82 protein-coding genes and 2 tRNA genes (1 of these 84 running past the window's edge) are annotated in these 115343 nt (G+C 39.6%); 49 read left to right on the top strand and 35 right to left on the bottom strand.

What is annotated here, in order from left to right; genetic code table 11:
- Nucleotides 1-5, top strand: partial view of an amidohydrolase family protein gene (locus OQX62_RS11925; RefSeq protein WP_265831762.1) — the 3' portion only. 1357 nt of this gene lie to the left of the window's left edge; only the last 5 of its 1362 coding nucleotides appear in the window; the start codon falls outside the window, past its left edge; its stop codon occupies nt 3-5.
- 168 nt (nt 6-173) lie between these two features.
- Nucleotides 174-569: a VOC family protein gene (locus tag OQX62_RS11930; RefSeq protein WP_265831763.1), complete on the top strand. Its 396-nt coding sequence runs from the start codon at nt 174-176 to the stop codon at nt 567-569.
- A 75-nt stretch (nt 570-644) separates the two neighbouring features.
- Here the strand turns inward: OQX62_RS11930 and OQX62_RS11935 are convergent, their stop codons facing one another.
- Entirely contained in the window at nt 645-941 is a 297-nt protein-coding gene (locus tag OQX62_RS11935) for a Dabb family protein (protein WP_265831764.1), read from the bottom strand.
- A gap of 88 nt (nt 942-1029) precedes the next feature.
- Between OQX62_RS11935 and OQX62_RS11940 the strand changes: the two genes are divergently transcribed.
- Nucleotides 1030-2004, top strand: a complete 975-nt coding sequence (locus tag OQX62_RS11940; RefSeq protein WP_265831765.1) for a GlxA family transcriptional regulator — start codon at nt 1030-1032, stop codon at nt 2002-2004.
- Nucleotides 2005-2161: 157 nt separating this feature from the next.
- A complete protein-coding gene (locus tag OQX62_RS11945; RefSeq protein WP_265831766.1) occupies nt 2162-2893 on the top strand; it encodes a DNA-formamidopyrimidine glycosylase family protein in 732 nt (243 codons plus the stop codon).
- Between the two features lie 59 nt (nt 2894-2952).
- On the opposite strand, the gene OQX62_RS11950 is transcribed toward OQX62_RS11945, so the two are convergent.
- Together OQX62_RS11950 and OQX62_RS11955 are read right to left on the bottom strand one after the other, a co-directional pair.
- Nucleotides 2953-3204, bottom strand: a complete 252-nt coding sequence (locus OQX62_RS11950) for a hypothetical protein (RefSeq protein ID WP_265831767.1) — start codon at nt 3202-3204, stop codon at nt 2953-2955.
- A 167-nt stretch (nt 3205-3371) separates the two neighbouring features.
- Entirely contained in the window at nt 3372-4403 is a 1032-nt protein-coding gene (locus tag OQX62_RS11955) for a helix-turn-helix domain-containing protein (RefSeq protein ID WP_265831768.1), read from the bottom strand.
- A 104-nt stretch (nt 4404-4507) separates the two neighbouring features.
- On the opposite strand from OQX62_RS11955, the gene OQX62_RS11960 reads away from it, so the two are divergent.
- On the top strand, nt 4508-6904 hold the full coding sequence (locus OQX62_RS11960; protein WP_265831769.1) for a TonB-dependent receptor: 2397 nt from the start codon (nt 4508-4510) through the stop codon (nt 6902-6904).
- A 45-nt stretch (nt 6905-6949) separates the two neighbouring features.
- Complete coding sequence (locus OQX62_RS11965) at nt 6950-8179, top strand: DUF4374 domain-containing protein (RefSeq protein ID WP_265831770.1); 1230 nt, start codon at nt 6950-6952, stop codon at nt 8177-8179.
- A gap of 145 nt (nt 8180-8324) precedes the next feature.
- Here the strand turns inward: OQX62_RS11965 and OQX62_RS11970 are convergent, their stop codons facing one another.
- The 3 genes from OQX62_RS11970 to OQX62_RS11980 all read right to left on the bottom strand — a co-directional run bounded on the left by OQX62_RS11970 (nt 8325) and on the right by OQX62_RS11980 (nt 11536).
- Nucleotides 8325-8462, bottom strand: a complete 138-nt coding sequence (locus tag OQX62_RS11970) for a hypothetical protein (RefSeq protein WP_265831771.1) — start codon at nt 8460-8462, stop codon at nt 8325-8327.
- Nucleotides 8463-8704: 242 nt separating this feature from the next.
- A complete protein-coding gene (locus tag OQX62_RS11975) occupies nt 8705-9985 on the bottom strand; it encodes a DUF6266 family protein (protein WP_265831772.1) in 1281 nt (426 codons plus the stop codon).
- A 573-nt stretch (nt 9986-10558) separates the two neighbouring features.
- Nucleotides 10559-11536, bottom strand: coding sequence for an LCP family protein (locus OQX62_RS11980; RefSeq protein WP_265831773.1), 978 nt, complete (start codon nt 11534-11536; stop codon nt 10559-10561).
- A 411-nt stretch (nt 11537-11947) separates the two neighbouring features.
- Here OQX62_RS11980 and OQX62_RS11985 point away from each other — a divergent pair, with 411 nt between their 5' ends.
- Nucleotides 11948-13522: a hypothetical protein gene (locus tag OQX62_RS11985; protein WP_265831774.1), complete on the top strand. Its 1575-nt coding sequence runs from the start codon at nt 11948-11950 to the stop codon at nt 13520-13522.
- 181 nt (nt 13523-13703) lie between these two features.
- Nucleotides 13704-14441: a glycosyltransferase gene (locus OQX62_RS11990; protein WP_265831775.1), complete on the top strand. Its 738-nt coding sequence runs from the start codon at nt 13704-13706 to the stop codon at nt 14439-14441.
- 38 nt (nt 14442-14479) lie between these two features.
- Here the strand turns inward: OQX62_RS11990 and OQX62_RS11995 are convergent, their stop codons facing one another.
- The 4 genes from OQX62_RS11995 to OQX62_RS12010 form a co-directional block, all read right to left on the bottom strand.
- Entirely contained in the window at nt 14480-15673 is a 1194-nt protein-coding gene (locus OQX62_RS11995) for a glycosyltransferase (RefSeq protein WP_265831776.1), read from the bottom strand.
- Nucleotides 15674-15924: 251 nt separating this feature from the next.
- Nucleotides 15925-17544, bottom strand: a complete 1620-nt coding sequence (locus OQX62_RS12000) for a hypothetical protein (RefSeq protein WP_265831777.1) — start codon at nt 17542-17544, stop codon at nt 15925-15927.
- A gap of 63 nt (nt 17545-17607) precedes the next feature.
- On the bottom strand, nt 17608-18111 hold the full coding sequence (locus OQX62_RS12005) for a hypothetical protein (RefSeq protein ID WP_265831778.1): 504 nt from the start codon (nt 18109-18111) through the stop codon (nt 17608-17610).
- Nucleotides 18112-18181: 70 nt separating this feature from the next.
- A complete protein-coding gene (locus OQX62_RS12010) occupies nt 18182-19531 on the bottom strand; it encodes a beta-galactosidase (RefSeq protein WP_265831779.1) in 1350 nt (449 codons plus the stop codon).
- Between the two features lie 484 nt (nt 19532-20015).
- On the opposite strand from OQX62_RS12010, the gene OQX62_RS12015 reads away from it, so the two are divergent.
- The 6 genes from OQX62_RS12015 (at nt 20016) to OQX62_RS12040 (ending at nt 27209) form a co-directional block, all read left to right on the top strand.
- On the top strand, nt 20016-20411 hold the full coding sequence (locus tag OQX62_RS12015; RefSeq protein ID WP_265831780.1) for a response regulator: 396 nt from the start codon (nt 20016-20018) through the stop codon (nt 20409-20411).
- A 15-nt stretch (nt 20412-20426) separates the two neighbouring features.
- Nucleotides 20427-21491: a sugar transferase gene (locus OQX62_RS12020; RefSeq protein WP_265831781.1), complete on the top strand. Its 1065-nt coding sequence runs from the start codon at nt 20427-20429 to the stop codon at nt 21489-21491.
- A gap of 14 nt (nt 21492-21505) precedes the next feature.
- Nucleotides 21506-22198, top strand: a complete 693-nt coding sequence (locus tag OQX62_RS12025; protein WP_265831782.1) for a TolC family protein — start codon at nt 21506-21508, stop codon at nt 22196-22198.
- Nucleotides 22198-24390: an exopolysaccharide transport family protein gene (locus OQX62_RS12030; RefSeq protein WP_265831783.1), complete on the top strand. Its 2193-nt coding sequence runs from the start codon at nt 22198-22200 to the stop codon at nt 24388-24390. Before OQX62_RS12025 ends, OQX62_RS12030 begins: the two co-directional genes overlap by 1 nt.
- Before the next feature lie 7 nt (nt 24391-24397).
- Nucleotides 24398-25588 carry a glycosyltransferase gene (locus OQX62_RS12035; RefSeq protein ID WP_265831784.1) on the top strand — a complete coding sequence of 397 codons (1191 nt, stop codon included), beginning with the start codon at nt 24398-24400 and terminating at the stop codon, nt 25586-25588.
- A gap of 262 nt (nt 25589-25850) precedes the next feature.
- The gene (locus OQX62_RS12040; RefSeq protein WP_265831785.1) at nt 25851-27209 is read left to right on the top strand and encodes an O-antigen ligase family protein; all 1359 of its coding nucleotides are present in this window, start codon (nt 25851-25853) and stop codon (nt 27207-27209) included.
- On the opposite strand, the gene OQX62_RS12045 is transcribed toward OQX62_RS12040, so the two are convergent.
- From OQX62_RS12045 to OQX62_RS12065, 5 genes are all read right to left on the bottom strand, one after another.
- A complete protein-coding gene (locus OQX62_RS12045) occupies nt 27199-27996 on the bottom strand; it encodes a glycosyltransferase family 2 protein (RefSeq protein ID WP_265831786.1) in 798 nt (265 codons plus the stop codon). The two genes, OQX62_RS12040 and OQX62_RS12045, sit on opposite strands and share 11 nt — an antisense overlap.
- A 57-nt stretch (nt 27997-28053) precedes the next feature.
- A complete protein-coding gene (locus OQX62_RS12050; RefSeq protein ID WP_265831787.1) occupies nt 28054-28668 on the bottom strand; it encodes an acyltransferase in 615 nt (204 codons plus the stop codon).
- A gap of 6 nt (nt 28669-28674) precedes the next feature.
- Nucleotides 28675-29877: a glycosyltransferase gene (locus OQX62_RS12055; RefSeq protein WP_265831788.1), complete on the bottom strand. Its 1203-nt coding sequence runs from the start codon at nt 29875-29877 to the stop codon at nt 28675-28677.
- A gap of 283 nt (nt 29878-30160) precedes the next feature.
- A complete protein-coding gene (locus tag OQX62_RS12060) occupies nt 30161-31846 on the bottom strand; it encodes a GMC oxidoreductase (protein WP_265831789.1) in 1686 nt (561 codons plus the stop codon).
- 3 nt (nt 31847-31849) lie between these two features.
- Entirely contained in the window at nt 31850-32425 is a 576-nt protein-coding gene (locus tag OQX62_RS12065; protein WP_265831790.1) for a gluconate 2-dehydrogenase subunit 3 family protein, read from the bottom strand.
- 253 nt (nt 32426-32678) lie between these two features.
- Between OQX62_RS12065 and OQX62_RS12070 the strand changes: the two genes are divergently transcribed.
- Nucleotides 32679-33215 (top strand): serine acetyltransferase, encoded by a 537-nt coding sequence (locus tag OQX62_RS12070; protein ID WP_265831791.1) that lies wholly within the window; start codon nt 32679-32681, stop codon nt 33213-33215.
- On the opposite strand, the gene OQX62_RS12075 is transcribed toward OQX62_RS12070, so the two are convergent.
- From OQX62_RS12075 to OQX62_RS12085, 3 genes are all read right to left on the bottom strand, one after another.
- The gene (locus OQX62_RS12075; protein ID WP_265831792.1) at nt 33208-34098 is read right to left on the bottom strand and encodes a glycosyltransferase family 8 protein; all 891 of its coding nucleotides are present in this window, start codon (nt 34096-34098) and stop codon (nt 33208-33210) included. The genes OQX62_RS12070 and OQX62_RS12075 overlap by 8 nt on opposite strands.
- A gap of 34 nt (nt 34099-34132) precedes the next feature.
- Nucleotides 34133-35479, bottom strand: a complete 1347-nt coding sequence (locus tag OQX62_RS12080; protein ID WP_265831793.1) for a lipopolysaccharide biosynthesis protein — start codon at nt 35477-35479, stop codon at nt 34133-34135.
- Between the two features lie 224 nt (nt 35480-35703).
- Complete coding sequence (locus tag OQX62_RS12085) at nt 35704-36921, bottom strand: hypothetical protein (protein ID WP_265831794.1); 1218 nt, start codon at nt 36919-36921, stop codon at nt 35704-35706.
- 455 nt (nt 36922-37376) lie between these two features.
- On the opposite strand from OQX62_RS12085, the gene OQX62_RS12090 reads away from it, so the two are divergent.
- Together OQX62_RS12090 and OQX62_RS12095 are read left to right on the top strand one after the other, a co-directional pair.
- Complete coding sequence (locus OQX62_RS12090; RefSeq protein WP_265831795.1) at nt 37377-38288, top strand: glycosyltransferase family 2 protein; 912 nt, start codon at nt 37377-37379, stop codon at nt 38286-38288.
- A 6-nt stretch (nt 38289-38294) separates the two neighbouring features.
- Nucleotides 38295-39461: a glycosyltransferase family 2 protein gene (locus OQX62_RS12095; protein ID WP_265831796.1), complete on the top strand. Its 1167-nt coding sequence runs from the start codon at nt 38295-38297 to the stop codon at nt 39459-39461.
- Nucleotides 39462-39539: 78 nt separating this feature from the next.
- Here the strand turns inward: OQX62_RS12095 and OQX62_RS12100 are convergent, their stop codons facing one another.
- The 6 genes from OQX62_RS12100 to OQX62_RS12125 all read right to left on the bottom strand — a co-directional run bounded on the left by OQX62_RS12100 (nt 39540) and on the right by OQX62_RS12125 (nt 55901).
- On the bottom strand, nt 39540-40385 hold the full coding sequence (locus tag OQX62_RS12100; protein WP_265831797.1) for a sialate O-acetylesterase: 846 nt from the start codon (nt 40383-40385) through the stop codon (nt 39540-39542).
- 111 nt (nt 40386-40496) lie between these two features.
- Complete coding sequence (locus OQX62_RS12105) at nt 40497-43106, bottom strand: non-ribosomal peptide synthetase (RefSeq protein ID WP_265831798.1); 2610 nt, start codon at nt 43104-43106, stop codon at nt 40497-40499.
- A gap of 235 nt (nt 43107-43341) precedes the next feature.
- On the bottom strand, nt 43342-44067 hold the full coding sequence (locus tag OQX62_RS12110; protein ID WP_265831799.1) for a 4'-phosphopantetheinyl transferase family protein: 726 nt from the start codon (nt 44065-44067) through the stop codon (nt 43342-43344).
- A gap of 2 nt (nt 44068-44069) precedes the next feature.
- The gene (locus tag OQX62_RS12115) at nt 44070-48107 is read right to left on the bottom strand and encodes a non-ribosomal peptide synthetase (RefSeq protein WP_265831800.1); all 4038 of its coding nucleotides are present in this window, start codon (nt 48105-48107) and stop codon (nt 44070-44072) included.
- Nucleotides 48108-48109: 2 nt separating this feature from the next.
- On the bottom strand, nt 48110-54637 hold the full coding sequence (locus OQX62_RS12120; protein ID WP_265831801.1) for a polyketide synthase: 6528 nt from the start codon (nt 54635-54637) through the stop codon (nt 48110-48112).
- 415 nt (nt 54638-55052) lie between these two features.
- Nucleotides 55053-55901 (bottom strand): cupin-like domain-containing protein, encoded by an 849-nt coding sequence (locus OQX62_RS12125; RefSeq protein ID WP_265831802.1) that lies wholly within the window; start codon nt 55899-55901, stop codon nt 55053-55055.
- 203 nt (nt 55902-56104) lie between these two features.
- On the opposite strand from OQX62_RS12125, the gene OQX62_RS12130 reads away from it, so the two are divergent.
- From OQX62_RS12130 to OQX62_RS12150, 5 genes are read left to right on the top strand one after another with little or no spacing between them, the layout of a single operon-like run.
- Nucleotides 56105-57421: a Pycsar system effector family protein gene (locus OQX62_RS12130; protein WP_265831803.1), complete on the top strand. Its 1317-nt coding sequence runs from the start codon at nt 56105-56107 to the stop codon at nt 57419-57421.
- A gap of 8 nt (nt 57422-57429) precedes the next feature.
- Nucleotides 57430-59475, top strand: coding sequence for a polyphosphate kinase 1 (gene ppk1, locus OQX62_RS12135; RefSeq protein WP_265831804.1), 2046 nt, complete (start codon nt 57430-57432; stop codon nt 59473-59475).
- Nucleotides 59447-60310, top strand: coding sequence for an SdiA-regulated domain-containing protein (locus OQX62_RS12140; protein WP_265831805.1), 864 nt, complete (start codon nt 59447-59449; stop codon nt 60308-60310). Before ppk1 ends, OQX62_RS12140 begins: the two co-directional genes overlap by 29 nt.
- Nucleotides 60311-60316: 6 nt before the next feature.
- Entirely contained in the window at nt 60317-62677 is a 2361-nt protein-coding gene (locus OQX62_RS12145) for a GAF domain-containing protein (protein ID WP_265831806.1), read from the top strand.
- Nucleotides 62670-65270: a BamA/TamA family outer membrane protein gene (locus OQX62_RS12150; RefSeq protein WP_265831807.1), complete on the top strand. Its 2601-nt coding sequence runs from the start codon at nt 62670-62672 to the stop codon at nt 65268-65270. Before OQX62_RS12145 ends, OQX62_RS12150 begins: the two co-directional genes overlap by 8 nt.
- 81 nt (nt 65271-65351) lie before the next feature.
- On the opposite strand, the gene OQX62_RS12155 is transcribed toward OQX62_RS12150, so the two are convergent.
- Nucleotides 65352-66146, bottom strand: a complete 795-nt coding sequence (locus OQX62_RS12155) for a hypothetical protein (protein ID WP_265831808.1) — start codon at nt 66144-66146, stop codon at nt 65352-65354.
- A 257-nt stretch (nt 66147-66403) separates the two neighbouring features.
- Here OQX62_RS12155 and OQX62_RS12160 point away from each other — a divergent pair, with 257 nt between their 5' ends.
- A complete protein-coding gene (locus OQX62_RS12160) occupies nt 66404-67810 on the top strand; it encodes a glycogen synthase (RefSeq protein WP_265831809.1) in 1407 nt (468 codons plus the stop codon).
- 11 nt (nt 67811-67821) lie between these two features.
- Nucleotides 67822-69096 (top strand): glucose-1-phosphate adenylyltransferase, encoded by a 1275-nt coding sequence (locus OQX62_RS12165; RefSeq protein WP_265831810.1) that lies wholly within the window; start codon nt 67822-67824, stop codon nt 69094-69096.
- Between the two features lie 55 nt (nt 69097-69151).
- Here OQX62_RS12165 and OQX62_RS12170 read toward each other — a convergent pair whose 3' ends face one another.
- From OQX62_RS12170 to OQX62_RS12180, 3 genes are read right to left on the bottom strand one after another with little or no spacing between them, the layout of a single operon-like run.
- Nucleotides 69152-70204, bottom strand: coding sequence for a ferredoxin--NADP reductase (locus OQX62_RS12170; RefSeq protein WP_265831811.1), 1053 nt, complete (start codon nt 70202-70204; stop codon nt 69152-69154).
- 24 nt (nt 70205-70228) lie between these two features.
- Complete coding sequence (locus tag OQX62_RS12175) at nt 70229-71587, bottom strand: sensor histidine kinase (protein WP_265831812.1); 1359 nt, start codon at nt 71585-71587, stop codon at nt 70229-70231.
- Between the two features lie 3 nt (nt 71588-71590).
- On the bottom strand, nt 71591-72961 hold the full coding sequence (locus OQX62_RS12180; RefSeq protein ID WP_265831813.1) for a sigma-54-dependent transcriptional regulator: 1371 nt from the start codon (nt 72959-72961) through the stop codon (nt 71591-71593).
- Between the two features lie 176 nt (nt 72962-73137).
- Between OQX62_RS12180 and OQX62_RS12185 the strand changes: the two genes are divergently transcribed.
- The 10 genes from OQX62_RS12185 (at nt 73138) to OQX62_RS12230 (ending at nt 88833) form a co-directional block, all read left to right on the top strand.
- Nucleotides 73138-74382 (top strand): efflux RND transporter periplasmic adaptor subunit, encoded by a 1245-nt coding sequence (locus OQX62_RS12185; protein WP_265831814.1) that lies wholly within the window; start codon nt 73138-73140, stop codon nt 74380-74382.
- 35 nt (nt 74383-74417) lie between these two features.
- Nucleotides 74418-75116: an ABC transporter ATP-binding protein gene (locus OQX62_RS12190; RefSeq protein ID WP_265831815.1), complete on the top strand. Its 699-nt coding sequence runs from the start codon at nt 74418-74420 to the stop codon at nt 75114-75116.
- A 23-nt stretch (nt 75117-75139) separates the two neighbouring features.
- Nucleotides 75140-77512: an ABC transporter permease gene (locus OQX62_RS12195; protein WP_265831816.1), complete on the top strand. Its 2373-nt coding sequence runs from the start codon at nt 75140-75142 to the stop codon at nt 77510-77512.
- Between the two features lie 18 nt (nt 77513-77530).
- Entirely contained in the window at nt 77531-79903 is a 2373-nt protein-coding gene (locus OQX62_RS12200) for an ABC transporter permease (protein WP_265831817.1), read from the top strand.
- Between the two features lie 16 nt (nt 79904-79919).
- Nucleotides 79920-82283 carry an ABC transporter permease gene (locus tag OQX62_RS12205; protein WP_265831818.1) on the top strand — a complete coding sequence of 788 codons (2364 nt, stop codon included), beginning with the start codon at nt 79920-79922 and terminating at the stop codon, nt 82281-82283.
- Nucleotides 82284-82303: 20 nt separating this feature from the next.
- On the top strand, nt 82304-84685 hold the full coding sequence (locus OQX62_RS12210) for an ABC transporter permease (protein ID WP_265831819.1): 2382 nt from the start codon (nt 82304-82306) through the stop codon (nt 84683-84685).
- 18 nt (nt 84686-84703) lie between these two features.
- On the top strand, nt 84704-87100 hold the full coding sequence (locus tag OQX62_RS12215) for an ABC transporter permease (protein WP_265831820.1): 2397 nt from the start codon (nt 84704-84706) through the stop codon (nt 87098-87100).
- A gap of 45 nt (nt 87101-87145) precedes the next feature.
- Nucleotides 87146-87829 carry an ABC transporter ATP-binding protein gene (locus OQX62_RS12220; protein ID WP_265831821.1) on the top strand — a complete coding sequence of 228 codons (684 nt, stop codon included), beginning with the start codon at nt 87146-87148 and terminating at the stop codon, nt 87827-87829.
- Between the two features lie 17 nt (nt 87830-87846).
- A complete protein-coding gene (locus tag OQX62_RS12225) occupies nt 87847-88644 on the top strand; it encodes an ABC transporter substrate-binding protein (protein ID WP_265831822.1) in 798 nt (265 codons plus the stop codon).
- 107 nt (nt 88645-88751) lie between these two features.
- A tRNA-Leu gene (locus tag OQX62_RS12230) sits at nt 88752-88833 on the top strand.
- A gap of 350 nt (nt 88834-89183) precedes the next feature.
- Here OQX62_RS12230 and OQX62_RS12235 read toward each other — a convergent pair.
- Complete coding sequence (locus tag OQX62_RS12235; RefSeq protein WP_265831823.1) at nt 89184-89786, bottom strand: Crp/Fnr family transcriptional regulator; 603 nt, start codon at nt 89784-89786, stop codon at nt 89184-89186.
- A gap of 309 nt (nt 89787-90095) precedes the next feature.
- Between OQX62_RS12235 and OQX62_RS12240 the strand changes: the two genes are divergently transcribed.
- Genes OQX62_RS12240 through OQX62_RS12250 form a run of 3 tightly spaced genes read left to right on the top strand, consistent with a single transcriptional unit; the run spans nt 90096 to nt 91229 of the window.
- Nucleotides 90096-90542 (top strand): MauE/DoxX family redox-associated membrane protein, encoded by a 447-nt coding sequence (locus tag OQX62_RS12240; protein ID WP_265831824.1) that lies wholly within the window; start codon nt 90096-90098, stop codon nt 90540-90542.
- Nucleotides 90543-90559: 17 nt separating this feature from the next.
- A complete protein-coding gene (locus OQX62_RS12245; protein WP_265831825.1) occupies nt 90560-90880 on the top strand; it encodes a hypothetical protein in 321 nt (106 codons plus the stop codon).
- Nucleotides 90881-90914: 34 nt separating this feature from the next.
- Nucleotides 90915-91229, top strand: a complete 315-nt coding sequence (locus OQX62_RS12250; protein ID WP_265831826.1) for a hypothetical protein — start codon at nt 90915-90917, stop codon at nt 91227-91229.
- Between the two features lie 72 nt (nt 91230-91301).
- Here OQX62_RS12250 and OQX62_RS12255 read toward each other — a convergent pair whose 3' ends face one another.
- The 4 genes from OQX62_RS12255 to OQX62_RS12270 all read right to left on the bottom strand — a co-directional run bounded on the left by OQX62_RS12255 (nt 91302) and on the right by OQX62_RS12270 (nt 97926).
- On the bottom strand, nt 91302-92693 hold the full coding sequence (locus tag OQX62_RS12255) for a RagB/SusD family nutrient uptake outer membrane protein (protein WP_265831827.1): 1392 nt from the start codon (nt 92691-92693) through the stop codon (nt 91302-91304).
- Between the two features lie 11 nt (nt 92694-92704).
- Nucleotides 92705-95998, bottom strand: a complete 3294-nt coding sequence (locus OQX62_RS12260) for a SusC/RagA family TonB-linked outer membrane protein (RefSeq protein ID WP_265831828.1) — start codon at nt 95996-95998, stop codon at nt 92705-92707.
- A gap of 142 nt (nt 95999-96140) precedes the next feature.
- Nucleotides 96141-97268, bottom strand: a complete 1128-nt coding sequence (locus tag OQX62_RS12265) for a FecR family protein (RefSeq protein ID WP_265831829.1) — start codon at nt 97266-97268, stop codon at nt 96141-96143.
- Nucleotides 97269-97362: 94 nt separating this feature from the next.
- A complete protein-coding gene (locus OQX62_RS12270; RefSeq protein ID WP_265831830.1) occupies nt 97363-97926 on the bottom strand; it encodes an RNA polymerase sigma factor in 564 nt (187 codons plus the stop codon).
- 564 nt (nt 97927-98490) lie between these two features.
- On the opposite strand from OQX62_RS12270, the gene OQX62_RS12275 reads away from it, so the two are divergent.
- The 4 genes from OQX62_RS12275 (at nt 98491) to OQX62_RS12290 (ending at nt 101413) form a co-directional block, all read left to right on the top strand.
- Nucleotides 98491-98574, top strand: a tRNA-Leu gene (locus tag OQX62_RS12275).
- A 196-nt stretch (nt 98575-98770) separates the two neighbouring features.
- A complete protein-coding gene (locus tag OQX62_RS12280) occupies nt 98771-99772 on the top strand; it encodes an LLM class flavin-dependent oxidoreductase (RefSeq protein ID WP_265831831.1) in 1002 nt (333 codons plus the stop codon).
- Between the two features lie 193 nt (nt 99773-99965).
- A complete protein-coding gene (locus OQX62_RS12285; RefSeq protein WP_265831832.1) occupies nt 99966-100397 on the top strand; it encodes a DUF2147 domain-containing protein in 432 nt (143 codons plus the stop codon).
- Nucleotides 100397-101413, top strand: a complete 1017-nt coding sequence (locus OQX62_RS12290) for a WD40/YVTN/BNR-like repeat-containing protein (protein WP_265831833.1) — start codon at nt 100397-100399, stop codon at nt 101411-101413. The genes OQX62_RS12285 and OQX62_RS12290 overlap by 1 nt, the downstream gene beginning before the upstream one ends.
- Before the next feature lie 4 nt (nt 101414-101417).
- On the opposite strand, the gene pncB is transcribed toward OQX62_RS12290, so the two are convergent.
- Nucleotides 101418-102602, bottom strand: a complete 1185-nt coding sequence (gene pncB / locus OQX62_RS12295) for a nicotinate phosphoribosyltransferase (RefSeq protein ID WP_265831834.1) — start codon at nt 102600-102602, stop codon at nt 101418-101420.
- Nucleotides 102603-102776: 174 nt separating this feature from the next.
- Between pncB and OQX62_RS12300 the strand changes: the two genes are divergently transcribed.
- The 8 genes from OQX62_RS12300 (at nt 102777) to OQX62_RS12335 (ending at nt 113890) form a co-directional block, all read left to right on the top strand.
- Nucleotides 102777-103346 (top strand): RNA polymerase sigma-70 factor, encoded by a 570-nt coding sequence (locus OQX62_RS12300; RefSeq protein WP_265831835.1) that lies wholly within the window; start codon nt 102777-102779, stop codon nt 103344-103346.
- A gap of 78 nt (nt 103347-103424) precedes the next feature.
- Nucleotides 103425-104405, top strand: coding sequence for a FecR family protein (locus OQX62_RS12305; protein ID WP_265831836.1), 981 nt, complete (start codon nt 103425-103427; stop codon nt 104403-104405).
- A gap of 136 nt (nt 104406-104541) precedes the next feature.
- Nucleotides 104542-108003, top strand: a complete 3462-nt coding sequence (locus OQX62_RS12310; RefSeq protein ID WP_265831837.1) for a SusC/RagA family TonB-linked outer membrane protein — start codon at nt 104542-104544, stop codon at nt 108001-108003.
- A gap of 7 nt (nt 108004-108010) precedes the next feature.
- Nucleotides 108011-109483 (top strand): SusD/RagB family nutrient-binding outer membrane lipoprotein, encoded by a 1473-nt coding sequence (locus tag OQX62_RS12315; RefSeq protein WP_265831838.1) that lies wholly within the window; start codon nt 108011-108013, stop codon nt 109481-109483.
- A 126-nt stretch (nt 109484-109609) separates the two neighbouring features.
- Nucleotides 109610-110941 (top strand): purple acid phosphatase family protein, encoded by a 1332-nt coding sequence (locus OQX62_RS12320; protein WP_265831839.1) that lies wholly within the window; start codon nt 109610-109612, stop codon nt 110939-110941.
- Nucleotides 110942-111037: 96 nt separating this feature from the next.
- Nucleotides 111038-112009 (top strand): purple acid phosphatase family protein, encoded by a 972-nt coding sequence (locus OQX62_RS12325; RefSeq protein ID WP_265831840.1) that lies wholly within the window; start codon nt 111038-111040, stop codon nt 112007-112009.
- 156 nt (nt 112010-112165) lie between these two features.
- Nucleotides 112166-113056, top strand: coding sequence for an oxidoreductase (locus tag OQX62_RS12330; protein WP_265831841.1), 891 nt, complete (start codon nt 112166-112168; stop codon nt 113054-113056).
- A gap of 15 nt (nt 113057-113071) precedes the next feature.
- A complete protein-coding gene (locus OQX62_RS12335) occupies nt 113072-113890 on the top strand; it encodes a helix-turn-helix domain-containing protein (RefSeq protein WP_265831842.1) in 819 nt (272 codons plus the stop codon).
- 61 nt (nt 113891-113951) lie between these two features.
- Here the strand turns inward: OQX62_RS12335 and OQX62_RS12340 are convergent, their stop codons facing one another.
- Nucleotides 113952-115235, bottom strand: coding sequence for an ice-binding family protein (locus OQX62_RS12340; RefSeq protein ID WP_265831843.1), 1284 nt, complete (start codon nt 115233-115235; stop codon nt 113952-113954).
- Nucleotides 115236-115343 lie beyond the last annotated feature (108 nt).

Genomic DNA, 115343 nt, shown 5'->3' on the forward strand with positions numbered 1-115343 from the left:
ATTAGAAGCCATTTGGGGATAACGGCTGTGGTACAGCTGCTGATGAATGTGAGGTGTTGTCGTGTTCGGCCCCTAAAATTGACCTCTCCGGCCCCCGTGTATTTCGATCCTTAAACTTATGTTTGTTAAAACGCGCTCCATCTTGAGTTCAATTTACCATAAATCATTACATTATGTTTAAAGAAGTTAAAGCGTTCAGTGGTTTTTCAGTGAATGACATAGCCTTGGCAAAAGAGTTTTATAGTCAGACTTTAGGGCTGGCAGTCGCTGAAACAACAATGGGGCAATTGGTTTTGAACCTTGCTGGCGGGGGCAGTGTCCTCGTTTATGGGAAGGAAAACCATGTGCCAGCAACATATACCGTGCTGAATTTTCCTGTGAAAGATTTGAAAGCAGCCATGCAGGAGCTCAGGAATAAAGGTTTACAGTTTATTATCTATAAAGAAGAGGGCTTTGAAACAGATGATGAGGGTGTATTTCATGGTGGCGGACCAGAAATTGCATGGTTTAAAGATCCTTCAGATAATATCCTATCCGTATTGCAGGAGGATCCTGATAATCGTTTTTAGTTGGCATTCCAGCTTTCCTATACCCTGAAACATTAAAAAAAATGCTGATATTTTGGTATATCAGCATTTTACTATTTAGTCGGCGTCGTAGATGATCACTTTTTCAAACAAGCTGCGGAATTCATCTAAAAATGCAAGATGTACGGCATGTGTCTGGTAAACATCGTGACCTGCAAGGTCTTCGAAAAATACAACCAGAGAGAAGCTATAAGTTGTGTCTACTACCGAGCGTTCAATAGCCGCAGGTGTACCAACATGGATATTTTTAACAGATTCTACTTTTTCCAGAGATTCAAGACCTTTTCTGAAGGCAATTTGCTGATCTGCTGTAGTATCGGCTTTCAGCCAGAATAAAACGTGGTGAGCTATCATAAATTATCTATTTTTTGCGCAAATGTAGTAAATTCGAATTAACGCAATTTGTTCAAAAGACTTATATTAGTATTTATTCTAACCAAATATGATAAAACTAGGACTCCTGTTAAGCAATCATTACAGGCTATTAAGTGTTGCCGCTATACTTGACGTTTTTGAAACGGTAAACAAATTTTATGCAGCAGACGGTGAATCTGCGCCTTTTTCGATTAGTCTTTTTTATGACGAGGGAGAAAACCGCTATACACGCGATACCGTATTCAACAACCATCAGCTCATCCCCATCACAGATGAGTCCGTTCAGGATCTGATACTCATTCCTTCATTTGTGGGTGAAGATATCAGTGAAGCTTTAAAAGATAATGGTCGCGCTATAAAATGGCTCAGTCAGCAGTTTGCCGCCAGTGCAGAGCTGGCCAGTTTCTGCACCGGTGCTTTTCTACTGGCAGCGACAGGCTTGCTTGCAGGTAAGTTAGCCACTACGCATGTTGATGCTTGTCCGGCTTTTGCTGCGGCTTTCCCCGACGTAAACCTGCAATCTGAAAAAACCGTAACCCAGGATGGCCGCTTGTATACCAGCGGAGGAGCTACTTCCAGTTTCCACCTGATGTTGCATCTCATCCAGCTGCACTGTGGCAGGGAGGTAACAGTAAGAGTGGCAAAAGTTTTTGCGATAGATATGGACAGGCATAATCAATCTTATTTCAGCACCTTCCAGATTTCTCAGAAACACAATGACGATCTGGTGGCGATGGCGCAGCGTAAGATAGAAACCGCTTACCACAATACCGGCACTATTGAAGAGATGATCAAAGATATTCCTGCGAGCAGAAGGAATATTCTGCGGAGGTTTAAAATGGTAACCGGAATTACCCCTATAGAATATCTACAGCAGACGCGCATTGCTGCGGCCAAGAAAATGCTTGAGCAAACAAGTGAGCAGATGGCAGAGGTAATTTTTAAGTCTGGATACAATGATCCCAAGGCTTTTAGAAAAGTGTTTAGAAAGGCTGTCGGCATGACGCCGAGTGAGTACAGGGAGAAGTTCTACATCATGTAAAGTAGAGTTAGCTTTTTACTATCATGAGTCAAATTAATACCATAAAATCGAATGGTGGTTATCAAAATGAATTAGCATCGGGTTGGGTAAAAAACAATCAAGTCAAACATTTTAAGTGTTTTGCAGCTTATAACCACTCAGCATTCATAAAAGGATTATGCCCGAAGGACCCTCTATTGTTATTTTAAAGGAAAAGATCTCTTATTTAAAACATAAGATAGTTGCTGAAGCTTCCGGCTATGCTGAAATTGATATGGAGGCATTGGAGCATAAAAAGATTATTGATTTCAAATCCTGGGGCAAGCATTTTTTTATTTGCTTCAGCGATTTCACCATACGGATTCACTTTGGGCTCTTTGGCAGTTACCAGTTCCATGAACCCAAAAAGGTGAATCCAAAGCTTGCGCTACATTTTAACGACGACAGTGTCTATTTTTATGTTTGCACCGTAGAGCGTTTGGATCAGTCGCCCGACGAACTATATGATTTCAGCGCTGATGTAATGAGTGATGAATGGGATGTAAAAAAAGCCTTAGTGAAGTTGAAAGATCTGGGAGATAAAAAGATTTGCGATGTTTTGCTTGATCAGCATATTTTCAGCGGAGTAGGGAACATCATCAAAAATGAGGTTTTGTACCGCTGCAGTGTTCACCCTGAAAGTATCGTCAAAAAAATCCCTGCTGCTAAGCTCAAAGCAATCGTGCATGAATGCCGGGAATATAGTTTCGATTTCCTGAAATGGAAAAAGAAGAATGAACTGAAAAAACACTTTGAAGTATATCAACAAAAGACTTTGAGGAATACAGATCAGAAGGTTACCAAAAAAGATACCGGCACTACCAGGCGCAGCAGTTATTTCCAGGCTGAAATGCAGGAACTATACAGTTAATGTTTTTAAACTCAGTTCCAGACGTTTTCCTGTGTTAGTCCTATAAAAGCTATTCAAATCTACAATCCGGGCGATTTAAATCCTGCTCTTATACTTTTAACAAACGCTAAAGGCACTCCATTCAGCTTCGCAATGTCTCTGTCAGAAAAATTTGAATTTTTAATCAGATTACTAACTGATAGTTGTGCCTGCTCCATTTTTCCTTCGCGTTTTCCTTCCAGTATGCCCTGTAGGTGCCCCTCATGTATAGCCTCCTGGCACCATTCTTCTTTCCACCTGTTTATCTTATTTTCGAAAACTTGTTCTTCCATTGTCATATTTTTTTCTCTTATTAGTGAATACAACTCTTTTTCAAAAGTAATTAATGTTTCTTTGAATTCAAAATGAATATAGTTTATAATAAAAGATAGTATGAGCTAAATTAATCCCATAAAATCGAATTGTGGTTACCAAAATGAAAATTGCTTCACCGTAAAAATCAAATCAGTAGTAAAGAATAGAACAGGCCAAGTACCATATTTCCCTGCATCTTGAATTTCTGAGGAGACAGACCGTAAAAACGCTTAAAAGCAGCAGAAAAATGCGAAACATCTTTGTAGCCGCATTCGTAAGCGACTTCACTTACAGGGATTGTGTGTGACCTGAACAATTCTTTTGCTCTTTCCATCCGCAGTTTAATGATATAACTCTTTACCGTATCACCGAAACAGGCTTTAAATCCTTTTTTGAGTTTGAACTCATTCAGGGAGATCTTTCTCGATAATTCAGGTAAAGTAGGTGCATGCGTAAAATTACTATCCAGGATTTCCCTGGCCTGCTGTAATTTGTTAAAGTCCGGGCTATCCATCAACATTTCCGGTTCTGCCTTCTGCTCCATTAGTATTTCGATTTGCAATAGGAGCAGCTCCCTGATTTTGGTCTCCAGATAAATCCGTTTAAAAAGACCAGATCGTTTACAGTTTCTGATCTCCCGGATCACCCATTGTATATCAGGTGTTAATGGCAGATAACTCGCAGATAAGTAGGAGGGAATTCCCTTCTCAATATTGGTCGAAAAATCGCGGTGCAAAAGGGGACCCATACTGATGAGGGTGTGGTAAAAATCTTTTGACATCACCGCACATAAGTAATTTGTCTGTTTATAGGCAGGCATAATATAAGTACCGGTATAATTTGGGGCATACCACATATTATGTCTGTTGGGCTTTGTAAATTCAGGATTATCCATCGACTCTACACTCAGCTCTACATCGCTGCCATACATGAAACTCATCACTACACAGTCGCCCTTAATCTCAAACACATCCGTTTCCGCTTTTGTAAAAAACAACTGGGTATCTATTAAAATGAAACCACTGGTACTGAGTATCCTGCTTTTAATGATTTCCAGGCAATTGCCCCTGACCGTGAATAATTCTTCAGTAATGAGGCTTTGCTGATCATACTGATCTTCCACCTCTTTTTTCACCAGCCATTCCCCGTGCCCTAAAAGTTTTGATTCGACTTTCAAAATAATCCGTTTTTACAAAATAATAATCCCTTTTTCCCTAATCTAATCCGCACATAGACCCTACTTTCGCACCAAAGTTATTTATAATTAGTCTAATTAGTATAATGCCTATCAAAAAATATTTACTCAGCAGTCTGTTCTTATTGTTATCCATTATCTCTTTTGCCCGGCAAAATCAAACGGTTACCATATCCGGAGATGTCAAAGAAAAATCAGGAGAAGTTATTCCACATGCTTCAGTCCGTTTGGAAAATACCCGTATATCCGCTGTGACAGACCAGCAGGGAAAATACCAGCTCAGAGGTGTTTCTGCCGGAAAATATAACCTGATCATTTCAGTAGTTGGCTATACTACTATCAAAAAACAAGTAGACGTTAAAGGAGATAAGGACCTTTCGATTCCATTTAAAATGGAGAGTACTGTAAACGAACTCGAAAACATTACCGTCATGGGGCGTACCGAAAATCAGAAGATCAACAAACAAGCCTATAATGTAACCTCTATAGATGCTAAAAAGCTGCATAACTCTACATTAGATCTTTCTCATGCGCTGGACAGGGTTTCCGGCGTGCGCGTACGTGAATCTGGTGGTGTAGGTTCCCGTGCAGATTTGTCTCTGAACGGATTTACCGGTAACCAGGTGAAATTCTTTCTTGATGGCGTACCAATGGATAATTTTGGTTCTTCCTTTCAGATCAATAATATTCCCGTTAACCTGGCCGAACGCGTTGAAGTTTACAAAGGTGTTGTGCCCATCTGGCTTGGTGGAGATGCTTTGGGTGGTGCGATCAATATTGTAACCAATAACAGCCCCAGAACGTATGTCGATGCGTCTTATTCATTCGGCTCGTTCAATACACACCGCAGTACATTAAATGCGGGTTATGTAGGGAAAAATGGATTCACCGTACAGTTGAATGCTTTTCAGAATTACTCAGATAATAATTATTGGGTGAATGTGGAAACGGCAGATCTTACAACTGGTTTTTATTATCCTAAAGCCCGCGTGAGGAGATTTCATGATAAATATCATAATGAAACTGCAATCCTGAACATTGGTGTAACAGGGAAAAAATGGGCAGATAAATTATTGTTTGGACTTACTGCCGGGCAGAATAAGGCAGACATACAGACTGGAGCAAGAATGGTAAGCGTTTTCGGCGAGATGCGTCGCACAGGAAACATATTAATGCCGACGGTCAAATACCAGAAAAATGATTTATTCACCAAAGGTTTGAATGTTAGTGTAACAGGGAACTTTAATTTTGGCGAAGAGCAGAATATCGATACGGCCAGCAGGATTTATAACTGGCTTGGTCAGCCAAGACAGTTAGCAGGGCCTCGCGGAGAACGTAACCGCTCCCTTCTTAAGTTTAAAAACAACAATGGCCTGGCCACTGCAAACGCCAGTTATGCATTGAATGATAAACATTCATTTTTGCTGAACAATACCTATAATACATTTGACCGTAAGGAGTCCGACGAACTGCAGCCGAATTCAGTAACCTATGCGCAGCCTAAAAAGACTGTCAAAAATATAGTAGGCGCTGGTTATAAGTTCGATTATAACGAAAAATGGAGTACATCTTTATTTGTTAAACATTACCATCTGAATACCACTTATGTCAGAAGTTTTAATCCTACCGGTGAGTATGGCGACGTTGCCTATGAGCATTATACAGATAGCAGATCAAAAGTGGGTTATGGTGCAGCCAGCAGTTATTACATCATGCGTAATCTGCAAGTTAAAGCTTCCTACGAAAAAAGCTACAGGCTGCCTTCGCCGGAAGAAATATTTGGGAATGTAAATGATGCAATCGAAGGAAACAGGACGTTAAAACCTGAAAGCAGTGATAATATCAATCTTGGTTTTAGTTATCAGACGAGCTTCAGCAAAGTACATGCACTATCATTTGATATGAATCTATTGTATCGCCAAGCAGTTGATTTTATCAGGCCTGAACTTAACCTGAATCAGACAATGACGAGAAATGTGAACCAGGGAAGTGTACGCAATGCAGGGATAGACGGCGAGATCAGATACTCTTACAAGCGAAGTTTTACAGCAGGGGTGAATCTAACCTATCAGAATCTTCGCAATTATACCATGTATGAACCCAATCAGAATTATGTGTCTTACTTCTATAAAGACAGAATTCCTAATATGCCTTTTCTGTTCGGTAATGCCGATGCTTCATATTTCTTCAATGATTTTATGAAAAAAGGCAATAACCTTTCATTAGGATACAACCTGCTGTATGTGGGAGAATATTACCTGGCCTGGCCAAGTCAGGGTGCTGCTGATGGTAAACTGAACATCCCTACACAGTTTAACCATGAAGTTAATGCTACTTACACTATGGCAGATGGTAAGTATAATATCGCACTGGAGTGTAAAAATCTACTCGATAACCGATTATACGATAACTTCTCCCTGCAGAAGCCCAGCCGTGCTTTTTACATCAAACTTCGTTACTTCTTTAATAAAGCCAATCAATAATCCATTCATAAAGCAAATAATACATCAATAATAAGTTATCAGATCATGAATAAACAGTACAAAAACTTCCTTTTTGCCGCAATTTGTGCGGTTGCATTGAGCTCATGCAGTAAAGATTCAGATTCACCAAATGGTGAGGCTTCTTTAGATACCCGTAGCACAAAATATATTATCACTGCTACTACAGGTGCCACAGGTATCGCCGATTACCTGCTTACTACAGACAATCTCACTACAGGTAGTATCACTACAGTGGGAAATGGCTTAGAACAAGATGGTTCTTATCGTTATTATGTAACGTCACAAAACAAATTTTTCAGCTTGTTATATGGACAGGGAAATCCCGGAGCTGTTACTTCCTACGCGTTAAATGCTGAAGGTAAACTCATTAAAACATCAAATTTCCAGGCAGAGACTGTACAGGTATTTGCTCCGGTAGATAAAGACGTTGTAACCATTAAAGTTCCAAGAAGTGGTGCATCTATTTCTTATATGTATCGTATCGACGCTGCGCAATCACTTATTGTAGGTGAAGCACAACAGGATACGAAACTATTGACGACTAAAGGTGAGCGTGCACACTTTACCTGGGCTACACAAGTAGGTGATAAAGTATTTATGCCTTACATGAGTATTAAAGGAGATGGCGTAGATAACTTTGGTACACAATTTCCAGATAGTACATGGGTAGCGGTATACAGTTATCCTGCATTGAAACTGGAAAAAATCATCAGAGATGGTCGTACCAGTTACCTGGGGGCTTATTTCACTAATGGATTATTCCAGGATGAGAAAGGTGACGCTTATGGTTTCTCTGGCGCAATTGCTACGAGCAACGGTGCAGCTGTATCCACTAAACCGTCTGCAGTAATCAGAATTAACAAGGGTGCTATAGAATTTGATCAGAATTACTTTTTCAATCTTCAGACAAAATCAGGAGGTTATAAACTATCCTCAAGTGCTTATATCGGTAACGGAAAAGTATTGGTACAGATGTACGGTAACATTGGCCTGGTTTCCGGAGCACCGAAATTGGCTGTAGTCGATGTTTATGCGCAGACATTTACATGGGTTACAGGTCAGCCGGCTGTTATCAACAGTACAACAGTAAACAGATATAATGTTACCAATGATGATGCAACTGCTATCTTCATCGGTATAAATACACCAGACGGAAATTGGGTTTACTCGATTAACGGTACAACAGGTGTGGCTACAAAAGGTCTTGAAGTTAAAGGCGGAAGTATCACTGTAGTTTCAAAATTAAAATACTAAATAAACTCTCAGAACCGCAATCCGAAAGGCTTGCGGTTTTTTTATACCTTATTATCCCGAAGCTAAAAGCAGCTAAAACCGGACCTTCTGTTTTAAATTGACTAAACCTTTAAAAAAAGGTAGTCGCTAAAAAGAAAAACGCGAATTAGTAGTTTAAATAAGAAACTACACCAGTGCTTAAAGCATAAGCCAATGTAGCAACAAATGCAAGTGTTCCAATTGTGATCATCCATTTTCTGGCGCTTGCACTAAAAGGGCTATAGTATTGAGGAGACGTTTTCATAAGTATATAGTTTATATATACTTGGTATAGACCATTACTATGCCTAAATATTTTTAAGCTAAAAATGTCACATAAATCATGTGTCAAAGGGCTATTTAACTTATGTATTGAACTTAGATCTAATCCACATTGTGTATGGGGTTCCTCAATTGGGGTAAAGATTTCTATGTTTGCATATTTCGATTTTGATAGTAAGTTTCTATAGTTACACCGGAAGTTTAATTTCGGTCTAACTATAGAAATTATTTTTTTGGTATGGTCAGGCTGCCCAGGTAATCTGTATTGGATGCCTGTGATTCATCCGGGGTGTAAAAGAAGATCCATGCATGAATAATATCTCCCGGTTTTATTCCCCTTAAATACAACTCAGTGGAAAGCTCTTTCCGTGTAACCATATAGGATTCAGCGGAAGCATGCTTCCTGGATTGATTGTACACCATGATGCAGGCGATGTCATCCCCAATCAGTTTCATGTTTGCTGTTTCCGGCACGGCCCATTTTACCTGCAGCTTATTGTCTTCATCCAGCATCATTTTGGTGGACCATGCGCTTTCCCTTTTTCCCCTGCTGAATTTTAGCTTAGGGAAGTCAATATGATATAACGGGGCTTCCCCTTTCATCGCATGGAGCAGATTATAGCTCATGGCCTTGTTCATCTGCGTCAATGTGCCACCCTCCGGGTAACCGATATTGATCTGGTTCTTGAATACCCTGAGCATCGGTGAAAGTTTCTTCACTTTATGCACCTGTTCAGGCTTCTTGTCGTCATATTCCGGCGGAACATGTACATATTGATAGGCCGGATCATAATAAATTTCGCCCGTTTCCTTATTGACGGCCTCACTTGCAAATTTAAAACCTTCTTCGAGTTCGCCCACGCCCTCATTGAGGAGTAATTGCCCTAAATATACACTTGGAGAGGCATCCAGGCGGTTATCCGCCACGAAGGCCATATAGACTTCCACAGCAGTTTCCAGCTCAAATTCAGGTAAGTTGATGCTTTCCGTTTCTGCGGACCTGCGGGCACCACTGGCCAGTGTCACTGCTTTTTTCACCGAAGGGAAGTAGGCCAGGATCATCACCTGGTCCCTTTCATTCGTTCCTAAGGCTTCCATGTCTGCCTTCCAGGTTACTTCAAGACGGTTTCCTGTCAATAGCGCCTGACCATTTTTCGGTGCAGGGATATTTCCATCGGCCACGATCAGCTTGCTGAAATCGGTTTCTATGTTGGGATATTCCCCTTTAACGGCTTTTTGTTTATTGAGTTTGATAAAGTGGTTGCGCGGATCCTGCTTACCGATGCCGGAAACAGCCCTCAGGCCAAAGTTCAGGAACTCTTCCAGGATACCGGACAAGGAAGAAACGAGTCCCATTCTGGTTTCATTCGCAAATTGTTTGGGCGTTCTGGGGCCATGGTATTTACCAATGGTGCGGCTGACATTGATATCGCCGAGCATATAACCTACTGTAGGGCCTAATCTGCCGATAAAGGGACCAAGGACGCCATAAGGATGTTTTGCCATGATGCTGTTTGGTTAGTTACAGGATTCTGGGTTGGTTATGAGCAAGATAGGAAAAGATACTGAAAGAAACAAGAGGGTGAGTAGAGGAAAGCAGTAAACAACAAGATTGTTACAATGCGTTGATATATAGCTGATTAAACATTGAACAGGGTTTAACGCCTACAACCGCCTATCAACCCCCTGTCAAACCTCTTATAACCGCTTTGAAAATATCTTTAGTCTATTACCTCTCTGTTTGTACACTATAGCTTCGTACAGACTTCATCTATACCAGTTACAGTATCAACCCAGAACCCTGTCAAAGTAATTGACGATACCTTAGTCTATTAAATATTCTCATTACAAAGCCGGAGCGCCGGCTTTGTAATGAGAATATCCAAAAAAAAATGACTAGAAACCAAGTGCTAGTGTGAATGCACGGACTGCCCGAGGGAAATCAATCCCAGCCGTTGCTGCACCAGTCGCAAGATTTACGCTATATATTGTCATTGCGAAGTTCATGCGGTAGGAGATGATATGCTCTATGCAAGCAAAACCTACTAATGATAAGTTCAGTTCTACATTGAAACAAGTTTACTTACCTGGATGAATATTTTTATAAATAAAATTGTAAAGGGAATTACTCGTTGCTTTTAAGTCAGTGTTTAGGTACCAAACATTATTGATTCTTTCCCCTTTACATGCTGAATCCATAGGGAATCTGGCTTGCTCAATTACTTTAGTTTTTGAGTTAAGGATGTTGCTTCCAATCGTGAAGAGTGTCCTGCTGGACATACTTGTTTCAAGGTTTGGAAGGATCTCATTCATAAAGACAGGAAAGGTATCTGGACCTGCCCCCTGCATTTTGCTGAACAAGGCAACTAAGACATTTCTTTGCCTTTCAGTTCTTTCATAGTCTCCACGACCAACTGCTCTGATTCTGGTGTAAGCTACTGTCTGTTTTCCATTTAGTTTTTGCAAACCAGCAGAGGTAAGTGGTACGGAAGGTATCTTTTCTATCAGTGAGATTTCATATAGATAATTATTTAAGAACGATAGCTCAGCGGGTTTAACATTTATATTTACCCCACCCAACGCGTCTACTATTTTAGCTGCACTAAAAAAATCAACATTAATATAATCTTTAATGTCCAAATCGAAATTCTGATTAATAGTCTTTATTGCTAATTGAGGACCACCAATGGCAAAAGCGGCATTTAGTTTATCTTTTCCCTTTTCTTCAATATATACATAAGTATCCCTTAAAAGAGAAGACATTTTAAGCTTTTTTGTTACCGGATCAATTGATATAATCATGATCACATCCGAGTTTCCCTCAATATCTGATGAACGTCTGTCAACCGCAAACAGCGCAATATTAGTTGGGAGGTTTGTTGCACTGCCATTTCTCTTCTGAACCTTTTCGGATATGCCCAGAGCAGCAGGGGTTTTTACTAGCCTACGAATAATACGTTTTGTGGTTGCGACATTGTAAGTTAGTGTGTCCTGTTGAGCTTTAATTATAGAAGGAAAAATGATTGGAACAAATAGGAAAATTAGGAATTTATTCATAACGAATTATTGAACTCTGTTTATAAGGCGAATATATAATCTTTGGAGTTCTAGTGCGGCAAAACTGAATACTTTAATGTTTGACCTTACTTTTTTATCTAATTTCTTTGTAAGCGAATTAAACTGTTTTATATTAGTTCCAGAAATAATGCTTGTAGTAAGATATTTTTACGGATATGCTGACTGATTTTAGAGTTTTATTTGGCATTTAAAGATATGTAACCACTACCTCCCAGACATCTGATTTATGTCTTTTGTAATTATACACGATGGATATTTAACTTGAATTACTAATATAAAAACAACTAATTTCTTTTGGAATTTTGAGGCATACTCTAAAATGTTGATGAGAACTTATGAAAATAAGTCAAAAAAAATCACGGTTTCTAACTTAATTATTAAGGATATATTATGAAAAATTTAATACTCTCATTCTTTTGTTTCTCATTACTTTCATTTTCATGTGCTAAAAAAAGGGGATCACAAGGAGATCCTGTAAGTGTTACACCGGTTATTCCCGTAATAAATACCAGCCTTCTACAAAACCATTTGGGTATTAATGCTTTTGAGTGGGATTTTTCAGATAATGATAATACTGTCATCTCGGATGGAAAGATGAATGTTATCAAGTCGTTTGGTGGATTTAGACATTACCTGGATTGGGATAAATTGGAGTCGGAAGAAGGGAAATATACATTCAATCCTGTTCATTCGGGTGGATGGAATTATGATATGATATATGCAAAATGCAAGGCTGAAGGAATAGAGGTGCTTTCATGTATTAAAAATTGTCCAACCTGGTTAGTAAATACCTATCCAGTTGACCAGCGTGATGCGGAGAATGTTCCGGCACCTTATGGTTTAGATAGGAGTGATCCAGCATCATATATAAAAGAAGCCAGAGTCGCGTTTCAGTTTGCTGCCAGATATGGTCACACGACCAATGTTGACCCCACATTACTTAGTGTAAATACTGCTCAACGATGGAACGGAGATCCAATAAATCAGGTCAAGATTGGCCTTGGATATATTAATTATATAGAATGCGACAATGAAAGAGATAAATGGTGGAAAGGAGCTAAAGCACAGCAGAGCCCTGAAGAATATGCCGCTAATATGTCTGCATTTTATGATGGTCATCTTGGAAAACTAGGTAAAAACGTTGGCGTAAAAACGGCTGATCCTACGATGAAAGTGGTAATGGGTGGACTTGCCACGCCTGATGTTAATTTTGTAATTAAGATGATTGAATGGTGTCGTAAGAATAGAGGCCTTAAGGCTGACGGATCAGTAAACCTCTGTTTTGATGTTATCAATTACCATAACTACAGTAATAATAGTACTGTTTCTCAAGGTTCAACCGCTGGAAGAGCTCCTGAGTTAAGTCCGGCTGCAAAAACTGCTGATGGTTTTATAGCCATGGCGAAAGAGAAGGCTAATGGAACTGAAGTTTGGCTTACTGAAGCGGGGTACGACATCAATACTTCAAGCCCTCAGCGAGCTATCAAAATTGGAAATAAATCGGTGTTGATTACTCAAGCAGATTGGATGCTGAGAACTGCACTGCTGAATGTCAGACATGGCTTAAAAAGATCTTTTTTTTATATGCTGGATGACGTTGACGTAAATAGTACTATTCAATACTCATCTTCCGGATTTGCTGTAGGTCAGGTAAGAAGACCTGTAGCTGATTACTTCCTGCAAACAAAAAAGCTGATGGGCAATTTCCAATATCAGGAAACAATCAGTACGGATCCAACTGTTGATATTTATGCTTTGAATACAAGAAGAATATATGTGCTTTCTATTCCTGATCAAGTGGGAAGAACTAAGCTATATGAGTTGGATCTTGGAGCTAGTAAAGCAGCTACTGCTTATACGTTAGCTCCTGGAGGAAGTGAGATGATAGCTGAAAAACTTGTAACTGTAAACGGTAAATTAAAAATCACAGTGACAGAAACGCCAATTTTTATTGAAAAGGAGTAAGCTTTTTAGATTTCATCTCTATTTAGTACTCTTATTTTTAATAACTTTAGTGCGATACAATAGTTATTTATAATCTCCGCTAATATTCAACAGTATTTATTTTATTATCTCATAAATGAGGCCACTTAATATCCCTAAAAAAATTAGACAGTTTGTTGATAGTAGGCTGACAAAATCAGAAATGTGCAACTCCGCGAAGTTAGCATATGAAAGAATATCGGATGGTGAACCAGTCGTTAGTATTGTCATGCCTGCTTACAATGAGACCTTAACTATAGTACCTACATTGGCATCATTGTGTAATAACAAGACCTCAAAGATTGTGGAAATTATTGTTTGCAATAACAATTCAAAGGATGACACTGCGTCTCTTGCCACAGCGTGTGGAGTAAATTGTATTAATGAATACACTCAAGGAATCGTGCCTGCAAGGAATGCTGGTCTTGCTATAGCGAGAGGTAAATATATCTTGAATGCTGATGCTGATACAATATATCCTGAGGATTGGATAGAAGAAATGATCAATCCTCTAGTTAATGATCAGGCGGTATCCATTACTTATGGGCGGTTTGGAACGATCCCCACCGCTTCTACCGGACGATGGGTTTATTTCTTGTATGAGCATTTAGCAGAGTCAGTAAGGTGGTTCAATAAAAAAACTAAAGATGAAGCGGTTAATGTTTATGGTTTCAATTCGGGTTTCAGAAGAGAGCAAGGATTGTCTGTGGATGGGTTTAATCATCCCGTCGGTACCAATGAAGATGGTTTTCTCGCAGTTAAATTGCGTGAGAAAGGTTATGGGAAATTGCATTACGTAACTGCTCCAAATGCAATGGTCTGGACTACGGATAGAAGAATTCAGCTTGATGGAGGTTTTGTAAAAGGTACCATTATGAGAATAAAGAGATTATTTAAATAAAGCTCTTACCTGAATAATAAAAAGCTCAAATAGTGATTCTATATTTTACTTAGATGATTTTCTAGTATCACAGCAATCTGATCTGCACGGTTTTCCCATGTGTTTAACTTAGCTAAGTCTTTACGACACTGGATTCTTTCAGGGCTGTTTGTAGTGAGTTCGGTTTGGATAGCTTCTGTAAACGACTTTGCATTTTCACAGTATTGAACGCAATTATCTGTGAAATCCTTCAGGTCATCATTAAAATCTGTTGCAACAACTGGTTTGCCTGCGCCCAGATATTCAAAGAGTTTAATCGGAAAAATTGTGCTGCTGACTTCGTCTTTTTTAAATGGAATTATAGCGACATCGAAACTATTGATCATTTGAGGAACCTCGTTATAAACAATTGGACCTAGCATGTGAGCATTTGGATTATCAAAGAAAGTTTCAGGAATATGTTCACTCACAGTAGGACCAGCAAAAACAAATGTTTTGTCCTTATTTAAATCTATAACTTCCTGTAATAACTCATAATCAATCCTTCTTTCAATTGTTCCGAGGTAACCAATAATAGGTTTTTTTAAATTTTCCACAAGTGCGTGTAAATCATCTTGATTTACACCGGCGCTATTAACTGAGTCCGTAGCATTAGGAACAAAGTAACTATTTTTGTTTAGACTCTTTTTTTCGATGAAGAGTGCCTTGCTGGTGCAGATTACCAGATCGCTTTGCTTCACTAGCTGTTCTTCTGATTTTATGCCATGTTTCATATCCCAGGGAACTATCATCGGGTCTACGCAGTGGTATACGTTTAATGTAGGTTTTATGATATCAGCTAGTCCGGGGTAATGGAAGTTAAACGAATTGATATAGATAAATTCCCCTACGCCTTCCTTTACCAAGATATGTTTTATTCTATGACCTAATATTGATTCGTTAACTTTAAGGATTGATCGGAATAAAAAACCCTCAGGCAGAAAGTTAATAGGAAGTACAGGTGGGGTAATTATGATTTTTAAATTCGGGATGTCCGTGTTAAGTAATCCGTCTGAAAATACTGAAAACTTTTCTTTACGTCTTTCTGATGTATTGGATGAGTCAAAATAGTCTTTTAGAGTGAAGGGATAATCAATGAAATAGACCTTATTTTCTTTTGCTAAATTTCTTGCAATAAATAATGAAGTAGCTTGTATTTCACTATCAAAACGAGTATTTCCCAAAAAAACAATTACTTTATCCTTCAAAACCATAGTTCCTTATAACCTACCTGTCTTTTAAATTGATTTAATTCAGCTGTCGTTGAGTTTGATTCTTTATACGCAGGCAAATTTGATTAAAAATATTGAGCAGTCAAGATAAGGATTTTAAATAATAATTCTGAATTTAATGATTGTCTAATGTTCGGTAAGGTAATTCTGACTGTTTTTTTCTGAAATTGATATTCAGGATATAAACTGACAGAATTCATTTAATTTATTGAATTCTGTCAGTTTATTAATATTTAATTTATAACCTCAATTATTTTTGGAGTTTCAGTTACAGTTGTTTCCAGAATACCTTCTTTAACAGTTGCCGTTTTTTTATTAATCTTGCTGGAGAATGGATTTAATGTGTAAACTTCAGCTTTTTTTGCACCCTTTAAAATTAATTCAAAATCTTCAGTCCTGCCTTTTTCATCTGGAATGACAAGTACATACATTGTTTTGTTGCCATTTTTATAAACATCGACAATAGGGTCTAGGTTAGTTGTAGAATCATAAATATAATCGCCCATTAGCTTATTCAGCTGCAGGAAATAATTTGCTGCAGGTCTTCTCTTAGTTCTTGCAACCAGACCAGAAGCACCAAATGGTCCACCTGAATTTGCTCCAGGAGCATCGGTGTCAAACAATTGGTAAAAGAACAGCCGATCTACTCCGTGTCTGGCGTATAATAATGCAGATCTGATAGCCCAGTCACCTTGTGTTACTTCAACTGATTTTGATCCGATCGCGATTGCACGCTGCACACTTTGTTCCTTTAAATCATAGCCTAATTCTGTAGACCATACTTCAATGTTTTTCAAAGTGGATGCGTAATCAACAAAGGTATCTGCTATGTCTCCCATTACTGTCAATTCAGGTGCTACACCGCGATCTTTATTTACAAATTTTGCAAACCAGCCAGTATTGTCATTTGAGTATAAATGATAATTGATTACATCAAAACACAGATTAATACTACCGTCAGCATTAAGTCCTCTATTTTCTTTACACCAAGCGACCATTTCTTTGATATAATTAATATCGGCTTTGGCCAAACCACCTATAACAACTTTCATTGTTGAGTCGGCATTCTTGATTCCAGTATTTTTACCTAGCCTGCCTTTATCACCGTCATAAAATGCCGAAAGGTTAGCAGCATATTCTCTTGGAGTTTGTTTTGATTGGACACCTTTCCACCATTTGTCTGGTTCATTGTTGCATTCCACATATTTTATAAGATCCAGTCCAACTCTAATTTTATTTGTAGAGTCCCCGGTCCAACGTGGTTTGCTATTGACAGATAACAATGCTTTATTTATTTTTTTGTTATTACCATATCTGGCTGCAAACTGAAAAGCCATTTTTGCTTGTGCTATATAAGATGCTGGTTTTTCTCGGTGATGCTTGTAAGGAGCTGGTATATTTTCATTCCCTCTCTGTGAGGTTGGGTAAGTGTTATACAGCCAGTCAGGTACGTTCTTTATGCAGGTAACGACTAAAATGCTATCTTTTTTACATTCTTCATAAATAAGATCAAGATTCCATCCTCCTCTGTTTGTAGGATTATAGGTATAACTACCTTCCGTATTTTCAAGTTTTTCCCAGTCAAGGTAATGACGCACCTGTGTAAATGACTTTATCAATGCCATTTGATTAGGATGGATTTTATCAATATCATTAGGAGCTTCCGGATCCTGCAAAAAGTCCCATTCAAAAGCATTTATTCCAAGCATATTTTTAAACGGGATATGCTTGTCTTTCCTTTTTTGAATAATGATTTCTTCATTTTGTTTCACATCAGGTTTACAACTACAGATGAAAAGAGTCACTAAACATATTATGGAAATAGGGAGTAGGTTTTGAGCGTTTTTAATCATATGATACAGATTATTAATAACAAATATTTAAGGAACCATTTATGTCTCACCGGATATGTGGATTTATTGAACTTCTAATTTTGCAGCTTTTGCATTTGCGTTTCTGATATAATCCTGTAGACCGGGGTATTTAGATCCATTTTTTGATGCATCCGTCAGTAAAGCAGATGATTTACTGTAAAGCAGGTAAGCTTTATATTTCGAAGATTTAGCCTCTTTAGCAGACAAGCCACTCAGGTTATTTAGAAACGTACCCGCTTTATTATAATAAAGTATTCCAAGTTGTGTATTTGCTTCCTGATTCTTTGGTGCCATATTCAGGACAGATTTATATGTTTCAATTGCCAAATCTGGTTTATTCATTAATGAAAGTATTTGCCCCTTTGTCAAGTATGGTTTGATGTCCGCAGGATTAGTGACAATAAGCGCTTCATTTTGACTAAGTAAGAGAGGACCCTTTCCACTCTTGATCATTGCTTTTAAAGATTCATTATTAGCGTATGAAGATGTTTGAGATTTCCCTATTAAGGGAAGTAAAATCATAAGCAAGACGTAGATGGATTTCATAATATTCTGTGATTGATTTTTATTATAATATAAAACTAGTAATTTTTTCAATATCTGTTGTAAATGAACACTAAGACTCTGAATCATTTGTCCCTTCTGCAAATGTTGGAGTTTCTGTTACGTTTAATGTGATCTGATCATTTATGACGTGGACCAGTTTCGATAACATGGTATCAGATTCTGGTACTAATTGATATATACGTGCATATTTAAACCCTTTAAATTTTAGATTTACTTTACTTTTGAGATTTTTTTGATTGGGAATGTATGCAACATACATATACTTCTTATTTAAGCTATAAACATCAATGATTGGATTAGCACTTACTGTATGGGAGTAGCTGTAAGCACCTAACAACTTTTTTGCCTGGCTGAAATAAAATGCCGCCGGCCGCTTTTCATTAGAGTCTATGAAACCAGAAGAGCTATACTGAGTGGGATTTTTCTTATCGACATCTTCCAGCATATAGAAAAAAACTTTCTTAATTCCGTGTCTGGCATATAATAGAGAAGTTCTAATACTCCAGTCTGCTTGTGTAATAAGAATACTTTTGTTCCCGACTATCGTAGCAGCCTGAGGGCTTTTAGGATTTACATCATATCCACATTCTGTAACCCATACAGGTTTATTCCCTGCATATCTTTTCGACATGTTAACGAAGCTATCCGCAATTTTTGCCGCCAATCCCAATTCTGGCGCCCCACCTGCTGTTCTTATGGGATTTTTTGCTGTAACGTTTTCCGAATAATAATGGTAGTTAATTACATCAAAGCATAAATTTACTTCTCCATTAGATTTTACTCCCCTGTTTTTTTTGCACCATGCGATCATAGCTATAACATAATTCGGGTCTGGTTTTGATAGACCGCCCATCACTACCTGCATAGCAGGATCTGCATTTTTTACGCCAACGTTTTTACCTAATTTTCCCATATGGCCATCATAAAATGCAGACATATTTGCAGCATACTCTTCGGGGCTCTGTTCTGCTTGTTTACCTTTCCACCATTTGTCACGCTCATTGTCGCACTCAATATACTTAACAAACCCCAAACCTATTTTTACACGGTTAGGTAAGTCGCCCGGCCACCTCGAAACTTTATAGACGGATAGCATTGAACTGTCAATTTTAGTATTATAACCATATCTGGCCGCAAACTGAAATGCAGCCTTCGCTTGTTTGATATATGATGCAGGACTACTTCTCTTTAATCCATATGGAGCAGGTACATTTTCAACATCTCTAATCTTTGCCGGATAGGTATTTACCAGCCATGGTGGACATGTTTTCAGGCATGCAATAACTTCTATATTATTTTCTTTACAACTTTCATAAATGATATCATATCTCCATGATCCGGAGCTGGTTGGATTAAACGTATATCGACCTTCAACAGGTTCTATTTTTTCCCAATCCATATAGTGCCTGAAATTTTTAAATGATTTAATAAGCTGTAGCCGATGTGGAGAAACAAATGAATTGTCATGGCCGTGAAAGTTCCATTCAAATGCATTAATGCCTAAGAAGTTGTCAAAAAGTGTTGCTGATCGTACAGAGGCCGGCTTATTTGTTATTACAATTTTTTCAATGAAATCACTATCAGGGTTTTTGTTGTTACGTTTAATACAGCTTATAGTGATACAAAGAATTAAACATACAACTATAGATAAAAGAACTGATTTCATATGATAAATAATGTGGTCATTTGTATAAGAATGGTGATGAAATCCAAAAGTATGTATATAAAATTGTGTATTTATCTTTTCAAAAATATATATTATGTAGATTTTTCACATATCTTTGGTAGTAAGGAACTGAATAGTTAATTATTGGGATAATAGTAGTGTAATTGTGTGGGTTTGTTAACTATTGAAATATTTTATTTAAAAATCAGTCTAATTAATGGATACTCTTTCAGTGACTAAAAAACAGATCTTAATTGTAGATGATGAACCAAGTATTCTCAAGTTACTTAATTTCATCCTTGCAAAGAATTATAATATTTATGCAGCTAGTAGTGGTTACAAAGCACACCTATGGCTGGAGGATGGTAATTTTCCTGATCTTATTATACTTGATCTTCATATGCCACATTTTGACGGCTCGTCATTTTTAAAAAGTATCAAGATAAGCGGGTATTATAGAAATATCCCGGTACTGATCCTTTCTGCGGCACAAGACCTGGATAAAGTTGTGAGTGAGATTCCTTTTAAAGTGGAAGGTTTTTTTCCTAAGCCATTTAATCCTGAAGTTTTAAAACTCGAAATATCGAAAATTCTAAATTCTGTTACAGTATAATTGTTAAACTCGTTTATGGATCAAAATTACAGAGGACTGAAATTAGTTTATTCTGGGCCTGAACTCTTACCTGAATCTTTAGAAAAACTGAGTCAGGACTACAGTGTGGTAGATGTTGGAGATATCAGACATCTTGAAGAGTATTTGAATACACTTTCACTGTTTTCTACTCCGGATGTTGTCATCATTGACATGGTTGATGAAGAAAAGTCATTTTCCATCGTAAAGCAAATAAAGAGTAATCCTCTTACTGCAGGTCTGATTATTATACTTCTCTCAAAGGTTGTTAGCCTAACGCTAAGAAAGCGGGCGATGAAAGAGCAGATTCATGATCTGTATTTTTATCCCTTTGATATCGAGGATCTTAAGGATAGACTGAGTTTTTTGATAAAGTTTAAATTAATTAAGCCAAATATTGAGCAGCTTTCAGCAATCAAGAAGGAACGCGAGTATGATATGCCAATGACTAAAAGGGTATTTGATATTTTATCTTCCGGAACGATATTACTTCTTACTTCGCCTATATTAATTCTAATCGCAATTTTGATCAGATTAGACTCCAAAGGCGGGGTCATATATAAAAGCAAGAGAGTAGGGACGGGTTATAAAATTTTCGATTTTTACAAATTCAGATCTATGAGATCAGGGGCTGATAAGGAATTGAAGAACTTGTCAGCATCTTTGAATCAATATGCTGACGATGGAAGTGGTAACAATGCCTTTGTCAAAATTAAAGATGATCCGAGAGTTACAAAACTTGGTAACTTCCTCCGTAACAGTAGTCTTGATGAATTACCTCAGCTGATTAATGTTTTTAAAGGTGATATGTCATTGGTCGGAAATCGGCCATTGCCATTATATGAAGCGGAGATGCTAACTTCCAATGAGTGGTCCATGCGCTTTTTAGGTCCGTCAGGCCTTACGGGATTGTGGCAAATCAGTAAAAGAGGAAAAGCAGATATGTCTGATACTGAACGTAAAAAACTGGATAATTTCTACGCCAAGAATTATTCTATCTGGTTCGATATAAAAATTATTTTAGGGACTTTCCCTGCATTATTACAAAAAGAAAAAGTATAAAAACAAAAACCTATATGAAAACAAGAGTACTACAATATTTGATCGCGATTGCGATATTATTTGCATTTGTTCCAACAGTTAATGCCCAGGAAAGTATGATCCCAGAGGTTAACTATCCATATCTTGAGAAATTAATCGCATCTGCGCGCGAGAATTATCCGAGAGTGAAAACACAACAACAAAAGATAACTGGTGCTAAGGCTGATGTAACTTCTGCTGCTGTATCATTTTTAGATGCATTCTCATTCAATTATTTTTACAGACCAAAACCTAACTCTGTCAACATAGGAGGTGATCTTAATAATATTTTTAACGGACCCCAATATGGTGTAACCGTGAATTTGGGAACTTTTCTTCAAAAACCTTTTGCGATTAAAAAGGCTAAAAGTAATTACAATGTAACAAAGCTTGAGGCTCAGGAATATGATCTCACTTTGGTTAATCAGGTAAAGACCCGTTATTTCACGTATATACAACAATTAACGTTATTACGTGTTCTAAATAAGATCACACTCGACACTGAAGGATTAAACAGACTGATGAAAAGTAAATTTGAAAAAGGTGAAGAAAGCCTTTTAGCTTATAATCAGACGCTTACTCAGGTTTCATCTCAATATCAGCAAAAGATTGCAGCAGAGGCTGCTTTGTTGACTGCGAAAAGCGCACTTGAAGAACTTGTGGGTCAGAAATTAGAAGATATTAAATAATGGAGTTTACTAAGTTTTTCAAATTATTAAATAAGTACAAGTACATCTTAATGGGTGTACCTGTATTAACCGCTGTTGTAGCATTTTTTCTGGTACGTAACCTGCCAAACGAATATACATCCCAGGTTGAAATATCAACAGGTCTGGTAGACGATTCTCAGCAAGTGCTCGGGGAAGGTAATTTGCAAGCTGATAAAGTAAATCAACAGTTTTCGAATTTGTTGGAAACTATCAGGTTACCAATGATTCTTAATCAGGTGTCTTATAGTTTGATTATTCATGATTTAACCGATGCCCACCCTTTCAGGGCAAAGGAAAAAGTTGTTGAAGCATTTAAAAACTTAGATAATGTCAAAGCATTAGCTACTTTTCGAGAAAAGTACCAAAAGCGTCAATCGCTGAATTTATCTGATGCTTACGAGCGAAGCCTGAATGAAGGGTTAGCTAAATTAGGATATGATATTGAATCGACGAGAAAGCATCTATCCAGTTATAGAATTGAAAATAGTGATTATCTTCATTTTGAATTCACTTCATCAAATCCTAATTTATCGGCTTTCGTTCTAAATAGTCTTGCAAAGGAATTTATTACCTATGCCTCTGTAAGCTTTAAGCAAAACAGAGAAAAGGCAAACCAGTTTTTAGGTGGTATGCTTAAAGAAAAGCAAGATACAATGAACAGCAAGATTGCTGCTTTAAGAAATTATAAGATAGCAAACAGAATTCTGGATTTGAAGGATCTATCTACATCTCTTTATGCTCAGATAACTGACTATAAAGATAAAAAGCTTCAATCGGAGAAGGATATTGCTTCTTATAAAAGTGCGCTGAGAAATATTAATGCCCGATTTAACCCGGCAGACAGAAAATACCTGGAATCAAGTAGCGTAAAAATTAACGGACAGATTTCGCAGAATAAGGAGAGGATGAAAGCATTGGGTGATAAATACATCCAGAGTAATTTCAATCCGCGTTATCAAAAAAGTATTGATTCTTTGCAGGACATCGTTAGTGCCCAAATTGAATCTGCCTCTGATCGTTTTGTAGCTAATCCTCTTGCAGGAAAAGAAAGCCTTGTTCAGGAAAAACTAAAACTTGAGCTGGAATTAGATATGTCCCAGTCAAGCATAAGAAACTTAGACAATGAATTGGGTCGTTTAAATAGTCAATTAGACAGAATTGTTCCTTTCGATGCAGCTATACAATCATTTGAACGAGATATTGATATTGCAACTAAGGAGTATACCGATATTCAAAATAAATATAATCAATCTGGCATCGAATCCAATATAGATATTAAATTACGCCAACTGGACACTTCAATGCCGGGTACATTAGTGCCGTCAAAAAAATTGCTTCTTGTAGCGGTAAGTACTATAGCCAGCTTTGTTTTTTGTCTTATTGCTTTATTGGTAGTTTTCTTCCTTGATAAGAGTGTAAAGGGAATTCAGGAGTTGGCGAATGCCACTCAGTTGCCAATCCTGGGTTATCTTAATATGGTCAACAGATCCAATGTGGACTACAAAAGAATTGGTATTGATCAGCAAAGCGCTGAAGAATTGAAAGTTTTTAAAAATCTGTTAAGATCCATAAGATTCGAAATAGATACTGAACTCAACAAATCTTCTGATAGAGCAGATGGGAAAGGTAAAATACTTGCTGTAACCAGCGTTAATGATCAGGAAGGGAAAACATTATTTTCGGTAAGTCTGGCTTCTGCATATGCTGTAGCTAACCAAAGGGTATTGTTAATTGACGGAAATTTTGGAAATCCTACTATAAGCGAATCCGCTAAGGATTCTAATTTATTCCTGGAAGATTTTCTGACGACAGATAAAATTGAGATTGATACATCGAATTCAAATACTGTAACTATAATGTGTAACAGTGGTGGTGAGAAGTCAATACTTGAAACAGGTACTCAAAACAACATTAAAGATAAACTCAATATTCTTAGATCACAGTTTGATGTTATAATTATTGAGACGCCAGCTTTAGCACACTTAAATAAGGCCAAAGAATGGTTCCTTTTTGTGGATAAAATTGCTGCTGTATTTGAGGCAAATCAGCCTATTACAATTACTATGCAAAATCAGTTGAATTATCTTAAATCGCTGGATAACCAGTTTATCGGACTTGTAATGAACAGGGTTCTGAAAAATGAATTATTAGCTGATCCAAGTAAAGCATAGTTAAAATATGGTCTATCAGATAATTATTTATTTGTGGTATTTGTTTCAGCTATTGATAGGCTTTAATCTGTATTTCCCCATTATTCTGCTAATCTCCTATACGTTATTCGTTAGAAAGCGAAAAAGTATCGCTCTACTACCAAATGCGCAAGAAAATGATTACGCAATAATTGTTACTGCATATCAGGAGATCAGTCATATCCCGCAAACTGTAAACTCTTTGCTTGAATTAAGTTATAAGAAGTTTTTAATTTATTTGGTACTGGATAATTGCGATGATATTTCATCTCTAGTTTTTAATGATGAAAGAGTAATTATCTTAAAACCGGAAACAGTTTTGGCAGGTAATACGAAATCGCACTTTTATGCCATTGAAAGGTTTGTGAGAAATCATAATATCCTAACAATAATAGACAGTGATAACTTGGTTGATCAGGCATATCTTACTGAACTTAATGTGTTATTCAGTGCTGGTTTCAGGGCTGTACAGGGCGTTAGGTCCGCAAAGAACATGGACACCAATTATGCGAAACTTGATGCTGCAAGAGATTTGTACTATCACTTTTATGACGGTCTCGTTTTATATAAATTAGGTTCGTCTGCAACATTAGCGGGTTCAGGGATGGCATTCCATACTTCTCTATATAAGGAATGCCTGCAAAATAACCCCGTTTCTGGTGCAGGATTTGATAAGGTGTTGCAATATGAGCTTTTAAAAAGAAATGAGAGGATAGCTTTTGCTGAACATGCAATAGTCTATGATCAAAAAACCTCGCGTCCCGATCAGCTGGTGAACCAGAGGTCACGTTGGATTAATACATGGTTTAAGTACTTTAAGTACGGATTTTTTATTATTGGAAGGGGATTGAAAAATTTTAGCTTTAACCAGCTTTTATTTGGAGTAACACTTTTGAGACCACCCTTATTTATGTTTTTGGTGGTATCCTTATTTTTGCTGATTGTTAATTTGATAATGCTCCAATTGGCGTCTGCTTTGTTTTTTGTTTTTGGTTTTGTTTCGTTCGTTCTTGCATTTTATCTCTCTCTTGTACATAGTAATGCTGATAGCCGTATATACAATGCGCTTGTGTCCATTCCGAAATTTATGTTTTTGCAGATTGTGTCATTAATTCACTCCAGAAATGCAAATAAGCGTTCTGTTGCGACAAGGCATTTCAATGATAATAATAAAGAATAGTTTTTAGGGGGGATATAATGAGAGTAGAAGCAAAAAAAAGTACCAGGGAAAATGATGGTTTATCTAAAGTAGAGCGTAATGCTAAATACCTTGCGTTGGTTCTTGCGTTTTTAAGCGTTTTCTATTTTTTTATTAAAATCCTCTTTCTTTAATGAGCAGTCTTAGAGAATATTTGAAGCAGCGAATCCTGATTGAGAGATTTTATAATATTTTCGGTGTAATCTTCTTTACGCTGGTATCTCTTTTCATGACTTTTTTGATTGTGAAATTTGGTATTATTGCCGGCATATTATGTTTGATAGTGATCATTGGTGTACCTGGTGTTTTAGCGCTGATAGCATTTCCCAAATTCGGGATTATGACACTATTGACCGGGGCATACCTGATTATGTTTTTTTACCGGTTTCCTATAAACTTTCCTCTTGGTACTTTAATGGACGGTATTGTTCTTTTGTTATTGATTGGATTCATTTTTTCACAGAAATCTAAGCCTGATTATTCTGTATTCCAGTCACCCCTCAGCTACGTGATTTTTATATGGATTTCTTATAATTTACTTGAGGCAATTAATCCGTCTGCTGCTTCCCGTTTGTCATGGTTATATGCTATCCGTCCGGTAGCGTTGTTTATGGTTACTTATTTTATTTTTACCTATTATATAAACCATATTAAGTTTGTCAGGCTGGTTATAAAATTATGGCTTGGCCTTTCATTATTCGCTGCGTTGTTTGCCTTTAAACAAGAGTATATTGGCTTCTTTGACTACGAATTTGCTACTATTAATAATCCTCAGCAAATATCGCTTTTATTTATTGGTGGAGTTTGGAGGAAATTTTCTATTTTCTCGGATCCGGTGGCATTCTCATATAATATGGTCGTTAGTACACTTCTATGTATAGGCCTCATTACAGGACCACTTAAAATGTGGAAAAAACTGTTGCTTGGAGGTTTCGCGCTTATGTTCATCTGGGCAATGTTATTTTCGGGAACAAGGGGTGCTTATGTTCTTATTCCTGCCACATTGATTTTGTTTTCAATCCTCAAATACAATAAAAAAGTTTTAGCTGGAATGATCGTGATGGCTATCATGATGGTGGGAGTTATTTTTATGCCGACAGGGAATAATACATTGATCAGATTTCAGTCTGCATTTAAGCCTTCTAATGATGCTTCTTACAATTTACGGAAATACAATCAGAAGCGTATTCAACCTTTCATCATTTCACATCCAATGGGAGGGGGGCTAGGTGCTACAGAAGTATTTGGAAAGCGATTTGCACCCAACTCGTACCTCGCAAACTTCCCGCCGGACAGCGGTTATATTCGTGTAGCTGTAGAATTAGGATGGCTGGGCCTGTTTATATTTTGCTGTTTCATGTTTACAGCTTTGAAGACTGGAATAGTTAATTATTATGCCATTAAAAACCCAGAACTTAAAAGTTATTGCTTATCAATGGTGCTTATCGTATTTGCACTTAATGTCGGTAATTTCCCTCAGGAGGCTTTAGTTCAATTTCCCGTGAGTATCTACTTTTATCTTGTACTAGCGTTGATTACGATCACACGCAGACTCGATGATAAAGCTAAAGTCGATAATGAAGCAATTCTGACTAATCCTTAACCTTTTTTAAGGGTTTCATGGTGTGGATGTCGTAATTATACTTTAGTTGTCTGTAAACGTTTCTTATTATTCCTATCAATGATCCTTCACCTTGTCGCCAATTGCTCCTGGTATTTGTCATTGTACTAGGTTCCGCCGCTGAATTAATCTGGTCGAATAAGCCTTTATAATCAGTATAGAAAAGGCCCTTGATATCATTCTGTAAAAATGAAATACACATTTTATATTCCGTCAAATCACCTTTAATGCCTTCCGGATACCTTCCGAATTTATTAAAAAAGTCAGATCTCCTTAAATGAGGATGATCACTGTAGAAATAAATCTTCTTGTATTTTATCCCGTAATTATTCTTGCGCATCGAAGAATAAAATTCGTTGAATGGTTCCAGATATGCATAAGGCGCGTATGCATAAAATCTAACCAGATCCAGTTTTGAGTCATCATCCATAAATTTAACCGCCTCTGAGAAACGATCAGGAAAGCTTGACTTAGGTTCAAAATCTTCTTGTACGTATAACGTATATTTGCATGTAACTGCATCCTGTCCTTTATTGATATTATTCCCCAGGCCTTTATTGACAGGAGTTGTTACCAGTTTAAAGTTATATTTGATCTCTAATTCTTTTAGTTTCTCCAGATAAGCAGGTTTGCTTCCATCATCTGACACAACGATCTCACCAAATTCGCAGTTCAATTTTTTGAAGCTACTTAACAAGTTATCCAATGATTCACTCCTGTTATAATGTGTAATCAGCAGAGATACGTCAGGAAAATTATATGTTTTCATTTTTTGGGGATGGTTTATATGCGAAATTAACGACGATGTTTTATACTATTTAAATAACTAAACTCTTTCCCACATTTTCGAGCTAAAGTTGTATGCTTTAATTATTTTGGCTGGATTTCCAACAGCTATTGAAAAGGGAGGTACATCTTTGGTAACCACACTGCCTGCACCAATGATAGCATGTTTTCCGATAGTAACACCTGCAGTGATTACTGCATTAGCACCAATCCAGGTGTCATCACCGATTACAATGTTTTTAGTGATCGTTTTTTGTTCACTAGGAGGGGTCTCTACATCTTCATAGCCATGATTTAGTCCTGATATGACAATATTTTGGGCGAGCATTACATTATCCCCTATGGTAACCGGACCGATTACGGTACATCCCATTCCAATGATTGATTTTTTTCCTATTGCAACGTCTCCAACACCATTGTTAACAGTTGCAAAGCTTTCTATTATTGAGTATTCCTGAATATTGAAATTGTTGAATGGAAAAACATCCATCCTTGTACTGTTCCTGATAATTACTCCTTTTCCTTTACTATGTTTGAAAGGATTTACCAAAATTCTAATCCAAAGACGTGGCCTGAAGTCGTTTTTGGGGATAAGCATTCGGTGCGCAATTTTTTTTAAAAGAGGATTTGATTTGACTTTATTAATTATTGACATCTCTTTTTATATAAAATTCTTTATTGCTTTTGTAAGTTCCTTAATACTATTTTCCCATGAATGAGATTGCGCTACTTTTATTCTTTCACTTATTCTTAAGGAAGAATCTTCATTCAATCCTTTCTTAATCTGTTCCAAAAACTCTTCCTTAGTTTCCGCAAGATAGATAATATCTTTAAAAATATCTGCTGCCTGGGTTTTCGTTGCAACAACAGGTTTACCCATTGCGAGATATTCATCGATTTTCCTTGGATAATTTCCTACAGTAACCTCGTTAATCAGTTGAGGATTAATGCATACATCAAATGAATTAATGTACTTTGGCAGCTCATCCGAGGATTTAAGACCGGTAAAAATAACATTTGGAAGACTGTGTAATATGCTGTTATGGAAAAGGTCATCTTCGGGGCCCACCAGGATAATATTATAATTAGGAAGATTCATAGCTATGAATGCTATTAATTCAATATCAAGCCTAATACTATCCAGTGCACCTACATAACCTATCTTCGGTCCCTCTAATGTGCCGATCTCGTCTATACAGTAATTATCAAACTCAGTAGAGAATAATTCGAGGTCGCACCCTTGCCCTATATAGTAGGAGTTTGGATTATATTTTTTACAATATTCTGTAAGATAGGTAGAATTTGCCACACAGACGTCGCTTTCTTTAATAATAAGCGGTTCAACACGTTCGCCATGTTTTTTCCAATAATCTACACCAAGCATATAATCCCTCGAATAATATATGCTAACTACCGGTTTCAATAACTTCCGGAGGTAGAAACTCTTGAACATATCATTGTCATTGAAAAGAATAATATCTTTAAAGCCTAATTCTGAAATGGCTTCTGATATAGACTCAGAAAATAATACATTATTTCTTTTATTTACCCAGTCAAATATTCTGGTAATGCTTATCCAGTTAATAGATTCGATGATAACATTGGGGTATAAAGTCCACAAATCATTGGCAACACTAATCAGCCCCTTTTCTTTTTTATCTATAACATTCCTTCTTTTACTAATTCCCGGACCATTCCGGTTAAACATTAAATTCTTTCTTTCCAATGCTGAATTGACATATAAAACTCTGTTGTTCTTTGCTAACTCAATTGCGATATTTTTGCAATTGCTCCCAATAGACACATCCCAGGGCTGTTGACCTACGATAACAATATCTCGCCCTTTGATGGTTTCCTGTTGCACGTTAATTGAGTAATATGTTTAAGATGTATTGTTCCTATTGTAAAATTTATATACGAAATTGCTTAATACCCCGTTTTTAGTAGTGTGGCTTTTGGGACAAAATGATGAAAAAAATTCACTTATTACCACACCCCAAATTACTAAATATTATCGGTTACGAAAGTAAATCAGGGCCGAAAATTCAAAAATATGTGATTTAAGACATAGCTGTATTTTAATCTTATAAAGCCCTTCGTGTTTCATTTATCCATATCTATCTCATTTCTAATTGATTTAATTAGTTTTATAACGCTCCTGATTTAAGTTTTTGTACTGCGAATTCACATGCCCTTGCAGTTAAAGCCATATAAGTCAAAGATGGATTTTGACATCCGGAAGATGTCATACAACTCCCGTCTGTGATAAATATATTTTTTATTGCATGTAACTGATTATTACCATTTAAAACTGAAGTTTTAGGGTCGGTTCCCATTCTGGCCGTTCCCATTTCATGAACGGTTGCTCCCCCTGGTTTTTTATAGTTAAAAGCATCTATATTATTAAAACCAGCCTTTTCCAACATTTCAGCTGATGTATTTTTGATATCATCCATCATCTTTTCTTCATTTTCCTTAAATGAAAAGTCAATTTTCAATATTGGTAAGCCCCATTGGTCTAATAACGAGCTGTTTTCAGTTACTCTATTATTTTCATATGGCAGACATTCTCCCCATCCTGCCATCCAAACTGTCCATGGACCGGGAACAGTCAGCTGCTTCTTAAAGTCTTTTCCAAACCCTGATATACCGAGCGATTTATCTAGCCATTCCTGTCTTTCTCCATGACCTTGAATATTATATCCGCGACTGAAATTTAATTTTTCTGTTGGATTCAGGTTTCTGTATCTTGGAATAAGAAATCCACAGGGTCTTCTGCCTTTATAATAATTTGTCTGGAAATCATCATGCCTTCCATATGCGCCAGCTGATGAATGATGATCCATCAGATTTCTCCCTACCTGATCACTGTCATTGCCTAGCCCATTAGGGAATCTGGAAGATTTAGAATTTAAAAGAATTCCGGTCGTTGCAATTGTTGATGCATTGAGAAAAACTATTTTTGAATAAAATTCTGATACTTCTTTAGTTATTGCATCAATAATCCTGACACCTTTAGCTTTTTGACTTGTCGCATCAATTAGGATTTCAGAGACAATGGATAAGGGTCTCAAAGTTAAGTTTCCGGTGGCCATTGCGGCTGGAATTGTAGAGCTGTTACTACTAAAATATCCACCAAACGGACAACCCCGACTGCATAGATTTCGGTTCTGGCAGGGGCCGCGATTATCCCATCCTTTAGTTAAATTAGCTACTCTGGCTATAGTGAGAAGTCTGTCGTGATTATGGTCATTAATTGATTTCGCCAGGTGTTCTTCTATGCAATTTAACTCCATCGGTGGTAAAAAATCCCCATCAGGCAACTGGGGCAGATGGTCTCTTCGGCCACTCACGCCAATGAAAGATTCTACATAACTATACCAGGGAGCGATATCGGCATATCGTATTGGCCAGTCAACTGCAATACCTTCCTTTACATTAGCCTCAAAATCGAGATCGCTCAGTCTGTAGCATTGTCTTCCCCAAGTTAACGATCTACCTCCAACCTGATATCCGCGGATCCAGTTGAATGGTTTTGTTTGTTCATACGGATGATCTTTATCCCTAACATAGAAGTGCTTGTCTCCGGGATTGTAAGCTGAACTTTGAATTGGATCAACTTCTCTATCTAGATTCGTGTTGTTAAAGCCGTATTTAAAATCCCATGGATTCAAGGTAGCGGTAGGATAGTTAGTCAGATGTTTAACATCTGGTCCGCGATCAAGTAGTAAAGTTTTGAGTCCTTTCCTACACAATTCCATAGCGGCCCAGCCACCGCTTATTCCTGAACCTACTACAATGGCATCGTAAGTATTCGCTTTTTCTTTGTTCATTATTTACTTGGTTGCCCAGGACTTTTGATTTTTTTGCATCGGTGTACAAGCTTCAAATGATCCGGGAATATAGTCATAGGCCAAGCCTAATGTAGCGCCTGAAAGGGATTGACAATATCCCTCCACAGTTAGATCCCGGAGTTTCGAATAAAATGGTTCACCGAATATTTTTCTATTAATTTTGTTCAGTATTTTTACCGGCAGCTCGCCTCTTTGATTGAAATGCTCAACAACTTCTATCCGGGTCTCAAGAGTACATTTTAAAAATGGCTGATCGAATTTTTTTAAAGCGTAATTTTCAACATCTAGTAGCCCATCATAAAAAGTACGTTGTTGCCTGACAGTATTACATTCTGTTAATACATTTATGATATATTCTTCCACCTTAGCGCTCTTTGCACCAGGAGTTTCTGTTTCGGGGATAATAATGTCCGCTAGTTCTGAAATAAGATCTTTTTTCTTCCAAAAATCCTGAGGTGCCACTTTTGAATTCCTTTCCAGCCAAAAATAGGAAGAGTAGGAGAGAGTACCGAAAGTTCCGAGTGCAAGAAGGCTTTTCAAATATTTTCGTCTATCCACAGATTTGTCAATTTACAGCCTAAATATAGCTATATGATGATAAAATACGTAAAAATTGACAAACCCGCCCAATAATAATCGATTCTTTTCGTTCATTTTATTTTTAGCGTATTTTTGCTTCGGCGAAGGTACTTTCAAATTAGAATTAAGCAATAAAATATTCTTGTTATCAACAGGAATGTAATTGTTTGTCTTTACCATTTAAAAGTACTTATCTTCCAAAATATTCTAAAAATTAACGTATTTAAAATTTATGTCAGGTATCAAAAAGTATGTATTTCAGGATTGGCAGGCGAATGCGGGAAATCCAACAAAGGGAAAGTACATCGTCGTTTTTTATAGATTGGCGCAGCTGATTGTGCGCAGTAAAATCACTAAAATTCTATTTTGCTGGTATTTACTTTGGTACCGTATAACGATAGAATGGTTTATGTGTGTTGAACTTTCATGGAACACGAAAATTGGTCCCAATTTCCAGCTATGGCATGGAAGTGGTCTGGTTATTCATCCCAATACAATTATTGGTTCTAACTGTAGTATCAGACAGTGTACTACAATCGGGGTGAGACAAGGTGCCAACGGAGCCTATGATGGCGCAGCACCTATCATCGGAGATTTTGTAGATATAGGTTGCAACGCTGTAATCATAGGAAACTTGACGATTGGCAATCATGTTTCTCTTGGATCCGGAGCGATAGTTGTAAAGAGTATTGCAGATTATTCAGTTGCTGTGGGTAATCCGGCAAAAGTTATCAAAGTAAATATACCTGAACCGGCTACTCTTATCTAAAGAGGGCAGGAAGTTTTTTGACGAATTTGTTATAAGCTTTTTTTATCATTCTGATGGAATCAGACTGAGGTTTCATACCCGCCCATTTGGTTTGATTCAGGTAATAGAAGAATAGGTCTTTATAGTCTTTATTTAAGTTGTATCCCTGGTAAATTGGTTTAATACCTATAAAGTGTATTAAATATGGGGATTTTATATCGTTTGCAGTATGACAGTTCCAGAGGGGAGATAGTTCGAACCAATTTGCATTGAACACTACGTTAAGGCAATATTGATCTGCAAAATTTAGATAGGCAAAATTGTCCTCAGCACATTTAAAGATTTTTTTAGGAATATCCAGTTCTCTCCACAGCTTAGGTTTTATGATCTGCATTCCAGCATTAAAATATTTACTTTTCGGATCGAAGCCAAGTGCTTTATAATTTAATATTCCTCCCCAGGGAGAATCTACTGTTCCAGCCCTGTCAATAGCTGCAGCAATTGCATAATCGCCAATATCAGTATGCCATAATTTTGATATATCTTCCAATAAGATCATATCCACATCCAGGAAAATGACACGTGTTGCATCTTGAGGAATAAAATAGGGAATGCAGATGCGGACATATACACTCATTGGGAACGTTGTATTGTCCGCAGGCAATTTTAAATCCTTCGGAATAGCCTCGTCCATCGTCATCCAGATTAAATTCAGCTTACCAGTTGTCAGACTGTCTATCAGTTTAGATTTGTTATTTTTTGATATTCCATCAGCCACAATGTAAATGTCAACTTTCTCTCCAGAGACGTGGGTAATTTCTATCGATTTTAATAGTGCTGCGAGCATGGATACAAAATGGTTGTCACATACTGTTACAATTGATATAGTTTCTGAAGTGTTCATCTAGAGGAAGATTGATTTAGTGTTAAGACCGCTATTATTTTTTACTGAAGCTGGATAACGAATTCGAAAGTAATGATTTTAATTCATTATAGCCAAGTTTATAAGTGTCCAAAAATGAAAAACGCTGATATTTCTGGAGTGCAATATTGGATACTATAATGGCTGTTAAAGGAAGGAAGAGGTTGCCTACTACTATTCCATAAACGTTGTGGAAGATGTAAACCCCAGCTACGTCGGCTAATAAATTTACAGCCAGCATCACGATTACTTTAATAAAATTAACCTGTGGCATGTGCACAGCATCTAAAGTTACAGCCATAAACCTGTCGCCCGGAAATAAAAGCGCAAAGATAATACTGATTCTAAAGATATTTACTGCTATTGCTCCTGCTTCAGTTCCTTTATATTGTCCACCACCAATAATGCTCAACGCGAAGGGAGCAAGCAGATAGCCAATTATTATTATCGGTACAAATGCGAAAGTAATCATACCAATATATTTTTTCATGATATAAATCACTTCATCTTTATTGCCGGAATTATAGGCTTTAGATAGAGAAGGCATTGCTGTGGCAACAAAGCTGCGAAGCGGAATTTCAACGATTTCCATAAGCCTTTTACCTAAATTGTAAACTGCAAGTGAAGCCGGACCAAGCAGGAAATTAATAATAAAAGTATCGGTTACTCCAAAAAGGTTGCTACTTATTGAAGTGCCAACAGTATATTTTCCAAAATCAAAAAGCTCTTTTATCGTTTTTGGTGTTTTGCTAAAAAAGTGTTTTATACCTGACCATCCGGCTAAAATACACAGCAAACTGGTAGCTAATGAGGAAATTATATTTGCCATCATTAGATTGTGTAAATTATTGGCTTTAAAGAAGATCAAGAGGCCTAGAAATATAATCAGCAACATTACCTGCGTTACTCTGATATACATGAGCCTGTCAAATCTCAATTCTCCCTGAGTGATACACATGGCAATAATCATGGGTAGCGACATTAAGAGATTTATAGAGAAGTATTTCAAAAAATAATTCAAACTTTCATCAGGAATGTAGCTGAGAAAGAATAATATCGGAATATTAACTAGTATAAAAACAAGCGTTATACCAGATGCGATGTACCAGGTTGAACCAATGACTTCCTTTCCTCTTTCTTCAGATGTGCCAGAATAGAACTTTACGAAAGCCGTAGTAAGAAAACCTTGTCGAAACATGTCCATGAAGGAAAGCAATGTCTGAAAGAAGAACCAAATTCCGAGATCTCTGACACTTAGTGATCTATAAAGTACAGCTGTGAACACAAACGTTAAAACGGACATGCCTCCTGTACCCATTAGAGATAAAAAATGTATATTCTTGAGTTTGGAGGATATCTTCATTAATGGACTTAGTTATTTGCTGTTTGTAAAGTAACTAAAAAGATGTTAATTATTGTTGATAATAAACACTCTTTATTAGATTAAAATGAGGTTTTTATAAGCAAATCAACAAAAAGACATAGTGTGAGGAAGTACTGATTTTTGTAGGGAGGGTTATAAAGGAGATTGAATTAAAAGCAAAAGGAACTAAAATCTGCGTCAGTTCCTTTTGCTTTTATCATTTTTTATTGAGCTCCAACACCCGGAACCAGTGATCTGAATGATGTTAAATCAGATACAGCTTCTGACCAGGTATTTTTATAGATGTTATCGGAATTTTTAGTGATAGGATCTGCAGACATTCTGTTAAGAATGATATTGTCGCTGTCTTCAAAAACAAGGTTGTTGTAAACTTGTATATTTCCAAACATTTCGTAAACATCCAGTAGACGTCCTTCGAAGAATTTTGGCAGGCCTGTATTAAGCTTACCTACAGTATTATTATAAACTTTAGCATCAGCAGGTTTAAAAGTACTGAAAGCTTTAATATATGGAGGAACCTGAAGTTCAAACGCGCCATATCTTGTTGAGTTATAGACTATGTTATTATAAATTTCAACTACTCCCGCTTTTGTGATACTGAATAACCATGCCCTGACCATATTTCCCTGGTGATTTGTACATTTATTGTTGTAAATCTTTCCATTACCTGAGAGATGAAATATGCCGTTATGGTTATTGTTACTTGCATTTACCTTGTCAATAACGTTGTTTGCAATTACATAATCTTCTGCACATGGTAACCATACACCATCGCTTAGATTAGGTGAATTTGTGATTGTACATCCCTTCATCACGAAATTTTTGATTAATCCGGTAAAACCTGAATTGCTTATTCCACCATCAGATGCGAAAAATGTCAGAATGTTATCTGCTTTAATATTCAACAACTGGATATTATTGGAGAAACTAGCCGCTGTTCCATCATATTTATTGTTGATGTGGTTGCTGATTGTGACATCTGTAACATTTGAGATCTGAATATCTTTCAGAATAAGATCATTTGCCTGATTATAAATGTCGACTGCTCTGGTACTTGTGTTCGAAATTGAAAAGCCGCCTAAAGTCAGACCATTCACTGTATTAATGGTAACACCTCCACCAACAATTTTTGCTGCATTTTTTCCGTCAACAGTACAATTCTTAATATTTTCGAATTGAAATCCGGAATAAGTACCAGCAGTAATCTTGAAATTTTTCCCCTCCTGATTTTTTAGAACCAAAATTCCTGAACCTGTTCCTATTGTAACGACAGGTCCGGTTGAAACAGGATCGATGACAGGAGGTATAGTATTTTTTACAGTATCTAATGGTGCAGTAACAATTGTCTCCGTAACTGAAGCAAGTTCTCCTTTTTTACAAGAAACTAATGATCCTATAATAAAGAGATAAAGAATAGTCATTTTAATTTGTTTTATCATTACCATATGCTGCGCTCTTATGAGTGATGTATTTAATTGTTTGTAACAATTGTAATGCAAACATATGTTAATTTATTGGGAATCATGCATGCTGTAAGGATAAAATTCCTCAATATGGGAAATTAATACCCACTTTATATTTTTCCGTACATTTTGAAAAACGTACGAATAAATTATGAGATGTCTTTATTTTGAGTTTATATAGTTTTCAATAGTATATCATAATAGTTATTATAATTGCCATCAAATCCTGATTTGGGTACTGTGAATATTTATAAAAGCATATGTTTCAATAGATTTTCCCGAATTAACGTCCCATACCATGGAACTTTACAAACAATTCGCTTTTGTGTTGCATTTGCCAATGATACAGATAGTTGTAGCAGATTAAAAAAATAAAGATCGATTTCTAAACCAAAGTATTACTTTTATCCCAAATGACGCAAACTTCCATTATATCTGTAAATTTTAATCAGCCCGAAGTGACCTATGATTTTTTGAAGTCAGTTAAGGAGAATACAGCCGGCAATAATATTGAGTTGATTCTTGTTGATAATGGCAGTAAAGTCGACCATAAAGAGGATTTTGAAGCGCTTTACCCGGGACTCATATATATACGATCTGAGGAAAATCTGGGATTTGCAGGTGGAAATAACCTGGCCGTTAAAATTGCAAAAGGAGATACGTTACTTTTTCTGAATAACGACACTGAGATTACTCCTGATCTGGTACAGCAGTTGAATGATGAATTATTGAGTAATCCGGAGATTGGTATCATTTCGCCATTAATATTATACTATGACAATCCTAAAATTATTCAGTATGCCGGATTCACTGAGATGAATTACCTCACAGGTCGAAATGGCAGTATTGGAAGTATGGAAATCAACAGGGGCCAATATAATGATGTTAGCGTGCCAACAGGATTCTGTCATGGTGCTGCTATGATGTGTCGCAGGCAAGATCTCGTTGAAGTGGGATTGATGGATGAATTATTCTTCTTGTACTATGAAGAGCTTGACTGGTGTGAAAAGTTCAGACGAGCTGGTAAGAAGATTTGGTTTACGGGTAAGGCCTCTATTTATCATAAGGAATCAATGAGTGTTGGAAAAGAAAGTGCCATCAAGACTTATTTTATGACCAGGAACAGGATGTTATATATAAGGAGGAACACTAGTCTGGTTAACACATTATTTTTCTCTTTCTTTTTTGTTTTATTAGCTTGTCCCAAGCAAATAATAACTTATATCAAAAAGGGGCGAAGAGATTTAATTAAATGGGTATTCAAGGGAATTTTCTGGAATGTTACGCATGGTAATAATAGTTCAGATTTAGGATTTAAAATTTAAGAGGAGATGATTATACTATTTTGGATCAGCATATTTCTGATCATATATACTTTTGTGGGCTATGGTTTTATATTATTTATACTGGTAAAAATAAAGAGACTTTTTGTGAAACCTTTTGCTTTTATCAACGAGGCTATACTTCCCACCGTAACTATTCTAATTGCTGCATATAATGAAGAGGATATAATTATAGAGAAGGTAGCAAATACGCTCGACTTAAATTACCCTAAAGATAAAATGCAGGTTATTTTTATCACAGATGGTTCTTCTGATTCTACAGCGGAGAAGATAAGACAATTCCCTGATGTAACACTATTACATAAAGATGAACGTGCCGGGAAAATGGCTGCGATTAAGCGTGCTATACCTAATATTACCGGAGCCATTACTATTTTTACAGATGCTAATACTTTTCTGAATAAGGATGCGGTTCTGGAGCTCGTTAAACATTACCAGAATCCAAAGGTAGGAGCTGTGGCAGGAGAAAAGAGGATACTTGTCGAGGAAAGTGCAGATGCAAGTTCTGCCGGTGAAGGTTTTTACTGGAAATATGAGTCTAAACTCAAGAAATGGGATTACGAACTCTATTCGAATGTAGGTGCTGCGGGTGAATTATTTAGCATCAGGACTTCCTTATATCAGCCGGTTGAAAGCGATACAATAATTGACGATCATATGATTGCTATGCGAATTGCTGAAAAAGGTTACATTATTGCTTATGAACCAGATGCCTATGCAATGGAAACTGCGTCAGCCGATGTGAAAGAGGAATTAAAACGCAAAATTAGAATTGCTGCAGGAGGTATCCAATCAATTCTTCGCCTGAAGCAGTCTGCAAATCCTTTCCATAATCCAGTATTTACTTTTCAATACATTAGTCATAGGGTTTTGAGATGGACCATTACTCCTTTTCTGTTAATACTTGTGTTTGTTTTAAATGTTGTAATTGCAGTAGAGACATCTGTATTATTTTATCAGGTACTTCTGTTATTACAACTAATTTTTTATGCCTTAAGTATCACAGGTCTGTATTTTGAACGAAAGAATGTCAGGATAAAGGCGCTGTTCATTCCTTACTATTTTTGTATTATGAATTATGCCGTTGTAGCAGGAATAGTGAGATACTATAAAAAGAACCAAAGTGCTGCATGGGAGAAGTCTAAAAGAAAATAGGATCAAAAAAAGAGCTTTAAATCATGATTTAAGGCTCTCTTTTTTGATCTTGAATTAGGAAAATATTATGGTTAGGTATTATTTGTTTTCCTTGATCTTTTTATACCATTCTAATGCTAGCTTGTCTAATCCTTTTTCAGTAAAATGAACTGCTTCATGCCTGTAATATGCAAGATTGATTGAATCTGTATTAGGTCCATATTTTACATCGTCCATTTCATCAATCACTTCAGTTTGAGCACCTGTGATGTCTGAATCAATTCCTAGTGGATTAGTATTGTCATATGGGAAGTAGCTTGTAACAGACGCAAAGAATGGAGCTGTAAATTGTTTATCTCTGATTACCTTTATAATCGCTTTCAAGTTCTTTTTATATTGTTCCTTAGTTACTTTATCCACGTTGTCAGTTTCGCCCTGATCCCAGAAAATATGGGTTAACGGGATTTTTTGTTCCTGCAAATATTTTAATGTTTCATCTAAAGTTTTTCTACAGTCTCCATCTACCCAGCATTGACTTGATGTTCCGCCAATGGCACAAGGAACAATAAGAACTTTAGTATAAAGACCGCTGTCAATTACCATGTCTGCTAGGCGCGTCCAAACACTGGTTCCTGCTCCATCTGGTCCCAATAAGGGTTCTTTTGCCTGATAAATTTTTCCTTTGTAGAAGTTAAAAATCTTATTTTTATTTTTGCACTCATAACTTCCCAAACCATAATTTCCTGCATTAGATTGTCCGAAAGCCAGACATACCATGATTTTTGGAGAATTGAGTAGGGTGTCTTTATTTTCGATTGCTTTCCTCCCATGCCAATGATTTCTGATAAATTGTGCGTTGATTAGATATTCTCTGTTACGGTTTGCCAGGATTCCCAATAAAGCTCCGACTATTAAAATTACTACGTTTTTTAGGTATTTTTTCATTTTTATATTTAAGGGTGGCTGTGTTTTAAACTTCAATTCTGACTGTAAATATATAACAGGAAAAATGTTATTGCAGAAAAATAGTTTGTAAACCGAATTATTCATAAGAAGTTAATGGGACGAGTCAATTGTACTATGGTCTATTGCTTTTTGTAAAATGCTGGCGAACATCTTATCATTAGGTTTATATAGGAAAGTCCTGTGGTCCCCAGGTACCACAATAACTGAGACCCCTTTTTTTGCAAATTTCTTCCAGCCTAAAGTTATTCTGTCATGCAAAAAATATAATCGTTTCTCAACTCTAAATACAGTGACTTTTATATCTGAGGGTTTCAGTACGTATTCCTTTTGCGCATTTTCATAAGCTTCATAAATAGCTATTTCATCCTTGGTAAGGAAATCAGTATCTACTACATCTTTGTTGTGTTTTTTCTTGAATACCTTTTTGGTGAGCCACGATAATTGATAGGCTATAGTTTCTTTTGGATATTTGATGAACGAACCAGCTAAAAAAGGTAGTTTATTCATTTGCCTTTTTATTTTATTTAGCTTTCCGTCTTTATCTTCACGCGTATGTACATAAGTATCTAATACACCAATAAAATTGATTATTTTATTCATTGCGATGAGCTGTCTGGCCATCTCAAATGCAATGATTCCACCCATGGAATAACCCACAAGGTTATAAGGGCCCTCTGGATTCGATTCCAACATTTCTGAGATGTAAATCTTTGCTATTTCTTCAAAAGAAGAAACTGGTTTTGTTTTTTTATTTAATCCCACAGCCTGTAAACCATAAACTGGTTGTTCTTCATCTAAATATTCAGTTGTAGATTTGAAAAAGATCAGGTTGAGGCCAGCCCCATGAATGATGTACAGAGGTAATTTGGATCCAGTTGTTTTAATCGGAACTAAAGCCTGCCATTTTTCTTCTTTATCAGAGCTTAGTTTTTTAGCTAAGCCTGCAACGGTAGTATTTTCAAACAGCGTAGATAAAGGAAGTCGTCTTCCTGTCTTTCTTTGTATTGCAGCCATTATTTTTACTGCCAGGAGGGAATTACCTCCAAGCTCAAAGAAATCATGTTTGATACTAATCGTATCTATACCAAATATTTCCTCCCAAATTGCTGCAACTATTTTTGTATGTTCATCATAAGGAATATCTTTAGCATCGATGCTGATATTTCTTTGTGGTTTTGGCAATTGTATCTTGTCAATTTTGTAGTTTGGGGTTAAGGGGAACTTATCCAAAGCTATAAAGTCAAGGGGAATCATGTAATCAGGCAGCTTCTTTTGCAGATTGATTCTCCATGTATCCTTCACAGTTTTCGGAGTATCAATGATAGCTGTCTCAGGTACAAGGGTGTGTTTTGCCTGTACAATGTATGCAATAAGATTTATTTCTCCTGAGCTATCTTCTTGTGGAACAACTACAGCTTGTCCAATATCATCTTCCTCGGCCAGCACATTTTCAATTTCTCCTAATTCAATGCGGTGTCCGCGAATCTTCACCTGATGATCAATCCGGCCATGATATTCGATGTTTCCGTTTTCTTCATATCTGCCCAAGTCGCCAGTCTTATATAATTTTGTACCAGGGATATCATTAAATGAATCATTGATAAAACGTTCCTGAGTGAGATCCGGCTGATTAAGGTATCCTGCGGCTACGCCATCTCCGCCTATCAATATCTCTCCTAAACTCCCATAATCGGCGATTTCATTTTGCTCATTTAAGAGATATATTTGTGTGTTATTTATGGGCTTACCTATAGTGATGGTTTTGTCTTCATTTGCTATTTTTTTGATAATAGAATATATAGTAGTCTCAGTAGGACCATACATATTCCATAATTCACCAGAACGAGCTAATAATTTTTTAGCAAGTTCCAATTTTAAGGGTTCTCCTCCGCAGAATATTTTAAGCGGATACTTTTTTTCCCATCCTGAATCCAGCATCATTCTCCATGTTGATGGTGTGCCCTGCATGATCGTGATCTTTTTTTCTTCAATCATGTCAAGTAAAAGCCGTCCATCGCGGGCTGTTTCAAAGTCAGCTATAATTAACTCCGCGCCAGCAATTAACGGGAGAAATAATTCTAATGCGGCAATATCAAAAGAAATGGTAGTAATGGCTAATAAACGGTCATGCTGTGTAATCCCTGGTTCAATTTGTATGCTTTTTAAAAGATTACTGAGATTGCTATGCATAATCTCTACTCCTTTGGGTCTGCCAGTTGAACCAGATGTATATAATATATAGGCAAGATCTGTCCCTTCGATTTCTACCTGACTAAATTCAGTTGTATAGTTGTTAAGCTCAGACCAAATGTTCTCGATGATAATTTCTGTTGCATTCGAATGAAATTTTCCACTATCAGCAGCAAAGACTAATAATTTCTTTGCATTGGAATGACTGAGCATATATTCAATTCTTTCCTGCGGATATTTAGGGTCTATGGGAGTATATACAGCACCTGCCTTGAGCATTCCAAGTATACAGATTAACATCTCAAAAGAACGTTCTACAGCCATGCCAATGATATCACCGGTTTCTATTCCATTAGCAAGCAGATAGTTTGCAAATTGGTTTGCATAATCGTTTAACTGTTTATAGCTAAGATTTTTATCTTTAAAAACGACAGCGTTTTTATTTAAAAACTTCTGGGCTGTATCTTCCAAAAGGATGGGCAGGGCATTGTAAGCTTGGTTTTGTCTCATTAGTTTTGGGAGCATCAGATCTTTTTAGAATTTATGAATTTACTTTACAAATATTCTAACAGGCTCAAAGATAAATAAACAGCCTCTCATATATTGGAAAGGCTATTAATTAAATCAAGAATTTTATTAAAAATTATAGTGAACACGTCATTATCGACGGGATGATCACCAGGCTTCCAAAATGTAGACTAATGAATGTAGCTTTTTCGGAATTCTGATTATCAAACTTCAAAACTTAAAATCCACTATAGAATAAAATATCCGGAGTTACATTCCAATATTTAGGAGGGCGGGACGCATTTTTGGGTATAGCAAGACTAGCTAAATACTGTTCTTCTATTTTAAAGCTTGATACATCAAATAGAACCTGACCGTTCTTATAATCATCTGGAAGCGCTGGCACGTTAATTAAATCTTCTGTAAGCCCTGTTCCTATAGCTTTGAGATAAGCCTCCTTTCTTGTCCACAAAGTAAAAAAATTAATAACCGGGTTTTGACTATCATGAATAAATTTTACCTCTTTTGGTCTAAAACATAAATCTAGTAGAGTGGCAAAGTCGAAAACAGTATTTATCAGTTCAATATCGATACCAATGGGGTAGTCGCTTAAAGCTAAAATTGCATAGTTCCTGGTATGGCTTACGTTAAAGTGAATACCGGAAACTTCAGGTTTGCGTTTCCCCGTATAAGAGTAAGTGATTTCTGAGGCAGGTATCTTTAAAAAGATACTCAAAATTAAACGCAATATGTATTTTCTTACTATATAATTTTCCTTATCAATTGATCGTACAAAACGTTGTGCTTTCTGATATTCTTCGTCAGATAGACATTTTTTTTTTTCTATGCTTTCATAAAAATTGTCAATTTGAATTTTAAATACATGACTGTGCTCAGTAATTTCTAATTGCTGTCCATCATAGGCCTTCCATTCTATAGGCGGGTGCAATAATGTATTTTCCAAGTCTATAAGTGATTTAAAGCAGATTGAATAACCTTAGCAAAACCTTCGTCATTTGGTGGGGAAAGAAAGGTACGATGGTCCCCCGGAACTTCATGGATCTGGACCCCATGTTTAGCATACTTATTCCATCCAAGATACTTAGGGTCATCTAAGTAATATAGTCTTTTGCTGACCCGAAATAGGTGCGTTTGCAAATCAGATGGCTTAAGTACGTAATTTACGTATGCAATATCATAACTGTTTTGTATTTCAAGCTCATAAGGTGAAAAGGGCTCATCTTCTTCTTCAACGTGGTCTGAAATTATTCTTTTCAGCCGGTATTTTGCCATATACATCTGGTAATTAAATGCTTCTCCTGGATTTTTAAGAAACGATTTAAAGAAAAAGGGAGCTTTTCTAAACTGGCGTTTTACCTTAGTTGCCAGTCTACTGACTGCAGAACTGGTGTCAACATTTGTTGCATAAGTATCTATGACCCCCAAAAATTTCACCTCCTTTTTCATCACTTGCAATTGTCTTGCCATTTCAAAAGCAATCTTACCTCCCAGAGAGTATCCGGCAAAGCAGTAAGGTCCCTCAGGATCATTAGCCAGAACCTCCGTTAAATAGGTAGTTGCGATCTCTTCAATCGTGTACAACAGACGTTCGACGGGTCTGTTTAGTCCGATAGCCTGTAAACCATACACTGGCTGGTCATCGTCAAGATATTTAATCATGGATTGGAACAACAAAACGTTTAGTCCGGCTCCATGGATCAGATAGATAGGATCTTTTGTACCTGTTGTTTTGATGGGTACCAGGCAGTTCCATTTTTCCTGTTCGTTTGTCTGTATCTTTTTTGCCAGTTTTTCTATAGTGGCATTCTCAAATAGGGTGGCTACAGGTAAACGTTTGCCCGTAGTTTGCTCTATGGCAGTCATCACCCTTACTGCTAATAAGGAATGACCTCCCAGTTCGAAAAAATCATCACTCTTCCGGATATCGTTCTGTCCAAGTATATTGGACCATATCTTATAAATTATCTCTTCCTGCTGATTAAGTGCACTTTGATCAGTGTTAGATGAAACACTTTGTTTCCATTCTGGTTTTGGTAATGCTTTCTTATCAATTTTATTGTTTGGTGTTAATGGAAAAGCTTCCAATGCAATAAAATGAGCTGGTACCATATAGTCCGGTAGCCGCCGTTTTAAAATAGTTTTCCAGTCATCTGTAGTAGCTTTATGTACTTCAAGTTCAAATCTGGACAAGATAACATATGCCACTAAACGCACATCTCCCGGATGATCTTCGCGGGCGAGCACAATTGCCTGTTTAATACCCTGCAGTTGCGTCAGGGCTGTCTCGATCTCGCCAAGTTCAATTCTGTGCCCTCTTATCTTAACTTGCTGATCCATTCTGCCCTGATACAAAATTTCCCCGTTTTCTAGAAATTTCCCGAGGTCTCCTGTTTTATATAATTTGTTTCCCGTAACAGGTCTGAATGGAGCATCAATAAAACGTTCGTCAGTAAGTTCTTCTCTGTTCAAATAACCGAGAGCGACCCCATCACCTCCGATTAAAATTTCGCCTGTTGTTCCTGGTGCAACTAGTTCATTCTCATTGTTAATGATATAAATCTGTGTGTTTCTTATAGGGCGACCGATGGTGAGTAACTCACCGGCTGTAGTAATTTGTTTAATGGTCGACCATATGGTGGTTTCTGTAGGACCATACATATTCCACAACTCCGTTGTTCTTAATAATAGACTGTCTGCCAGTTCTGATGGTAAGGCCTCTCCACCACACAGTGCCTTAAGCGGATAGGATTTTTGTAATTCATCATTTGGCATAGGTTGCCATCCGGAGTCAATCATCATTCTCCAGGTAGAAGGAGTGGCCTGAAGAAAAGTGATATGATTATCTTCAACGTATTCCCGTAAAAGCCTGCCATCCTTCGCCGTTGCAGCATCACATATGTAGAGCTCTGCACCTGTGATCAGGGGTAAGTAAAGTTCCAGACCGGCAATGTCAAATGAGATAGTGGTAATAGCCAGCAACCGGTCGGTAGATTGTATGCCCGGTTTATCAAGCATGCTCAACAGAAAATTAGTCAGATTTTCATGCATAATCTTAACCCCTTTTGGTTTCCCGGTGGAGCCAGAGGTGTATAGAATATAAGCAAGATCGCTGCCATTGGTACTTACAGACGCAGATGCAGCTGAATATTCCTGAAGCTTAACTGATATTTCCTCAATGATGTGTTCCTGTGCAGCCGATTGAAATTGTCCGGTATAGTCCCGAGATAAAAGTAACAGACTAGCCTGAGCATCTTCAAGCATATATTCTATTCGTTCTTTAGGATATTCCGGATCCAGGGGCACATACACCGCACCTGATTTAAGAATACCTAGTAAAGAAATGACCATTTCTACCGATCTGTCGGATAATAATCCGATAACATCACCCTTTTTTGTTCCGGATGCCTTCAGATAGGCAGCAAATTGGTTAGCACGTGTAACTAAATCTTGGTACGATAGTGATTTGTTTTGATAGACAAGGGCTGTTTTATGAGGCAGTTTGACCGCGACTTTATCAATTAGTACTGTAAAATGAGTGTCCTTTGGATAAGCTTCGAAGGTATGATTCCATTCCTCAATTTTTTTTATCCACACATCTGTACCGGCGGAAGCCAGTTCCTTAATGGTGATGTCCGGGTTGTTCACCATGTCCACCATCAGTTTTTCAAATTCAATTGCTGCGTGTTCGATTGTTTCCTGCTTGAAAAGCTGAGTGTTGTAAGCCCATTCCAGCACGAAATTGGATGCTGATCCGGTAATGTTTAATGATATTTCAAACGTTTCGCAAGCACGCGGATTTGAAATCAGTTGAAAATCAAGACCGTTAAATACAACTGAACTATCCATTCCCATATCGACATTGAATAATACCGGAACCAGGGGGATACGTGAATGATCTCTTTTTATGTCCAGGTTATTGATGAGCTGACCAAAAGTAATTCTTTGATGATCATTGGCATCAAAGAATAGTTTTTTCCTGTTTTTAAGATATGCTGTTACAGAAAGATCAGGATCTACAACAGACTTAATCGGGAGCAGGTTAACACAATGTCCTACCAGGTCATGTTTTTCGGTAGCTGCCTGTCCGGCAGCTGGTAAACCGACCACAATATGTTTATGATTCGTATTTAGATAGATAAAAATTTCATAGGCGGAAAGCAATGTATTCACCAAACTGGAACCGGCTTTTGCACCCATTTTTTTGATCTGACTAATAAGCTCTAGTGAAAAAGCATGATCAATCCTTTTTGATTTGTAGGTTCTGAAGGCTGGTCTTGGATAATCGGTAGCGAAATCAAGTACCGGAATATTATCCTTATATAAATCAAGCCAGTATTTTTCTATCTTCCTGAACTCGTCAGTTTGCTGAAAGTTAATCTGCTCGTCTGCATAATCACTGATTTGCGGAGCCTTTTCCAATGAAGCTGATTTTCCTTCAAGCTTTGCATTGTAAAACTGACTAAGGTCTTTTAGAATCACACCTGTTGACCAACCGTCTGCAATAACGTGATGAAGAATCAGGGTAAAGTAATGTTGCTGTGCGCCAAGTTTATGAATAAAAAACCGGTATAAAGGTCCCTCCTCCAGTTGGAAGGGTCTTTGCATTTCATCAGTAATAAATGCATTCAGTAGTTTTTTCTGATCATTATTTTCAGAAATATCCTGAAATGGAACATCTACAGGTAGTGTTTTATATATAATCAATGTCTCACCATCCCTGCTCACTGTAGCGCGCAGGGCTTCATGCCTCAATACCACCTCCCTGAGTGCAAGGAGAAAATACTCAAGTTTAAAACTTCCATTTAACACCAGGGAAACGGATTCATTGTAGGCAAGATTGGCTTCATCACCTCCCAATGCGCAGGAAAGTAGAATTTCCTTTTGAGGATCATTCGTAAATGCTATCTTCTCTATTTCTTTTCCTTCTTCAAAGGGGTTAAAATCAATTTCACTTAATCCTATCGACTGATCTGATTTAATCATTTTTAATTTTTATTGACTTGTAAATACTTCCCTGGCTGCTCCGGATCGTTAATAAACCAAGCTGGATTGCCATTCTGGTCTTTGCCCATTCTGGCGCCGGCAGTAGGAGGGGTATTCAGGTCATTCTGTTTTTTCTGTACGTTCACTTGACCGGTAACCGGGATAAGGTTTACGGCCAAAAGCTCTTCAATACTTTCTCTGAATTTAGCGGATATCAATTCAATCTCTTCTTTTGTATGTGCTTCTGTTAAAAAGCAGGGGAAATTATCCCAGATATGAATTCCTTTCTCCCGCATCAACGTAAATAACAGCTCGCTGTATGGGTATTCTTCTTTGAATTTGATCTTCCAAAGCGAACCAAAAGAAACGGCATGCAGAGGTAGTTTAAACTCATCGGCAGTAGTATTCAATAAATCTGATAACATCGCGGTATTTTGATTTAAGGTGTTTTGTAAGGCAAGACCTCTTTCTTTCATATAGTCTAAAGTAGCTTTACCAGCAGCGAGGGCAAGTGGGTGGCGTACAAACGTACCGGCAAAGTAAGTGACTCCTATTTCCGGATAAGAATCATCGCCATATTGCCAGAAACCACCGTCCAGTGCGTCCATATACTGTTTCTTTCCTGCTATCGCACCAATAGGGAGACCTCCACCGATGACTTTGCCGTATGTTCCTAAATCTGCTTTTATTCCGAAAATAGCTTGCGCTCCTCCCTGATGTGCACGGAACCCTGTAATGACTTCATCAAAAATTAATACTGTTTCAGACTGCAAAGTGATCTCCCTTACTTCTTTAAGGAAAGCTACCGGCTGGAATTCTGGTCGCCTGCTTTGGACTGGTTCTACTAACACCGCAGCTATTTCATGTGCCCGGTCTCTGATAATCCGAAGACTTTCATCTGTCCCATAATCAAGGATCAGCATATTCTGCACCGCCTCCGGCATAATTCCCGGCGCAGCCGGAAAACTTTTAAGTTTTTTAGTGCCGCGTATAATTACCTCATCATTAATACCATGGTATGAACCTGAGAAGGCAACAATGAGAGATCTTCCCGTTACTGTCCTGGCAATACGAATAGCACCTAATACTGCCTCTGATCCTGTATTACATAGTGCTGCACGATCAAAACTGGTAAATTCACAAATCAGTTTACTTACATCACCTGCCAGTTCATGCTGTGGGCCAATTTCATAACCCTTATCAATCTGAGCCAGGATGGCTGATTTTAACACCGGATGCTGGTAGCCAAGGAGGTTAGATCCGAAACCGTTAAGTGCATCGATATATTCGTTTCCATCAATATCCCATAGGTGACTGCCCAGGGATTTATTGGTTACGATAGAATAAACGATTTCTTTTGTATAGGGTTTGAAGCCGGAAACTACCCGCGGGTCTGCCATGTAGGAACGGTGAGTCTGTGTATAATTTTTACTGCCAGCAGTTTTTTGATTGTAGCGTGCGGTTAAGTCGTCCAGAAACTTTTTCTGATAGGGCTCCAGTGCTGTAGCACTTTTTTCAATTCTTGCTGTAGCACCAAAAGGTTTTTTTATTTCTATGAGTTCTTCCGCAGAAAGTTCAGTGAGGGAAAGATTGACTGGCTCTGTTTTAGCGGATGGTACCTTTACTGGAGCTGGTATAGCTGCGGCAGCCTGGACTGGTGCGCCAGTCATCAGCTCAACCTGTTTGGAAAGCAATTGTAGCTGTTGCGCAATTAACCCCAGGGCAGAATCAGACGGTACAAAATTAGTTGACATTGCGTTAAGGACTGGCGCCGTATAATTTTGACTGACAGGAGCCTGTATAGACTGTGCAGGTTCAGGTGGCAATGTGTTATCAATAAATGCAGCAAGCGTATCAATAGTTGAATATTCTTCATTTAATTGCCTGAAGGTGATAGGCAGAGCAAATTCCTTTTTTAAGGTGATGGCAACTTGTGTGAGCAGTAAAGAATCTAAGCCAATTTCAATAAAGCTCATATCAGGCGTAACGCCCTCCATTTCTATACCGGAAGCATTTTCCAGAATGACTTGTATTTGATGAATTAGTGTGTCTTTCCTCATGGCAGTGAAGGTGTTACTTTGGGGTTCAATGGTAATATTAGTTTGTATGGGTCCTGGGTTTGCCCAATACCTTTTCTTATGATAAGTATATGTAGGCAGGTCTATACGGCGTCTGTTTTGTCCGCTGTAAAAAGATTGCCAGTCTGGTGTAATTCCGGCCAGCCAGATTTTTCCCAATGCATGTAAGATGGAATCATAAGCACCGGTAACTTCTTTTTTGTCCAGGGAAGCTACGGCAGAAAACGATGTTTTCGATTCATGCTGGTAGGCTAACGTCGTACATGTATTCCCAGGCCCCACTTCAAGCAATACTGGATTGTCCAGCTCAAGAATAGTATCAAGCGCAGGAGAAAACAATACAGTGTTTCTCAGGTGGTTAGTCCAGTAAGTTGGGGCTTGTGCTTCTGCGTCGGTGAGAAACTTGCCTGTTACTGTAGAGACTATAGGTTTTTGAGGTTTGTTTAATTTGATTTCGCTGACAACTGCTGAAAAATCTTCAAGAATCGGATCCATCATTGCAGAATGGAAAGCATGACTGGTCAGTAGTCTCTTATGTAAAATCTTTTCTTCGTCCAGTTTAAGCTGGAAGCCATCTATTACTTCATCATGACCTGCAATGACACAAAGTTTAGGACTGTTTACTGCAGCGATTGAAAGATGATCAGGCAGTATATCCCGAATATTTTCAATTGATGACCGTACGCTTAACATACTTCCTTTGTTTAACTTACTAACCATCAATCCCCGGGTAGCGATAAGTTTCAAGCCGTCTTCCAAAGAGAAAACACCGGCTAAATGTGCAGCTACATATTCTCCAATGCTATGTCCGCAAAGAATTGAAGGTTGAATTCCCCAGCTCATCCATAGCCTGGACAGTGCATAGGAAGTGATAAACAGTGCAGGTTGTGTGTACTTTGTATCGTTCAATATTGCCGCTGCTCCGGTATTACCACTATCCGCATAAATGATATGGCGTATGTCTTCTTCAAGATAGGCAGACAAAATTACAGCACATTCATCAATTGCTTGACGGTAAACACTTTCATTCTGGTACAGCTCAGCACCCATGTTGATGTACTGGGCTCCCTGACCAGGGAATAAAAATACTGTTTCTCCGGGTAATTGTTTAAGCTGACTGTTTATATTAGTTTGATCGAGTTCGATATTTAATTCTTCAAGACTGCCGGCGATACTAAAGCTGCGGTAATTAAAATCTTCTCTGCTGGTCTGAAGTGTATATGCGGCATCAGCGAGATTAAAATCCTCTTTCGTATGTATTGCATGTTGTAAAGCATACTTGTAAGTGGCCAGGCTTTCGGATGATTTGGCAGACCAGGTAATGAGTTGTTTAGGCCTTCCTTTATCCGTATTTAAGGGTGTTAGATGATCATGTTCTTCTACGATTACGTGTACATTAGTACCACCAACACCAAAGGAACTTACTCCCGCTCTTCTTGTATGCTGTGTGTCCCAGGCTTTTAATTGCTGGTTCACGTAGAATGGGGAATCTGTAAAAGATATATTAGGATTAGCTTGCTTGTAGTTAATAGAGGGTGGAAGTTCTCTATGATATAGCGCAAGCGTTGTCTTGATCAATCCTGCAACTCCCGCTGCGGCAGTCATGTGCCCCATATTGCTTTTGATAGAACCAATAGCACAGTATTGATGAACTGACTGCTCCCCGAAGGCCAGTTTTAAGCCTTCAATTTCAATGGGATCACCTAATGGTGTTGCTGTTCCGTGCGCTTCTATGTAAGTAATCGTTGCAGGGTCAATTGCTGCATCGCTGATGGCCATCGCTATTGCTGCCGACTGCCCCTCTGTACTTGGAGCAGTGAAACTGCCTTTATTATTTCCGTCGTTATTTATACCTATACCTTTAATGACACCATAAATGGTATCCCCGTCGCGTAATGCAGCATCGAGTGTTTTTAAAAGTACCACTCCTGCGCCGTCACTGAAAACAGTACCGGTTGCTTTTTCATCGAAAGACCGGCAATGTCCGTCTTTACTTAACATTGCACCTTCCTGATAGATATGGCCGCTGTAGATAGGGGATGATACACTTGCTCCTCCTGCAATAGCTACGTCGCACTGATTTTTACGCAGACTTTGAACTGCTTGTGAAACGGCAAGTAAAGACGTAGAGCAAGCTGAAAAAACACTCACTGCCGGACCTTTTAGATCGAGTTCGTATGCGGTCCTGGAAGAGATGTAGTCTTTTTCATTGACCGTCATCACCTGAAAGCTCCCAACCTGACTGATCAGTTCGGAGTTTCCTGCTATGTTATTGGGATAATAACTGTTATTGCCTGAGCCTGCGAAAACGCCAATGAGGCCATCGTAAACGGCAGGGAGGTGTCCTGATTTTTCCAGTAGATCCCTGCTGATTTCCAGAAATATCCTTTGCTGAGGATCCATCACTTCAGCTAATTTGGGACTGATACCAAAAAATGCGGGATCAAATAGTTCTGCGCCATTGATAATACCTCTGGCACTAACATAATCCCGATCTGCTTTTATTTCTTCAGGAATAGCAGCATCAAGTTCCTCTTTTTTGAAGAACGTCGTAGTTTCTTTTCCGTTTCGCAGTACATCCCATAATTCATCTATAGTATCTGAACCCGGGAATCTTCCGGCCATAGCAATGATAGCAATAGGCTGGGAATTATCTTCATTAGAGGTGCGCTCACTTTTTCTGGTTTTTGGTGAAGCGGTACTCAGAAAATTTATAATTTGAGCAATCGTCGGAAACTGATAGAGTTTGGTAATGGGTAACTGAATATCATCAGCAGCACGTAATTGAGAAACGGTTTTTAGTGCCAGCAATGAATTGCCACCCAACTCAAAAAAATTATCATTTATACCTACTGTATCCAGCTCGAGCACCTCCGACCAGATACCTGCAATTTTTTTCTCCAGCGCAGTTTTTGCTGATTTATAGAGTACCGATAATTCCGGTCTTTTACGTTCCGGTAGGGGCAGTGCTTTTTTATCGACTTTTCCACTTGTTGTTTTCGGCAATATATCCATCCATATAAAAGAAGAAGGAATCATATAATCCGGTAACTTGTTTTCAAGCTCTTTTCTTACTGCTAAGGTATCTTGTAAGCCATTATTAGTGACGAGGTAAGCAAGCAGTTTGCTCTGCCCGGCTGTATCACTTCTGGCGATCACTATGGCCTGTTGAATTCCGGGAATGTTGTTCAGTGCTACTTCAACCTCTCCTAGTTCAATCCTGTACCCACGGATCTTAACCTGATCATCTCTTCGTCCTAAAAATTCAATTGTTCCGTCTTGTTTATAATGAGCGAGATCTCCGGTCAGATATGCCCTGGTTGCCGTTCCCTGAACGTCAATTACCACGAATTTTTCTGCAGTTAGTTCTGGCCTGTTGATATAGCCCTCTGCAAGACTGATACCTGTTATGGCCAGTTCTCCTGTCTGGCCATCCCGGAGAATATTTTTTTGTTCGTCCAGGATATAAATACTTGTTTGATCAATAGGAACGCCAATATTAGGCAACAATGGCCATGTTGCAGGAGAACCACGAAGAATCAGTTGTGTAACTACATGGCATTCCGTTGGCCCGTATTGATTGTAGAGATGGCAATTGGCTAAACCTTCAAAAAATGCTTTTACCTGCGGCGTGGTTTTTAACTGTTCACCGGCGGTAATCACTTCTTTTAAGCTTTGTGGATATATAGATCTGCTCACTGCCGCTTCGGCGAGAAACTGAAGTGCAACAAAAGGCAGAAAAATTCTTGCGACGTTGTTCTCTTCGATGTGAGTTAATAAATTAACCGGATCCAGTCGCAGGTCATCATTAATTAACACCAGCGTTGCACCAGTCGTTAACGTTGCAAAGATCTCCTGAAATGAGACGTCAAATGTGAGTGGAGAAAATTGCAGTGTCTTGGTTCCCGGACCTGCAGAAGAATTTTTATGCTGCCATAAAATCAGGTTCAGCATTGCTTTCTGTGTCATATACACACCCTTTGGTACTCCTGTTGAGCCTGAGGTGTACAACACATATATATTGGGATTTTGTTCAGCAGTTAAAACCGGATTCGAATAGGAATTTGGAACATCGCTTATTGCTGTTATTCCAAATTCCAGGAATAATTTTTGGTCATTGCTATTTGCAGTATAGAAAAAGTTGATTCCCGAATCCTTAATTATTTGTTGCAGTCTCTGTTCCGGATAAGAGCTATCTAAAGGTAAATACGCTTTGCCTGATTTTATAATGGCGAGAACACCAATAATCATATCGATTGAGCGATTGGTACTTATGCCAATCAAATTCTCATCATAAGCAGAATTGAGGATTTCGGAACTTAATTTTGCAACTTTTTCTTTTAATGATGCGTAAGTAATGGAGTTATTCTCAAAAGTTATAGCTACGTGATCAGGAAATTGATTTGCTGTTAGGTCGAAAAGTTGGTATATAGTTATCGGTTGAGCTATCATATAGTCAGGCTAGATTCGGTTTCTTATAATAGTATTGATTTAACATCGATACATCTAAGAGTTAAAGAATTAATATTAAGCTATATTGTTTCCGTTTAAAAAGCTTATCAATTATCATCAGACAGAGATTTAACTCGCAGTTCTCTTATACTGTGCACTCTATTTGCTGATCAGTCCTAAGCAAAACTAATAATTTTTTGAAATAAAATGTAGTTGCTGCTTTATTAATAAGCATAAATTTTGTTACCTAAGTAAGGTTACAGGTAATATTAAAATATTTTCGTGATAAAACGCAGCTTATGCCAGCAATTAGAACCTTTAATTTTATAGATACTATATCTCACCCACATCTTATTTATTTCAAACATGTTGCGGCTCCGGATCGCTTAGAATTCCACAGATAGTATTTCAGGCACTAGCCTTTTAATTTACATATGATGCTGGATGCAATTGCATAGCCTGAAGCTGCCAATGCTTTTACCGTTCCACTTTCCTCTTTTTTAAAGTTCCATACATCACTCAGAAACATAGGGAAGTTCTTGCTGTTTAGCTGATCAAAAGCTACGGAAATTGTAGGATTAAGGGAATAAGCAGAGTGCCACATGCCAAAAGGTATATACAATGTTTCACCTGCTCCGACAGTAAACCGTATGGGCGTCGCATTTTTAAATTTAGGATGTTTGTCATAGTCAGGTTCAAACATATTAACCTCAGATCTCCATTGGTTTTTTCCGTTCACGTATAAAAATTCTTCCTGCCCTCTTGGGAATACCGTGAATTCCTTTTCGCCATAAAGTTGATTGATCCATGCACTCAGGTGATAATAGTCCTTATGGACATAGGGGAATCTGCCTCCCGGACCACCAACGAATAGTTCTGTAATTCCACCCCAATGACCGCGTTGAAAGAGTTTATCTTCCAGCCAGTTAGGCTTGGCGTAATTCAGGTTCAAAGGACTTAAAAGATCAAGTAATTCAGGAAGTTTTGTGTTGATATTAAACGTGAGCGGATATGGAGCTGGTTTCTCTAATGAACTTTGCTCCACCAGATCCATTACCTCTTTAATGGTATATGGCTTACCAGTTAGTTTATCAGTTACATCACTTTCTCTGTCTGGATAATTCTCACGAAACCAATCAGGTGTAAACAAACCGTTTGCTTTCCATACTTTTGAAGCATCAGTAAAAACAAGAGGAATTCCCGGATTATGGTGTTCTTCCATAAATTCCTCATAGCTGATGTTTGACTTTCTTTGTACTTCCATAAGAGCGCTAATTAAAATTGCAGGATAAATATCAAGCAAATTATTTGGATTCCAAAACGATTACCAGGCAATAGATGTTATTGCAATTAAATTCGTTAAAGACATTTATGTATTTTGTAAATCCTGAAACGATTTATTATGCGAAATACAGGTTCCTCTCATTTACTGTTCTATTTAACAATTAAAACTACCATATTTATAACATGAATTATCTTGAAGTATTAGACCAGGTAAGAACCCACGTTGCCGGCCTGTTTCACGCTCAAAAAGATGACAGATTAATCTATCATGACCTGGTACATACTGAGGATGTGGTTAAAGCTGTTGTAAAAATCGCCAATCACTATCAGCTGTCTGATCAGGATTTTTTTATAGTCAATACTGCCGCATGGTTCCATGATACAGGCTATTTAACTGATTTTACTGAACATGAGGCCAGGGGTGCCGCATCTGCGAGGGAATACCTCAGTTCAAAAAGTGTGGATCCGGAGGTAATTGAGCAGGTAGCGAATTGTATCCTGTCTACAAAGATGCCGCAGCATCCTGTTGGCTTACTGGAGCAGATTGTGTGTGATGCTGATCTTTTCCATTTAGGTGGTGATTCCTTCAGGGAACGCAATAAGTTGATGCGCAAGGAGGCACAAGCTTGTGTGGGGAGAGATATTGATAAGGCAGACTGGCGTTTAAAAACGATCTGGCTGTTCGAAAATCACCATTACCATACGGCATATGCGCAGGAACTGCTGACGGCGAAAAAAGAAATGAACCTGGAATGGCTGAAAGAGAAAGCTTCTGAGGAACTGGATAAAGGGGAGAAACACAGGAAAGAAGAAAGTCATAAAAAAGAAGAAACGAACAGCAAAATTGAAGAGGCTGACAGTAAAATGGAAATGAGTAAAAAGGATAAAGAAATAGAAAAACATCTGCAGGATATCATTGCTTTAAAAACAGCTGAAGATGATAAACCGGCAAAAAAGAAGAAAAGTGACCGTCCGGAAAAGGGAATTGAGACCATGTTCAGGATTACATCAGGCAATCACCAGCGCCTGAGTGATATGGCCGATAATAAGGCACATATCATGATCTCGACGAATTCTATCATTTTATCGGTTATACTAAGTATCCTGCTACGCAAGCTGGAAGATAATCCACATCTGATTATTCCTACGCTGATCTTGCTGATCATTTGTGTGGTAACGATGGTATTTTCAATTTTGGCTACGCGGCCCACTGTGCCACCGGGAACCTTTACGCAGGAGGATATCAGGGAAAGACGGACCAACTTACTGTTTTTTGGTAATTTTTATAATATGAGCCTGGTGGATTACAACGCTGGTATGCAGGAGATGATGGAAGACAGAGAGTTTCTTTATGGTAGCCTGGTGCGCGATTTATATTCGCAGGGGGTTGTTTTAGGACGAAAATACCGCTTGCTGAGAATAGCTTATAATGTATTTATGTTTGGAATTATCGCTTCTGTACTTGCTTTTGTGATTGCTTCGGCTATTGTAGCGCTTTAAACTGATTTATGGAACAATATTCATTCTTCAACCGCGATTTAAGCTGGTTAAGTTTTAATGAAAGGGTATTACTGGAAGCGGAGAGCCCAAATGTGCCCTTGTTGGAGCGTATTAAATTTTTATCTATTTACTCTTCTAACCTGGATGAATTTTACCGGGTAAGGATGCCTGTTTTAATGGCGATTGATAATTTTGACGAGAGCAGCGGACTGGAAAATGCTTATTTTAAAGCTACTTTCCTGATCAATCAGCAGCAGGAACGTTTCGGTCATATCTTAAAGAACGATATTTTACCGAGACTGCTGAAGGAAAATATTCACTGGCTCTACAATGAACCCATTCCTGAGCGGATTGAGGAAGAGGTTTCAGGTCTTTTTTTTAATGAAGTACTGGCTTTTATCGGTCTCTATTCTGTAGAGCAGGACAGCGGGGCGTTTTTTGCGGAAAACAATAAATTGTACCAGGCAGTAATCTTATCGAATGCTGCAGGGGTAGAAAGACTGGAACTGATCACCATTCCATCGGATGTATTACCACGATTATATGCCGTAGATAGTAAGGAAGGAAAATATATCGTATTCCTGGATGATATCATTAAACATAACCTGGCTTATCTTTTTCCTGATGAAAAGATTGCTGGTGTGTTCAATATCAAGATTACACGGAATGCGGAACTGAATATCAAGGATGAACTGGAGGAAGATATTACAGCGGCGCTGGAAAAGGAACTGAAAAACAGGGATCTTGGATTTGCGACACGCTTCTTATGTCAGCCTGACATCCCTCTGCGCTATTTATATCGTATGATATACACATTGAACTTATCTAAAGCTTCGGTGGTGCAGGGCGGTTTTTACCATAACCTGAAAGACCTGGGAGGTTTTCCGCTGAATGATGCGGAACTGAGTTATCCGAAATGGCCCGCTCATACCTGTCTGCATATTCCGAAAGGGGAAACGCTGTTCAGTGAGATCGCGAAGAGGGATATCATGGTACATGTACCTTACCAGAAGTATGATGCAGTGCTGCGGTTTTTTAACGAAGCGGCAAATGACAGTTTTGTGGAGGAAATCTACGTGACTTTATACAGGGTGGCCGACCATTCGAAGATTGTAAATGCGCTGATGACGGCAGCGAGAAACGGGAAAAGGGTGACGGTGATGGTAGAGCTGAAGGCCAGATTTGATGAGGCAAATAATATCAAATGGGCTTCGCAGATGAAAATGGCAGGGGTGAAGATTATCTATAGTAAAAATGACCTGAAGGTACATGCGAAGGTAGCCCTGGTGAAACGGACGGTGAGAGATCAGACTTCCTACCTGGGTTTGCTGGCTACGGGTAACCTGAATGAATCTACGGCAAAATTTTATACAGACCACGTATTACTGACAGCTCATCAGCCGATGTTGCTGGAACTACAGCAGCTTTTCGGCTTTTTAAGTAAGAAAAAGAAAAAGCCACTGCTGGAAGACGCTATCAATTTTGAGCATCTGCTGGTAGCGCAGTTTAATCTGCAGCAGAAATTCCTTTGGCTGATTGACAGGGAAATTGAACATGCGAAAGCGGGCAAAACTGCCTGCATCAGGATCAAATTGAACAACCTTGAAGAGAAAGTGCTGATTTCAAAATTATATGATGCCTCGGTTGCAGGGGTTAAGGTAGAACTGCTGGTGCGCAGCGTATGCTGCCTGGTTCCTGGTGTGAAAGGTCAGAGTGAAAATATAACGGTAAGAAGGATTGTAGACAGGTACCTGGAGCACGGAAGGATTTTTGTTTTTCACAATGACGGGGATCAAGAAGTCTTTATGGGGTCGGCCGACTGGATGAACCGCAATATTTATGGAAGAATTGAGGTCTGTTTTCCTGTTTATGCAAGTGATCTGAAAAACAGGCTGATGGAGATACTTGATCTGCAGTTTAATGACACTGCACAGGCAGTAGAGCTAAATGAAGCACTGCAGAATAATTTTATTAAAGGGGATGCAGGTTTGCGCTCTCAATGGGAGATTTATCAATATACATCAAATGAAAAGATTGAATATAAAAGTATATAGTGCCGTGTTGGTATTAGGTGTTCTGCTGGCCTGCAAGGCTTCTGTAAAAGATTTTACGAGTCCGAAAGGTTATGACCTGAACCATCCGGAAAAATTTAATATGCCGGAAAGTCTGCTGGAAATCTCCGGCATTGCTTTTCACCGGGATAAAGGGGATACGATCTATTCTATTCAGGATGAAGATGGCCGGTTGTTCAGGCAGGGATGGCACAATAAAAAACAGCAGCATACTGTTTTCGGTAAAAAGGGGGATTACGAGGATGTCGCGATTTTGAATGAAACGGTTTTTGTGCTGGAAAGTAAGGGAACCTTGTATGCATTTCCTTTTGCTGATGCAGTAAAGGAGAAACCGGATAAGGTGAAAGAATTCAAGAAGATTCTTCCCTCTGGTGAATATGAGAGTATGTATGCGAATAATCAGACCAACCAGCTTTACCTGCTGTGTAAAAATTGTAAAGGTGATAAAAAGTCGGGCGTCATGTCTGGTTCTATTTTTACCTATAATGCGGCAGACCAGCAGTTGATTCCTTCAGGAGAGTTCTCTATGGACCTGTCGGCACTGATTGAGGCGGGTGATATTTTGAAAACAGGATTGAAAGCATCGGCATTAACAAGGGATCCGCATTCCGGAGAGTGGTATATCTTGTCTTCTGTGAACAAGGTGCTGATTGTTGCCAGTCCCGATTGGAAAGTGAAAAGTGTACATCGCTTAAATTCTTCTATCTTTAATCAGCCGGAAGGCATTGCTTTCGATGAAAACATGAACCTTTATATTTCCAATGAAGGGGATGAACTGACGTCGGGCAATATTTTGAAATTCAATTACAAGAAATAAGAACTTATGCAGGCTATACCGTTGGATTTGAGTAAAGGTGTTTTCGGCAATGATCATTGCGTGATTAATGCGGATATTCGCTTTTCTTTAAAACCTTTTATCAGTTTTATCACTGAGCGTATAGCGACGGAGAAAACGGCAAAGGTTAATTTTTATAAATATTTACTGAGTCAGTTTGAAGCTTTTCCTGAACTGGATCAGCCTATAGCCCCGGAAGATACTGTAAAGTATCATCATCTTTTTGAGCTGATTTATACGGCATTATCTCCTTTGCTGAATGATGAGCATGAGCAGGTATGGGCGATCAGCAAGCCAATAACGCCAAGTTTTTATTATGGTACTGATGCTTTCTACAACATATTGCTGGATAAAGACAACAAACTGAAGGGTGGCTTAACACTGCCCTCAAAAACGGAAATGGAGAAAAGTATGCTCACCAATTTCTACGATCTGATCCTGGATAAGTTTTATCATATTTCTTTGGGTAGCTCGAAATATATGGTGAAGTCTGTGCTAGATGAAGATACCCACCTTTTAAAGTATTACCGCTTAAATGTTGATGTCCGTTTTATTGAGGTGAAGTGTAAAACGGAACTGCCGGAAATTTCTAAAGAAACCGCAAAAGAATACCTGAAGGGGGATGAAGATAATCTGGAGGTACTGCAAAGGATACTGCCGGCTGAATTATTTACCATTGAAGGTTTGTCTATTATGACCATGACTGATGTCACCGCGGAATATGCGCTGGAGTCTGTTAAAAATGCAATCATAGACCATAACAAATGTGAAGAGGGCTGGAGCAGTGACCGGATTTCTGTAGCCTTAAAGTCGCTGGTGGGCACGGACGGGATTGATTTCGGCCTCTTGCCTTATATCAAGCTGAATTCAAAAACGATGATTTATAGTCATACGGGATTCGAGAGTATCATTATTCAGCAGGCAAAAGAAAATGGTTTGCCGGAGAAGGACTACACGGCATTGGTAGATTCATTTGTTGAGCACCCAAGACGGTTGATTTTTCCGGAGATTACGGAAGCACAGGCGGAGGAATATCCGATGCTGCGCCTGATTATGGATAAAGGGGTGAAGTCTTATGCGTTATACCCTTTATATTATAATGCGAAGCTGGTAGGTTGCCTGGAATTATATGCCAAAGATATAACAGCATTTAACGGCACTTCCATGTCAAGAATTGAGGGTGCATTTTCATTGCTGGCACAGCTGTTCCAGAATATTATTACGGATTTCAATTATGAGATCATGGGTATTGTGACGGATAAATTTACGGCACTGCAGCCTTCGGTTGCATGGCGTTTTTACCAGGCGGCATACAATTACTCCAAATCCGGAGCCCTTGATAAAGGCCTTTTAATTGAACCTGTTCAGTTTAAGGACGTGTATCCGTTTTATGCGGCGATTGATATCCGCAATTCGAGTATAGAGCGTAACCTGATGATCCGTAAGGATCTTTACGCGCATTTCGATATTCTGGAGACGATGCTGAGAAATCTGAAGTCGAAGTTCCCTGACGCATTAAAGGGAGGTTTCCCGCAGGAACACAGCGGATGGAAAGAGAAAGGTTTTGCGGATTTGACTGACAGGGAGATTATGCGCACGGATGATTACCTGCAGCGGCAGCTTCCGCCTTATTTAAAATTGCTGAGGGATGTGCATACTGAAATCAGGGATATTGTTGATGAATACTTTGAGCTTACTGCCCCGGGTGGAAAAATTTATGCCAACAGGGAGAACTATGAGCTAAGCATGCAGATGATCAATCACGCAGCAAACCGCCATCTGGATGAGTTTAATGCGACAATCCAGGAAATTTTCCCTTGTTATTTTGAAAAATTCAGAACGGATGGAGTTGAGTTTGATATTTACCTGGGCCAGTCTATTGCACCGGAGCTTAAGTTTACTGATGAAATTGTACATGATTTCCGTTTGAGGCAATTGCGGGTAATTGCTGAAATTGGCAGGACAACGGGTAACCTTACGGCGCATCTGCCTTTACCACTGGAAACAACGCAGCTGATTTTTGTGTATGAAAAACTGATAGATATCAGCTTCAGGACTGATGAGCAGCGGTTTGATGTGGAGGGAAGTTACAACATCAGGTACCAGATGGTGAAAAAAAGAATTGATAAAGCGCATGTAAAGGATAGTACAGAGCGACTAACGCAGCCGGGAAAAATAGCGATTGTTTATTTTAACAGCTCGGAAGCGCAGGAATACTTAGGGTACATTAAAATATTACAGTCGGAAGGCCTGCTGACCGAGGTTGTAGAGTATATAGAAATTGAAGAACTGCAAGGGGTGGAAGGTCTAAAAGCTCTGCGTGTAGAAGTAGCGAAGACTTATGAATAAATTAACAGGCATCATATTTATTGGTGTATTATCAGCTTCTACTGCTGTAAATGCGCAGCAAAACAGAACAAAGGATTCTATTACGATAGCCATATCTCCGGTATATGATTCTGTAAGCAATGCACACCGCTTTTTTCTGGGAGAAAGCTACCGCAAGTTATGGGCAGCACCGGTAAGGATGAGGATTCTTGACCTGCAGAAGGAACATGGTGGAATGACAGTACTGCAGCTGGGCGGTGGTATGCAGACACGTTCACTGCGCCTGAAAAGTGCTGACGGCAGGGAATGGGCATTGCGGACGGTGCAGAAATATCCGGAGCGGGGACTGTCTGAAAAGCTGAGAAAAACGGTGGTAAAGGATATTGTACAGGATCAGATTGCGACGAGTCACCCTTATTCTGCACTGGTGATACCGCCATTGGCAGATGCACTGGATATTCCGCATGCAGAACCTGAGATTGTATATGTGGGAGACGACCCGGGATTGGGTGAATACCGGAAGGACTTTGCGAATAACGTATACCTGATCGAAAACAGGTCGCCCGAAGAATTTGATAAAACGGATAACACCTTAAAAGCGCAGCGCAAGGTGGAAGAAGATAATGATACGCATATAGACCAGAAAATGGTGCTGAGGGCCAGGTTGCTGGATTTTATTGTGGGCGACTGGGACAGGCATGAGGATAACTGGCGATGGGCGAAGGAAGAGGACAAGAAAAAGGACGAGAAGGTATATATTCCGGTGCCGCGTGACAGGGACAAGGTTTTCTATAAGACTTCCGGAGTGTTCCCATGGGTATTATCTCACCAGTGGCTGAAAGCCAATCTGCAGCCTTATGCGCCTGAAATCAGGGCCGTAGATCAGTGGAATTTCAACCAGCGCTATTTTGACAGGTATTTTTTAAATGCACTGAGTGAAAAAGACTGGCGGGAGGAAATTAAGTATGTGCAGGATAAGTTGACGCCTGAGTTACTGGCCGGTTCGCTAAAACGCATGCCTGCCAATATTAATGCCATTGGTGGTGAGGAATTATTGAAGATCTTAATTGCACGCAGGGCGAGTCTGGAGAAAAGTGCGCTGGATTACTACCGTTTTCTGGCGGTTACACTGGATATCCCGGCTTCTGATAAAAAGGAATACTTTGAGATTGAACACAAGAAAAATGGTAATATTGAGCTCACGATACATAATATTAAAAAAAACGGTGAGACGGGCAGAAAGCTTTACCACCGTACTTTTGATGCGAAACTGACTAAGGAAATACGTTTGTATGGATTAGCTGGGGATGATGTTTTTGAGGTAAAGGGCGTTTCCCGTTCCCCGATCAGGGTAAGACTGATTGGTGGTGAGGGTAAGGACAAATTTGCGGTAGATCCGGATTTAAAGGCCAAAGGAAAAACTTTCATTTATGACCGGCTGGACGAAGGAAATGAGGTTCCTGATGCGGGACTGGCGAAGCTGAAGCTGGCAAATGATACGATGGTCAACAACTTCAACAAGAAGAGTTTTGTCTTCGACCAGTTTGGTCCGCTGTTCCATGTGAACTATAATCTTGACCAGGGCATACAGGCCGGGGCAGGGCTGATCCTGCAGAAGCAGGGTTTTAGAAAGGATCCCTATGCATCCAAGCAGGAGTTGTGGCTGGATTATTCGACAGGAAGGAAATCGTTTATTGTTACTTATGCGGGCGACTTTAAACAGGTGATAGGCAGGAACAACCTGAAGGTGAATGCGACCTTGCTGGGGCCGAATAACCTGAGTAATTTTTTCGGTCTGGGAAATGAAACCGCATTTATTCAGGATGAAGACGATGATGAGAACGAGGAGGCTGATGACAGGGGAATGTCTTATTACCGGAACCGATATGATTACCTGAAGACCGATTTTCAATTGTACAGGAACCTGGGGAAATGGACATTAGGGGGCGGTATTGCTACTGAATATTACACCAGTAGCCGCGGGGGCAATGATGAACGTTTCCTGAAAGATTTTAACCTTACAAATCCCGGGGAGGAGGTTTTCAATGACCGTGTATATGCAGGGCTGATCGCGAATGTAAAATATGATTCAAGAGATAATATTGCTATCCCTAAAAAAGGACTTTACTGGAATACAAGCTTTCTGGCCAGTCAGCAACTCAACAGGGGCCATGAAGCTTATGGTAAGGTAGAGACGGAGTTCCGGTCATACCTGAATCCGGGCCATGGTGGTTTTGTGATTGCGAACAGAATAGGTGGTGGTACAACTGTCGGTGATCCTGTCTTCTTTCAGCAGATGCAGTTGGGCGGAGTGCATAGCCTGCGTGGTTTTCATACCAACCGGTTCACAGGAAAGACCATGCTATATTATAATCTTGACCTGAGGATGAAGCTGTTCGACTTTACTTCATATATCGTTCCGGGATCCCTGGGTTTACTAGGTTTCAGTGATGTGGGAAGGGTTTGGCAACCAGGACAATCATCCGACCAATGGCACCACGGTTATGGCGGCGGTATTTATCTGATTCCGGCCGACCTGATTCTGATCCAGGCGGCTGTAGGATTTTCAAGGGAGAGTACAATGCCATATATCTCTATAGGTTTTAATTTTTAATTGACGAGGCCAGTGTATGACTGCCACCAATATCGGCTAACTTATTGGGGACAATCATACACTGGCTTCTTCAGCTCAGGGCTATTTGTACACTACTTTAGCATTTGAAACGTTCACAGTACCTTTTTTGTAGCTGAGGGTTTGAGGATATCCTGATTTGTTGTATACATAGGTATAACTTTGATCAGTGCTGCCATTTTCAGCAATCTTACGGTTGGTGATATTATTCACTGCAGAGGTGAGAAGCTGATCTCCTGTTCCGAGCGCAAACAGATCTGCATGTGCCACATGCTTAAATATAGCCTCCTTTTCATCGAAATTATAGGTTGCGGTTTCCTGAGTGGCTGTGCTGCGCTCGCTGAGCAGGTTTCCTGATGCAGTATAAGTTCTGACCCGCTCATTGAGCAGTTTTTTAGCCTTACTGTAGTCGCTCAGCCTGCTGAGCTGCCCCGCAGTATTGTATTCGAGCAGGCAGTATCCATCCGGACTGATACTGGCGCCGCTCACGCTATAGTGATTAATTCTCACTACCTGGCCTGTTGCATTCAGTACATATTCCGATTCGTGGTTGAGCACATTCTCCTTCAGGCTTTGGAAGGTGAGGGGCTGGTTGTTGCTGTCATACGTCAATACCGCAGCGCTTCCATCGCCGTATTCAATTTTAGTTAAATAATTGCCATTGCTGTAACTAAACAGCTGACCGGTATTTCCACTGCCTATCTTTACAGGCAAAAATTCAGCTCCCTGTTCTTCTTTTTCAGGTTCAGTAACAACAGGGGCCAGGTCATTTTCACTTTTTTCTTTTGTACAGCTCAGGCTTGTGCTGACTGCAAGTATGACTATAATCAGCATACGTTTTTTTAGTATTTTCATCATTGTAATTAATTTAGATTTAATATTTGTGTTAAATTAATTAAAATAGGATTTATGGTGTTTAAAAAGTTTAATATATTTCATCTTGAAATATTTATTCTATGTTTTGCCGTGTTTAGCGAATATTAAATACTTTTAGCAAATCCTGATGTTCATCACATTTTAAAAATAATTGAAAACAATGTGTGTTTATTCGGGTTATAACTCATATTTTAATAGAAAATTTCAAATCATTCTTAATTCCCGCCTGTTTATAATTTATGGAAATAATTCATCTGAGTGCCGAATGTTACCCTATAGCCAAAGTGGGGGGATTGGGTGATGTAGTTGGTGCTTTACCAAAATACCAGAATAAGCTGGGGCATTTTGCAAAAGTTGTAATGCCTGCATATAATACCAGATTTATGCAGGAAAATGAGTTTGAGGAAGTGTATAATTCATGGGGAAATCTTGGAGAGCGCGCTTTCCATGTCCGCATTAAACGAGAGCTGACCAATAAGCTGGGATTCGATTTATTTGTTGTACATATTGACGGTCTGATGGACCGTGATCTTGTGTATGGTTATCCTGATGATACGGAACGTTTTCTGGCCTACCAGATTGGTGTGCTGGACTGGATTAACCAATGGGAACACCGGCCGGACGTGATCCACTGTCATGATCACCATACGGGACTGGTTCCTTTTATGACGGCGAACTGCGAAAAATACAAGAGTCTGAATCAGATCCGTACGATACTGACTATTCATAATGCACAATACCAGGGACAGTTTGGATGGGATAAATTACATTATCTGCCTGCATTTGACCTTTGGAAGGCAGGTTTGCTGGGATGGAAAACAGCAATCAACCCGCTTGCATCGGCCATCAAATGTGCATGGCGTGTAACCACAGTATCGCCAAGTTATCTGGATGAAATCAGCCACAATGCAAACGGGCTGGAAGGACTGCTTGCGAGTGAACGTGGTAAATCTGCCGGTATCCTGAATGGGATTGATATTGAGGTCTGGAATACCGCAAATGACCCTATGTTAGATAAATGTTACACTGTCCGGACAGTAGATAGTGGAAAAAAGGCAAACAAAGAAGCGTTATGTGCTGTTTTTAACCTGGACCCAAAGAAGCCTTTATTTACTTTTATAGGCAGACTGGTTGGTGAAAAAGGAGCTGATTTGTTACCGGATATTTTTCACAATGCACTGGCACATAGCCATGGTAATATAAATATTTTGGTTTTAGGTTCGGGCGATCCGGTTGTGGAAGCGAGACTTTCGGAACTGAATAACTGGTTTCAGGGAAATTATAATACCTATATCGGTTATAATGAAAAGTTGTCGCACCAGATCTATGCAGGGGCAGATTTTCTGCTGATGCCTTCAAGGGTGGAGCCCTGCGGACTGAACCAGATGTATGCTTTGCGTTACGGTACGGTTCCTATAGTACGCAGAATTGGTGGCCTGAGGGATACGGTCGTGGATATAGGTGACGGTGGATTTGGTATTTGTCATGATCAGACCAGCATATGGGATGTGGGGCATGCAATAGGCAGGGCTTATGACTTGTACCAGGATAAAAAAAGAATAAAACAAATCCGTAAGGATATGATGCAGCTGGACCATTCGTGGGACAAGGCGGCTCAACAATATATAGACCTGTACCAAATGTAATTTTTAAATATATGACTGAAAAAGTTTTAGGAGTAATCCTCGGCGGTGGCCAGGGCTCCAGATTATCGCCGCTCACACAAACCCGTTCCAAGCCTGCTGTTCCGATTGCGGGAAAATATCGTTTGGTAGATATCCCTATTTCGAACTGCCTGAACTCGGGTATTCACCGCATGTTCGTACTGACGCAATTTAACTCTGCTTCATTAAATAAACATATAAAAAATACATACCACTTTAGTCACTTCAGTGATGCTTTTGTAGACATTCTTGCTGCGGAACAGACGCCTGATAACCCTACATGGTTTCAGGGTACTGCTGATGCGGTTCGTCAGACCATGCACCATTTATTACAGCATGAGTTTGAGTATGTGCTGATTTTATCTGGTGATCAGTTATACCAGATGGACTTTAATGAGATGCTGCTTGCGCATGAGGCAAGTGGTGCTGAAGTAACGCTGGCAACTATTCCAAGTACGGCAAAAGATGCAACCAGTTTTGGTATCCTGAAAGCTGATGAAGATAATATCATCACTTCATTTATCGAAAAGCCAAGTGCAGATCTTCTGGTGGACTGGTCTTCTGATACAGGTCCGGAAATGCAGGCTGTTGGTCGTAATTACCTGGCTTCAATGGGTATTTACATCTTTAACCGTGATTTACTGGTTAGAATTTTCGCTGAAAATCCTGATGAAAAAGATTTTGGTAAGGAAATTATCCCACGCGTGTTGAAAGAGCAGAAGGTATTGAGCTACCAGTATGAAGGATACTGGACGGATATAGGTAATATCTGTTCATTCTTTGAAGCTAACCTCGGACTAACGGATGATATCCCTGAATTCAACCTGTTTGATAGTCACCAGAGCATTTTCACGCGTCCGCGTATGCTTCCGCCTACAAAGATATTGAGTACGTCTCTGACAAAGGCTGTGATTGCAGAAGGATGTATCCTGAATGCGGATAGCATTGTGCACTCTGTGATTGGCATCCGTTCACGTATTGGTAATGGTACGTCTATTGAGAATGCATATATTATGGGTAGCGACCGTTACCAGACCCTTGCTGAAATTGCCGAAGAAAATGCTGCGGGTAATCCTTTGATCGGGATTGGTGATAACTGCAAAATCTCTAATGCCATTGTAGATAAAAACTGCAGAATTGGTAACAATGTAGTGATTAATGGCGGTACACATCTGGAAGACGGAGAATTTGATTTCTACGTGATTAAGGATGGTATTGTTGTAGTGAAAAAAGGCGCTGTTGTTCCTAATGGAACTGTGATCGGTTAGCAGGACAAATATATTTTTAACAGAAAAGGAAAGCTATATGGCTTTCCTTTTCTGCTTATATGACGATTTTGGTATTATTTACTGTAGGGTGTGCGGTGCAGATGAGTACCCGTCCCTGAGCTACTTCTTCATCGGTGAGGATTTCATTATAATCCATTCTGACAGCACCTGAGGTGCAGGTGGAAACACAGGAGCTGCAGATTCCTGCCCTGCAGCTGTAGGGCACATTGATCTGGTGTTCAAGGGCGACCTGCAAAATGCGCTTATACCAGGGTACTTCTAATTGATAGGTATTTTTATTAAACTCGAGAATGACGGTATAGGTATTTTTATCTTTGACTTCTTTCTCGGTCATATCATCATCATCGCCTTCATCTTCCGGAATAAAATAAGTTTCCCTTTTGATCTGATCTAAGCGGAAACCCATTGCCAGGAGCCAGATTCTGCAGGAAACCATATAATCAATCGGACCGCAGGTATAACAGAGTGCGTCAAGCTGATCATATTCCAGGTTTTTTGTAATCAGGTCATTGATCAGAAAACTGTTCAGACGGGCATACTGAATGCGCTTGTTATCACTGAACAAGTAAATCACCTTAAACCTTTCCGGATAAAGCAGCTGCCACTCGTTCAGTTCTTCATAAAATAGCGTCGAGGATTGACTTTTGTTGCTGTAAATTAATACGACCTTTGAGCCTTTTTCTACGGTTAAAGCAGTTTTAATAATGGAGAAAACAGGGGTAATGCCTACACCTGCTGCAAATAAAAATACGGTACGCTGAATATGTGCAACTGGTGAATAGGTGAATACACCGTTTGGTGGTAAAGCGGTAAGCATATCACCCACAGCAGTTTTATGATGTAAGTAGTTGGATATTTCTCCGTTTTCTACCAGTTTCACTGCAATGCTCAATGGTTCGTCTACATCGGGAGAGCTGCATATCGAATAGGACCTGCGTATTTCTTTTCCATTGACCTGGAATAATATGGTAAGGAATTGCCCTGCCAGGTAGGCTGGTCTCATGCCGTCCACCGGTGAAAGCTGGATAAGGACATTGTCTCCGGGTTGTAAAGTGATTGCTGTGATACGTAGTTGCAAAGTGTACATCAATTGCAAAGCTATGGATTTCTCTTATACATAGTTAAAAGCAAGAGAGAATATCGTCTTTTTATATGGAACAGAATTCACTTCCAGACTGCCATAGTGCATTTTCATGATGTTGCGGGTAATCGTGAGGCCTATCCCAGAGCCATTTTTCCTGGTAGTGAAAAAAGGAACGAATATTTTCTCTATCAGATCTGCATCAATGCCTTTGCCATTATCGGACACGTCAATATACAACTTGTTTTGCTGGAGTCTGTAATCAATCTCTATTAAGGGATTTTCAATGTTATCCAATGCGTGAATACTGTTGGTTACCAGGTTAATTAATGCCTGCTCTACCAGTTTCAGGTCTACGTTAATGGTGATCTTTGAAGAGGTTTGTCCCACCACAAGCTTCACGCTCTTTGCTGTGGCAAATGGCTGCATGAGAATTTTGATGTGCTGGAGGATACTGCCGATACTGTGAGATTCCAGTTCAGGGGTAGGCAGTTCGGCAATGAGCCGGTAATCTTTGACGAAGTCGAGCAACCCTTCTGATCTTCTTTTTATCGTTTGTATCGCAGGTTTCAGGTCGTCCAGATCTTCTTTAGCCAGAAAGTCTTTATTGCTGACCATGCTGTTCACTGTATCGGAAAGGGAGCTGATAGGAGTTATGGAGTTTAATATTTCATGAGAGATGACACCGATGAGCCTGTTCCATGCTTCAATTTCTTTTTGCTCTATCTCATCTTTAATGTTCTGGAAGGAGATGATCATATAATTGGAACCGTACAAGTTGAGGGGAATAACTTCTGTGGATAGCTGAATGAGTTTGTCTTCTATTTTGAGTTCCAGAAACCGCTTACCTCCTTTACTGATATTTTCAATTTCCTGGGTGAACACCGGCAGATGCTGTTTTAAACGGTGCCAGTATTTATAGGCCGGCACATTCAGCAACGCTGCTGCGGCTTCATTGAAGAAAGCAATTTCACTTTGACCGGCTGCATTACTGTTTTCTTTGATGACAATAACGCCGACTGGTACCTGCTGTAAGATCGTCTTCATGAGCTGGAATACGGCATCCTGTTCCAGTTGGATATCTTTATGGGTCTTCAGGATTTCATCGAAAGAGCTGTACAGGTCCGGAAAACTCCCTTTGGTGCTTTTATTTTTAAAGTTCAGGGTATGGTCGCGTGTTTTTACGGCAAGGATAAAGCGTTTGATATCGGAACGGATCTGGCTGATGTAATTGTACAGGGAAGTGATGCTGATGATCAGAATGACTGCCACGCCGGCAATAGTGAACCACAGCTCTGTTTTTACACTCAGGTAAACGAGTAATACGGCCAGTATGTTGATGAACAGGAGTTTTGTAATGAGCCGGAAGGTGAAACGCTGGTAAAACATAAGCTAGAGTCCGAATTTTTCTATTCTGCGATAAAGCGCTGCACGGGTGAGCCCTAATTCTGCAGCTGCGCGGGAAATGTTACCCTTATGGTGCTCTATGGCTTTTTGTACCATCATTTTTTCCATTTCTTCCAGGTCTAGCGGAACAGCGGCCTGGTTACTGCTGCCAAATCGCTGGGGACTCAGCTGAAGATCATCTGTGCTGATTTCCAGTCCTTCGGCCATGATGATTGCCCGCTCTATCACGTGTTGCAATTCGCGTACATTGCCCGGCCAGTGATAGTTCAGTAAAAGCTGTGCAGCTTTGTCATTGATCCTGCTGATATTTTTATGGTATTTGGTACTGAAAGTGTGCAGGAAATGATTGGCAAGGAGTAAAATATCTTCTGCCCGCTGATGTAAGGGCGGGAGCATAAACTCTACAGTGTTGATCCGGAAAAGCAAATCCTGGCGGAAAGTACCTTTCGCTACCATTTCATTTAGGGGCATATTGGTGGCCGTGATCAGTCTTACGTTTACCTTACGTTCCCTGCTTTCGCCGAGGCGGGTCACTGTCCGGTTTTGCAGCACTGTTAACAGTTTAGATTGTAATGGCATCGATAGATTGCCTATCTCATCCAGAAATATGGTGCCGTTGTCTGCCAGTTCAAACCTGCCCGGCCGGTCGTCCCTGGCGTCTGTAAATGCACCCTTTGCGTAACCGAACAATTCGCTTTCAAAAAGGTTTTCATTCAGTGAGCCGAGGTCTACATGCATAAAAATATGGTTTTTACGGAGGGAATGTTTATGCAGTTCATAAGCAAAGACCTGTTTTCCGGTGCCATTTTCTCCCAGAATGAGCACATTCGCATCTGTCGGTGCCACCTTTAACAAGGTATGCTGCAGCTGTTTAATTGGTGCAGAACTGCCAATAATGTTTTCAAATTTTCTGGCCAGATCTGTCTGCATGGAAGAATGAATCTTCTCCAGTTTCTTCACTTTTTTGGTCGAACTCCTTAATTTGGAAGCGGCGGAAAGTGTAGCATAAAGTTTTTCATTTTCCCAGGGTTTCAGGATAAAATCCGTAGCCCCTTTTTTGATGGCCTGCACGGCCAGCTCCACATTCCCATAGGCTGTCATGAGGATGACCACATAATCTTTATCAATTGACAGGATATGCTCGAGCCAGTAAAGCCCCTCTCTGCCATCGCTGGTACCTTTCTGGTAATTCATATCCAACAGGATAATATCAATATCATTATGACTGAGCAGGACATTGATTTCTTTGGGCGATTTACAGATCACCACCTGCTTGAAATGCTGCTTCAGAAAGAGCTTTGCGCTCAGCAGGATATCATCGTCATCATCAATTACTAAAACGTTCGCTTCTGTCATATGCTAAAGATTTCTTCAAAAATATAGGAAACTGTCCGATGTTGTACATCAACTGTCCGATAACGAACGGTATTTGTAATTTAATATACATAATCAATTGATAAACAGTAATTTAAATATGTAATTTCGGTTTGGCATATCCTTGGCATAGTGCTGTTCATATCACAAGGATTACAATGGATAAGATTATAGAAAAAAAGAGGTTTAGTAAAAAAATGATTTTTATGGTCATAGGCGGCGTATTGCTTTTCACGCTGGTTGCTTATGGTTATAGTTTATCATTAAATAAAGTATATAAAGCTGATGCAGATAAACTAACGGTGAGTAAAGTAGCTTATGGTGATTTTGAAGATGTCGTATTACTGAACGCCAGTGTAGTGCCATTGACCTCGGTGATTGTGAGTTCTCCGGAAGGCGGCACGGTAGCGGAAATTTTTACGGAGAACGGAGCAAGTGTGGTGAAGGGTACACCTTTGCTGCGGATTGCCAATCCAAATGCGCTATCAGGTTATACCGCAAGTGAAACAAGTATTACGGAACAGATTAATCAGTTACGTAAGGTGAGGCTGGACCTGGAGCAGAACCAGCGGGTAATGGCTCAGGATATGATGGTAATTGAGAATGCGTTGCGAACAGCCAGCAGGAAGTATAAGATAGATAGCACGCTTTTCGCTAAAAAAGTGATTACCAGAGAAGAATTTAATAATTCGAGCCAGGATTACGAATATAACCGCGGCAGAAAGGATATCATGAAAGTAGCCCTCAAACAGGAAAATCAGAGCAGGGTGATGCAGCTGCACCAAATAGATGTGTCTGTGTTAAGAATGAATGAGAGCCTGGAAACGATCCGGCAGAATATTGAAAACATGACCATCAAAGCGCCTGTTTCCGGTCGCTTATCTTCTTACGATCCCGTGATTGGAAAATCCTATAATGCGAATGAAATGCTGGGTAAAATTGATGTGATGCAGGGTTATAAACTGCAGGCCGGCGTAGATGAATATTATATCAACAGGGTAAAAGAAGGACAGTCGGCCAATTGTGAGTTTAACGGTAAGACCTATAAACTGACTGTCAGAAAAGTGATTCCGGAGGTAACTGCGGGTCAGTTTCAGGTGGAACTTGTTTTTGAAGGAAAATCACCTGATGAATTGAGAAGAGGGTTATCTTTACAAGTAAAGCTTACGCTTTCTGACAATAGCAAGTCATTGCTGCTGGCACAGGGACAGTTCTTTCAGAGTACCGGCGGATCATGGGTATTTGTAGTAAAGGACGGTAAAGCGGAAAAAAGAAACGTGAAGATTGGACGGAAGAACTATCAGTATTATGAAATAATGGATGGCCTGCATCAGAATGAAGAAGTCATTACCTCGTCGTACGATCAGTTCAATCAGTATGACGTGATAGAAATCAGTAAATAAGATATACAGCATATAAAAATATAAATCATCAGACAATGATAAAAATTGAGAACCTGGAAAAAGTTTACAAAACAGAAGAAGTAGAAACTACGGCATTAAACGGAATAAATATGCATGTGAAAACCGGAGAGTTTGTGTCCATTATGGGTCCTTCGGGTTGCGGTAAATCTACTTTGCTTAATGTAATGGGGCTGCTGGACAAACCGGAGAGCGGGAGCTATAAGTTCCTGGAAACGGAACTGTTAACGATGAATGACAGGGAACGGTCTAATTTCCGCAAGCAGAATATGGGTTTTGTGTTCCAGAATTTTAATCTGATTGACGAACTGACGGTGTTTGAAAATATTGAATTACCGCTGATTTATAACAAGGTAGCGGCAGGAGAGCGCAAACGTTTGGTGAATGAGATCATTGAGCGGATGAATATTGTTAACAGGAGCGGCCATTTTCCGCAGCAGTTATCAGGCGGACAGCAGCAGCGTGTAGCAGTAGCCCGTGCATTGGTGACCAAGCCGAAACTGGTACTGGCGGATGAGCCAACGGGTAACCTGGACAGTTCTCATGGTAACGAGGTAATGGAATTATTGTGTGAGCTGAATGAGCAGGGAACAACCATCGTAATGGTTACCCACTCGTCTCATGACGCAAGTTTTTCCAACCGGATCATTAACCTGAAAGATGGTCACGTGATCTCAGAGAAAATCAATAAGAGCCGCACTGAAGAACTCATCTAATATTCACCAGAAACACTTCAAACATGTTTAAGCTCAACTTTAAAATAGCCTTAAGAAATCTCTGGAGAAACAGAACTTCTTCTCTTATCAATATCAGCGGGCTGGCCATAGGTTTAGCTGCATGTTTGCTCTTGCTATTGTATGTATCCTATGAATGGAGTTATGATAAACAGGGAAAGTACAGTGAACAGGTATACCAGGTGCTGACCAATTATATTGCCGTTAACGGAGAAATTGATGCTACAGGTGATGCCACAGGCAATGCTATCGGTCCGGTTTTAAAGCAGGATTATCCGGGAGTTTCGTCAGTGACACGCATCAGTGAAGAAGGGAAGCAACTGATTGCCAACGGAACATCCAGTTTCAAAATGAACGCTTTTTTTGCAGATCCGGATATCCTGAACATACTACCTTATACTTTCATCTACGGGGATGCTAAAACCGCGATGGACGCCCCGAATAACGTGATCCTGACAGAAAGTACAGCAAAGCTTTTATTCGGGACGGCAGATGTGCTGAATAAATCTATCCGCTATATGGACACCACGGATCTGAAAATCACAGGTGTGGTTGAAGATATACCAGAGAATTCCTCCAGCCGTTTCGATTACCTGATGCCATGGGCCTTAAATGTGCAGCTGAACAGTTATGCGGGAACTTTAGGGTGGACAAATAACAACTGGGTAACGCTGGTGAAACTGGCACCGGGAACAGACGTAGCTGAGCTGAACAAAAGTATTAAAGGCTTGATTATTAAAAATGAACCCAGGGCTTTTGCTTCGCCTTTTCTCTTTCCCCTGAGTAAATATCACCTGTATGGCACTTTTACAAAAGGGAAAAACACCGGAGGAAAAATTGAGCAGGTGCGTTTATTTATGGGGCTGGCCATTGGAATTTTATTAATTGCCTGTATTAATTTCATGAATATGGCGACCGCCAAATCGGAGAAACGTGCTAAAGAGGTAGGTATTAAAAAGACAATAGGTGCAACCAGAGGCAGTCTGATCAGTCAGTTTTTAATGGAATCAGTGGTGCTGACCATCTGCAGTGCAGTAATGGCTATTGCCTTAATTGAAATCTGCCTGCCGTCTTTTAATCATCTTCTCGGTATAGAACTGCGTATTACGTACTCCAATCCTATGGTATGGATTTGTATTGCTGCTGTGGTTTTGCTGACAGGTTTAGTTTCGGGGAGTTATCCCGCCTTTTACTTGTCAGGTTTTAACCCGATTCAGATGCTGAAAAAGAAAAACTTCAAAAAAGGTTGGTCGGCCATAAGTTTGCGGCAGTTGCTGGTAGTAGGTCAGTTTAGCTTTGCCATCGTACTGATTATTGCTACTGCGGTAATTTATCAGCAAATCCAGTTTATTAAAAACAGGCCTGTAGGTTACAATATCAGCGAACTGGTAGAGATGCCGCAGGAAGGCCAACTGGACACCAGGTTTGACTTGCTGAAAGATAAGTTATTAAAATCCGGCGCAGTTGAAAGCGTGTATAAATCTTCCGGCAGCATGTCTCGTGCAAGTTCCAACTTTTGGGGACTGCAGTGGCCGGGTTCTACGGAGGCAGATAAAAACATCACTTTCAATCAGATTGCCACAACTTATGATTTTATTAAAACTACAGGTGTAAAACTGGTACAGGGCAGGGATTTTTCACCTGAGTTTGCTTCCGATTCTGCAGCTGTATTGCTGAGCACTTCGGCAGTAAAACTGATGAACTTAAAAAATCCTATTGGTCAGGTATTAACTAAATGGGACCGTAAATGTACAGTGGTTGGTGTTTTTGAAGATTTCATATGGAGCTCGCCGCTACGTAAACAACATCCGATGATGGTGTCATTTGATAAACAATGGAGTTCCAAAGTGACGATGAAATTAAATAGTGCGCATCAGCCTGCAGAGAATATAGCTGTCATTGAGCGGATTACTAAAGAGCTGAATCCTGCCTATCCTGTGGAGATCAGTTTTGTGGATCAGCTGTATGCAGAAAAGTTAAAAAGTCAGAAGATATTAAGCGTGTTATCCAATTTATTTGGCGGACTGGCAGTTTTTATATCCTGCATGGGCCTGTTTGGTCTGGCGTCTTATAGTGCTGAGCAAAGAACAAAGGAGATTGGCGTAAGAAAAGTACTCGGTGCGTCGGTTGCCAGCCTGATCCAGCTCCTTTCTTTAAGTTTTATAAAAATGGTAGTGATAGCGATCATTATTGCGGTGCCTGCAGCAAATTATATCATGGACAGGTGGTTGAAAAGTTTCGATTTTCATACCCATGTGAGTTGGATGATTATTGTGCTGGCTGCGGCAGGTACTATGGGCATTGCGCTGCTGACCGTGAGCTTGCAGGCATACCGGGCGGCAAAGGCGAATCCGGTTGATGCGCTTAAATATGAATAAATTTTAAATCCTACAGCTATGTTTAAGTTAAACTTTAAAATTGCGCTCCGGAATATCTGGAGAAACAGGACTTCTTCACTGATCAATATCAGCGGACTGGCTATAGGTTTAGCAGCCTGTTTGCTGTTACTGCTGTATGTTGCCTATGAATGGAGTTTCGACAGGCAGTGGAAAGATGCTGAGCAGATTTACCAGGTTATGACGAACAGGGAGAGTGCGAACGGAGGCATTGAAGAAAGTAGCTGGAGTACAGGAAATACGGTTGGGCCAGTGCTCAAACAAGAATATCCTGTTGTAAAAGCAATGGCCAGGATGAGCTGGGATGCACCTACGTTGATTGCTAACGGGACGAACAGCTTTAAAAGGAAAGCGAGGTTTGCCGATGCCGATATACTTAAAATTTTCAGTTTTACTTTTATATCCGGGAATGCGGAGACGGCTTTAAGTTCGCCCGGGAATGTGGTGCTGACGGAATCCACTGCGCGGGTATTATTTGGTCAGACAGATGTGCTGAACAGGACTGTACGCTTTGATGATAAAAGGGAGATGAAAATAACCGGGGTGATCAAAGATCCCTTAAAAAACACCTCAGTCGGGTTCGACTACCTCCTGCCATGGTCGCTCTACGAGTCTTTGAACGATTGGGTAAAGGAACCTTCATGGACAAATTATAACTGGACAACATTGGTAAGGCTGGATCCCCAAGCGGATGTAGCGGAATTGAATGAAAGTGTAAAAGGCCTGATGGAAAGACATGAGCCTGATGCCAAAGCGGCTATATTTTTATATCCATTGTACAAATTGCATCTGCATGGTGATTTTATAAATGGTAAACCAGTAGGGGGTAAAATAGAGCAGGTACGTTTGTTTATGGGGCTGGCGATTGGGATTCTGTTGATAGCCTGTATTAATTTTATGAATATGGCGACTGCGAAATCAGAACGCCGTGGCAAAGAAGTTGGGATTAAAAAAACGATTGGTGCTTCACGTGGCAGTCTGGTGGGCCAGTTCCTGATGGAATCGCTGGTGCTGACTGCTTTTAGTGCGGTGATGGCGGTGGTATTGATCGAGTTATGCCTTCCTTATTTTAATGGTATGCTGGGCATCAATCTCAGTATCAATTATGCTAATGCGGCTATCTGGTTGGGTATCGCATTCATTGTAGTGCTGACTGGTTTAATTGCAGGAAGTTATCCGGCATTTTATCTTTCTTCTTTCAATCCTGTTCAGATCCTCAAGAAAAGGAATTTTAACAGGCGTATGCTTAATTTCAGTATGCGCCAGGTGCTGGTAGTGGGACAGTTCAGTTTTGCCGTGATCCTGATAATTGCGACCATAGTTATTTATAAACAGATACAATTTATTAAAAACCGTCCTATTGGCTACCAGATTAACCAGCTGGTCGAGATGCCGCAGGATGGTACTCTATATGACAAATTTGATTTGCTGAAACATCAGCTGCTTCGTTCGGGTGCGGTAACATCCTTATATCAGTCGTCCGCCACCTTATCACGTGACGGCTCCAGTTTCTGGGGCATGGAATGGCCGGGATCTACGGAAGCGGATAAATTGCTGAATTTCGATCAGCTGGCGACTACCTATGATTTTGTAAAAACTACAGGTGTTAAACTGATTGCCGGGCGGGATTTCTCGCCGGAGTTTGCTTCAGATACTGCTGCGTTGCTGCTCAACAGGGCTGCAGTGGAACGGATGAACCTCAAAAATCCTATTGGGACTGTGGTGCAGTACCATGGGGTGAGCACGACAATCGTTGGCATCTTCGATAATTTTATCTGGGGTTCACCCGCAAAAAATGCGAAACCTATGGCAGTAGCTTTTAACAAGGGCTGGAGCGGGTTGATTACAATGCGGCTGAATGCAGCCCATCCTCCGGCAGAAAACCTGGCTACTATTGAGCGGGTAGTTAAATCTATCAATCCTGCCTATCCTGTTGAACTGAATTTTGTAGACCGCCTGTATGCGGAAAAGCTGAAAACCGAAAAAGTGCTGGGCATCCTGTCTAATCTTTTTGGCGGATTGGCGGTATTTATTTCCTGCCTGGGTCTTTTTGGCCTTGCGGCCTACAGTGCGGAGCAGCGGACAAAAGAGATTGGGGTAAGGAAAGTGTTGGGGGCCTCTGTTGGCAGCCTGATGCAATTACTTTCTGTAAGCTTTTTGAAAATGGTCACTATAGCCATTTTTATTGCTGTACCGCTGGCGATATATATCATGAATAGCTGGCTGAAAGGATATGATATACATACGACGATCAGCTGGATGATCATTTTATATGCCGCTGCGGGTACTTTAATGATTGCTTTGCTTACCGTGAGCTTTCAGGCTTACCGGGCAGCGAGAGCCAATCCTGTTGATGCGTTAAAATACGAATAAGCTTTAATAAATAGATATGTTCAGATTAAACTTAAAAATCGCTTTGCGGAATCTATGGAAGAACAAGGTTTCCTCCTTCATTAATGTGATAGGCCTCGCGATAGGACTGGCTGCTTGTTTACTGCTGCTGATCTATGTTGTCTATGAATGGAATTTCGACAAACAAGCCAAAAATGCAGCTGATGTGCATATTATACTTACGCATGTTCGCGATGACAGTGGAAAGGTATTGATGACTTTTGATGGTAGCACTACTGCATTGGCACCCCTGATTAAATCGGAAGTCCCGGAAATCAAATCCATCTGCAGAATGAATTATGGGGGAATAAATCTGATTGCAAACAAGGAGAACAGTTTTAAAAGAAACGCAAAATTTGCTGAGCCTGATATCCTTAAAATGTATGACTATCAATTTATCGCTGGTGATGTCCGTACGGCCTTGCAGCAGCCAAAATCAGTTATATTGACCGAATCTACTGCAAATATTTTATTTGGATCTGTTGAGGTATTAAATAAAACTGTTCGTTATCAGGATAAGTTTGATCTGACGGTTACCGGAGTGGTAAAAGATCTGCCGGATAACAGTTCCAATAAATTTGATTACCTGATGCCATGGTCTTTTTATGAAATGGTGGATACGGATGCCAGGAATCTTAATTTTAACAATTTCAGTTACAAAACGCTGGTTCTCCTCCATCCGGATGCAAACCTGGCAGAGGTAAACAAAAAGATAGCGCTGCTGGTTAAAAATAAAAATGCAAATGAAACCCATTTTTTATATCCGTTGACAAAAATGCATTTGTATGGCAAATTTGAAGAGGGAAAAAATGTTGGTGGAGCAATAGAACAGATCTGGTTATTCATGGGACTTGCATTTGGGATATTACTGATTGCGTGCGTTAATTTTATGAATATGGCGACTGCCAAATCTGAAAAGCGGTCAAAAGAAGTAGGCATTAAAAAGACAATAGGTGCAACACGACAATCCCTGATTGCCCAGTTTCTCACGGAGTCTATGGTATTAACATTAGTCAGTGTGGTGATTGCGATTGTATTGATGGAGATTTTGTTGCCTACATTTAACAACCTGCTGAATATACAGCTTACACTTACTTATTTCAATGTTAAATATTGTGCTGGCATTGTAGTGATTGTATTAATGACCGGATTAATAGCAGGAAGTTATCCCGCATTTTATCTGTCATCTTTCAACCCGATTCAAACGTTAAAGCGTAAAATTAAAGGAAAGGGTTTCTCGTTAAGCCTGAGGCAGGTGTTGATTATCGGGCAATTCTGTTTTACCATAGTACTGATGATCTCTACGCTGGTGATCTACAAGCAAATTGAATATATAAAAAATAAACCTATTGGGGCCGACTTAAATCACCTGGTTCAAATGCCGCAGGATGGTGCATTGGCGACCAAATTTGATTTGTTTAAAGCGCAGTTGCTTAGCTCTGGTGCGGTGTCTGGCGTTTTTCAGTCCTCTACCAGTTTAATTCACCATGATCAAAATTTTAGTGGTTTAGAGTGGCCGGGTATGTTACAACGGCAAAATATTATCTTGTTTAACCGCGTCATCACGACCTACGATTTTATCAAAACAAGCGGCCTGAAACTTTTGCAGGGAAGAGATTTTTCGGAAAAGTTTGCTTCCGATAGCGGCGCCGTATTGGTGAGTTCATCTGCAGTGAAAACTATGGGCCTGAAAAATCCCGTAGGAACGATCCTCAAGCGTAATGGATACCATTCAACGATAATTGGTGTTTTTGAAGATTATGTATGGGATTCTCCTTACCAGGGGAATAACCCTATGATCGTTTATTTTGGCAAAAAGGAGACTGGTGTGGTTACCATGAGGTTAAATCCACAAAATAGCCTGCATGATAATATCAGCAAGATTGAAAACATTGCTAAGGAACTAAACCCCGCTTATCCAGCAGAAATCAAATTTACCAATTCAGCTTATGCAGATTTATTTCAAAAGGAACAACGGATGGGGATTTTGTCTAACCTGTTTGGTGGACTGGCCATATTTATCTCCTGCCTGGGTTTATTCGGGCTGGCGACTTACAGCGCGGAGCAGCGGACCAAAGAATTCGGTGTGAGAAAAGTGCTGGGGGCTTCGGTATATAGCCTGATGCAGTTGCTGTCCTTATCATTTATTAAAATGATAGTTATGGCTATTTTTCTTGCCGTACCGCTGGCTTATTATGTGATGGATGTATGGTTGCAGCAATTCGAATTTCGCACTGGTATATCCTGGTGGATTATTGTGACTGCGGGTGCCGGAACCTTGGCGGTCGCTATTCTAACAGTTAGTTATCAGGCCTATAAAACTGCTGTTGCGAATCCTGTTGACGCATTAAAATACGAATAACCTTTTTTAACGCTTAAATTATGTTCAGATTAAACTTTAAAATTGCTTTGCGAAACCTGTGGAAGAACAAGGGCTATGCTTTTATCAATATAGCTGGTTTATCTGTAGCGATGGCCAGCTGTATACTGATTTTTATATTTATCAGGTATCAGTTAAGCTACGATGATTTTGAAAATAAGGATCGCATTTATCGTGTGGTGAGTAACTGGGATACGGGCAGTTCAACTGAGGGGTCTCAAGGAGTTCCTGTTCCTCTTGTTAGTGCTGTGCGTGCTAAATTTCCGCAGCTGGAGAAGGTGGCGGCAATCAAACGTGTTGGCGGAATAATTAAAGTTGCTGACCTGTCTGGCAAAACTAACTTTAAGGAAGAGACTGAGGTTTTTTATGCGGAGCCTGAGCTCTTTGCAATTTTTAAATTAAAGTGGCTGACGGAAATGCCTTCTGCAGCGTTACAGGAACCGAATACAGTAGCATTGTCAAGGAAAAAGGCTGTGCTGTATTTTGGTACATGGACTAGTGCTGTGGGTAAGATCATACGATTTAAAGATAAAATGGGCCTTAAAGTGTCTGGTGTATTTGACGACATTCCTGATAACAGCAGCTACCCTTTTAATCTGATGGTCAGTTATGCAACTAATCCTAATAAAAACGACGGAAACTGGAGTTATGTCAGTTCTGCTTCAGAATGTTATATTTTACTTAAAAAGGGCGTAAGGCCAGCTGATCTTGAAGCCGGTATGAAGAAATTCAGTGCTCAGGTCTATAAAAAAGAAGAACATACCTATCACAGTATACAAGCGCTGAGTGATGTGCATTACAATGACCATTATGGTAATTTTGCACATGATATTATGGAGAAAAAGGATATTTATGGTCTTTCTGTTATCGGTGTTTTTTTATTGCTGACGGCCTGTATCAATTTCATCAACCTGGCTACAGCGCAGGCCATAGGCAGGTCTAAAGAAGTAGGCATTCGTAAGGTAATGGGCAGTGACCGCAAACAGCTGGTTGTTCAGTTTCTTGGTGAAACACTGGCGATAAGTATAATAGCGATGCTGTTTGCCTGTGCGCTGACAGAGGTTGCCCTTCCTTATATGCAGCACCTGTTCGATGAAAAGATTTCCTTCAGCCTGTTTTCTCATCCGGTCATTTTCGTCTTTCTCATCACGCTAGTGTTGCTTGTCAGTTTCCTGGCGGGTTTTTATCCGGCCCTGATCATGTCTGGTTTCAGTCCTGCACTGGCGATTAAAAACAAATTGACTGCCAGCAATACCGGGGGATTGGGTTTACGAAAAATATTAGTTGTAGTTCAGTTCACAGTTACGGTAGTTCTGGTTATTTCTACTCTTGTAGTGATGAATCAGATGAGTTATATGCGTCAAAAGCCGCTGGGTTATCATCCTGATGCTGTAAGTTTGGTCACTTTGCCGGGGGATAGCCTGAGTCAGCTCAAAGCTGCGAATCTAAAAGAGCGTTTGCTGCTGATACCAGGAGTCAAAAATATCAGTTTTTGTAAGGATGGACCATCTTCCTACAATGTTTACGAAACGGAATTTTCGCTCAATGGATTAAAGAACAAGGATTTTCAGGTCAGGATAATGTATGCAGATGAGCGTTATTTTGATGTGTTTGGATTGAAGATGGTTGCCGGGAAGCCGCTTGCAAAAAGTGATACTGTAAATGGCTACGTAGTGAACGAAACTTTTCTGACCAAGCTCAACATTACAGATCCTGAAACAGCATTAGGTAAATTACTGGATATGAACGGCAGTAAGGCGCCAATTGTGGGCGTGACAAAAGACTTTAATGACCTTTCTTTACGTGAAAAAATATCCCCTATAGCTATCGCTTCCGGAAAAGACGATTATTATAGTATTGCCATAAAGATGGAAAGCAGGCAGATGATGCCGGCAATGAAGGCTGTTGAAGCGCTTTGGAATACCGCTTTTCCCGATCATGTTTACGATTCGAAATTTATCAATAATGAGATCAGTGGATATTACAGTACGGAAAAGGTGATGGGTGTTTTGTTCAGGACCTTTTCAATGGTTATTATCTTTATCGCTTTCACAGGCTTATTTGGTCTGATCTCTTTTGTCGCCGCTCAGCGCACCAGGGAGGTCGCGATCAGGAAAGTGCTGGGCGCATCTACGCTGGAGCTCGTACAACTGTTAAATGGTTCTTTTTTACTCATGGTATTCATTGCAAACCTGATTGCCTGGCCGCTTGCCTACGTATTTGTCGGGAAATGGCTTGATGGTTATGCTTACAGGATCACTTTAGGTATCTGGCCATTTGCGATAGCGATGTTGATTTCTATGGGTATTACGCTGATCACAGTAAGTTTACGGTCATACAAAGCAGCGCAAACCAATCCAGTGGATGCTTTAAAATACGAATAACCCTTTAACCACATACAGATGTTTAAACTGAATCTCAAAATCGCATTGCGTAATCTCTGGAAAAATAAAGGTTATACTTTTATAAACATTGCCGGACTTTCCATTGGTATGGCAGGTTGTATCCTGATATTTATTTTCATTAGCTACCAGTTGAGTTATGACCAGCAGTTTAAACACAAGGACAGGATTTACCGTGTGGTTTCTTACTGGAAATATGCAGACGGAGAAGAGTTTTCCAGAGGTGTGCCTCAACCACTAGTACCTGCCATGCGAAATGATTTCGCCATGCTGGATCAGGTAGCCGCTATACAGCGCAGCGGTGGTGTAATTAAAGTGAAAGATGAGCAGGGTAACATCAGGCTTAAAACTGACGAACGGGCGTTTTTTGTAGAGCCGTCTTTCTTTAAAATATTTGATTATCAGTGGTTGCAGGGGGATCCGGAAAAGGGACTGGCCACACCAAATACTGTAGCTTTGTCACAGGAGATGGCCACTAAACTATTTGGCGACTGGCATAAGGCTGTTGGTCAGGTGATCAATTACAGGAATAAAACTGATCTGAAAGTGACCGGAGTTTTTGCCGATCTGCCGGAAAACAATAGCAATCCTATCAAAATTGCAATTGCTTATGCAGGTTATGAAAGCAGGAATGCTAAAAACTGGGCTGCTGTAGCTGATGCTTCAGAATGTTATGTATTATTGAAAGAAGGGGCGGATGTGGATGCACTAAGAACGCCTATGGCTGCTTTTATTAAAAAATACTATGTAGAAAAGGGCGTTGGAGAAGAAAATCATTTTTTTCAGCCCCTGTCTGAGATTCATAAAGATCAGCGTTACGGAAATATTGCCAATAAAATTACCGGAATGAGTGAGATTTACGGACTGATGGTAATTGGCTTGTTCCTGATGATCACAGCCTGTATTAACTTCATTAATCTGGCTACGGCGCAGGCCGTGAGTCGTTCTAAAGAAGTTGGCGTTAGAAAAGTAATGGGTAGCAGGCGTAAGGAACTGGTTGTTCAGTTTTTGACAGAAACGATGACGTTAACGGTAATCGCCCTTTTGCTGGCTTGTGCAGTTACAGAAGCTGTTATGCCTCGTATGGCAGCTTTATTTCAGGAAAAACTGTCTTTCAGTCTATTTCAGGAGCCGGTGATTTTTCTTTTTATGTTAGGTCTGGTTTTGTTTGTTGGCTTCCTGGCCGGTTTTTATCCTGCATTGGTGATGTCTGGATTTAGTCCGGCGCTGGCCATCAAAAACAAGATCAGTATGGGTAATTCTGGTGGTGGTAACTTGCGGAAAATCCTGGTTATTGTTCAGTTTGCCATTACGATAATCCTGATTACCGGTACGCTGGTCATACTACAGCAAATGAAGTATATGCGCGAGAAACCTTTGGGTTTCAATCCTTCTGCGATTTCTCTAATCGATCTGCCGGGAGATAGTTTAAGCATACTGAAGTATGATATCCTGAAGACCAGGATTTTGACTATTCCCGGTGTGCGTTCTGCTGCATTATGTACCAGCGGACCATCTTCTGAGGATAATTCTTTTAGCAATTTCAGCTTTGGAAGTAGTAAGGATGCGGATTTCCAGGTAAATGTGAAGTCCGGGGACCAGGATTATATTAAAACTTTCGGTTTACAGCTGATTGCTGGCAGGGGTTTATCCCGAAGTGATACATTGAATGAATTTGTAGTGAATGAAACTTTGCTGCGGAAACTAAATATGAAAGATCCGGAGCAGGCCATAGGAAAGTTGATTCATCTTGGCGGTGGCAGATATAGTGCACCGGTAGTTGGTGTGGTAAAAGATTTCAATAATATGAATTTAAGAGAGGCCATTTCACCGATCCTCCTTTTTTCCAGTAAAGCCCATGCGGAATCTATCGCTGTAAAAATGGATGCCCGTCAGCTGCCTGCAGTCATGAAAGAAGTGGAAGTGATGTGGAATTCGTATTTTCCCGACTATGTTTACGACTCACATTTTATGGATGACAATATTAGTAAATATTACGAAAGCGAGCAAGTGATGGGTACACTATTTAAGGTATTTGCAGGGGTGATTATCTTTATTTCCTTTATCGGATTATTCGGGCTGATCTCATTTGTGGCTACTCAGCGTACAAAAGAGATGGCAATCAGAAAAGTGCTGGGTGCCTCTACTTTTGAGCTGATCAGGATGCTGAATACATCATTTATTCTCCTTGTTTTCTTTGCCAACCTGGTCGCCCTTCCTATTGCCTATATATTTGTTTCCAAATGGCTGACCCGCTATACTTACCGGATTGAGATGAGCATCTGGCCTTTCGTAATTGCAATGCTGATCTCTATGGTGATTACATTAATTACGGTAAGTTTAAGGTCTTATCGCGTAGCAAAAACAAATCCTATCGACGCGCTGAAGTATGAGTAGCGTGTGATTGCCAGAATTTTATAAACCAGATTTAAAAAAGATAACATGATAAAACTAGAAAATATAGAAAAATATTATGCGAATAAAGGATTAAAGAGCTATATCCTGAGGCATGTAAGTACTACCATTCAGCAAGGAGAGTTTGTTTCCATCATGGGTCCTTCAGGTGCAGGTAAATCAACTTTGTTAAATATTCTCGGGATGCTTGAAGAACCAACATATGGTACCTATGAATTTATGGGGGAGGATGTTACCTCTTTGAATGAACGCAAGCGAATTGAGCTTTACCGCAATCATATCGGATTTGTTTTTCAGGCTTATCATCTGATAGACGAGATGACGGTAGCGGAAAACATTGAAGCCCCCTTGTTATACAAGAAAATAGCCGCTGCAGAGCGCAAGAGCAGGGTGGCAGACATGCTTGACCGCTTTAACATTGTAGGAAAAAAGGACCTGTTCCCCAACCAGCTTTCAGGCGGTCAGCAGCAACTGGTGGGTATTGCGCGTGCCCTGGCTGCACAGCCCTCTATTATTCTGGCTGATGAACCGACAGGTAACCTGCAATCTGCACAGGCGCTGCAAATTATGGAACTGTTTAAAAAACTGAATGAAGAGGAAGGGATTACGATTATTCAGGTAACTCATTCTGAGATTAATGCTGGTTATGGATCAAGGATTTTACATTTGCTGGACGGTGTAATTAAAGAAGACCTGCAGGTGGCATTATAAAGATATATATTTGTGGCATGTTACGTCAGTTTACCGATCAGCTCCATAGAGCTGTTAGCTTCAATTATCCGCCAAAGCGGATTATTTCTATTGTACCCTCACAGACTGAACTTTTATTTGAGCTTGGCCTGAAAGATGAAGTGATAGGAATCACTAAGTTTTGTGTTCATCCTGCCGCAAAGTTTAAAACAATGACAAAGGTAGGAGGAACCAAAAAACTGAATATTGAGCTGATCAGAAGTTTAAAGCCTGATTTGATTATCGGAAACAAAGAGGAGAACAATAGGGAGGACATAGAGCTGCTGTGTGCGGAGTTTCCTGTGTGGATGAGTGACATCTCTAACCTGGAAGAAGCAATGGCTGCTATAAGTCAGATTGGTGCATTGGTGGATCGTGAGCCTGAAGCTGCTTATCTAAATCATCTGATCAGTGCCGGTTTTACCGACTTGCAGACTTTGGCACTGGAGCGGGGAATTGATAAAAAAGTGGCTTACCTGATTTGGAAGGGACCGTATATGCTGGCGGGAAAAAATACTTTTATTGATGATATCCTGACAAAGAATGGTTTGACCAATGTTGTGAAAGAGAGCCGGTATCCGGAGTTGGATCCGGAACAACTGCAGGCATTGCAGCCAGAATTGATTTTGCTGTCTTCAGAACCCTATCCTTTTCGTGAAAAACATATTGATGAACTCCAGGCTGCAATTCCCGATGCTAAAATAATGCTGGTTGATGGCGAAATGTTCTCCTGGTATGGCAGCAGATTGGTGAAAGCAGTGGAATATCTCTTTCATTTGCAAAAAGAATTAAATTAAATTCGCTTAGAATGAATGGTTTATGTGTTTTGGTGTAAAATAAATACAAAAGACTTTTGAGAACTGATAACTATCTCTATATTTGCAGTCCTAAACAACTCCTATATGCGGATGTGGCGTAATTGGTAGCCGCACCAGACTTAGGATCTGGCGCTTCACGGCGTGGGGGTTCGAGTCCCTTCATCCGCACAACCAATTATAAAAAAAGCAGTCTTTCGGGATTGCTTTTTTTGTTTCCACCTGTATTCTTATCTCCCGTGAATTTATGTAGAACTTATTCTGGACACTCCAGTGAACTCGCATGGCGGTTCAAATCACTCATGTGAATAGATTAACTGAAGAAAATATGGCTTGCTGCAATTGATCTCAAAACCGCCCTGTAACATACAAGGCGGCTTTGAAATATTTAGCGAGCTGTATTCCTCTTACTATTTATGTATCTGGCAGAAAGATTACAGTTATAATTGATGTCATCGGAGCTGCATCAGAAGTTGACACAGGCGCTTGATTGCGATTACAAATCAAATTTTTAGAAGCATTTACCTGTTCTCTTTGATCATCTTTGATAAGTACTGCGGGGTAACCTCTAAAAAGGAAGCAATGATTTCTTTCGACACTTTTTGTTCCACATTAATATACCTGGTTAGTAGTTCCTGGTATCTTTCCCATGCAGAAGGCCTGGCAAAATTATAGAAACTTTTATGACTGTAGTTTTTGTTATACGCGGAAAGGTGGTTCAGAAATATTTTTGTGTAAGGGAAGTTGTCAAAAATACAATTCAATTGCTGATACGAGATGGAGGTCAACGTACTGTTGGCCATAACTTCAATGTAAATATCAGAAGGAATCTGATTAACAAAACTGTCTACGTCCGTCATTATAGAATGATCATCCCAGAGAAAAATCGTTTTTTCTTTTCCTTTTTCATCATTTATAAAACCTCTCACTACTCCCTTCTGTACGAAATAAATTCTGTCTGAAATCATCCCTGCAGTAAGTATTAAAACTTTGTGGCTATGATGATTTGTACTGATTTGAGCATCTATGTATTGAATCAACTGGTTTCTTTTTAAACCATTTTTCAGTTCTTCTGGTACAGGATCCAGATCCAGGAGATAATCATGTAGATTTTGTTTAATCATTTGGTTCTAATTAGGTATAGTTAGCGTTAATGTTTAAGTTTTTTATCTTATCTCTCCACACAAATTTAAAGTTTATTATGGAATAATCACACTAATAACTGTAGCTATAAGCAGCTAAAATCGCCGATGAATAGGAGCTTGTTAATATGTCTTATCTATTTGAATATAAGTGTATTCTGAAACCGATGTTAAGTTTTTTATTAAACTGGTATTAAGCAATTTCTGAATATAATATTAAGTGATTTCTGAAACTGTTCTTACTCCTTTAAGGAATATCCGTCCTTACCTTAGTCTTATACTATTTTACCTATGGAAACAACAATAAAAAGAAAATCATTCTTCTGTTTTGGTGAGAAAACCAAGGTGTTTGCAGACCTTATCAGCTATCTGTTTATTCTGCTTTTTATCTATACTGCAAGCAGTAAAATATTCACTTTTCAGGATTTCAATAATGTGCTCCATGTGGTGCCCATTTTCGGTCCGTACCATATAGTGATTTCAGTGCTTATCATTTCTGCCGAGATCGTCATTGGCGTATTGCTGATCATACCGTTCACAAAAAAGACAGGTCTCTTAGCTGCCCTCTTCCTGATAATCATCTTTACCATTTATCTGATTTACATGGTCTCTTTTGAAAAGGTATTACCCTGCAGCTGCGGGGGAGTAATTTCTCATCTTTCCTGGAGAAACCACATCTGGTTCAATGCAGGACTGATCTTCCTGTCATCCTTAAGCTTACTAACTAACAAACCATAAACAAAAACAAAAAAACAATGATGAAAAAACTAGTATTAGGCCTTGTGCTGGCGGCGGTAGCTGTCGGGGGCAGTGCATTCACCACACCAAAAAAAAGTATCGTTGAAAATTTTCTTATTCAGCCACTTACAGGCATTTTTTTGAGAGTTACTACAGCTAATGGCGGTTGCATCAACCTGCTCAGCACACTCCAATGCAGGTATGCAGTTACATCTGCCGGAAGACTTTATATTCCGGCGCAAGCCTGGTACACGAATGAAGATATCATTAGCTTCCTGAATGCCGGTTATATAGAGGAGATGCAGGTAACAGCTAACGGAATATACCTTATTATTTAATTATCACTTTTTGTTAATTTTTAAATATAGAATTATGAAGAAGATAGTATTTGGCCTGTGCCTGGCGACTGTTGCCATTGCGGGTAGTGCATTTATTAATGAAAAAAAATCTATTACTGAAAGTTATCTGGTACAGCCTGCAACCGGATCTTTTATCCGGCTCGCGACAGCTCCGGGGGCCTGTATGTCTAGCTCGGGATTAAATTGTAAATATGCCGTAACAGCTTTTGGACGTTTATATATACCTGCTCAATCAACTTATACCAACGCCAATATAGAAGAATATTTAGGTGATGAGTGGATTGAAGAGATCCCGAATGTTGGACCGGGGACTTATTATACGCCCTAATTATGTCCTTCGATAGAAAAAAGCTGTACACTTAAAAACGTACAGCTTTTTTATGATCGTTAAATTGCTAATTTATCTTTGGTTTTGCTGAATACCGCTTAACTCTATTTCTTCATCCGGAATAGGAAATACATACTTGGGATCATTTGGAAAAAGTGTATACCTTATTCCATTTAACTCCCGGGATAAAAAGATAGCTGCTCCCTCTTTATTCAATCGCTTTAAATCTGTCCAGCGCAGACTTCTCCAAATTAATTCTTTACGTCTCTCTGTTAGTATTTTACTTAACGCATCTGTAGCATCATTTGCTGTTAATGGAATAAATGTCCCGGTTTTATATCTGTGTGTCAACAAAGTGTTAAGTGTAACTAATGCACCTTGCACTTCATTTCTTCTGGCCTGGCATTCTGCTTTGATCAAATAAATCTCGTCTGTAGCCAAACCTGTAAATGGAGCAGGATAAGATCCTGCATAGCCAAATTTCATATATAAGCTCCCTAATATGTTTGTGCCAAAATAAATGCGCTTTCTCAAATCATTGTTTTCATACAAATTGTAAAGTTCAGGATTGATGGTTACTGCTGTAATAGCTTCTACCGTTTGTACAATATTATAATAGTTGGTGATTACGGTCGTGCTGAGAATTGTTTCTGTATTATTCATACTAAACGGAGTTTTTTCTGTAAGACTAACCAGGTTATAATCAATCAGCGTACTATATAGATTCAAAGTGCTGTCGGCGTAGCTTTCTGCCTGTCTGTAGTTTCGCATGCTTAAATATATTCTTGCATACAAAGCCATTGCAGCTACTTTAGATGGTCTTTCTCTATTTGCGGCCGCAATACCAGGTTGCAGCAAAGCGACTGACTGGTTAAGATCTGAAAATATTTGGTTGTAAGTTTGCTCTACCGAAGAGCGGTGTTCTACTTTATCAATTCCGGATTTTAAACGTATTGGCATTCCCAATTCAATTGAACTGGTGTGGATGTCATATGCGGGGGAAAAACTGCGTACCAGATCATATAAAAGATAAGCTCTCATAAACAGTGCCCACCCTTTTAAATTGTTCCATTGTTTTTTATTTACTTCGGCATTTGCCAGTTTATCCAATCCTTCCAGCACATTGTTGCAAATAAATATTGATGAATAACCAATATTCCAGTCCTTAACATCCTTTTGCCCTTCAAACAGGTCTTTAGCCCAGATATAACTGTTCCTTTCAGCATTAAAGAATGTTCCCTGCCATGCAGCAAAATCACTAAAGATATAATCATCTGATGAAATTTGTAAAAGAGCTGGTGTTGACCTGTTAAGATAATCAACATTTTCCAGCATGGCCTGAAATTCATCCAGAGAAGTTGGTGTCACTATATTGGTATTTGGCTTAGCATCTAAAAAATCTTTTTTACAACTACTGAATGCTACAGTAAAAATTAATATGACGTATAAATAACTGAATTTCATGAGGTTCAATTTTAAAAATTAGCTTTAAATCCTAGTGAGATCATTTTTGGTGCTGGGATTCCATAGGGATAGTCCGGGTCAATTTTTCTGGCAGTCGCTTTCCATAAGATACCCAGGTTACTTGCATACAAATAGATGTCTAATGCAGAGAAAGGAAGGTTTTTTATCTTGTTTTTATTTGGCTGATAATCTATTCGGATATCCTGCAACCGGATATGGTCTGCTTTTTCTACCAGGATATCTGATAATGCATAAATCTCATCACGGATTGCTTTTGCCGGGTAAATTAGTGCAGGGACGTTAGTGGTGAATTCATCTCCCCATTTTTTCCATCTCAGACTGTAATCATCCTGTTGATAGGCGGCTATTGAGCCATTTCCCTGATAAATAAAAGTATTATTCAAAGAAGGTCTCCGGAAATAATATTTGAATTTATAATTGATATTGAATGAGAGTTCCCAGGATTTACAGCTGAATGTATTCCTTACCGCACCAAAATACGTTGGGGTTTGCTTGCCGCTGTAAACTAATTCTCCTGGATTTTTAGAACTCCTGATATTAGAATAATCTTTACTTTTAACACCATTTAAAATGCTTTGTGGATTTCCTGTAGTATCAAGTCCCATCCACTTGTAACTAAAAATAGCGTAATAAGAATAGCCTTCTAATGGGTTCATGAAATTTGAATTCACTATCGAAGAATTACCTCCTCTATTGCCTTTATAACTGGTAATTTTATCTGTGTTGTAATTGAACAGGTATGCAGTTTGCCATTGGAAAGATGACCTGTTTAGGTTTAATACTTTTAAAGTAATGTCAATTCCCTTTGAATGCATATTAGCAGAATTGCCCTTGAATACAGAAACACCAGTCTGTGGGGCAACCGGACTGAATCCAATCAGGTCAATACCATTTTTAACCCAGTATTCCAGACTACCTGTGATACGATTTTGAGAGGATCCGAAATCAATGCCGAAGTTAATATTCTTTACCTTTTCCCATCTCAATGAGGGGTTGGGTGGGTTTTTAATTTGCAATATAGGTTGTCCCCACAAATTACCGCCAGATACAGATTGGGTAGTGAGATAGGCAGATGTTGATTTGTCCACATTGCCATTATAACCATAAGTAATCCTCAGCTTTAAATAAGGCAAAGCATTAAAATGATAGAATTTCTCCTGACTGACATTCCAGGCGATGCCTGTTGACCAGAGCGGAACGCCTTTTTGATTTGAGGCTACACCGAAAAGATTAGATTCATCGCGGCGTACACTGGCTGAGAGCATGTATTTATGGTCGTAGGCATATGATCCGTTGGCATAGTAAGAAAGATAACGGTCTACACTACTATTATTTCCTATGGTGAGCGGTATTCTGGTTATTTCTCCATTATAATATTTTGGTAAATCCTGTAATGGATTGATTGTAGAATTAAGGTTGGTCGCAGTTGCCTTATTATAACCATATAACGTATAGTAAGAATCTGAACTCTGGTAATCTTTTACTTCATAACCTGCAATTGTATTGATGGCATGTTTGCTTGCAATCAGTGTTTGATAGTTTAATTGTGCGCGTCCGTAGTGTGCATGGTAATTTCCCTCGTTACTATTTACAATATCACCCAACGGAAATGGCCTTTTTACATTTCCGCTTGTTTCGTCGATCTGACTAAAGGAATTAATGAGGTTGCGCGTGTAGTAAGAATTCCGGGCGGTAATTTCCCTGTTTTCGTTTGTACCTTTGTCATACGTGTACTTGACAGAAAATCTGAGATTGTTGATGATTTTGTAGTTGAGTGCCATATTCACCCGATAGGTTGTTATTCTGCTATACCATAGATGATTCTCTTCTTTTAGCTCATCCAGTGGTTTGTAGTGCCAGTCCAGCAATCTGCCGGCACCTGCGGTATCTACGTAAGAAAGCCTTAAATCTCTGCTCAGCGCCAGTGCATTTCCTGATTGGTCAGCTACATTTTCGTATGGATATAAAGGTTGATATCCCGATCCTCTCATTTTATTATTATTTGAGATCAGCATGATGCCTGTCACCAGTTCAAGTTTGCTTTTGAAAAGCAAGAGTGTGTTGTTTGCATTAACCGTAATCCGGTCAGCGCTATTGGTCACGTTATTTGCCAGGTCTTTATCGTAACCGAACGAAAGGTAGTATTTGTTATGTTTGCCACCTCCCTCTGTACTCAGCTGGTATTGCTGACTCACGCTTTTTCGAGAAAAATATTTATCCAGATCAGCTCTGTTATCATGAGCGGCAATAGAATCTAATAAGGCAGATTTTCTGGTTTCAGTAATCAGATTTTTTCGACGTAAGAGCATAATTTCTACAGCAGGGGATAGTGATGCATAACCGTTGCTGATGTTCGGATCAAATTTTCCTTTATCAAATAGAAACTGTTCATTGTCTATGAACTCTTTATTTGTTAACTGTGATTTATAATATTGATCTGGCTTAGCTCCAAATGTATAATTTACATTCAGGTTAATTAAGGGAGACTGATTAAATGTGCCATCTTTAGTTGTGATAACAATGACGCCATTGCCTGCTCTTACACCCCAGATGGAAGCTGATGCTGCATCTTTTAAGATTGTTATAGATTTGACATCCTGTGGGTTAATGTTTGTCAGGTCGCCATCGTACGGAAAATTATCAAGGATAATCAGTGGGTTTGTATTTGCTGAAATTGTACTCCGGTCTCTGATACTGATAGCCGGTGTATTTCCTATGGTATTTTTATTAAAGGTTAAGCCGCTTGCAACGCCATCGAGTCTGTCAAGTACATTTCTGCCATTTCTCCTGTTGAATAATACACTGTCGATTAATACAAAACTCCCTGTAGCACGTTCCTGCGGGATACGCTGATAACCTGTTGAAACAATATTTACTTCACTGAGTATTGCTCCGGATAATTTGTTTGCATCTGCTACAGGAGCTGCTTCCTTCGCTGAAGGATTTGTTGCTTTAGTCCAGACTCTGTCTGAGGGATCAATAAAGATAACTTCGTCCTCTATTCTGTAGGAGAGAGGCAGGTATTGCAAAATAGATTCTATTGCTTGATTGACAGTGACGTTCTTCAGTTTCAGATTGAAAATACTTGTTCCCAGGGTGATTTTAGGATCAAACATATAACCATAACCGACTTTAGAACTGATCAGTTGAATCGCTTTTTCAAACGAGATCTTACGTTCATTGATGGTAATCTTTTGTGAAAAAGCAGCTATACTGGATAGTATTAAAATTACTAATATTAAAAGCGTTTTCTGAAGTAGAGTAAACTCTTTTTTGAAGTACATGAAAATATATTTGGTGTTGCATTTTTCTGATGTTTCTATAAACAGGGGGGACATCTTGTTTCATCGTCATCATGCATTTCTATGATATAAAAAAGACCAGAAGTGCCCTCGCACTTCTGGCATTCAGCAACCTTGGATTTTATTAGTTTGTTACAGTAATCCTCCTTCCTTGAACTTTAAAGTGTATTTTTCCTCTTTGTGATAATTCAATTGTTTGCAATACGGCTGACAGGGCACTTTTGCGGGATAGTCTGCCGGCAAGTTGTATATCTGCTGTTAGATCCGGGTCGCAGACAAATTCCACATCATACCACCTGCCTATTTTGTCCATCGATGACTTGAAACTATCTTCCTTCACGAATATAAATGCATCATTTTTCCAGTCGACCGCTGGTATAGTATCTACCTTGTTCACGAATGTTTTTATATGATCTCCCGAACCTGTCGTCACTGCCTGCTCACCCGGCTTAACAACCTCCTTTTTATTAATTTTTACTAATCCCTCTAAAAGAGTTGTCTTCACCATATCTTCATCCTTGTAAGATTTGATATTGAAATGCGTTCCTAAAACTTCTATCAGCTGTTTTAAAGTTTGTACCCGGAAAGGTACCTCCTGGTTTTTAGCCACTTCAAAATAAGCTTCGCCGCTCAACATCACCCTGCGTTCATGAAGTGTTTTGAAGGATGTTGGATATGTTAATGTGGACGCGGCGTTTAGCCATATTTTGCTTCCGTCAGGCAGACGCAATCTGTATTCTCCTCCTTTAGGAATTTCTATCGTATTATATTCTTTTACTGAAGCGCTGTTTGCTTTTGCATTGTAAATCAATTCTCCATCTGCAGATTTAGTAATTACAATTCCTGCTTGCTGAACCATTTCACCATTTCTCAGATCAGACAGATTAATCTTTTTGCCGTCAGCCAGGGTCAGAATTGCTTTATTACCTCCTGGAAGTATTTCTTTTGCTATAAGCTGGCTTTTTGACTGCGGTTGTTTAGCTGTGTTTTTATAAAAGTATAAGCCGATTGACAATATAATGAACAACGAGGCAGCGATAACAGCTATCCGCGGCCACAGTCTGATCTCAGGTTTTTTAAACCTGCTGTCAAGATCTAACTTCACCTCAATCAGATCATCTAAAAAATCTTCCAGACTAACCTCCAATGGTTGATTTTCGTAATACCTGTTAAACCAGGTTTCCAACAGGCCTTTCTCATATTCGGAAGCCTCACCATTCTGGTATTTTTCAATAAGTTCTTTTATTTCCATAATATAATAAGGAATTGTATCCTATGTATTATGTATGATTACTGAGAAAGGCCGAACATGTGGAAGAAAACAAAAATATTTTATAATTATATGCTTATAACAAACTGATATAAGTACTAAGATTTTGCTTTAGCGTTTTAATAGCATCAGAAATATGTCTGGAGACTGTTCCTTCAGTTATGCCCAGTGCTTCTGCAATTTCACTATGAGTAAGTTTTTCATTTCGGCTAAGCTCAAATACTTCTTTTATTCTTGGTGTGAGTTTAGTAATTTCCTCTTCAATCTGATCCCTGAATTGTTTTTCCCTGATCGGATAATCCGTATGGTTGTATTCTATTTTTACGTGTTCCAGTAAGGTAACCATATAGTCATCGTGACGTTGTTCTTTCTTATATTGTTTGAAAATCAGATTCCTTGCACAGGTAAAAAGATAAGATTTGAGTGTAAGATTGATTTCGAGAGTTGCTCTGATTTCCCAGATTTTGCTGAAAACATCGTTAAGCAGATCCCTGGCATCCTCGCGATTGCGAAGTTTGTTGTAGCCATATTGGAGCAGACCCGCGCTATATTGTTGATAAATCTGGTTGAAAGCATTGTAGTCGCCACTTTTTAGCCGGTGGCATAATTCAGTTTCTGTAAAATGAGTTTTTGTAGTCATGATAATGAAATTGGTTAATTGTAAAATATTTGGTTAAAGAATGGTGGTCATGTAAGAATTTTATTTTTCCTGAGGCATGAAATGATAAAAATCCAAACAATTTCTGCTGCAATGTAATCGCTTTTTTTGACTCCTTGTAGCTCTATTTGAAAAAATAAAATTTCATTTACATCTGTTTATCAGAGTATTGTGTTTTTGTTTGACGCTTTTTCTACCAAAGCTAAAATGTTTTTTCACGTCAATTTATCATGCGTTTTGTATTTAGATTAAGTCTAAAATACAGTTGTATTTTATTGTTATTTTTTTGTCCCGGTTATAGATTTTGAAAGCAACAGGTACCAAACTCTTATCACATATAGGTTCATATTCTTTTCCTCATCATTTTATATTTATTTTCATCATAATCTGCCTGCAGGGGAGACAGACGCAGTATTATCTCAAATTTCCGTTGTTGGTACTCAGGACGATACAGCATTACAGAGAGAATAGATGAAAAAAAATTATATGATTTGATAAATAATACTAAATTTGTCGCCTCAGCAGGATTAAGCTGAGTTATACAATGCCCGGATGGCGAAATTGGTAAACGTTGCGGTCTCAGAAGCCGTTGGAGTAAGATCCTTGAGAGTTCGAGTCTCTCTTCGGGCACATTGTCACGAATAATACAAAAATTATCAATTAAATGAACCCTGCAAATTAACATTGCAGGGTTTTTTATTACGGACTTTTCTTGTCTGTATGAAAAGTCAAATCTTGAATCATGACAAATCTTTACAGGCATAAACTCTAATTTTATAAAAAACAGGTATGCCTGTAGAGAGGATTTCAAATGATAGAAAAAAATATGAAGCAATTATCGGATCTTAAGTATTCAGTATTGGATCTTGCGACAGTTGTAGAAGGAAAAACACCAGCCGACACTTTTCGTACAAGTCTTACCTTGGCACAGCATGTAGAAAAACTGGGGTTCACCAGATTCTGGTTGGCAGAACACCATAATATGATCAGCGTAGCCAGTTCAGCAACTTCCGTACTGATAGGTTATATTGCTGGCGGAACCACTACTTTAAGGGTAGGATCTGGCGGTATTATGTTACCTAACCATTCGCCATTAGTTATCGCTGAGCAGTTTGGTACGCTCGCTTCCTTATATCCCGGAAGAATAGACCTTGGTTTAGGTCGTGCACCAGGAACAGATCAGGTTACGGCTATGGCCATCAGAGGTGAACGTTTCAACGCAGCGCATGATTTTCCACAGGATATATTAAAGTTACAGGCTTTCTTTTCGGCCGACAACAGCAGTAGCCGCGTGCGTGCTATTCCTGGCGAAGGATTGGACATTCCAATCTGGATTTTAGGCTCAAGTACAGACAGTGCGCGCTTAGCCGCAGCGATGGGTCTTCCATATGCTTTTGCGAGCCATTTTGCACCTGCACAGTTTTTAACGGCAATCAATATATATCGTCAGAATTTTAAGCCTTCGGCAGTTTTGGCCAGTCCTTATGTGATCGCCTGTTTGAATGTGGTTGCTGCAGATACGGATGAAGAAGCTACAAGACTGGCTACTTCGTTACAGCAAATGTTTGTTGGCGTAATTACGGGAAAACCGCGATTACTTCAGCCACCAGTAAATGATATCGATGAAATCTGGAGTGACTATGAAGCAGAGGCTGTCAGCCAGATGCTGGCTTTGTCATTTGTAGGCGGACCGGAAAAAATCAAAGAGGAAATGCAGGATTTTCTTGAAAAGACGCAGATAGATGAAGTAATGATGACTTCAAATATTTATGATCAGCAGGCGAAGCTTCACTCTTATGAACTGTTTTCAAAAATCCTTAAAGGATAAATAGCTGCAACGGGTTTAGTTCAGTACATTAATATAAATTATTTTGCGTTATTGAAAAGGTTGGAATTGTTCCGGCCTTTTTTGTGAAATGAGCTGTTCATTATATTTATGCATTATCTTTGTGCTGGTTGTAAGCTATAATGTGTTTATTCAAGAATCAATGTGTAAATTAGCTTAAACTAAATATAAATTTATGAGATACATATCATTGTTATTGCTGATCACAGCAATCTCTTTTACAGGTTTTGCACAGAAAAAAGATGCTATTGTAGGTACATGGGTAAACGCTACAGGTGAAGCCCATGTGAATATTTACAAAAAGGGAGAGCGGTATTTTGGTAAAATAGACTGGCTAAAGGCACCAAAAGATGAAAAGGGTAAGCCTAAAACAGATTACAAAAATCCGGACGAAAGTTTAAGAAGCCGTCCTATTTTAGGAATGGAAATGCTGAAAGACTTTGTTTACGATGATGGTAAATGGACGGATGGAAAAATTTATGACCCTAAGTCGGGTAAAACTTATAGTTGCAACATGAACATTAAAGATAACGGACAGCTCAATATGCGCGGATACATCGGCATTTCACTAATTGGAAGATCAGAAACCTGGAAGAGAGTCAGATAATGCGTTTAATCTTATTTATATTCCTTCTTTCGCCGTTATTCGGGTTTTCACAAAGTTATGAACTGTCATCTGCATCAACGGGTACGGAAACAAGTATCAGGGGGCTGTCTGTAGTTACGGATAGCGTCGTTTGGGTGAGCGGCAGCAATGGTTTTATCGGCCGTACGGTTGATGGCGGCAAAACATGGAAATGGATGCAGCCTGCTGGTTATGAAAAACTGGATTTCAGAGATATTGAAGCTTTTGATGCTGATCATGCCGTAGCTGTAAATGCAGGATCGCCAGCGTATGTATTGCTGACGAGCGACGGCGGGAAAAGCTGGAAGGAAACTTATAAAAATGTTGATTCAGCAATATTCCTTGATGGAATGGATTTCTGGAGCGCGAAACATGGGATCATCTTCGGTGATCCCATTAAAAACAAATTACAGTTGCTGATCACTGAAGATGGTGGATTAACGTGGAAGGACTCTTCTGATGCGTTAAAACTGGAAATGGCCAAAGGTGAGGCCTCATTTGCTGCAAGTGGCACTACGATAAAGACGCTGGCCGGAGGTAAAGTATGGATTGCCACGGGAGGATCTAAATCGAATGTTTACACCTCTGATGATTACGGACTAAACTGGAAAAAGTATGAGTGCCCTATTATCCAGGGCAAAAGCAGTACGGGCATTTTTTCTGTAGACTTTTATGACAAAAACCGCGGCATTGTAGTGGGTGGGGATTATGAAAAGGATAAGGAGAACGCTAATAATATTTTGCTGACCAGTGACGGGGGGAAAACATGGACTAAACCGTCCAGACCAGTATACGGTTTCCGTTCTGGTATCCTTATTTTTGATGAAAAGAATTGTTTTGCGGTAGGTACTTCAGGCACTGATGTATCAAGAGACGGTGGGAATTACTGGTACCACATTTCTGATGAGAGTTTTAATGTGATCAAAAGGGCTAAAAATGGCGGGCTGGTTATCGTTGCGGGTAACGACGGACTGGTATACAGTTTAAAAGTCAAATAAAATCTTAGACTATACCGAGGATAGTTTTTCCCAGATGGATCATCTTTTCGGTTCCTGTATATTTAGCATGCTCGTCTGAGAGTTTGATGACTTCTATCCATTCCTGATCCTGGGGCTGTGCCTCGGTCATTTTGATCACCATATTCATTGGGGCAGGTCCGGCATCATTGGTGAGGTTAGTGCCGATCCCAAATGAAATCCCGATTCTGTTTTTGCAGTAGCCTGCGATGCGGGCCACCTTTTCATAATTCAAGGCATCAGAGAAAATAATCGTTTTGGACTTCGGATCTATACCCATGCTCAGATAGTGGGCAATCACTTTATCAGCAAACAGAAGGGGATCACCGCTGTCATGCCTCACACCATCGAATAATTTAGAAAACATTTTATCAAACTGCCGGAAGAATACATCACTGGTATAGGTGTCTGAAAGTGCTATGCCAAGATCACCACGGTATATTTGTACCCAGTGTTCCAGCCCCAGGGCATTGGCCATCTTAAAACCATATCTCGCAGCATGAAACATAAACCATTCATGTGCATGTGTACCGATAGGTCTGGTACGATGCAGCATCGCCAGATGTACGTTACTGGTGCCGATAAAAGATCCTGCTCCGTATTTGCCCAGTGAATCCAAAACGAGCTGATGAATCGCATAAGAATACCTGCGTCTGGTACCAAACTCCGCAATAGTGACCCCTAATTTTTTATAGTTTTCAATTTTTTCGCGTGTGGTACTGATGACCTCATCGTCACTTATCCGCTCTGAATCTGTCATGATGTAAAAGAGTTCACTGATGAGCGACATCAGTGGGACTTCCCATAGGATAGTTCTATACCATAAGCCTTCAATATGCAATTCCAGCTGATCTCCTTCCTGTGAAATTTGAACTTCATCAGGCTGGTAGCGATAACCCTCCAGAAAGTCCAGGTAAACAGGATCAAGATAAGGACAGGTATCCCGCAGGAAGATTTTCTCCTGAGGACTCAGCTGTAATCCCTTCATCTCATCCACTGTTTTACGCAACGCAGCGGCAAATTCCGCTGGAAAAGAATGCTGACCTCTGTTGATAAACTTATACCTGACTTTTGCTCTTGGAAATAACTGTATTACACCCTGCTGCATAGTGAACTTGTAAAAATCGTTGTCCAGTATGGATGTTAACAGGGGCGAGGAGTTGTTCTGCATAGCAATAGTCTTTAATGTAAGCCGGGTAATCAGCGAGGGGGTATTGTCATTAATAATGCCAAAATAAATAAATTGACCTCAGCCTTGTACTGTTTGTTTACAATTATTTAAAAATTCCTTATCATAGCCCGATTCCTTTATTCAATATATTTGGAGGCATATAAGGCTTCTTAAATGATCGACAGGAAAACTGATATACCGAATGACCAGCAGCTCATGATTAAACTGAAAAATCAGGAAAGAGCAGCATTCGAATCGGTTTATAACAACTACTCAAAAAAGCTATACTATTACGCGCTTAAATTCGTGAAATCGCCCGAGATTGCGGAAGACATTATGCATGATGTTTTTGTGAAACTCTGGGAACACGCCGCAATGCTCAATCCTGAAGCGTCTCTTCAGGCTTATCTATACAAGATGACGAGAAATTCTTTGCTGAACCTAATTAAACGTGGAAATGTAGAAGAGCGGATCGTTGAAGAAATAATGAACCATGCCGAACAGTTCACTTTAAATACTGATGAACAGATCCAGTATAGAGAAACACTGGTGCAGACAAATAAAGCAATCAGCGACTTGCCGCCAAAGAGAAAACAGATCTTTGAAATGTCGCGCGACAAGGGAATGACCCATCGGCAGATCGCTTTGCAGCTGGAAATTACTGACAGTACGGTAAATAACCAGCTCGTAAAAGCAATCAAATCAATAAAAAATTATTTATACCTCAATAGGACAGTAAGTTAAGTCCGGATTCAAAAAAAGTATTCTTAGCGGATAGTTATACTGCATAACGAGATTGTATAAGTTATGTAGCGGAAGAATATGAATACGGAAATCAAGATTTTATTATCAAAATATACCCATAACCGGTGTACAGCTGAAGAGCTTGCACAAGTAAAAGCTATTTTACAATCCGGCCTTTATCAGGAAGAATGGTTGGCGGTCATGGAAGAGGAAGCTGCAGATGATGTGATTGAGGGCAGCGACAAGACCGCACCTGGTTTTGATACAGCTAAAGTATTCGCAAGAATAAATGAGTCTACCGCACCCATAGTTAGGCATTATCCATACAAATGGGCTATTGGTATAGCGGCAACTTTATTCATTAGTCTGGCAGCAGGATATCTATTGCTCAACAACAATTATGCATCAAAACAACAAGATTACATTGCCGGGCAGGTGACTCGTGCAGGTGAAAGAAAGATCATTACACTGACGGATGGTTCAACCGTCGTTTTAAATAACAGGAGTGAGCTTCGTTATTCTTCTCATTTTTCTGGCAATAAAAGAGAAGTTTATTTAAAAGGGGAAGCTTTTTTTGAGGTGAAGCATGATACAACAAGACCATTCATTGTACATACCGATCATTTGAAAGTCCAGGTGCTGGGTACTTCTTTCAATGTGAAGTCTTATCAGAATGATAACCATACCAGTGTGGGAGTGGTTACGGGTAAGGTAGGCGTGAACGGCAATAAGACAAAGAGAACGTACATGCTTTTACCAGGGAATGTACTTTCCTGTGATAAAAGAGATACTGCATTTCAGCAGATAACGGTGAGTACGGATGAAATTCTGGGCTGGCAGAAAGGTTTAATGGCATTTCATCAGGAAACATTGGAAGAAATTATACCTGAACTGGAACGATGGTATGACATATCTGTCACATTGAGCAGCAAACAGCTGTTGAAAAAACGCATTACGGCCAGCTTCTCGAGAAAGTCTCTAAATGAGGTGATGGAGATTTTATCCAAAACAGCAGGCTTTACTTATGTGATCAATAAAAACCAGGTTCAAATCAATTAAAAAAACGGAGGCAAATGGTAAAAAATTAGGTAAACAAAACGCCCTGTTAGAGCAGGGCGCTTATGTCATTAACTGAACTAAAGATCAATTAACAATTGAAGGTTTTAATAAACTTCGAAAATTCAACAACAAAGTAATGAAAAAAAATTTACGGCGTCAATTTTTAACGCTTGTTTTTCTGCTGTGCGCGCTACAATGCACATTCGGGCAGTCAACATCGAAAATTATCACACTCAAAGGCACTTCAGTAACACTACAGCAATTTATCGAACAGATTAAGCAGCAGCAATCACTGCAGTTTACATTTGATGAAGGCGTAAATTCGCTGCTGTCAAAAAATGTAAACATCCGCAAAAACAAAACTACAGTTAACGAAGCGCTGGGTTGGCTGACATCCGATTTATCTGTCAACTATAAATTGATAGATAATTATATCATATTAAGTGTTTCAGGTTCCGGGAAATTCAATCCTCAGCACAAATCCGGCAGGATCCGCGGAAAGGTGATAGATGAAACCAAAGCACCAATGATTGGTGCAGCCATCAAAGTAGCAGAAACGGGGAAGTTGGCCGTAGTAGATAATGAAGGAAACTACACACTGAATTTACCAGCAGGTACTTATACCTTAGAGATCACTTATATATCTTTTCAAAAGGAAACCATACACAATATTAAAGTTGCGGAAGATCAGACCGTAACTGTTAATGCCACTTTGAAAGCTAACCAGAATTCTTTAAATGAAGTGGTGGTTACCGCTTTAGGGATTAAAAAAAGAGAACGTTCTTTGGGTTATGCCAGTGCACAACTCTCTGCCGCTGATGTAAGTGATGTGCCGCAGCCGAATGTGCTGAATTCTCTTGCGGCACGCATTCCGGGTGTAAATATACGCAGCACGGGTTCAGATCCGGGTTCGAGTGTGATGGTGACTATCCGCGGACAGTCTTCATTAACAAAAGATAATCAGCCACTTTATGTTATTGATGGTGTGCCGGTAGCTGCAGCGTTGCAGAATCCTACTGCGGCAGTCGATGGAAAACAAACTATCGATTATGGCAGTCCGATCAGTGATCTGAGTGCTGACGATATCGCAAATATTACTGTATTAAAAGGGGCCAGTGCCGCTGCGCTATATGGTAGCAGGGCGGGCTCTGGTGTAATTCTCATCACGACAAGGTCAGGCGCAGAAAAGAGAGGCCTGGGCATCAGTTTCAATTCTACGGCTGTATTTGACAAGGCTTACCTCTTTCCAAAGTTTCAGAATGAATTTGGATCAGGATATTCTTCAGGATCTGATAATACACTGAATACGATGGCATGGGGGCCGCGATTAGACAGTGGGCGACAACTGGTACAGTGGAACAGTCCCCTTGATGCCAATGGCAAAGCGATTGCTACCGACTGGGTTTCTTATCCTGACAGGGTGAAGGATTTTTTCAATACAGGCCATACCCTCACCAATAATATAGCTGTAGCCAAATCTGGTGAGGCTGGCGATTTCAGAATTTCTTATGGAAACATGATCAATGCCGGTATCGTACCCAACACGGATCTGAAAAAAAACAACCTTAATTTCTCCGGAAATTACAATGCGAAGAAATGGCTCAGGATCAATACAAACCTATCTTATACCAATAATAAAAGTAATAACAGGCCGTCTGCTTACCGGGAAAGTGTTACGTCGCTGATTTATACCCTGGCGCCGAATATCAACATTAATGAGCTTAAAAACTATTGGGTACCGGGACAGGAAGGGTTAAAACAATACAATCCGCTTTCTACTGAGGACAATCCTTATCTGGTTGCCTATGAGGAAACCAACGGTTTTAACAGGAATCGATTAACTGGCCACGTACAGGTTTCAGTAGACCTGCTGCCAAGCCTGACTCTGATGGGTAGAACAGGATTGGATTATTACAATTCAGAGCAGGATGAAAAGCGCCCTTTTAGTGCCAAAAGAAATCCTACAGGTGCTTATCTGATAGAAAACAGTTCATTTAAAGAACAGAACAGCGATTTTCTGCTGACTTATAAGCCAAAGGCGATAGGTAATATCACTTATTCCATCACAGGAGGAGGCAACCAGATGGATCAGCAGATTAAATCTGTCCGCAATTACACAGGTGCTTTAACACTGCCGGGAATCTATAATTTATCAAATGCTGCGGCAGGTTCCATGATTTTTACGCAGAGTTTTACCCATAAGCGTATCAACAGTTTATATGCACTGGGCGAGGTGAGTTATAAACAGTCTGTTTTCCTGAACCTTACTGCACGTAACGACTGGAGCAGCACATTGCCTCCGCAAAATAATTCTTATTTCTATCCTTCGGCATCACTCAGTGTAATTGCTTCAGATTTACTGGGTATCAAATGGAATTCCCTTTCTTATCTGAAACTGCGTGGTAACGTTTCGCAGGTAGGATCTGATACTGACCCTTATCAGTTGTACAGTACTATTCCTTTTGATACCGACTGGGGAACAGTGAAACGTGCCTCCCTGGTTTACGATCAGAAAAACAACTTATTGAAACCGGAGATTGCCACTTCCTATGAAACTGGTGCAGATGTGAGTTTTTTCGGCGAGCGTTTAGGCATGAGTTTTACCTGGTATCAAACAAATAACAAAAATCAGATCATTCAGGTGCCTACATCTATCGCTTCCGGTGCAAGTACCAAGCTGATCAATGCGGGTAATATCCAGAATTCAGGTATTGAGTTATCCTTAAATGCTGTGCCGGTTAAAGGGAAATTTACCTGGAAAACAGACCTTAACTTTAGCAGGAACAGAAATAAAGTAGTTTCATTAACGCCGGGTATTACAAGTTATCTGCTGGGCAGTACGGATGGAAGTAATATCCAGTACCTGATTAAAGAAGGTGCACAGATGGGTGATTTTTATACACGGAGCTGGATGAAAGTAACGGAAGGTCCGTATGCCGGGCAGGCATTGCTTACCGCTAACGGTTTACAGCAACAGGCGACTGAATTTGAGAAAATAGGGAACTATAATCCTGACTTCGTTGCGGGTATCAACAATAATTTTAAATATGGCAGCTTTACGATGAATGTTTCGGTAGACTGGCGCCAGGGTGGTCAGTATTATTCATACGTGGCCAAAGGATTAATTCAGGCAGGTTTAGTAGAATCAACACTGCCGGGCAGGGATGCTGCACATGGTGGCCTGAGCTGGACAGATGCAAGTAATGTGAAACGCGACGACGGAATGCTGATGCCGGGTGTGATTAAAAATATTGATGGCAGTTACAGACCTAATGATGTGATTATTGCTGCGGATACCTATTACGACAATAAACACTGGAAATATTATGAAAACGAAACTTACAGTGCCACTTATGTGAAGCTGAAAGAGGTTTCGATTACTTATGCCTTTGGTAAAAATGTAATGCGCAGACTACCTTTTGTAAGTAACCTTTCTTTCTCTCTGATTGGCTATAATTTATATACCTGGACGGCTGCCAATATCGGATACGATCCGGAAACAACAATGAGCTTGAGTGATGCAAGATATCAGGGCGTTGGCCACTGGACTTTACCAGGAACGCGTTCTTTTGGTGCAAAATTAAGCTGTAACTTTTAATATGAACATGATGAAAACTTATTCATTCGCTTATCTGCTGGTAGCAGCAATTGCTTTTACCGGTTGTACTAAAAACTTTGATTCCATCAATACCAATACCAATAGTCCTGCCGAAACACGTCCGGAATACCATTTAACAGAAGCCATTACGCAGACTGCCACTGCTTACCAGGAAAATGGATTTGCACGCAGACCTGCTGCTGTAGGGCGGTATATCACACTGGTGCGTAATAATGATTATGAAACATTCCGGTGGACTGCGGTAGACTGGAACGACATCTACCAGCGCAGTATGGTCATAAAAAGTATGCAGCAAGAGGCAACAGCTACCGGTAAAGGTGTGTATACTGCTTTAGGCAAAATACTACTGGCTTTTAATATTTCTTATCTGACGGATTTATATGGAGATGTGCCTTATTCAAATGCATTACAATCACTGGAAAATGGAAATATAAAACCATCGTATGACAGGCAGGAAGATATCTACAAAAGTTTGCTTCAACAGTTAAAAGAAGCCAACGAGCAATTGAAAGCTGACGGTTCCGGTATTGACGCTGCGGCGGATGTAATGTATGCAGGAAATGCTTTGAAGTGGAGAAGGTTTGCTAATTCGTTGAGACTGCGACTGCTGTTGCGCTGTTCGAAGGTCTATCCTCAGGCATTTACGGACATGCAGGAAATAGTAAGCAATCCTGAAACATTTCCAATTTTTACCAGCAACGCAGAAAGTGCGGAAGTGACTTATCTGGGCGTGAAAAAGGATGACAGCTGGCCAGGTGGTCCGAAAAACATGATTGATAATGATTTTAATAAAACCAAGGCAAGTAAAGAACTGGTAGATATTTTATTACAACGTAATGATCCCCGGCTGCAGGTATGGGTAGCGCCGGTAAGTGCAACTACCGGTGCAACAGTAGATCAGAACCGATACGTAGGTGTGCCTCATGCGTTAAATAATCCGGCCGATTACAATGGGGGAGAAACACATCAGTCGGTTTTTTCCGGGTATTTCAGAAAGGATAATGCTGCCGGTTTGAAAGCCAGTTTTATGCTGTATACTGAAGTATGTTTTATCCTTGCGGAAGCAGCGCAGACAGGCAAAATCTCTGTACCAGCGAAAACCGCGGAGTCTTTGTATCATGATGGGATTGAATCTTCAATGGACTATTATGGCGTTAAAGCAGCTGCGGTAACTGCAGGTTATTATGATTTGCCACTGGTAAAATATAACGGAACCCAGCAGCAGCTGATCACGCAGAAATGGCTGGCTATGCTTTTTCGCGGTGCAGAAGGCTGGTTTGATTTCAGACGTACAGGATTTCCTCATTTTGTGGCTGGTCCCGTAGCCTTTCAACCTGCATTCCCTGTGAGATATGCATGGCCGATTAGTGAGGCCAGTGTAAACAGCGATCATCGTAATGCCGCCATTGCCGTATTTGGTGCAGATGATATCAATACAAAGATGTGGTACCTCAGATGAGATAGCCTTTCGGTTTTTTTATCCTATTAAAAAATAGACATATTCAGGTTGTGCAGCATGCTTTACAACCTGAATATTGTCTTCTATTGCGATTTATTGCCTTTTCGAATTACAAAATCATAAACAATGAAACAAATTGCGCGCAGGAACTTTCTGTTAAGTTCGTTAAAAATAGGTGCCGTTTTACCATTAATCAGTCTTCCTTCTACTCTTTTTGGTGTTGAAAAGGAGGAAAATACAACTCATTTATATCAGCCAGGCGTTAGGCCTGACAGGGTTGTACTTACCGTAACGGAAGATCCTTCAACAAGTGTTACCGTCAACTGGAGAACAGCTGATACCGTGGCAGAAAGTCATATTGAATATAACCTGGATGATGCACATCCTGCTTTTGTGAGCAAAGTAATGCGTTTAAAAGCACAAACGCGCAGTTTTAGTTACGAGACCATCAAAGCAAAAAATCATCGTATTACTCTTGCCGGACTCCTCCCGGGTAAGTTGTATACTTACAGAACGGGTGCAGAAAATAACTGGAGTGAATGGATGCAATTCCGCACAGCTGAGCAAAATACCAGTCAGTCTAAAATATCATTCATTTATCTGGGCGACGCACAGGTTGGCATCCGGCCTTTATGGAGCAGGGTAATCAGGAAAGCCTATGCCGTGAATCCTGAGGCCAGTTTAGTGATCCATGCTGGTGACCTGGTGAATCGTGCAAATAAAGATGATGAATGGGGAGACTGGTTTGGCGCAGGAGCATTCATACATGGCACTATCCCGGTGATGGTTACGCCAGGCAATCATGAATATATACATGAAGATGGAAAACCTCATTTATCAGTTTACTGGAAAGAGCAGTTTCAACTGCCACAGAATGGTCCGCAGGATCCTTTGCTGGCTGGTAGCTGTTATTTCACGGATGTACAGGGGGTGAGGTTTATTTCGCTGAATACACAGATGCTGGAAGAAGCACCCAGCCAGGATTGTATCCGTCAACAGGTAGAATGGTTACACAAGGTACTAAAAGATAATCGCCAGCAATGGACCTGTATGGTGATGCATCATCCGGTTTTTTCTACAAAAAAAGGTCGTTATAACAAACAGGTCAGGAAATATCTCAAACCAATTTTTGAGCAGTATCATGTTGATCTGGTAATGCAGGGGCATGATCATGCGTACGCCCGCGGCATGGAGAAGATAGATCTGACCGGCGGTGCAGCCGGTAAATCGGGAACCATGTATGTTGTTTCCGTAAGCGGTTCTAAAATGTATGAAACAGAAACGATGGACTGGGCAGATATCATTGCACCTGACGTACAGGTTTATCATAAAGTATCGATAGATAATGAGACATTATCTTTTAACACTTATCTGGCAACCGGCGAGCTATTGGATGCTTTTGAGCTGGTTAAGCGCAAAGGTCAGCCCAACCGGCTGATCAGCAAAAAGATAAACTAATAAATCAATTCATTTTAAGCTCCGGACAATTGTATCGCCATCTATCTAAGATAGGATTATATGATAACTATGGAAGTACCTGATAATTTACAATAAATGAAACGCAGAGATTTTGTAAAAAATACCGCACTTACTGCCATTGGCGTAGGTCTGATCAATCCCCTTGAAACGTTTGCTTCTACTGGTGAAACCTATCTGGAAAGTGAAGATTTGTCGCCCGCACTTAAAAGCGACGAAGATTTCCCATTAAACTTTATAGCCGTTGGTGACTGGGGGCGGAGTGGGGAATCTCATCAGCTGGAAGTAGCGAAACGAATGGGTGAATGGGCAAATAACAACCCGAATAATTTTGTAATCTCCGTCGGTGATAACTTTTACCCGCGTGGGGTGGTGAGTGAGCAGGATCCTTTATGGCATTACTCCTTTGAGAATATCTATACTGCGCATTCACTGCAGTGCGACTGGTATCCGATTTTGGGGAACCATGATTATGGATCTGATCCTGATGCACAAATCAGGTACAGTAAGGTGAGTCGCCGGTGGAACATGCCTGCCCGTTATTACACTAAGGAAGTAAAACTGGGCAGGACTGATGATAAGGTACTGTTTGTATTTATTGATACCAATCCATTTGCAAGAGATGAGGTGGCAGAGACAGAAAAACAAGTTGCCTGGATTGATGAGACACTTGCACAAGCCTCTGCTCATATCAAATGGAAGATCGTAGTTGGTCACCATCCCTTTTATACCGTAGGTCCCCGTATCAAAAACTACGATACACTAGCAGTAAGGCGCATACTTGCAAAAACGCTGGAAAAACATCAAGTAGATATCTATCTTTCGGGTCATGATCATTCCCTGCAGCATTTAAAACCCGAAGGTTTTACCCATCAGTTTATATCAGGTGCAGGGTCAGAACTTACACCCGTACAAAGTGGGGTATCCTACAGTAATTTTGAGGCTGCTGAACATGGATTTATGTATTTTTCTCTGAACAAAAACCGGATAAGAGCTAAAGCCATAAATGATACTGGAAAAGTATTGTATGAGACTGAGCTGAAAAGATAATCTGCCAAAGCTTATAGAAATGTTTCAGGATCCATGCTACTGCATCCTGAAACATCACTGACCTCATGATCTTTTCAACAAAACACTCTGAGCCTTCTAACAAAGCATAATCCTGTTTTACTCCCGATCTTTATTAAAATTAAAAAATCACAGATCATGAAAAGAGTTTGGTTTATTACAGGAAGTTCCCGTGGCCTGGGAAGGAGTTTAACAGAGGCAGTGCTGACTGCAGGTGATCGTGTAGCCGCAACAGCGCGTAACCCGGAACAGTTAGAAGACTTACAGGACAAATACCCTGATCAGCTATTAGCTTTGCAACTGGATGTAACGGTACATGAAGAAATTTTACAGGCAGTTGCTGCTGCCATCAAGCATTTTGGAAGAATAGATGTGCTGGTGAACAATGCAGGTTTTGGCATTACAGGAGCAGCGGAGGCTTTCACGGAAGAACAGGTGTTAAGTCAGCTGCAAACCAACTTATATGCACCTATAGCCATTACCCGCACAGTACTTCCCCATATGCGTGCGCAGCGTTCAGGTCACATCCTGCAAATTAGTTCAGTAGGGGGCAGGGTAGGAAATGCCGGGCTGACTATATATCAGGCTGCGAAATTTGGTCTCAGCGGATTTAGTGAGGCACTCGCTAAAGAGGTTGCTCCCCTTGGTATTAAAGTTACCTGTGTGGAGCCTGGTGGTTTTCGTACGGATTGGGCTGGTGCATCCATGACGTTTGCCGAAAAAATAGAAGGGTATGAAACTACGGTAGACTGGGTAGCTGAATTTTTAAAAGGCGATAACTTTGTTGCCATGGGTGATCCCGCAAAGGCGGCAAAAGTAATGGTCGAACTGATCAGGCATGCAGAACCCCCTTTTCATTTACTTTTAGGGAGTGAAGCAGTAGGGATTGTTAAAAATGCTGAAGCCGCAAAACTTGCCGAGCTGGAGAAGTGGATTGCGGTAAGTACTTCCACAGATTATGATGATGCAACGAACTTCCTGGAAACTGAGGCAGGAAAGACCATGTCTGAGATGAAAGCCAACAGATAATTCTTAAATTTGATTATGGCGGCGGTAGAAAAAAGGACATTTTCACAGATTATGTATTCCTGTTATACGACAAGAAGCAGGGAAGGAGAACAATTTATTCCAGAGCACGTATTTACTTACCAGATATCTGGCTCAATCCTGCTCAATGACGGAGAACAGGAATTCCATGCAAAAGAGGGCGACTTTGGTTTTGCTAAACGCAACAACCTGGTGAAGTTTAATAAAAAACCGCCGGAAAATGGAGAATACAAATCTGTATCTATTTATCTGGATCAGCATACACTGAGGGATTTTAGTATAGAATATGGATATAAAGCAGAGCGCAGGGTGGAAGGGAATACACTCATCCAACTGAAGTCGGACCCCCTCTATAAAAGCTTTATGGAGTCTTTGATGCCATACCTTTTAACGGAACAAGCTGAAAATACCAGGTTGCAGGAGTTGAAATTGAAAGAAGCGATTCTGATCCTGCTCCAGGTTAATCCGGAGTTGAAAGATGTGCTCTTTGATTTCTCCGAGCCGGGTAAAATAGATCTGGAAGGTTTTATGAATAAAAATTTCCATTTCAATGTACAGTTAAAGAGGTTTGCTTATTTAACCGGAAGGAGCCTGGCGACTTTCAAACGGGATTTTGATAAGGTCTTTAATAGCTCTCCGAACCGCTGGCTTCAGCAGAAAAGATTGCAGGAGGCCTATTATCTGATTAAGGAAAAAGGTAAGGCAGTGTCGGAAGTTTATCTGGAGATGGGTTTTGAGGATCTTTCCCACTTTTCCTTTGCATTCAAGAAAAAATACGGTGTGGCGCCATCGAAATTGACGCAAACATTGATTTAAATAAAAAAGGGTATTAAAGGTTTATGATAACCCTTAATACCCTTTTTCTTATGAAATTCTGTTATTTAGCTTCAAGAATAGTGCTTGCATTCAGCGTTACAGCTGTCTGTGCTAAAAGCTTGCCTGTTACCTTGGCTCCTGTATTCAGTGAGATGAGTGTTTTACTCAGGATAATACCACTAAAATCTGCATTAGTGCCCAGCGTTGCTGCTCCTGAAACTACCCAGAAGATATTTTTCGCCTGAGCACCACCAGTTAAGGTAATCTTAGCGCTGTTGCTGATGGTTAGGTTCTGCGCAATCTGGAATACCCAGGTATCATTCGGACCACCATTAAGTGTTACACCAGCAGCTGAAACCAGTACTCCTGTTCCCCATTTGTATACACCGGCAGTTAAAGTCTTTCCGCTGATATCTCCTGCATATATTTCAACGATAGGGGCAGGTGTAGTAAGGCCGTTGGCTGTGGTGAAAGCATTCTCCATATCACTTACTGCAGTCGTCATCTTTGCCGGAGTCGGTGCTGTATAATCTGCTGCGTAAATTTTACCAATTACAACAGGTGCAAGCGCAAACTGGTTGCTGGCATCAAGTGTTAAACCGAATCCAGTAATCGCTGTAGCAGCTGCGGGACTTACAGCTATATCACCTGTAATTGATGTAACACCAGTGGTAGAAATTCCGGTTTTAGCTAGAATCTGATAGTTAGCCGCTGTACCCAGGTTAACCACAACTTTAACTGCTGTAAAGTTCGCTACTAATGTTCTGTTAGTAAGGATAATAAATTTCAATGGATTAGTTGTCTCCGTAACGGCACCACTCCATCCAGTGAAAATATAACCTGCATTAGGTGTTGCAGTCAGGGTTACTTCCGTTCCGGGAGTATATGATCCTGATCCGTTTGTTGTACCGCCGATTACCGGGTTTGATGAAATGTTTACCGCTAATTTCCCATCAGGAATCGCAGTGAAGTTAGCTACTAAATTCGCATCTGCTGTTACGATAAAAGGGTAACTCGGACTTGTAGAAACAACTGCACCATTAATGGTCCAGCTCGTAAAAGTGTACCCTGTTCTAACCGTAGCTGTAGCCACAACTTCTGCACCTTTACTCGGAGTGCCTGTGATCGCTGTTACTCCACCTGCTACCGGGCTGGATGATAAAGTAATCTTTTGAACCATTTCTGTTGAATCAGCAATAATATCTGTTCCATTATCTTTTGAACAGCTGGCAGTACAAAATGCTGCGAGTACAATCAGTGACCATATAGTGCTTCTGATGATCGCGTATTTTGTACGCTGTTGTGTTGGGGTCTTACCGTTTATTAAAAGTGCATGATTATTCATCTGTGTGATTTAAAATGAGACGAGTGTTGTCATCATTGTAACCACTCTATTACAAAGCAAGTGCCCTGAAAAAGAAAAATACGAGAGCTGGAATAATAACGCATTATC

The sequence above is a fragment of the Pedobacter sp. MR2016-24 genome (genome assembly GCF_026239655.1).
GTDB lineage: Bacteria > Bacteroidota > Bacteroidia > Sphingobacteriales > Sphingobacteriaceae > Pedobacter.

Coding starts and splice junctions, on each gene's coding strand:
- OQX62_RS12320 (WP_265831839.1), top strand. CDS start 109,610: ATGAAACAAATTGCGCGCAGGAACTTTCTGTTAAGTTCGTTAAAAATA.
- OQX62_RS11995 (WP_265831776.1), bottom strand. CDS start 15,673: ATGGTTTTGAAGGATAAAGTAATTGTTTTTTTGGGAAATACTCGTTTT.
- OQX62_RS12280 (WP_265831831.1), top strand. CDS start 98,771: ATGAAGCAATTATCGGATCTTAAGTATTCAGTATTGGATCTTGCGACA.
- OQX62_RS12005 (WP_265831778.1), bottom strand. CDS start 18,111: ATGAAATCCATCTACGTCTTGCTTATGATTTTACTTCCCTTAATAGGG.
- OQX62_RS12015 (WP_265831780.1), top strand. CDS start 20,016: ATGGATACTCTTTCAGTGACTAAAAAACAGATCTTAATTGTAGATGAT.
- OQX62_RS12100 (WP_265831797.1), bottom strand. CDS start 40,385: ATGAAAAAATACCTAAAAAACGTAGTAATTTTAATAGTCGGAGCTTTA.
- OQX62_RS12220 (WP_265831821.1), top strand. CDS start 87,146: ATGATAAAACTAGAAAATATAGAAAAATATTATGCGAATAAAGGATTA.
- OQX62_RS11990 (WP_265831775.1), top strand. CDS start 13,704: ATGTGCAACTCCGCGAAGTTAGCATATGAAAGAATATCGGATGGTGAA.
- OQX62_RS12265 (WP_265831829.1), bottom strand. CDS start 97,268: ATGGAAATAAAAGAACTTATTGAAAAATACCAGAATGGTGAGGCTTCC.
- OQX62_RS12025 (WP_265831782.1), top strand. CDS start 21,506: ATGAAAACAAGAGTACTACAATATTTGATCGCGATTGCGATATTATTT.
- OQX62_RS12315 (WP_265831838.1), top strand. CDS start 108,011: ATGATGAAAACTTATTCATTCGCTTATCTGCTGGTAGCAGCAATTGCT.
- OQX62_RS12120 (WP_265831801.1), bottom strand. CDS start 54,637: ATGATAGCTCAACCGATAACTATATACCAACTTTTCGACCTAACAGCA.
- OQX62_RS11980 (WP_265831773.1), bottom strand. CDS start 11,536: ATGAATAAATTCCTAATTTTCCTATTTGTTCCAATCATTTTTCCTTCT.
- OQX62_RS12310 (WP_265831837.1), top strand. CDS start 104,542: ATGAAAAAAAATTTACGGCGTCAATTTTTAACGCTTGTTTTTCTGCTG.
- OQX62_RS11985 (WP_265831774.1), top strand. CDS start 11,948: ATGAAAAATTTAATACTCTCATTCTTTTGTTTCTCATTACTTTCATTT.
- OQX62_RS12305 (WP_265831836.1), top strand. CDS start 103,425: ATGAATACGGAAATCAAGATTTTATTATCAAAATATACCCATAACCGG.
- OQX62_RS12235 (WP_265831823.1), bottom strand. CDS start 89,786: ATGATTAAACAAAATCTACATGATTATCTCCTGGATCTGGATCCTGTA.
- OQX62_RS12085 (WP_265831794.1), bottom strand. CDS start 36,921: ATGACTATTCTTTATCTCTTTATTATAGGATCATTAGTTTCTTGTAAA.
- OQX62_RS12150 (WP_265831807.1), top strand. CDS start 62,670: ATGAATAAATTAACAGGCATCATATTTATTGGTGTATTATCAGCTTCT.
- OQX62_RS12045 (WP_265831786.1), bottom strand. CDS start 27,996: ATGAAAACATATAATTTTCCTGACGTATCTCTGCTGATTACACATTAT.
- OQX62_RS12175 (WP_265831812.1), bottom strand. CDS start 71,587: ATGTTTTACCAGCGTTTCACCTTCCGGCTCATTACAAAACTCCTGTTC.
- OQX62_RS11935 (WP_265831764.1), bottom strand. CDS start 941: ATGATAGCTCACCACGTTTTATTCTGGCTGAAAGCCGATACTACAGCA.
- OQX62_RS12050 (WP_265831787.1), bottom strand. CDS start 28,668: ATGTCAATAATTAATAAAGTCAAATCAAATCCTCTTTTAAAAAAAATT.
- OQX62_RS12080 (WP_265831793.1), bottom strand. CDS start 35,479: ATGAAGATATCCTCCAAACTCAAGAATATACATTTTTTATCTCTAATG.
- OQX62_RS12020 (WP_265831781.1), top strand. CDS start 20,427: ATGGATCAAAATTACAGAGGACTGAAATTAGTTTATTCTGGGCCTGAA.
- OQX62_RS11930 (WP_265831763.1), top strand. CDS start 174: ATGTTTAAAGAAGTTAAAGCGTTCAGTGGTTTTTCAGTGAATGACATA.
- OQX62_RS12300 (WP_265831835.1), top strand. CDS start 102,777: ATGATCGACAGGAAAACTGATATACCGAATGACCAGCAGCTCATGATT.
- OQX62_RS12245 (WP_265831825.1), top strand. CDS start 90,560: ATGATGAAAAAACTAGTATTAGGCCTTGTGCTGGCGGCGGTAGCTGTC.
- OQX62_RS12125 (WP_265831802.1), bottom strand. CDS start 55,901: ATGGAAGTACAAAGAAAGTCAAACATCAGCTATGAGGAATTTATGGAA.
- OQX62_RS12115 (WP_265831800.1), bottom strand. CDS start 48,107: ATGATTAAATCAGATCAGTCGATAGGATTAAGTGAAATTGATTTTAAC.
- OQX62_RS12030 (WP_265831783.1), top strand. CDS start 22,198: ATGGAGTTTACTAAGTTTTTCAAATTATTAAATAAGTACAAGTACATC.
- OQX62_RS12290 (WP_265831833.1), top strand. CDS start 100,397: ATGCGTTTAATCTTATTTATATTCCTTCTTTCGCCGTTATTCGGGTTT.
- OQX62_RS12070 (WP_265831791.1), top strand. CDS start 32,679: ATGTCAGGTATCAAAAAGTATGTATTTCAGGATTGGCAGGCGAATGCG.
- OQX62_RS11970 (WP_265831771.1), bottom strand. CDS start 8,462: ATGAAAACGTCTCCTCAATACTATAGCCCTTTTAGTGCAAGCGCCAGA.
- OQX62_RS12105 (WP_265831798.1), bottom strand. CDS start 43,106: ATGAGACAAAACCAAGCTTACAATGCCCTGCCCATCCTTTTGGAAGAT.
- OQX62_RS12335 (WP_265831842.1), top strand. CDS start 113,072: ATGGCGGCGGTAGAAAAAAGGACATTTTCACAGATTATGTATTCCTGT.
- OQX62_RS11965 (WP_265831770.1), top strand. CDS start 6,950: ATGAATAAACAGTACAAAAACTTCCTTTTTGCCGCAATTTGTGCGGTT.
- OQX62_RS12200 (WP_265831817.1), top strand. CDS start 77,531: ATGTTTAAGTTAAACTTTAAAATTGCGCTCCGGAATATCTGGAGAAAC.
- OQX62_RS11950 (WP_265831767.1), bottom strand. CDS start 3,204: ATGGAAGAACAAGTTTTCGAAAATAAGATAAACAGGTGGAAAGAAGAA.
- OQX62_RS12060 (WP_265831789.1), bottom strand. CDS start 31,846: ATGAACAAAGAAAAAGCGAATACTTACGATGCCATTGTAGTAGGTTCA.
- OQX62_RS12215 (WP_265831820.1), top strand. CDS start 84,704: ATGTTTAAACTGAATCTCAAAATCGCATTGCGTAATCTCTGGAAAAAT.
- OQX62_RS12075 (WP_265831792.1), bottom strand. CDS start 34,098: ATGAACACTTCAGAAACTATATCAATTGTAACAGTATGTGACAACCAT.
- OQX62_RS12330 (WP_265831841.1), top strand. CDS start 112,166: ATGAAAAGAGTTTGGTTTATTACAGGAAGTTCCCGTGGCCTGGGAAGG.
- OQX62_RS12000 (WP_265831777.1), bottom strand. CDS start 17,544: ATGATTAAAAACGCTCAAAACCTACTCCCTATTTCCATAATATGTTTA.
- OQX62_RS12170 (WP_265831811.1), bottom strand. CDS start 70,204: ATGTACACTTTGCAACTACGTATCACAGCAATCACTTTACAACCCGGA.
- OQX62_RS12225 (WP_265831822.1), top strand. CDS start 87,847: ATGTTACGTCAGTTTACCGATCAGCTCCATAGAGCTGTTAGCTTCAAT.
- OQX62_RS12240 (WP_265831824.1), top strand. CDS start 90,096: ATGGAAACAACAATAAAAAGAAAATCATTCTTCTGTTTTGGTGAGAAA.
- OQX62_RS12035 (WP_265831784.1), top strand. CDS start 24,398: ATGGTCTATCAGATAATTATTTATTTGTGGTATTTGTTTCAGCTATTG.
- OQX62_RS12340 (WP_265831843.1), bottom strand. CDS start 115,235: ATGAATAATCATGCACTTTTAATAAACGGTAAGACCCCAACACAACAG.
- OQX62_RS12180 (WP_265831813.1), bottom strand. CDS start 72,961: ATGACAGAAGCGAACGTTTTAGTAATTGATGATGACGATGATATCCTG.
- OQX62_RS12160 (WP_265831809.1), top strand. CDS start 66,404: ATGGAAATAATTCATCTGAGTGCCGAATGTTACCCTATAGCCAAAGTG.
- OQX62_RS11975 (WP_265831772.1), bottom strand. CDS start 9,985: ATGGCAAAACATCCTTATGGCGTCCTTGGTCCCTTTATCGGCAGATTA.
- OQX62_RS12205 (WP_265831818.1), top strand. CDS start 79,920: ATGTTCAGATTAAACTTAAAAATCGCTTTGCGGAATCTATGGAAGAAC.
- OQX62_RS11960 (WP_265831769.1), top strand. CDS start 4,508: ATGCCTATCAAAAAATATTTACTCAGCAGTCTGTTCTTATTGTTATCC.
- OQX62_RS12010 (WP_265831779.1), bottom strand. CDS start 19,531: ATGGATTGGGAAAAAATAGAACCTGTTGAAGGTCGATATACGTTTAAT.
- OQX62_RS12165 (WP_265831810.1), top strand. CDS start 67,822: ATGACTGAAAAAGTTTTAGGAGTAATCCTCGGCGGTGGCCAGGGCTCC.
- OQX62_RS11945 (WP_265831766.1), top strand. CDS start 2,162: ATGCCCGAAGGACCCTCTATTGTTATTTTAAAGGAAAAGATCTCTTAT.
- OQX62_RS12270 (WP_265831830.1), bottom strand. CDS start 97,926: ATGACTACAAAAACTCATTTTACAGAAACTGAATTATGCCACCGGCTA.
- OQX62_RS11940 (WP_265831765.1), top strand. CDS start 1,030: ATGATAAAACTAGGACTCCTGTTAAGCAATCATTACAGGCTATTAAGT.
- OQX62_RS12095 (WP_265831796.1), top strand. CDS start 38,295: ATGATTATACTATTTTGGATCAGCATATTTCTGATCATATATACTTTT.
- OQX62_RS12260 (WP_265831828.1), bottom strand. CDS start 95,998: ATGTACTTCAAAAAAGAGTTTACTCTACTTCAGAAAACGCTTTTAATA.
- OQX62_RS12185 (WP_265831814.1), top strand. CDS start 73,138: ATGGATAAGATTATAGAAAAAAAGAGGTTTAGTAAAAAAATGATTTTT.
- OQX62_RS12195 (WP_265831816.1), top strand. CDS start 75,140: ATGTTTAAGCTCAACTTTAAAATAGCCTTAAGAAATCTCTGGAGAAAC.
- OQX62_RS12210 (WP_265831819.1), top strand. CDS start 82,304: ATGTTCAGATTAAACTTTAAAATTGCTTTGCGAAACCTGTGGAAGAAC.
- OQX62_RS12250 (WP_265831826.1), top strand. CDS start 90,915: ATGAAGAAGATAGTATTTGGCCTGTGCCTGGCGACTGTTGCCATTGCG.
- OQX62_RS12190 (WP_265831815.1), top strand. CDS start 74,418: ATGATAAAAATTGAGAACCTGGAAAAAGTTTACAAAACAGAAGAAGTA.
- OQX62_RS12155 (WP_265831808.1), bottom strand. CDS start 66,146: ATGATGAAAATACTAAAAAAACGTATGCTGATTATAGTCATACTTGCA.
- OQX62_RS12130 (WP_265831803.1), top strand. CDS start 56,105: ATGAATTATCTTGAAGTATTAGACCAGGTAAGAACCCACGTTGCCGGC.
- OQX62_RS12285 (WP_265831832.1), top strand. CDS start 99,966: ATGAGATACATATCATTGTTATTGCTGATCACAGCAATCTCTTTTACA.
- pncB (WP_265831834.1), bottom strand. CDS start 102,602: ATGCAGAACAACTCCTCGCCCCTGTTAACATCCATACTGGACAACGAT.
- OQX62_RS12255 (WP_265831827.1), bottom strand. CDS start 92,693: ATGAAATTCAGTTATTTATACGTCATATTAATTTTTACTGTAGCATTC.
- OQX62_RS12140 (WP_265831805.1), top strand. CDS start 59,447: ATGAAAAGATTGAATATAAAAGTATATAGTGCCGTGTTGGTATTAGGT.
- OQX62_RS12090 (WP_265831795.1), top strand. CDS start 37,377: ATGACGCAAACTTCCATTATATCTGTAAATTTTAATCAGCCCGAAGTG.
- ppk1 (WP_265831804.1), top strand. CDS start 57,430: ATGGAACAATATTCATTCTTCAACCGCGATTTAAGCTGGTTAAGTTTT.
- OQX62_RS12145 (WP_265831806.1), top strand. CDS start 60,317: ATGCAGGCTATACCGTTGGATTTGAGTAAAGGTGTTTTCGGCAATGAT.
- OQX62_RS12325 (WP_265831840.1), top strand. CDS start 111,038: ATGAAACGCAGAGATTTTGTAAAAAATACCGCACTTACTGCCATTGGC.